Source organism: Micromonospora okii (genome assembly GCF_020884795.1).
GTDB classification, from domain to species: domain Bacteria; phylum Actinomycetota; class Actinomycetes; order Mycobacteriales; family Micromonosporaceae; genus Micromonospora; species Micromonospora okii.
The window spans coordinates 115344-230686 of record NZ_BBZF01000022.1 but is presented as its reverse complement, the minus strand read 5'-3'; the positions used below and the strand labels follow the sequence as shown (position 1 = coordinate 230686).

The 115343-nt window shown below is 75.1% G+C and carries 81 protein-coding genes and 1 pseudogene (1 of these 82 only partly in view); 30 read left to right on the top strand and 52 right to left on the bottom strand.

What is annotated here, in order from left to right; translation table 11 throughout:
* The 5 genes from LPU43_RS21840 to LPU43_RS21820 form a co-directional block, all read right to left on the bottom strand.
* Positions 1–509: the beginning of an MDR family MFS transporter gene (locus LPU43_RS21840; protein WP_229402365.1), read on the bottom strand. It extends 1081 nt beyond the left edge of the window; the window shows 509 of its 1590 coding nt (coding positions 1–509); its start codon is at positions 507–509; its stop codon lies off the left edge, out of view.
* A 51-nt stretch (positions 510–560) separates the two neighbouring features.
* On the bottom strand, positions 561–1175 hold the full coding sequence (locus tag LPU43_RS21835) for a TetR/AcrR family transcriptional regulator (RefSeq protein WP_229402364.1): 615 nt from the start codon (positions 1173–1175) through the stop codon (positions 561–563).
* A gap of 194 nt (positions 1176–1369) precedes the next feature.
* Positions 1370–3808: a M14 family metallopeptidase gene (locus LPU43_RS21830; RefSeq protein WP_229402363.1), complete on the bottom strand. Its 2439-nt coding sequence runs from the start codon at positions 3806–3808 to the stop codon at positions 1370–1372.
* A 151-nt stretch (positions 3809–3959) separates the two neighbouring features.
* A complete protein-coding gene (locus LPU43_RS21825; RefSeq protein WP_229402399.1) occupies positions 3960–6572 on the bottom strand; it encodes a DUF6493 family protein in 2613 nt (870 codons plus the stop codon).
* A 5-nt stretch (positions 6573–6577) separates the two neighbouring features.
* Positions 6578–7912 carry an SWIM zinc finger family protein gene (locus LPU43_RS21820; RefSeq protein ID WP_229402362.1) on the bottom strand — a complete coding sequence of 445 codons (1335 nt, stop codon included), beginning with the start codon at positions 7910–7912 and terminating at the stop codon, positions 6578–6580.
* A 231-nt stretch (positions 7913–8143) separates the two neighbouring features.
* Between LPU43_RS21820 and LPU43_RS21815 the strand changes: the two genes are divergently transcribed.
* Entirely contained in the window at positions 8144–9361 is a 1218-nt protein-coding gene (locus LPU43_RS21815; RefSeq protein ID WP_255686471.1) for an MFS transporter, read from the top strand.
* A 252-nt stretch (positions 9362–9613) separates the two neighbouring features.
* Here the strand turns inward: LPU43_RS21815 and LPU43_RS21810 are convergent, their stop codons facing one another.
* From LPU43_RS21810 to LPU43_RS21800, 3 genes are read right to left on the bottom strand one after another with little or no spacing between them, the layout of a single operon-like run.
* A complete protein-coding gene (locus LPU43_RS21810; protein ID WP_229402360.1) occupies positions 9614–11227 on the bottom strand; it encodes a CATRA conflict system CASPASE/TPR repeat-associated protein in 1614 nt (537 codons plus the stop codon).
* Positions 11208–16172 (bottom strand): CHAT domain-containing protein, encoded by a 4965-nt coding sequence (locus LPU43_RS21805; protein WP_229402359.1) that lies wholly within the window; start codon positions 16170–16172, stop codon positions 11208–11210. Before LPU43_RS21805 ends, LPU43_RS21810 begins: the two co-directional genes overlap by 20 nt.
* Positions 16173–16640, bottom strand: coding sequence for a COG1470 family protein (locus LPU43_RS21800; protein WP_229402358.1), 468 nt, complete (start codon positions 16638–16640; stop codon positions 16173–16175).
* A gap of 267 nt (positions 16641–16907) precedes the next feature.
* Between LPU43_RS21800 and LPU43_RS21795 the strand changes: the two genes are divergently transcribed.
* On the top strand, positions 16908–17885 hold the full coding sequence (locus tag LPU43_RS21795; RefSeq protein WP_229402357.1) for a DMT family transporter: 978 nt from the start codon (positions 16908–16910) through the stop codon (positions 17883–17885).
* Positions 17886–18023: 138 nt separating this feature from the next.
* A complete protein-coding gene (locus LPU43_RS21790; RefSeq protein WP_229402356.1) occupies positions 18024–18767 on the top strand; it encodes a YqjF family protein in 744 nt (247 codons plus the stop codon).
* A gap of 51 nt (positions 18768–18818) precedes the next feature.
* Here LPU43_RS21790 and LPU43_RS21785 read toward each other — a convergent pair whose 3' ends face one another.
* Positions 18819–19817 (bottom strand): aldo/keto reductase, encoded by a 999-nt coding sequence (locus LPU43_RS21785; protein ID WP_229402355.1) that lies wholly within the window; start codon positions 19815–19817, stop codon positions 18819–18821.
* A 49-nt stretch (positions 19818–19866) separates the two neighbouring features.
* Complete coding sequence (locus tag LPU43_RS21780; RefSeq protein WP_229402354.1) at positions 19867–21003, bottom strand: NHL repeat-containing protein; 1137 nt, start codon at positions 21001–21003, stop codon at positions 19867–19869.
* Positions 21004–21170: 167 nt separating this feature from the next.
* Between LPU43_RS21780 and LPU43_RS21775 the strand changes: the two genes are divergently transcribed.
* The 3 genes from LPU43_RS21775 to LPU43_RS21765 all read left to right on the top strand — a co-directional run bounded on the left by LPU43_RS21775 (position 21171) and on the right by LPU43_RS21765 (position 23353).
* Entirely contained in the window at positions 21171–21449 is a 279-nt protein-coding gene (locus LPU43_RS21775; RefSeq protein ID WP_229402353.1) for an FmdB family zinc ribbon protein, read from the top strand.
* Positions 21450–21497: 48 nt separating this feature from the next.
* The gene (gene fmdA, locus LPU43_RS21770) at positions 21498–22751 is read left to right on the top strand and encodes a formamidase (RefSeq protein ID WP_229402352.1); all 1254 of its coding nucleotides are present in this window, start codon (positions 21498–21500) and stop codon (positions 22749–22751) included.
* A gap of 131 nt (positions 22752–22882) precedes the next feature.
* Positions 22883–23353, top strand: coding sequence for a winged helix-turn-helix domain-containing protein (locus LPU43_RS21765; protein ID WP_229402351.1), 471 nt, complete (start codon positions 22883–22885; stop codon positions 23351–23353).
* 123 nt (positions 23354–23476) lie between these two features.
* Here the strand turns inward: LPU43_RS21765 and LPU43_RS21760 are convergent, their stop codons facing one another.
* Positions 23477–27868, bottom strand: coding sequence for a S8 family serine peptidase (locus tag LPU43_RS21760; RefSeq protein ID WP_229402350.1), 4392 nt, complete (start codon positions 27866–27868; stop codon positions 23477–23479).
* A 288-nt stretch (positions 27869–28156) separates the two neighbouring features.
* On the opposite strand from LPU43_RS21760, the gene LPU43_RS21755 reads away from it, so the two are divergent.
* The gene (locus LPU43_RS21755; RefSeq protein ID WP_229402349.1) at positions 28157–28687 is read left to right on the top strand and encodes a winged helix-turn-helix domain-containing protein; all 531 of its coding nucleotides are present in this window, start codon (positions 28157–28159) and stop codon (positions 28685–28687) included.
* 33 nt (positions 28688–28720) lie between these two features.
* On the opposite strand, the gene LPU43_RS21750 is transcribed toward LPU43_RS21755, so the two are convergent.
* The 5 genes from LPU43_RS21750 to LPU43_RS21730 all read right to left on the bottom strand — a co-directional run bounded on the left by LPU43_RS21750 (position 28721) and on the right by LPU43_RS21730 (position 33710).
* A complete protein-coding gene (locus tag LPU43_RS21750; RefSeq protein WP_229402348.1) occupies positions 28721–29368 on the bottom strand; it encodes a M23 family metallopeptidase in 648 nt (215 codons plus the stop codon).
* 87 nt (positions 29369–29455) lie between these two features.
* On the bottom strand, positions 29456–30493 hold the full coding sequence (locus LPU43_RS21745) for a LacI family DNA-binding transcriptional regulator (RefSeq protein WP_229402347.1): 1038 nt from the start codon (positions 30491–30493) through the stop codon (positions 29456–29458).
* Positions 30494–30533: 40 nt separating this feature from the next.
* A complete protein-coding gene (locus LPU43_RS21740; protein WP_229402346.1) occupies positions 30534–31370 on the bottom strand; it encodes a carbohydrate ABC transporter permease in 837 nt (278 codons plus the stop codon).
* Complete coding sequence (locus LPU43_RS21735; RefSeq protein ID WP_229402345.1) at positions 31367–32362, bottom strand: carbohydrate ABC transporter permease; 996 nt, start codon at positions 32360–32362, stop codon at positions 31367–31369. Before LPU43_RS21735 ends, LPU43_RS21740 begins: the two co-directional genes overlap by 4 nt.
* Before the next feature lie 55 nt (positions 32363–32417).
* Entirely contained in the window at positions 32418–33710 is a 1293-nt protein-coding gene (locus LPU43_RS21730; RefSeq protein ID WP_229402344.1) for an extracellular solute-binding protein, read from the bottom strand.
* 251 nt (positions 33711–33961) lie between these two features.
* Between LPU43_RS21730 and LPU43_RS21725 the strand changes: the two genes are divergently transcribed.
* The 3 genes from LPU43_RS21725 to LPU43_RS21715 are packed head-to-tail and all read left to right on the top strand — an operon-like array spanning position 33962 to position 37327.
* Complete coding sequence (locus LPU43_RS21725; protein WP_229402343.1) at positions 33962–35611, top strand: glycoside hydrolase family 43 protein; 1650 nt, start codon at positions 33962–33964, stop codon at positions 35609–35611.
* Complete coding sequence (locus LPU43_RS21720; RefSeq protein WP_229402342.1) at positions 35608–36801, top strand: endo-1,4-beta-xylanase; 1194 nt, start codon at positions 35608–35610, stop codon at positions 36799–36801. Before LPU43_RS21725 ends, LPU43_RS21720 begins: the two co-directional genes overlap by 4 nt.
* Positions 36752–37327: a polysaccharide deacetylase family protein gene (locus LPU43_RS21715; RefSeq protein ID WP_255686481.1), complete on the top strand. Its 576-nt coding sequence runs from the start codon at positions 36752–36754 to the stop codon at positions 37325–37327. Before LPU43_RS21720 ends, LPU43_RS21715 begins: the two co-directional genes overlap by 50 nt.
* On the opposite strand, the gene tnpB is transcribed toward LPU43_RS21715, so the two are convergent.
* The 6 genes and pseudogenes from tnpB to LPU43_RS21685 all read right to left on the bottom strand — a co-directional run bounded on the left by tnpB (position 37251) and on the right by LPU43_RS21685 (position 48268).
* The gene (gene tnpB / locus LPU43_RS21710; protein ID WP_229402340.1) at positions 37251–38633 is read right to left on the bottom strand and encodes an IS607 family element RNA-guided endonuclease TnpB; all 1383 of its coding nucleotides are present in this window, start codon (positions 38631–38633) and stop codon (positions 37251–37253) included. The genes LPU43_RS21715 and tnpB overlap by 77 nt on opposite strands.
* Positions 38630–39212, bottom strand: a pseudogene (locus LPU43_RS21705) (IS607 family transposase). The gene tnpB and the pseudogene LPU43_RS21705 overlap by 4 nt, the downstream one beginning before the upstream one ends.
* A 195-nt stretch (positions 39213–39407) precedes the next feature.
* Complete coding sequence (locus tag LPU43_RS21700) at positions 39408–41669, bottom strand: catalase (protein ID WP_229402339.1); 2262 nt, start codon at positions 41667–41669, stop codon at positions 39408–39410.
* A 182-nt stretch (positions 41670–41851) separates the two neighbouring features.
* Positions 41852–45265 carry a CHAT domain-containing protein gene (locus LPU43_RS21695; RefSeq protein ID WP_229402338.1) on the bottom strand — a complete coding sequence of 1138 codons (3414 nt, stop codon included), beginning with the start codon at positions 45263–45265 and terminating at the stop codon, positions 41852–41854.
* Between the two features lie 26 nt (positions 45266–45291).
* The gene (locus LPU43_RS21690; protein WP_229402337.1) at positions 45292–47130 is read right to left on the bottom strand and encodes a WD40 repeat domain-containing protein; all 1839 of its coding nucleotides are present in this window, start codon (positions 47128–47130) and stop codon (positions 45292–45294) included.
* A gap of 145 nt (positions 47131–47275) precedes the next feature.
* Entirely contained in the window at positions 47276–48268 is a 993-nt protein-coding gene (locus LPU43_RS21685) for an alpha/beta hydrolase (RefSeq protein ID WP_229402336.1), read from the bottom strand.
* Between the two features lie 244 nt (positions 48269–48512).
* Between LPU43_RS21685 and LPU43_RS21680 the strand changes: the two genes are divergently transcribed.
* The 4 genes from LPU43_RS21680 to LPU43_RS21665 all read left to right on the top strand — a co-directional run bounded on the left by LPU43_RS21680 (position 48513) and on the right by LPU43_RS21665 (position 52481).
* Positions 48513–50033: a VCBS repeat domain-containing M23 family metallopeptidase gene (locus LPU43_RS21680; RefSeq protein ID WP_229402335.1), complete on the top strand. Its 1521-nt coding sequence runs from the start codon at positions 48513–48515 to the stop codon at positions 50031–50033.
* Between the two features lie 57 nt (positions 50034–50090).
* Positions 50091–51218: a glycoside hydrolase family 183 protein gene (locus LPU43_RS21675; protein ID WP_229402334.1), complete on the top strand. Its 1128-nt coding sequence runs from the start codon at positions 50091–50093 to the stop codon at positions 51216–51218.
* Between the two features lie 148 nt (positions 51219–51366).
* Positions 51367–51963 (top strand): hypothetical protein, encoded by a 597-nt coding sequence (locus LPU43_RS21670; RefSeq protein ID WP_229402333.1) that lies wholly within the window; start codon positions 51367–51369, stop codon positions 51961–51963.
* A 134-nt stretch (positions 51964–52097) separates the two neighbouring features.
* Positions 52098–52481 carry a hypothetical protein gene (locus LPU43_RS21665; protein WP_229402332.1) on the top strand — a complete coding sequence of 128 codons (384 nt, stop codon included), beginning with the start codon at positions 52098–52100 and terminating at the stop codon, positions 52479–52481.
* Here LPU43_RS21665 and LPU43_RS21660 read toward each other — a convergent pair.
* The 4 genes from LPU43_RS21660 to LPU43_RS21645 all read right to left on the bottom strand — a co-directional run bounded on the left by LPU43_RS21660 (position 52432) and on the right by LPU43_RS21645 (position 55741).
* Positions 52432–53313 (bottom strand): sulfite exporter TauE/SafE family protein, encoded by an 882-nt coding sequence (locus LPU43_RS21660; protein WP_229402331.1) that lies wholly within the window; start codon positions 53311–53313, stop codon positions 52432–52434. The two genes, LPU43_RS21665 and LPU43_RS21660, sit on opposite strands and share 50 nt — an antisense overlap.
* Positions 53310–53894 (bottom strand): rhodanese-like domain-containing protein, encoded by a 585-nt coding sequence (locus LPU43_RS21655; protein ID WP_229402330.1) that lies wholly within the window; start codon positions 53892–53894, stop codon positions 53310–53312. The genes LPU43_RS21660 and LPU43_RS21655 overlap by 4 nt, the downstream gene beginning before the upstream one ends.
* 45 nt (positions 53895–53939) lie before the next feature.
* Positions 53940–55340, bottom strand: coding sequence for an MBL fold metallo-hydrolase (locus LPU43_RS21650; RefSeq protein WP_229402329.1), 1401 nt, complete (start codon positions 55338–55340; stop codon positions 53940–53942).
* Positions 55341–55471: 131 nt separating this feature from the next.
* The gene (locus LPU43_RS21645; RefSeq protein WP_229402328.1) at positions 55472–55741 is read right to left on the bottom strand and encodes a metal-sensitive transcriptional regulator; all 270 of its coding nucleotides are present in this window, start codon (positions 55739–55741) and stop codon (positions 55472–55474) included.
* A 122-nt stretch (positions 55742–55863) separates the two neighbouring features.
* On the opposite strand from LPU43_RS21645, the gene LPU43_RS21640 reads away from it, so the two are divergent.
* Together LPU43_RS21640 and LPU43_RS21635 are read left to right on the top strand one after the other, a co-directional pair.
* Positions 55864–57042 (top strand): AI-2E family transporter, encoded by a 1179-nt coding sequence (locus LPU43_RS21640; protein ID WP_229402327.1) that lies wholly within the window; start codon positions 55864–55866, stop codon positions 57040–57042.
* 80 nt (positions 57043–57122) lie between these two features.
* Positions 57123–58289 carry a lysylphosphatidylglycerol synthase transmembrane domain-containing protein gene (locus tag LPU43_RS21635; protein ID WP_229402326.1) on the top strand — a complete coding sequence of 389 codons (1167 nt, stop codon included), beginning with the start codon at positions 57123–57125 and terminating at the stop codon, positions 58287–58289.
* A gap of 128 nt (positions 58290–58417) precedes the next feature.
* Here the strand turns inward: LPU43_RS21635 and LPU43_RS21630 are convergent, their stop codons facing one another.
* From LPU43_RS21630 to LPU43_RS21610, 5 genes are read right to left on the bottom strand one after another with little or no spacing between them, the layout of a single operon-like run.
* A complete protein-coding gene (locus tag LPU43_RS21630) occupies positions 58418–59089 on the bottom strand; it encodes an ABC transporter ATP-binding protein (protein WP_229402325.1) in 672 nt (223 codons plus the stop codon).
* Complete coding sequence (locus LPU43_RS21625; RefSeq protein ID WP_229402324.1) at positions 59086–60096, bottom strand: ABC transporter ATP-binding protein; 1011 nt, start codon at positions 60094–60096, stop codon at positions 59086–59088. The genes LPU43_RS21630 and LPU43_RS21625 overlap by 4 nt, the downstream gene beginning before the upstream one ends.
* Entirely contained in the window at positions 60093–60971 is an 879-nt protein-coding gene (locus LPU43_RS21620) for an ABC transporter permease (protein WP_229402323.1), read from the bottom strand. The genes LPU43_RS21625 and LPU43_RS21620 overlap by 4 nt, the downstream gene beginning before the upstream one ends.
* Positions 60964–62028 carry an ABC transporter permease gene (locus LPU43_RS21615; protein ID WP_229402322.1) on the bottom strand — a complete coding sequence of 355 codons (1065 nt, stop codon included), beginning with the start codon at positions 62026–62028 and terminating at the stop codon, positions 60964–60966. The genes LPU43_RS21620 and LPU43_RS21615 overlap by 8 nt, the downstream gene beginning before the upstream one ends.
* Positions 62025–63620: an ABC transporter substrate-binding protein gene (locus LPU43_RS21610; protein WP_229402321.1), complete on the bottom strand. Its 1596-nt coding sequence runs from the start codon at positions 63618–63620 to the stop codon at positions 62025–62027. The genes LPU43_RS21615 and LPU43_RS21610 overlap by 4 nt, the downstream gene beginning before the upstream one ends.
* A gap of 233 nt (positions 63621–63853) precedes the next feature.
* On the opposite strand from LPU43_RS21610, the gene LPU43_RS21605 reads away from it, so the two are divergent.
* Positions 63854–64327, top strand: a complete 474-nt coding sequence (locus tag LPU43_RS21605) for a response regulator (protein ID WP_229402320.1) — start codon at positions 63854–63856, stop codon at positions 64325–64327.
* A gap of 99 nt (positions 64328–64426) precedes the next feature.
* On the opposite strand, the gene LPU43_RS21600 is transcribed toward LPU43_RS21605, so the two are convergent.
* The 14 genes from LPU43_RS21600 to LPU43_RS21535 all read right to left on the bottom strand — a co-directional run bounded on the left by LPU43_RS21600 (position 64427) and on the right by LPU43_RS21535 (position 79622).
* Positions 64427–65191 carry a Bax inhibitor-1/YccA family protein gene (locus LPU43_RS21600; RefSeq protein ID WP_229402319.1) on the bottom strand — a complete coding sequence of 255 codons (765 nt, stop codon included), beginning with the start codon at positions 65189–65191 and terminating at the stop codon, positions 64427–64429.
* 31 nt (positions 65192–65222) lie between these two features.
* Positions 65223–66587, bottom strand: coding sequence for a serine/threonine-protein kinase (locus LPU43_RS21595; protein ID WP_229402318.1), 1365 nt, complete (start codon positions 66585–66587; stop codon positions 65223–65225).
* The gene (locus LPU43_RS21590; protein ID WP_229402317.1) at positions 66587–69115 is read right to left on the bottom strand and encodes a hypothetical protein; all 2529 of its coding nucleotides are present in this window, start codon (positions 69113–69115) and stop codon (positions 66587–66589) included. The genes LPU43_RS21595 and LPU43_RS21590 overlap by 1 nt, the downstream gene beginning before the upstream one ends.
* Positions 69116–69130: 15 nt before the next feature.
* Positions 69131–70591, bottom strand: coding sequence for an SUMF1/EgtB/PvdO family nonheme iron enzyme (locus LPU43_RS21585; protein WP_229402316.1), 1461 nt, complete (start codon positions 70589–70591; stop codon positions 69131–69133).
* Complete coding sequence (locus LPU43_RS21580; RefSeq protein WP_229402315.1) at positions 70581–71099, bottom strand: hypothetical protein; 519 nt, start codon at positions 71097–71099, stop codon at positions 70581–70583. Before LPU43_RS21580 ends, LPU43_RS21585 begins: the two co-directional genes overlap by 11 nt.
* 308 nt (positions 71100–71407) lie before the next feature.
* Positions 71408–73069 carry an ammonium transporter gene (locus LPU43_RS21575; protein ID WP_229402314.1) on the bottom strand — a complete coding sequence of 554 codons (1662 nt, stop codon included), beginning with the start codon at positions 73067–73069 and terminating at the stop codon, positions 71408–71410.
* A gap of 27 nt (positions 73070–73096) precedes the next feature.
* The gene (gene yut, locus LPU43_RS21570) at positions 73097–74122 is read right to left on the bottom strand and encodes an urea transporter (protein ID WP_229402313.1); all 1026 of its coding nucleotides are present in this window, start codon (positions 74120–74122) and stop codon (positions 73097–73099) included.
* An 18-nt stretch (positions 74123–74140) separates the two neighbouring features.
* Positions 74141–75061 carry an urease accessory protein UreD gene (locus tag LPU43_RS21565; RefSeq protein ID WP_229402312.1) on the bottom strand — a complete coding sequence of 307 codons (921 nt, stop codon included), beginning with the start codon at positions 75059–75061 and terminating at the stop codon, positions 74141–74143.
* Entirely contained in the window at positions 75058–75687 is a 630-nt protein-coding gene (gene ureG, locus LPU43_RS21560; protein ID WP_229402311.1) for an urease accessory protein UreG, read from the bottom strand. Before ureG ends, LPU43_RS21565 begins: the two co-directional genes overlap by 4 nt.
* Before the next feature lie 41 nt (positions 75688–75728).
* On the bottom strand, positions 75729–76406 hold the full coding sequence (locus tag LPU43_RS21555; protein ID WP_229402398.1) for an urease accessory protein UreF: 678 nt from the start codon (positions 76404–76406) through the stop codon (positions 75729–75731).
* Positions 76407–76427: 21 nt separating this feature from the next.
* Positions 76428–76991 carry an urease accessory protein UreE gene (locus tag LPU43_RS21550; protein WP_229402310.1) on the bottom strand — a complete coding sequence of 188 codons (564 nt, stop codon included), beginning with the start codon at positions 76989–76991 and terminating at the stop codon, positions 76428–76430.
* 56 nt (positions 76992–77047) lie between these two features.
* Positions 77048–78766, bottom strand: a complete 1719-nt coding sequence (locus tag LPU43_RS21545; RefSeq protein WP_229402309.1) for an urease subunit alpha — start codon at positions 78764–78766, stop codon at positions 77048–77050.
* Positions 78767–78814: 48 nt separating this feature from the next.
* A complete protein-coding gene (locus LPU43_RS21540; RefSeq protein WP_229402308.1) occupies positions 78815–79276 on the bottom strand; it encodes an urease subunit beta in 462 nt (153 codons plus the stop codon).
* 43 nt (positions 79277–79319) lie between these two features.
* The gene (locus tag LPU43_RS21535) at positions 79320–79622 is read right to left on the bottom strand and encodes an urease subunit gamma (protein WP_229402307.1); all 303 of its coding nucleotides are present in this window, start codon (positions 79620–79622) and stop codon (positions 79320–79322) included.
* A gap of 481 nt (positions 79623–80103) precedes the next feature.
* On the opposite strand from LPU43_RS21535, the gene LPU43_RS21530 reads away from it, so the two are divergent.
* Together LPU43_RS21530 and LPU43_RS21525 are read left to right on the top strand one after the other, a co-directional pair.
* Complete coding sequence (locus tag LPU43_RS21530) at positions 80104–80781, top strand: DUF1275 family protein (RefSeq protein WP_229402306.1); 678 nt, start codon at positions 80104–80106, stop codon at positions 80779–80781.
* A gap of 67 nt (positions 80782–80848) precedes the next feature.
* The gene (locus LPU43_RS21525) at positions 80849–81862 is read left to right on the top strand and encodes a LacI family DNA-binding transcriptional regulator (RefSeq protein ID WP_229402305.1); all 1014 of its coding nucleotides are present in this window, start codon (positions 80849–80851) and stop codon (positions 81860–81862) included.
* Between the two features lie 69 nt (positions 81863–81931).
* Here the strand turns inward: LPU43_RS21525 and nhaA are convergent, their stop codons facing one another.
* Positions 81932–83248, bottom strand: coding sequence for a Na+/H+ antiporter NhaA (gene nhaA, locus LPU43_RS21520; protein ID WP_229402304.1), 1317 nt, complete (start codon positions 83246–83248; stop codon positions 81932–81934).
* 241 nt (positions 83249–83489) lie between these two features.
* Here nhaA and LPU43_RS21515 point away from each other — a divergent pair, with 241 nt between their 5' ends.
* From LPU43_RS21515 to LPU43_RS21480, 8 genes are all read left to right on the top strand, one after another.
* Entirely contained in the window at positions 83490–84815 is a 1326-nt protein-coding gene (locus LPU43_RS21515) for an extracellular catalytic domain type 1 short-chain-length polyhydroxyalkanoate depolymerase (RefSeq protein ID WP_229402303.1), read from the top strand.
* 570 nt (positions 84816–85385) lie between these two features.
* The gene (locus LPU43_RS21510) at positions 85386–85994 is read left to right on the top strand and encodes a peptidoglycan-binding domain-containing protein (RefSeq protein ID WP_229402302.1); all 609 of its coding nucleotides are present in this window, start codon (positions 85386–85388) and stop codon (positions 85992–85994) included.
* A gap of 68 nt (positions 85995–86062) precedes the next feature.
* A complete protein-coding gene (locus LPU43_RS21505; RefSeq protein WP_229402301.1) occupies positions 86063–88213 on the top strand; it encodes a hypothetical protein in 2151 nt (716 codons plus the stop codon).
* A complete protein-coding gene (locus LPU43_RS21500; protein ID WP_229402300.1) occupies positions 88210–97713 on the top strand; it encodes a DUF6603 domain-containing protein in 9504 nt (3167 codons plus the stop codon). Before LPU43_RS21505 ends, LPU43_RS21500 begins: the two co-directional genes overlap by 4 nt.
* Position 97714: 1 nt before the next feature.
* Positions 97715–99034: a hypothetical protein gene (locus tag LPU43_RS21495; protein ID WP_229402299.1), complete on the top strand. Its 1320-nt coding sequence runs from the start codon at positions 97715–97717 to the stop codon at positions 99032–99034.
* Positions 99031–100209: a hypothetical protein gene (locus LPU43_RS21490; RefSeq protein WP_229402298.1), complete on the top strand. Its 1179-nt coding sequence runs from the start codon at positions 99031–99033 to the stop codon at positions 100207–100209. Before LPU43_RS21495 ends, LPU43_RS21490 begins: the two co-directional genes overlap by 4 nt.
* A 121-nt stretch (positions 100210–100330) precedes the next feature.
* Positions 100331–103726, top strand: coding sequence for a DUF3892 domain-containing protein (locus LPU43_RS21485; RefSeq protein WP_229402297.1), 3396 nt, complete (start codon positions 100331–100333; stop codon positions 103724–103726).
* 74 nt (positions 103727–103800) lie between these two features.
* On the top strand, positions 103801–104403 hold the full coding sequence (locus tag LPU43_RS21480) for a hypothetical protein (RefSeq protein WP_229402296.1): 603 nt from the start codon (positions 103801–103803) through the stop codon (positions 104401–104403).
* 156 nt (positions 104404–104559) lie between these two features.
* On the opposite strand, the gene LPU43_RS21475 is transcribed toward LPU43_RS21480, so the two are convergent.
* Positions 104560–105450, bottom strand: coding sequence for a pirin family protein (locus LPU43_RS21475; protein WP_229402295.1), 891 nt, complete (start codon positions 105448–105450; stop codon positions 104560–104562).
* A gap of 118 nt (positions 105451–105568) precedes the next feature.
* On the opposite strand from LPU43_RS21475, the gene LPU43_RS21470 reads away from it, so the two are divergent.
* On the top strand, positions 105569–106033 hold the full coding sequence (locus LPU43_RS21470; protein ID WP_229402294.1) for a MarR family winged helix-turn-helix transcriptional regulator: 465 nt from the start codon (positions 105569–105571) through the stop codon (positions 106031–106033).
* A 19-nt stretch (positions 106034–106052) separates the two neighbouring features.
* On the opposite strand, the gene LPU43_RS28795 is transcribed toward LPU43_RS21470, so the two are convergent.
* From LPU43_RS28795 to LPU43_RS21445, 5 genes are all read right to left on the bottom strand, one after another.
* Positions 106053–107102 (bottom strand): T3SS (YopN, CesT) and YbjN peptide-binding chaperone 1, encoded by a 1050-nt coding sequence (locus LPU43_RS28795; RefSeq protein ID WP_306416161.1) that lies wholly within the window; start codon positions 107100–107102, stop codon positions 106053–106055.
* On the bottom strand, positions 107089–107448 hold the full coding sequence (locus tag LPU43_RS21460) for a hypothetical protein (RefSeq protein ID WP_229402293.1): 360 nt from the start codon (positions 107446–107448) through the stop codon (positions 107089–107091). Before LPU43_RS21460 ends, LPU43_RS28795 begins: the two co-directional genes overlap by 14 nt.
* Positions 107449–107658: 210 nt before the next feature.
* On the bottom strand, positions 107659–109083 hold the full coding sequence (locus LPU43_RS21455) for a TolB family protein (RefSeq protein ID WP_229402292.1): 1425 nt from the start codon (positions 109081–109083) through the stop codon (positions 107659–107661).
* A gap of 10 nt (positions 109084–109093) precedes the next feature.
* Complete coding sequence (locus LPU43_RS21450) at positions 109094–109861, bottom strand: hypothetical protein (protein WP_229402291.1); 768 nt, start codon at positions 109859–109861, stop codon at positions 109094–109096.
* Between the two features lie 302 nt (positions 109862–110163).
* Positions 110164–111273: an NYN domain-containing protein gene (locus LPU43_RS21445; protein ID WP_229402290.1), complete on the bottom strand. Its 1110-nt coding sequence runs from the start codon at positions 111271–111273 to the stop codon at positions 110164–110166.
* 59 nt (positions 111274–111332) lie between these two features.
* On the opposite strand from LPU43_RS21445, the gene LPU43_RS21440 reads away from it, so the two are divergent.
* Positions 111333–112772 carry a SagB/ThcOx family dehydrogenase gene (locus LPU43_RS21440; protein ID WP_229402289.1) on the top strand — a complete coding sequence of 480 codons (1440 nt, stop codon included), beginning with the start codon at positions 111333–111335 and terminating at the stop codon, positions 112770–112772.
* Positions 112773–113029: 257 nt separating this feature from the next.
* The gene (locus LPU43_RS21435; RefSeq protein ID WP_229402397.1) at positions 113030–115123 is read left to right on the top strand and encodes a cellulose binding domain-containing protein; all 2094 of its coding nucleotides are present in this window, start codon (positions 113030–113032) and stop codon (positions 115121–115123) included.
* The last annotated feature ends 220 nt before the right edge of the window (positions 115124–115343 follow it).

Genomic DNA, 115343 nt, shown 5'->3' with positions numbered 1-115343 from the left:
CCGCCGATGAGCGGGCCGGCGATGGTGGCGACGCCGAACACCGCGCCGAAGATGCCGGCGTAGCGGCCCAGCTCGCGGGGCGGGATCATCGCCGCCATGACGATCGTGGCCAGGGCGGTCATGCCGCCGGCGCCGACGCCCTGCACGACCCTGCTGACCACGAGCACCTCGACGTTCGGGGAGAAGCCGGCGATCAGCGAGCCGGCCACGAACAGCCCGAGGGAGAGCTGGATGAGCAGCTTCTTGCTGTAGAGGTCGGCCATCTTGCCCCACAGCGGCACGGTCGCCGTCATGGCCAGCAGCTCGGCGGTGACGATCCAGGTGTAGACGGTCTGGGTGCCGTTCAGGTCGGCGACGATGCGCGGCAACGCGTTCGCCACGACCGTCGAGGCGACGACCGCGACGAACATGCCGACCATCAGGCCGGAGAGGGCCTGGAGCACCTCGCGGCGGGACATGCGCCCGGTGCCGACTCCGGGGGTCTTGACGGGCAGGGCGGTAGAGGCCATCGGCGATTCCTCACGTAGCTGACAGTGATCGGGACTGGCGGTGGGCCGGGTTCAGCGGGGCGCCGGCAGGCCGGCGGCCAGCGCGGCGAATGCCTCGTCAACGAGGTCGGCCAGGTTTCGGTTATCGCCGGCCGTCGCCCAGCGGGTCGTCGCGGCGCGCAGGGCCGCCCCGGTCACCGCCGCGACGAGGGCGGGATAGGGGTGGTCGGGGGCGACGCCGACGCGGGCGGCGATGACCCCGGCGACGGCGTTCTCGACCTCGACGTTGCCGGCGACCAGGCGCGGCAGCAGCGCGGGGTTGCGCGTCACCACGTCCATCCGCAGGCACCACAGCTCGCGTTCGGCCTGCACCTCCTCGATCACCTCGGCGACGGCGGCGCGCAGCGCGGCCAGCACGGGGACCTCCGGCGGCACGGCGGTCAGCCGCGCCAGGATCCGGTCGGCGTCGGCGTCGTGGTCGCCGACGAGGGCGTCGTCCTTGCAGGCGAAGTAGTTGAAGAAGGTGCGTGCGGAGACGTCCGCCGCCGCGCTGATCTCCTCCACCGTCACGTGGTCCAGCCCGCGCTCGGCGACGAGGCGCAGCGCCGCTTCGACCAGCGCGGCGCGGGTCTGCCGCTTCTTGCGGTCACGCCGACCGGGGGCGGAGGCGGGCGGGGACGGCGTCACGCGGCGAAGCGTACAAGAATTTTTGCAGGCTCTGCAAGCTTGCAGACTGTGAAGCGAACCGCACCCCGGGGCGCCGGGCGCTCACCGGCCGCCCCCGCACCGACGTCGGCCGCAGCGGTCCGCGGCCGACCGGGTCGCCGCGTCGTCGACGGGAGGCCCGGCCCGGGGAGCACGCCCCGGGCCGGGCCGGCCGGTCAGCGGGCGGGCAGCACCGCCCGGCCCTTGTTGAAGTTCTTGCCGTGGCCGTCCGGGCGGTAGTTCTTCTCGACGTTGCCGGCCGCGTCCACCGAGAACCAGTGGATCGTGGTGCCGGCCGGGACGGTGAGCGTCTCCCCGCCCTCCCGGATGCCGGCGGAGCCGTACAGGGTGGAGGCGTAGGTCGGCCGGCCGCCGTCGAGGGTGTAGAACACCGCCGCCGGCTCGCTGACCTCGAAGCGCACGTCCACCGTGCCCGGGGTCGCGCCGGGGGCGAGGGAGAGCCGGCTGTCCGGGCGCCGCCGGTCGCGGTCGAAGTCCCGCGCCACCCGCATCAGCTCGACCAGGCCGTTGGCGAACTCCTGGCTCTGCTGGTGCGCCTCGTCCCACGCCGGCTGGAAGGTGTTGCCGACCTCGAAGTTCCAGGCGTAGATGCCGTACCGGTACCAGAGCATGTCACCGGAGTTTCCCGCCGCCGAGTAGAGCACGTCGGAGATGGGGCCGGTCCGGGCCGGGGTGACGGCCATGTTGCGGTGCCGCTTGATCGCGGTCAGGATCCGCGAGGACGCGCCCCAGAAGAACGACTCCTCGGCCAGCGTCGGGCGCGGGGCCGAGATCCGGCCCGGCAACGAGTACGCGCCCGGGGACCACATGAAGTAGTTGCCCGAGGAGTGCAGGTTCATCGAGAACTTGACGTTCGGCCGTCGCGCCAGCCAGTCGAGGTTCCTGTTCTCCGGCTCGGTCAGCTCGCCCGGCCCGGCGTACGTGTCGCTCGTGCAGCTCGCCGACGCGCCCGAGTACCCGTCGAAGAGGCTGTACTCGCTGTAGTTGCGGTTGTTGTCCACGCCCCACGAGTTGCGGGCGAGGGCGTCGGTCGCGCCGCCGGCCGGGCAGTGGTTGGTCATGTTGCGCCGCTGCGAGGCGAAGTCGTAGAACGAGTAGTGCCCGCCGTCGGGGTTGATCGAGGGGGCGATCCAGATGTCCAGGTCGTCGAGCAGTTGCCGGGTCCGGCTGTCGTGGGCGTAGTTGCGCAGCAGCCGCTCGGCGGTCTCGATCGTCACCAACGGCGGGACCCACTCGCGCGCGTGTTCCTGCGCGTAGGCGAGCACTCCCGTGCGGGAGCCGTCCCGGTGCTTGCCGATGCGGATGGCGTACACCGGGTGGGGGTCGCGGGACACGCCGGCCGGCGCCTTCAGGTTGTCCGACAGCGGGGTCGCGGCGACCGGCGAGACCTTGCCGTCGCCGGCGCTGCCCCGGTACGGGTACGCCCGCACCAGCGTGCCCGCCCGCGCGTTGAGGGCCGCGACGACCTGGGCGGCGGTGCTGGTGACCGCGCCGGCGGCGTCGGTGGCCAGGCTGACCCGGATCGCCCTGCCGGTCACGGCGACCTCCAGCGCCCGGTCGGCCGCCCCCGGGTCGGCCAGCTCGACGGAGATCTCGTTGCCGCCCTCGTGCCCCCAGGCCAACGAGTCGACCGCGACCCGGTCGGCGGCCGTGGCGCCGAGCACCACCTGCGCCTTGCGGCGGTACCCGTTGGTGCGGTACGGCAGCTCGACGACCTCGGCCAGCCGGGGGAAGTCCGCGGCGAGCTGGCGGACGCGCGCGTACAGCTCGGTCGGGGTGAGGTAGCTGGTGACGAAGTCCTTCTGGTAGCCGGGGCCCTCCGGGTCGTCGTCGGGGATCGGCAGCCACTCCTTCACCTCGGCCACCGCGACGTCGCCGGTCGGGCTGGTCACCTCGATGCGATGCGGCCGGGCGGTGACCGTGGCGGCCCCCCGGTGGTAGAGGTAGACCCCGGCGTCGACGAACCGGGAGATGGTCTGGGTGCCACCGGAGCCCGGCTGCGTGCCGGGGCCGCTGTCGCGGGACACCGTCAGGGTGCTCGTCGAGGTCTGACCCTCGGCCCACTTCGCCTCGACCGACAGCACCTGGCTGCTGCCGGAGGTGTAGTAGTCGGCCCGGATGATCCGCACGCCGGAGGCGGCGGCCGTGGCGCGCAGGCTCGCGGAGTACGCGCGGTTCTCCGCCCGGTGCGCGCCGATGGTCGCCTCGCGTTCGGCGACCCTCGCGGCGGAGTCGGCCGAGGTGTGCAGGACGGCGCCGAGCCGGTAGCCCATCCGCCGCAGCGCCGCGGCCTCGGTGGGGGTGACCACGGCGTGCGCCACGACGCCCTGGTCGGTGCGGGTGACGTGGTGGTCGAGGTCGACCCCGGTGGCGACCAGCTCGTCGAGCCGGGCGGTGTCGGCGACGGTCACCTCCACCACGTCGGCCGCCTCGTCGGCGAAGCGTTCGAGGACGGCGGGCGCGTTCCCGGGGGCGTCGGCCGGCGCGGCGGGGCCGGCGGTGGCCGGGCCGGCCAGCAGGAGCAGGGCCGCGCCCGCGGCGGTCGCGGCGGGCAGCCGCCGTCGCCAGCGGCGGGGAGGAACGGAGCGGGGCATCGGGCCACCTTTCGAAAGGCGCGCGGACCGACGGCCGGCGCGGCGGGTCGGAGGTCCTCGGCGACGGGTGGGCCCATCCTGATCGCACGCACTTCCATATGTCAATGCGCCGGCCCGGCCCCCCGGCGGCGGGGGCCGGGCGGCGGGCGGATCAGCCGTCGGCCAGCGCCCGGTGCAGGCGGCGCGCCTCGGTCACCAGCCGGGTGGACCCGCCCCGGGCGGCAACCTCGGCCAGCCCCGGCACCCCGAGCCGCACGCCGGTGGCCGTGGCCGTCTCCGTGGCCAGGGTGAGCAGGTCGGGCAGGCCGCGCGGCGGGGCCCCGGCGGCGAGCAGCGGCGGCAGCGCGGCGGCCAGCAGCCGCCACACGGTCAGCGGGGCGCCCACCGTGGCGGCGTCACGCAGCGGCTCGACCGCCCGGGTCAGCTTCACGGCCTGCCCGGCGACCAGCTCGCCGAGCCGCCCGCCCACCCCGGCGGCGTCGAGGCGGCCCGCCCCGGCCAGGGCGAGCAGGGCGTCCAGCGCCGCGACCCGGTCGGCGCCGTGGCGGGCGCCGAGGCCGTAGGCCAGCGCGAGGTCGACGGCCGCCCCGCCCGCGCCGCCGCAGTCGGCGAGCAGCGGCAGCACGGGGGCGCCGTCGCGCTGGTCCATGTCCGCGGCGGCGGCCACCTCCGGCAGCACGTACGCGGCGACGACGCCCCGGTGGTGGGGCAGCAGCGACGGCCAGAGCCGCGCCCAGGTGCGGGGCTCGGTGTGCAGCGGCGGCGGGTCGGCGGTCAGCAGGCCGTACCGGTCGTCGTAGCCGGCGGGCGGGCGCAGCTCCACCGCGACGCGGCGGGCGGGGAGCTGGTCGTGCTCCCAGTCGTAGCCCTTCCTGCGGGCGCGCGGGGCGAGCGTGACGACGCGCTGCACCGGGTCCGGCAGGCCGCCGGCGCGCAGCCAGGCGGCGAGCCGGTCCCCGCCCGCGGTGCCCAGCGCCTCGGCCTTGCCGGCCAGCGCGTCGTCGACGCCGGGCGGCAGGCGCAGCAGCGCCTGGGTGAGGTCCCAGTGCCAGGGCTCACGCCCGCCGAGCTCGGTGAGGCGCTCCAGCAGCGCCAGTGGGTCCAGCGCGCCGTCGGTCGAGGTGGGGGCGGCGAGCAGGCCGGGGTGGCCCGGCTCCCCGAGATGGTGGCCGATCTCGACGATGCGGGCCCGGAGCAGGGCGTGCGGCGCGTTGAGCCGGGGGTCGGTCGTGACGAGTTCCGGTTGGGCCGCCGACCGGTCGGGGCGTCGGAGGGCGGCCAGCAGCGCGGCCCACCGGCCCGGCTGCGGGGCCGCCGGGCGGGGCTCGCCGGCGGCCTCCAGCACCTCGCCGACGAGGCCGGAGAGGCTGCACGGGTCCCAGTGGGGGTCGGTGGCCCAGGACCAGTGGCGGCGGGCGAGGACCGGGGCGAGCGCGGCGCGCAGCCGGGGGCCGTCGGTCGCCGCGAGGCGCACCACGCCGTCGAGGATCCGGTCGAGGGGCTCGCCGCCTCGCTCGGTGCCGAGCAGCGCGGCGACCTCCTCGGCCAGCTCGTCGACGTCGGTGATCGCCGCCGGGGCGGGAGCCGCCGGGCCGGGGTGCGGCAGGTCGTCGCCGCGCGGGGCGGTGCGGGCGGGGCCGCCGGCGACCGGTGCGAGGCCGTGCCGGGCGGCCAGCGCGGTCGCCCGGTCGCGCAGGTCGACGGCGGGGTGGTCGACCGCGACGGCGATCACCTCGGCGATCTCCGCCGCCCGGTCCCGGTGCCGCCGGGCGAGCCGGTCGAGCCAGGCGAGCTGCCCGCGCACCAGCGTCTTGTCGGGCCGGAGGAGCACCTCCCGGGAGGTGTCGAGGAGCGCCTCCAGTTCCAGGTCGGGCAGCTCGCGCAGCGCCTTCTGCGCGACGGTCGCCACGGGGGCGGGCGCGTCGGCGAGCAGGCGCAGGTAGTCGGTGGCGCGGGCGGCGACCTCGTCGGTGGTGGGCTGGAGCTGGTCGAGCAGGGTGGTGAAGGCGCGCAGGGCGACCGGACGGTCGCCGCGCAGCAGCCGGCCGACCGCGCCGTCGAGCAGGGCGGTGCGCGCCACCACGCCCTCGGCGGCGAGCTGCGCGAGCGCGGCCGACAGCACGACGGGCCGGCGGTCCTGCCGGTTGGAGACGATCTCGTCGAACGTCATCGACGCGCCGAGGCCGTCGATCTCGAACAGCCGGGGCAGCAGCGCGGGCAGGAGCGGGTCGGCGCGGAGCCGGTCGGGCAGCGGCACCGGCGCGCCACGGTGCCGCTCGGGCCACGCCAGGGACCGCACCCACAGCTCGACGAAGCGGTCCCCGGGCGGCTCGGCGTCGGCGGGCAGCAGCGCGGCGACGAACCGCCAGTGCTCGACCCAGGTGTCGCGGGCCAGCTTGCCGGCCAACCGCCGGGCGAGGTCGGGCAGCCAGGCGACGCCGCGATCGGCGGCGGTCGCGCGGACGAGCCGCGCCGCCCGTTCCCCGTCGATGGTGACGCCGCGCCGGGCGAGGAGCGCGGCGGCCTGGGCGGCGGTGGGCAGGCAGCCGACCGCGGCGACGGCCAGGGCGGTGCCCCGGCCCGGGCCCCAGAGGACGGGACGCCGCGTCCTGACCCAGTCGGTCAGCTCGACGCCGAGGGCGCGGCGCCGCTGTTCGGCCAGCCCGGCCAGGGCGTCGGCGACCCGGCCGGCCGAACCGGCCTCGATCAGGTCGAACAGGTCGCTGGGGCCGCCGGCCGCCAGCTCCACCCGGCGCCGGATCATGCTCTTCACACCGCCTCCCGCACGCCGGCGGCGGCCATCCGGGTGGCGAGCGCGTGCTTGCACGGCCCGCGCCGGCCGCGGTGCTTGGCCCACCAGGGGCAGGTGCAGGTGTACCGGTCGTCGGGGAGCCGGCGCACGCGGTAGACCTCGTCGCCGCTGCGCACGGTGGCGCCGGCGGCGTCGGTGTCGACGGCCCCGGCCTCCAGCAGCGCCCGCGCGCCGACCAGCCGGGGGTTGTCCCGCTCGGCCCGGCCGGCGTCGTACGGCATGACGCGGTGGAAGTAGGCCGCCTCGGAGACGTCGTAGCCGACCCGCCCGGCGGTGCCGAGCTGGGCGAGGGCGCCCCGGACCCGGGCGGCGTCGAGGCCGGCGGCGGTGGCCAGCGCGTCCACGTCGACGGTCGGGTCCCAGGCGAGCAGGGCGGAGATCAGGTCGGCGTCGTCGGCCACGTCGTCGCCGGCCAGCGCGGTCAGGGCGGCGCCCTCGCCGGAGAAGCCGCGGTAGGGCTCGGGCGAGAGGGTGAGCGAGAGCCGCAGCGCCCCGGTGTCCAGCTCCCAGGTGCTCGGCGTCGGCGCCGAGCCGGCCCCGACGGTGGGCCCGTAGACCCGTAGGCTCCGGGCGAAGCGCAGCATCGGGCGCAGGGCCGTGAGCCGGGCGGGACCGGTCAGGCACACGGCGCCGGGGACGGGTCGGGAGGTCAGCCGCAGCGTTCGGCCGGCCGGGACCGCCCAGAGCACCGAGCGGTCGCCGGTGGTCGGCAGCCGGCGCAGGAACGCCGCCGCCTCGGCGGCCGGGAGCTCCGCCCGCGGCTCGAACGCGGCGGCGAGGACCTGCACCTCGGCGAAGCCGCGCAGCCAGCGCGACGGCAGCGGCACCTTCTTCTCCACGACCGCGCCGTCCATCGTCTCCACGGTGAGGTCGTCGGGGCCGACGCAGAGGCGCAGCGGGTCGAGGCCGCCGACGCGGGCGAGCGCCTGACGCAGCGGGTTGTTGACGTCCACGTTGGTGGTGCCGTGCTCCAGGACGTCGCCGTCGAGCCCCTCGGGCAGGGCGTCGAGGCGGGCGTAGACGCCGCAGCAGCCGGAGAACGACTCGAACCGCAGCCGGTCCCGGCTGCCGGTGACGACCGGGTCGAGGCTGGCCGGGCTGACCGGCCGGAAGTAGCGGGTGCGGGCGACCTCGGCCACGGCGAGGAGCCCGACGGCGGCCGGCTGCGGCGTGGTGAGGAAGCCGGCGAAGAACCGGGGGTTCGGGGCGGGCCCGCCGCTGGTGGACAGGGCGAGGCCGTCGGCACGCAGGGCGGAGGAGCCGAGGTAGCGGTACGTCTGTTGGGCGCTCACGGGCCCGGACGCTACAAGGCCCCTGCGACACACCGTGCCCGGCCACGGCTCGACGCCTCGACGGCCGGCTCGCGGGCGTCGGGGTGGACACCCGGCGGGCGAAGGCGACGGCGTCCTCACCGGACAAAGACGCCCCTCAACCTGCCCGACCGCCCCGACAGCGGCGTTCGAGAATCTTCCTCGCGGCAGTTCCGGGTGGCAGGACAATAACGATTATGATTCGCTGGCCCGGTGCTGTGGACTAAGAACTTTTCCTATTTCTTCCTAGCCCGCACGGTATCCGCCTTCGGCGATGCCATGTTGACGGTGGCCTCAGCGCTGGCGATCGGGGCGATCTACGGCACGACCGGCGTCGGACTGGGGCTCGCCGCCTGGATGATTCCCTTTCTCGGCTGCATCCTGTTCAGCGGGGTGCTCGCCGACCGGCTCAGCGCCCGCCCGTTGATGATCGCCGCGGACGTGGCGCGGGTCGTCGCGCAGGGGATCATCGCGATCGCGTTCTTCGTCGGCACGCCGCCGTTGGCGCTCCTGCTGGTGTGCTCGGCCGTGAGCGGGGCCGCCGCGGCGATGTTCCAGCCGGGCGTCAACAGCATGGTGCCGCTGGTGAGCGACGATCTGCACCGGGCCAACGCCGCCATCAAGGTCGCGAGTTCCTTCGCCCACCTGCTCGGGCCCGCGGCGGCCGGCGTGCTGTACGCGTTCCTGGGCGCCGCGCCGGTGTACCTGATCGACGCCGCCACCTTCGCGCTCAGCGGGGTGTGCCTGGTCGCCCTCCGGCTCACCGTCTCGCCGGCGACCGGGACCGAGACGTCGATGCTGCGCGACCTGGCCGAGGGCTGGCGGGAGTTCCGGTCGCGCACGTGGATGTGGAGCGTGATCCTGGTCTGGACGGTGTACGGGATCGTCCTGATCGGGCCCCTGGTCCCGGTCGGCTCGGTGCTGATCAGCGGGCGTCTGGGCGCCCAGGCGTACGGCTGGGTGCAGTCCGCCATCGCCGTCGGCACGATCCTCGGCGGGCTGGCGGCGTTGCGGATCAGGCCCACCCGGCCACTGGCCGCCGGCGCGGTCGCCATGTTCGGCTACGGCCTGCTGCCCCTGGCCATCGCCCTGCACGCGTCGCTGCCGATGCTGCTCGCGGCGGCGACGTTCAACGGCCTGGCCTGGGCGTTCTGGTCGGTGATGTGGCAGACGAGCGTGCAGACCCAGGTGCCGCTGGAGATGCTGAACCGCATCACGGCGTACGAGGTGTTCGGCTCCAACGGCAGCCTGCCGATCGGTCAGGCGCTCGCCGGCCCGGTCTCCGGCGCCATCGGCGGGGAGCGGCTGCTGGGGGCCGCGACCGCGGTGAGCGCCCTGGGCTGCGTGACCCTGTTGCTCGTACCGGCGGTGCGCAACCTGCACCGGAGCCCCGAGCGGAAACCGGCGGCCGAACCGCTTCCCACCGCCTGAGCGGGTCGGCGCGGCACCGCATTCGGGTGGCTGATTTCCGTGACATCGCGATTGGAACGCGCGGCGATACAGTAGTGCCCGGCTATCCCACAGCTCGCTCGGCAATCCGCCGTCAGCGTCGGCAGAAACAATGCGCAGCGCCACGAATCGAGTTCCTCCCGCTGCCACTCGAATACGCCGAAGAACTGCCCGACGCGCGGGGCCGCCGCATCCACTGACAGCACGCGGGAGCCGACTCGGCCGCCCCGACGGCTACGCCGGGTCGCGCCGCCGCGCGGCCCGCCCGCGCCAAGCGCGCCACGCGGCCCACGCGAGGGCCAGCAGCGCGCCGGCCAGGGCCGCCCGGATCGTCACCGTCGGCGGGGCGACCTGCGCGGACGCGACCCGTACGGTCCAGGTCGCGCCGAGCCAGCCGAGCGCCGCGCCGAACACGGCGGTCGACAGGTACTCCAGCGCCGGCGTGCGGGCCGGGCGGTCGCCGTGGCCGGAGCGGGCGAGCCGGACGGCCCGGGCCGACAGGTGGAACGTCAGCGCGCCGAGCGCGGCGACGAAGGCCGGCTTCACCGACGCGGCGAGCGGGAGCTTGTACTCCAGGGACTGGATCGCGGTCAGGCACATGACCGCCGCGCCGACGACGGCGGCCTGGAGCAGCCCGAAGGTCTCCTGCCGGCGGCGGGCGGCCTGGGCGGCGGCGTCGCCGCGCCGCCGCAGTTCCCGGTCGGCCGCCGCGCCGAGCTGCTGGGCGCGGTCCCGGGCGGCGTCCAGGTAGGTCAGGTCGTCGTCGAGCTGCTGGTCGAACCAGGACGCGGCGGCCTGGTCGGCGGCGAACGGGTGCTGCGGGGCGGTGCGCTGCGGCTCGCCGGCCAGGCCGGCGGCGTGGGCGGCGAGGTTGCCGGCCGCGATCTGCGCGGTGCGACGCATGATCCTGGTCAGCGCGGCGGTGTCGATGAGGCCCCGCTCGTCGGCCTGGAGGGCGGCGAGCTGCTGTTCGGCGTGGTCGGTGTCGCGGTCGTCGGCCCCGCCGGGCGCGCCGAGGAGAAGGCGGCTGAGCTGCCCGATGGCGGTCTCGGCGTGGTCGAGCAGGGCGCGGGTACGCGGCTGCTCGGCGCGCCACACCCTGATCTGGTACCGCAGCTTGACCGAGTGCAGCAGGTACCGGGTCAGCGGGGCGAGGCTGGGCGACCCGTCGGTGTAGACGAGCCGGCCCAGTTCGGCGTCGCGTCGCGGGGCGGCGAGCAGCACCAGCCGGCGGGCCGGCGCGTCGCCGCCGGGCAGGGTGGTCTGCCACAGGGTGACCCCGTCGCGCAGGGCGGCCCCACGCCCGGCCCAGGCGGCGACGGCGTCCTGCGGCCCGCCGTCGGGGACCGGGTCGGGCAGCAGCGCCGCCACCGCGCGACCGAGACGCCCGCGCGCGGTGGCGGTGTCGGCCGGGGCCGCCGACAGGCCGGTGAACTCCTCGACCGTGCCGAGCGTCCGCTCCGGCGACAGGCCGGCGACGGCGTCGCTCCACCGCGCGTGCAGCTCCCGCCAGTCGGCGGCCGGCGACCCGGTGGCGCCGAGGGCGACCGACACGACGCTCACGTCGTGGTCGTCGATCCACACCGCCTGCCAGAGCCGGTACGTCCGATGGCGCCGGGCGGCCACCGCCCCCTCGGCCGTCGCGCCGGCCGGTTCGGCCGGGGGCGGTTCGGCCGGGGGCGGTTCGACGGGTAGGCCGGTGCCCGAGATCGACTCGGTCATCCCCAGGGCGGTGCCGCAGGCCGCCCAGAGCCGAAGCAGCTCGTCCCGCGCCGCCGCGCGGTCCGGGCCGGTCCGGGGCGCGAACAGGTGCAGCACGAGGGACTGGTCAGCGGGCGGGTCGGTCATGTCCCCGTCCGGCGTCCCCGCCCGTCTCCCCCGCCGCCGCGCCCCCGGCCGCGTCTCCCGCCGCCACCGTACGCAGGCGGTGGACGAGGATGTTGAGCCGCTCCGCCGGCAGGTCGGCGGCCGGCTGGGGGCTGCCTCCGTCCCCCACGCCGCCGAACCGGGTGGAGGCGAGGATCGTCAGGTCGCCCTTGACCCTCCGCAGCAGCGCCGCGTCCCGGGAGTCCAGGGCGCGCTCGGTGGCGGCGAGGATGTTGTCGAGCCGGGGCAGCGTCGACTCCCCCACCCCGGCCGTGCCCAGCCGGGCCAGCCGGTCGGCGACCTTGGTCGCCTCGGCCCGGTACGCGCTGTCGTCGGTGTCGGTGGTCATCAGGTGCGACTCCTCGGTGGTCAGGAACTCGCCGCGCGGTCCGTGGTGGACGTGCGCGGCCCACAGGCAGGGATGCTCCGGGTACTCGTCGCGGATGGCGCGGGCCGCCTCGTGGACCGCCTGGGCCGGCGCGGCGCCGGAGTCCAGGCTGCGGTAGACCGTGCGGGAGAACTCGGGGGCCACCAGGTCGGAGATCGGCCAGAGGGTGCCGACGACGTGGGTGACCCCGGCGAGTTGGAGGGCCGAGGCGACGTGGATCGACTCGTCGGCCATCCGGGTGCCGCCGTAGGCGGTGGTGCACGCCGACAGGTACGCCAGGTGCGTGCCGCCGAGTTCCATCCGGGCCAGCTCCCGTACGGTCAGCGCGCCGTCGGCGAGGAGCAGGTGGCTGTCGTCCGGGTCGACGGCGGTCACCCCGTGGCAGGCGAAGTGCGCCCACGCCGCCGAGGGCAGCAGGGCGCGCACCTCGTCCCGGCCGGCCTGCTCGTCGAGCAGGGGCTCGCCCGTGCCGCCGAGGATCCGGTGCACCCAGCGGGCCTCGTCCGCCGCGTACGCCAGGGGCCGGGCCCGCCCGCCGGTGTCGTTGATCCCGATCACCAGGGGGGTCCCGCCGCCCGGTCGCGGCCGGGTCCGCGCGTGGCGCAGGACCCCGACGGTGGGGGTGTAGGAGGAGACCACCCGGTCGAGCACGGTCCTCCTCCCCGGGCCGGGCGGGTCGTCGAGGTGCCCGGCGGCGTGGATCGGCAGCACCGACAGCGGCCCGGTCGGCACCCACCAGACGTGCGGCCACCGCTCGGTCGGCGCCTCGGGGGTGGCGGCGCAGCCGAGGTGCCGCAGGACCGGCTCGGCGACGGCGTCCCAGAGCCACCGGAGCACGGCGGCGAGCGCCTCGTTGTCGGCGGTCCCGCCGTCGGCCGGGTGCGCGGCGGCGAGGAAGTCGTTGGCCCGCGCGGTCGCCTCGTCGGCGGTGAGCCCGGGCAGCGGCACGTGGTCCGCTCCCCGCCCGGTGAGGATCAGCGCGTCGCAGCGCTCCCGGTCGACGTTGACCGCGACGACGGTCCCGTCGGCCGTGGCCTCGCGCAGCTCGTCGAGCGTCGGCGGCAGGCCGAAGCGGGCGAACCCCGGCTCGGCGCGGACGCGGTCCAGCAGCCGCTCCAACCGGGCGCCGGCCGCCGCCCGGCCCGGCTGGGGGCCGGTGGCGTCCGCCGGGGCCCCGACCGGGGTGGGGTCGTCCAGGGCGAGCCGCACCGCCTCCAGCTCCTCGGCGAGCGCCGGGTGGGCGGCGCGCAGCCGGTCGCTCTCGCCCCGGGTGCGCAGCGCCTGCCCGAGCAGCACGCCCCGCCCCTGCTCCAGGGCCGACCACGCCTCCTCCGGTCGGCCGCACGTCAGCGCGGCGGCGGCGGCGAGCTGACCGAGGCCGTAGAACTGGTCGAGCTGGTGCTGCCGGTCCGGGCGCGGCAGCCCCGGGTCGACCAGCGCCGGCACCAGAGCCAGGACCTCGGTCAGCGTCTCGTGGCTCCGCTCCGGGTCGCCCGCGTCGCCCACCAGCTCGGCCAGCCAGCGGCCGGCGGCCATCCGCTGCGCCGGGGGCCCGGCCGGGGCGCGCAGCGCGGCGCGGAAGGCGTCGACGGCGGCCGTCCGGGCCCGCTCGTCCGCCCGCTCCCGAAACCGGACCCAGCGGGCGACTCCCAGGTTGAAGCTGTAGCGGGCGTACTCCGGGTGGTCGGGGCCGACCGAGTCGACGGCCCGTTCGGCCAGCGCGATTCCGGTGTCCAGCTCGTCGGGGTCGCGCCGCGCGGCGTACCGGGACAACACGGCCATCGCCAGGTTGATGCGGTACATGCCGAGGCGGGCGTCGGCCGGGTCGGCGGCCGCCGCCGCGGCGGTGAACGCGGTGACCGCCGCGTCGAGGTCCGCCGGGTCGTCGACCGCCCGGTAGCGGGTCAGCGACGTGATGCCGAGGCTGTTGAGCAGGTCGGCGCGGCGCGGGCCGGAGACGTCGGCCTCGGCGGCCGTGCGGGCGGCCAGCACCGCACGGTCCAGGTCGCCGGCGTCGCCGGTGCGCTCGTACCGCCGGGTGAGCACGGAGGCGAGGGCGGCCCGGGTCTCGGCCCCGGCGACCGGGGTGGCCGCCTCGACCGCCTCGGCGCCCGCCGCGACGGCGGCGTCGAGGTCGGCGAGGGCACCGTAGCGCTCGTAGCGGCGCAGCAGCGCGGACATCAGGTTGCCCAGGGCGACGGGCCGGTACGGGTGGCCGGGCGGCAGCGCCCGGACCGACTCGCCGCCGACGGCGACCGCCCGGTCCGCGTCCGCGACCCGGCCGCACAGCTCGAAGTGGCCGGTCAGCAGGGAGCAGAGGTTGGCCAGGTGCCGGGGGCGGTCGGGATGGTTGGCCGGGGTGGCCGCGACCACCGCCTCGGCGAGGTCGACCGCGCGCCGGCTCTCCTGCGGGTCGCCGGCGAGCCTCGCCCGGTCGGCCAGCGAGACGCCGAGGTTGACCGCCCGGGCCAGCCACTCGGGGCCGCCCGCGACCGCGCCGTCCAGCAGCTCGGTCTCGATCGTGATCGCCCGGTCGAGGTCGTCGCGGTCGCCGTGCCGGCGAGCCCGCTCGCTCAGCGCGCCGGCCAGCGCCGCCAGCACCAGCGGCCGGTCGGGGTGACCGGCGGGGGCCAGCCCGAGTGCCCGCTCGCCGGCGAGCACGGCGTCGTCCAGGCTGCCCCGGTCGCCGGTCGCGTCACCCCGCCGACGCAACACCGCGCCGAGGTTGACCAGCCGGCCGGGCAGCTCCGGATCGTCGGGGGCGGTGAGTCCCACCGCCTCCTCGGCGAGCGCGACGGCCCGGTGTAGGTCGTCGGCGACGCCCGCGCCGTCGAACCGGCGGAGCAGGGCGGCGCGCAGCGCGGCGAGCGCCCGCGGCCGGTCGGGGTGGCCGGACGCCGCCAGCCGCAGGGACTCCTCCGCCGCCGACGCGGCCCGGTGCAGGTCCGCCGGGTCGGCGTGCCGCTCGTAGCGGGTGAGCAGGCGCTGGGCGAGCTGCGCCAGGTGCCCCGGGTGGTTGCCACGGCCCGCCGACTCCTCGGCGGCGAGGACGGCCAGCCGCACCGCCCGGTCCAGGTCGTCCTCCCGGCCGAGCAGCTCGTAGCGGGCGTGGTGGGCGTTGCCGAGGTTGCCGGCGACGCCCGCCCGCTCCGGGTGCCCGGCGGGGAGCGCGGCCAGCGCCTCCGTGCCCGTCTCCACCGCCCGGTCGAGGTCGTCGCGCCGGCCGGTGACCGCGAAGCCGGCGGTGAGGTGCGAGGTGAGGTTGAGCAGCACGGTCGTGCGCTCCGGGTCGTCCGGGGCGGCCTCCCGGGCGGCCTCACCGGCGAGGCGGATTGCCTCGGCGATGTCCTCCGGCGCGGCGAACCGGTCGAAGCGGGCACGGTGGGCCAGGGCGGCGCTGTGCAGGCCCAGCAGCCGGTCCGGGTGCCCGGGCGGCGCGGCGGCCACGGCGGCCCGCCCGTAGGCGACGGCGCGGTCCAGGGTTGCCCGGTCGTCGCCGCCGGACCGGCCGCGCCAGAGCCCGGCGAGGAGCCCGAACAGGACGGCCCGGCGGGGATGCGTCGCCGGTAACAGCCGTTCGGCCTGCTCGGCCAGGGCCAGCGCCTCGGCGGGCGCGGGGCCGCCGGCGTGGTCGTGGTCGTGGCGCTGGCTGAGCAGGCCGGCCAGGTCGGCGAGGACCTCGCCACGGTCGACGTCCTCCGTGGCCAGGGCGACCTCCTCCCGGGCGAGCGCGATGGCGGCGTCCAGGTCGGCCGGGTCGCCGGTGCCGCCGTACCGCAGTCGCAGCGCGCCCCGGACCACCGGCAGGTACGCGGCGCGCTGCTGCGGGTCGACCCCGGCCAGCCCGGACAGGCCGAGCGCGACGGCCCGGTCGAGGTCGGCGGGGTCGGCCCGGTCGAGCTCGTAGAGCTGCCGGTGGGTGAGCGCCGCCCAGAGCCGCGCGACGGGCAGCTCCGGCTCGTCGCCCCGGGCGGCGGCGAGGGCGTCGGTGAGGGCGTCGGCGGAGCGGCGCACGTCGGCCGGGTCGCCGCCATGGGCGTACCGCACGCGCAGCGCGGAGCCGAGGTTGGCGCCGTACTCCAGGCGTCGCCCCCGGCCCGCGCCGGCCACGGCGCGACGCAGCAGTCGGATGCCGAGATCCAGGGCCGCCGGGTCGGCGGCGACCGGGTCGGCCAGAAGCGCGTCGGCCTCGGCCGCGCAGAGGTCCGCGTCGTCGACGGTGACCTCCGCCGCGGCGACGGCGTCGCGGACCTCGACCGGCACCAGGTCCGGCGAGACCCGGTGCAGCCAGGCGCACCAGAGGAACCAGGCGTACTCCTCCTCGTCGCTGGCCTCGTCGGCCAGCAGCGCGGCCCTGACCAGGTGCAGCGCGCCGACCGCCAGCGCGGCCTCGACGTCGTCCGGCGCGCGGTGCAGGGTCAGCCGGGCGGCCTCGACCAGGGCTACGCCGTCGGTGGCCTCGGTCGGATCCTGCTCCATCCGCGTCAGCCGCGCCCGGAGCAGGTGCAGCGCGCGGTCCCGGTCGGTGGCCCCGGCCACTCAGACCCGCTCGTCGTCGCGGCGGGTCGGTCGCAGCGATTCGGCGGGCGGCCCGGGCGGGCCGCCACGGCCGGCGAGCCAGCCGACGATCCGCCCGACTGTGACGATCCCGCCCAGCCCGACGTGGGCGAGGAGGTCTGCCGGCGAGCGCTGGGGCCGGACCACGGTGAGGGTGAACGGCACGCTGCGCGAGTCGAGCCCGGCCGTCGCGCGCAGAAGCACCTGGTACGCCCCGGGGCGGGTGCGCGGCGACGTCGTGAGGTGGACGGTGGTGCCGCCACCGCCGGCGATCCGCTGTGGACGCCAGGTGTCGGAGGTGTGCGGGGGCAGCCCGGTGGCGTCGAACGTGACCGGGCCGCTGTCCCGCCCCGGACCGCCGACCGCGACCCGGACCGTCGCGGTGCCGCCGGCCTTCACGGTGGCCGACCCGGACGAGGCCGACATCGAGAAGCCTTCAGGTCGGGACATGGCGCAAGGGTATGCGCCGCGTTCACGTTTTCCCCGGCCGACGGATGTCGTGATCCGGACATCGGCGCGGGGGTCCCGACCCGTCGGACGCGCCACGACGATACGATCCGCCCGTGCTCCTTCTCCTCGTCTCGCCGCCACCGCCGCTGCGGTAACGACCGCTTTCCCCGGCCCGACTCTTACCTGTTCGAGGCCCGGGTGTGTGTTCGTGCTGCCCGGGCGGCGATGACAACGGAGAATCGTGTGAATTCGAGTGTGCCCCCGTCCGTGGGACGGGGAGTCTTCTACGTCTGTGTGGCGGCTGTCGCCTGGGGGACCGGCGGCGCCGCGGCGGCCGTCCTCTACGACACCAGCGGACTGGGACCGGTCGCGGTCTCCTTCTGGCGTTTCGCGGGCGGCGTCGTGCTGCTCGGCGCCGGCCACCTGCTGTTCCGGCGGGGCACGGGACGCTCCACCGGGGACGCCACCGGGCGGACCCGGTGGCGGCGGGTGGTGACGACCGGCGTGGGGTTGGCCGTCTACCAGACGGCGTACTTCGCCGCCGTGGGATACGCGGGGCTGGCCGTCGCGACGGTGGTGACCCTGGGCTCGGGGCCGGTCCTCATCGCCCTCGGGTCCCGCGTCACGACGGGCGAACGGCTCGGCCGGGCCGGCGCGGTGACGGTCGCGACGGCGCTGGCCGGCCTGGTCCTGCTGGTCGGCGGCGGGAGCCCGGCCGCCGCGCCGCAGCCGGCGCTGGGGCTGGCCTGCGCGCTGCTGTCCGCCGGCGGGTACGCGGGCGTCACCCTGCTCAACCGGAGGACGAGTCGGGCTGGCGACGGCGGCGGTCCCCGGGCGACGGCGCTGGGCGGGTTCGCCGTCGGGATGCTCTGCCTGCTCCCGCCGGCCCTGCTCGAAGGGCTCCTGCCCACCTCCGGTGACGCCGGCCAGGTTCTGGGCCTGCTCGCGTACCTCGGGATGGTCCCCACCGCGGTGGCCTACAGCCTGTTCTTCGCGGGGCTGGCCACGGTCCGCGCGACGACCGCGTCGGTGGTCGCGCTGATCGAGCCGGTCACCGCAGCCGTCGTCGCGGTGCTGCTGCTCGGCGAGCGACTCACGGTGCCGGCCGTCGCCGGCTCGGTCGTGCTGCTCGGCGCGGTGGTGGCCCTGGCTCTCGGCGAACGGCGGGAGGCGCGCGGGACCACCGGGGCGGGGCGTGGGCGCCGTCCCGCGCCGACGCACTCGGGCGGCGCGGGGAGGAGCTGACCGGCCCGCCGGTCGGGGGCGGCGGACCGGCCGCCGGTCGGGCCGCGTCGGGTCACGTCAGGCAGCGTCGGGCCGTTCGGGGCGGCCCGATGCCCTCCCGCCCCGGGGCGTGCTCCCCCCACGGGGGACAATCGGCGCGTGGGCATCGAGGCGATCGACCCCGCGCCGGGCGCGACGTTCCGTCGGGCGGTGCTGCGGCAGCGCTGGGAGGATCTCACCTTCCTGCACTGGGCGGTCGCGCCCGAGCTGGTCGCGCCGCTGCTGCCCGCCGGCACCCGCCCGGACACCCTCGACGGGGTCGCCCACGTCGGCCTGATCGGCTTCCGGATGGTCGGGCTGGGCCTCGGGCGCGGCCCCGGGGTGCCGTACTTCGGCAGCTTCTGGGAGACCAACGTCCGGCTCTACTCGGTCGACGGGGCCGGCCGGCGCGCCGTGGTGTTCCGCTCGCTCGACGCGTCCCGGCTGGTGCCGGTGCTGGTGGCCCGGGCGGCGCTGCGGCTGCCGTACATGTGGTCGTCCATGCGGCTGGACCGCGACGGCGACCGTCGCGTCTACCGGTGCCGGCGGCGGTGGCCCGGCCCCGCCGGCGCGACCAGCCGGATGGAGGTGCGCGTCGGCGACCCGGTCGGCGAGCCGACCCCACTGGAGCACTTCGTCACCGCCCGCTGGGGGCTGCACACCCGGGCGTACGGGCGCACGCTGCACCTGCCCAACTGGCACCCCCGCTGGCCGCTGCACCGGGCGGAGCTGCTGCACCTGGACGACGAGCTGGTCACCGCCGCCGGGCTGCCGGCGCCGGCCGGGCCGCCGGTGAGCGTGCTCCACTCCCCCGGCGTCCCGGTGGCGTTCGGCCCCCCGGTCGCCCTACGCCGGCCCGGCTGAACGGCGTCGCCCGCAGGCGTGTCCGGGGCGACCGGGTACGCGGCCGGGCGGTCAGGCCTCGGCGTCGGCGAGCGCGGCCAGCGTGGCGGCGTCGAGGCGCAGGTCGAGCGCGGGGAGCGCGGCCTCGTACTGCTCGCGCGTGCGCGGGCCGATCAGCGTCACGAACTCGGGCGAGTCCTGCTGCAACAGCCAGGCCAGCACCACCTGGTTGCCGGTGACCCCCAGCTCGGCGGCGACCTTGGCCACGGCGGCGAGCCGGGCCTGGGTGTCCGCGCCCTCGTACGGCGGCATGACGTGGTGGGTGCGCCGCTTGGCCTCGTCGTCGTAGATGCCCTTGAGGATGGGCGAGTACGCCACCAGCGTCAGGTCGTCGTGCGCCCCCAGGTAGCGCAGCTGCTCGTCGTCCACGATGGATACGTTGTCGCGGCCCGGGTGCCGACGCAGGTACGAGTGCTGCTGCTGCACCGCCACCGGGGCGGGCCAGCCGTGCCGCTCGCAGAGCTGCCGGATGCGTTCGAGCCGCCAGGTGCGGACGTTGGACCAGCCGAGGTGGCGGGTCTTGCCGGCCGCGACGAGCCCGGCGAGGGCCTCCAGCGTCTCCTCCAGGGGCGTGCCGAGGTCGTCGACGTGCACGTAGTACAGATCGACGTGGTCGACGCCGAGCCGGCGGAGGCTGGCGTCCAGCGCGTGCCGCAGCGTGTCGCCGCCCGCGCCCGCGTAGCGCTGCGACGCCTCCGCCCGGCCGGCGCGCACCGCCTCCGGGTCGTCGACCCAGGCGCTGCCCTTGGTGGCCAGGAAGACCTCGTCGCGCCGGCCGGACCGGGCGAACCACCGGCCGAGCAGCTCCTCGCTCTCCCCGCCCACCCGGCCCGGGCCGTCCCACCAGGCGTAGCAGTCGGCGGTGTCGAGGAACGACCCGCCGGCGTCGAGGTAGTGGTCGAGGATGCCGAAGGACGTGGGCTCGTCGGTCGACGTGCCCATCAACATGCACCCGAGTGCGAGCTGGCTGACCTGCTCGCCGGTGCGGCCGAGGGGGACCGTACGTATCATCGTGCTCCTTTTCGGTCGGGACCCGGCGCCGGGGGGCGCGGGTCGCGGGTCAGCGCCCGCCGCGCCGCGCGTTCCTCGCGGTGACCAGCGCCAGGGCGAGCAGGCCCAGCGCCAGGGCGGCGGCGCCGACGGCCAGGGTGGCGGCGCGGCCCGGCTCGGCGGCGGGGACGCGGGCGGCCTGGTCGGCCCCGTCGTCGGCGGCCCGGCGGGCGGCGGGCGGCGTCGGGCCGGCGGACGACGGGTCGGCCCGGCGGGTGGCGGGCGGCGGGTCTGCCGGGCGGGCGGTGGTGGCCGGTGACGGGGGCAGGGCGTAGCGCAGGATCCGGGGTCGCGTCCCCGGCTCCTCGCGCGCGGTCTCGGAGACCGTGAGCAGGGACGCGCCGTCGCGGCTGTAGGTGATCGCCTCGCCCTGCGGCTCGTCGGGCAGCGGCACGCCCCGGGGCGTGCCGGCGGTCAGCGCCGCGACCACGTCGCCGCCGGTCACGTCGAACTCGAACGCGTCGGCGTAGGTGCGCAGCACCACCCGCCGGCCGTCCGGCGAGGTGGCCGCGCCGGTCACCAGCCCCCGGCCGAGGAACGAGAACGGGTTGGGGGTCGTGGTGACGGGCAGCCGCACCTGCCCCACCCGCGTAAGCGGCACGGTGACCCCCGCCCGGGGCGGCCCGGCCGGGCGGTAGAGGCCGGCGGCGCCGGCCTGCTTCGTCACGATCACCGGGCGGCCGTCGCCGTCGACCAGGAGAGCCTCCGCGTTGTGCGGGCCGTCCGGGTACGCCAGGCGGTGCAGCACCGGGCGGGCCGCCCCGGGCGCGAGCCGCCACAGGGCGACCGTCCGCCGGGCCCGGTCGTTGTCGCCGATGTCGGCGACCCAGAGCGTGCCGTCCGCGCCGACGGCGAGGTCCTCGGTGTCGCGGGGGCGCGACGGGTAGCGCACCGTCCGGACCACGGCGCAGTCGGCGTCGAGGAAGAAGATCCGGCGGCGGGCCTCGTCGTCGGCGCCGTCGTTGACGACGACGAACCCGGCGTCGGTGGCGACCATTCCGGAGATCTCGTCGAGCCGGGCGTCGCCGATCCGGCACACCGGCTTGCCCGGCGTCGGGGCGGCGGCCGCCACCGCGTCGCCGGGGGCCACGAGGAGCGCGACGGCGGCCAGGGCGGCTCCCGCCGTCCACCTTCCCCGGGCCGTCACCCCCCGATGATCTCACGTGGACGCCCGACCGGCGTTCCCTCATCCCGGCCCGGATCGCCCCGGGCGTACCCCTTTGGGGTTTTCGCGCCCTTCGCCGCGGGCGATGCCACAGAATCGGCACAGGGCGAGCCGGCGGCGGCCGGCCGCGGGCCGCGAAGGGGGCGGGGATGGCGACGTACGAGTACCGGTGCGAGCGGGACGGCGTCTTCGACGCCAGCCTGCCGATCGGCACCGCCAGCCCCTCGACGCGCTGCCCGCGCTGCGCGGCCCCCGCCGCCCGGGTCTTCTCCGCGCCGCGTCTCGCCCGCACACCGGTGCCGCTGCGCCGGGCCATCGAGCGGGCGGCCCGCAGCGCGGAGACCCCCGAGGTCGTGACCCGTCTCCCCGGCCGGCGGCCGAGCCGCCCGGCACCGAACCCCGTCCACGCCCGCCTGCCCCGCTGGTGACCCAGCGGACCGACCGGGTGCGTCAGCGCGATCGAAAGGCGGTACACCATGCCCGAACTGCTGTTCCCTCTCGACTCCGACAAGAAGTTCACCGACCAGGTCCTGGTCGGCCACAACCGCTGGCACCCCGACATCCCACCCGTGGCCACGGTGCGGCCGGGTCAGACGTTCCGGGTCGACTGTCGCGAGTGGTTCGACGGCGCGATGCGCAACGACGACTCGGCCGACGACGTCCGCGACGCCCCGCTGACCCGGGTGCACGCCCTCAGCGGCCCCTTCGCCGTGCAGGGCGCCGAGCCCGGCGACCTGCTCATGGTCGACATCCTCGACCTCGGCCCCATCCCGCAGGAGACCGGCCCCCTCGCCGGCCAGGGCTGGGGATACACCGGCATCTTCGCCAAGGCCAACGGCGGCTCCTTCCTCACCGAACAGTTCCCCGACGCCTACAAGGCCGTCTGGGACTTCAACGGCCGGCGGGCCACCTCGCGCCACATCCCCGGGGTCGAGTTCACCGGGATCGCCCACCCCGGGCTGATGGGCACGGCGCCGTCCGCGTCACTGCTGGCGAAGTGGAACCAGCGGGAGGGCGCCCTGCACGCCACCGACCCCGACCGCGTCCCGCCGCTGGCCCTGCTGCCCGAGCCCCGGGACGCGATCCTCGGCTCGCTCACCGGCGCGGACTTCGACCGGGTCGCCGCGGAGGCCGCGCGCACCGCCCCGCCCCGGGAGAACGGTGGCAACCAGGACATCAAGAACCTCACCGTGGGCAGCCGGATCTTCTACCCGGTCAACGTGCCCGGCGCCAACCTCTCCCTCGGTGACCTGCACTTCTCCCAGGGCGACGGGGAGATCACCTTCTGCGGCGGCATCGAGATGGGCGGCTTCATCGACCTGCACGTCGACCTGATCAAGAACGGGATGCAGACGTACGGCGTCGCCGAGAACGCGATTTTCCTGCCCGGGGACACCCCGCCGCAGTACAGCCGGTGGCTGGCCTTCTCGGGAATCTCCGTCACCCTCGACGGCGAGCAGCGCTACCTGGACTCGCAACTGGCCTACCAGCGTGCCTGCCTGCACGCCATCGACTACCTCACCCGCTTCGGGTACCAGCCGGAGCAGGCATACCTGCTGCTCGGCGCGGCGCCGATCGAGGGCCGGCTCTCCGGCGTGGTGGACATCCCCAACTCCTGCGCGACCGTCTACCTGCCCACCGAGATCTTCGACTTCGACGTACGCCCCAGCTCCGCCGGCCCCACCAGGATCGACCCCGGGCAGGGCGCCCCGAGGTCCAGCCTGGGCTGACCCGGCCGCGCCCGTCCCCCGCCGACGGGGCCCGTTGCCCGGCGCATCGACGTGGATTAGTCTACGAGCGTTCGGGGGCCGTCCGGCGTTCCCGGTCGCACCGGCCGTCGGCGTTGGGCGAAAGGCGGAGGATGAGCGCCTCCCTGGTCGTCGCCATCGCCTCCGCGCCGGCGCACCGCCGGCAGCTCGCCCAGCTCTTCGGCGCGGCCGAGGCGTTCCTGATCGTCTCGAACGTCGAGCAGGCGCGGCGCTTCCTCATGGTGGCGGACGACCCCGGGGCCGAGGCGGCCGAGGCCCCGGACGCGGTCCCGCCCGCCTGCGGGCTGAGCGTCGACTCCGACCGGCAGGTGTTGCGCTGGCGCGACGACGAGGTCGGCCTGACCCCCCTGGAGCACGCCCTCCTGCGCTGCCTGGCCGGCACGCCCGGGCAGATCTGGACCTACCAGCGGCTGCACCGCGAGGTCTGGGGCACCGAGCACCTGGGCCGCGGCTCCGACCTGCACTCGCTGGTCCGCCGGGCGCGGCGCAAGCTGGCCCGGCTCGGCGCGGCGGCGACGATCCACGCGGTACGCGGCGTGGGCTTCCGCCTCGCCGTCTCCTGACCCGCTCCCCGATCCCCGACGTCGCGCACCCGGTGGCCGGGTTCCCGGGCACCGGAACGGGTCCGGCCCGCCCGGTCGTGGGACCGGGCGGGCCGGATCGTGTCGTCCGTCAGGCGACGGCGGTCAGCAGCGGATCGGCGACAGGGCGAAGTCCTCCACGGTGGGCGTGGTGGGGTTGACCCTCACCTGCCGGGTCTGCGGCTTCCAGTCGTCCTTGGCGACGATCATGGTGAGCGGGTTGTTCCGCCGGTCCAGCCAGTAGGCGTACCGGCCCTGGGCGTCCGTGGCGAAGGTCCACGAGTTCGCCCACGAGTCCACCTGGACCACCGCGCCGGCGAGCGGCGCGCTGACCCCCTGGCAGCTCTTCCCGGTGACCGTGCCCGTCAGCTTGCCCCAGGTGGTCGGCGGCTGCGCGACCATCTTCACCGGCACCGGCGGCACCGCGTACGGGGTGTCCTCCTTGATCACGATCGCCGCCGAGTAGGTGCCCGGCTGGTCGACGGTGGCCGAGACGCCGACGTTGACCGTGACCTTCTGGCCCGGGGCCAGCGTGACCGCCGTCTTGTCGAGCGTCAGCCAGCTCACGTCGGCGGCGGCCTCGGAACAGCCCTCGAACCCGGGCAGCGCCTCGCTGTCGGCGGTGGCGTTGAAGCCACCGGACGAGCCGCCGACCTTGTAGAAGCCGCACGCCGCGCCGCCACGGTAGCGGGCCGCGTTGGCGTTCGGCAGGGGCGACCACGAGTTGTCGGACGGGTCGTAGGCGAAGCCGGCGTTGGTGACGGCGCCGCCCTGCGAGCCGCCGACGACCAGGAGCTTGCCGTTGGCGACGGCGAACGAGCCGGCCCAGTGGTCGGACGGCGCGTCGGCGATGGCCCGCCAGGCGTTGGTGGCCGGGTCGAAGGCGTAGCCGGCCTTCTGCGACACCGTGCCGTCGTTGCCGCCCGTGCAGTAGACGACGCCGTTGATCCCGCCGCAGGACAGGAAGGCCACCGACTTCGGGTAGTCGGGCAGGGTCTCCCAGGTGTCGCTGCCCGGGTCGTACCGGACGACGTCGTTCGACATCGGGGTGCAGCTCGCCGTGGTGCAACCGGCGACGGCGTACAGCTTGCCGCCGGCGACCGCCTGCCCGGCCGCCGAGCGCGGCGCGGGGTTGTTCGCCTTCTTCGTCCACGTGTTGGCCGCCGGGTCGTACGACCAGGTGGCGGCGTCGGGGCCGGAGGCTCCCCAGCCGCCGGTCACGATGATCTTCCCGTCCACGACGCCCGTCGTCACGGCGTTGCGGGCGCCGGGCAGGTCGGCGATCGACGTCCAGGTCTGGGCGACGGGGTCGTAGACGTAGTTCTTCGCTGTCGACGCCGAGCCGTTGCCGCCCGCGATCGTGTAGACCTTCCCGTCGAGGTTCACCACCCGGTTGTCCATCACGACGCTCGGGTGGTCGGCCACGTCGGTCCAGGGCTCGGCCTGGGGACCGACCGCCGTGGGAGCGCCGGTGGCCGCCATGCCGGAGGCCCGCGCCGCGAACGACGTGGCGACGGTGAGCCGCTGCTCCGGCGCGCCGCCGGAGCCCAGGACCTCCTGGTCGCTCAGCCGCGAGCCGTCGGCCCGCAGCAGCTCGAAGCCCTCGTCCCGCTCGCTGAACCGCACGTCGACGGGGGCGCCGCCGGTGTTGGTCACCGTGACGGCCCTGGTGGCCTTTCCGGAGGGCATCCGGACCGTGGCGCTGACCCCACCCGCCGGCTGCACCGACAGCCGGCCGGCCGCGAGCTGGAAGTTCACGGCGGTGGCCCAGTCGGTCTGGACGGTGACCTGCTTGCTCTGGCTGACGTAGCCGCCGGCCTTCGCGGTGAACGGGTGCCCGCCGGTGAGCGACGAGAAGAGCCAGAAGAAGCCGTCCGGCAGCTCCGTGTCGTCGGGCGTGGCCACGGTGGTGGTCGTCTCCGCCGGCCGGTCGTCGCTGGTGACGGTGGCCCCGTTGACGTACCCGTTGTCGTTGCGGTCGCGGACGTGGCCGACCACCAGGCCGCCGTTGGTCGGCTTGCAGAACACCTCGCTGCCGATCAGCACGTTGTCGACCTGCCACCACCACTCGTAGGATGCCTCGTAGTAGTGGAAGCGGACCCGGACCTGCGACTTGCCGGCGGCCTGCGGGATCGGGACCTCGGTCACCTTCGGCCCGCGCACGTCGGCGGCCTGCCGCAGCACGTTGGCCCAGGTCGCACCGCCGTCGAGGCTGAGGTCGACGTCGGCGCGGTCGGAGTTCAGCCAGTTGTAGTCCTGGTTGAACCGGATCACCGGCGTCGCGACGTCGGTGAGGTCGACCACCGGGCTGACCAGCGAGGTGTCCTGCTTGCCGCCGCTGCCGTACTCGTCGCTGTCGATGACGGCGAAGCCGCCCTCGCCGCCGGTCAGGTTGCCCCGCCCGCCGGCGTCGGTGAACTGCCAGACCTGGCCGCTGCCGGCGTTGTCGACGACCGTCCAGCCCTGCGGGACGCGGTCGCCGTCGAAGGTCTCGTACACCCCGTCGGAGCCGACCGTGTAGCCGGGCGCGACGGCGCAGGCGGTGGAGGCCACCGGCACCGCGACGTTGTGGGTGGAGTTGCCCGACCCGACCGTGATCTCCTTCGTCACGGTCTGGTAGCCCTGGTACCGCGGCTCGACCCGCAGCCGGTACGTGGCCCCGGCCGGGAGCTGGAGGCTGTAGCGGCCGTTGGCGGGCGTGGTGTAGTCGGACACGGGGACGCCCTCGACGCTCACCTTCGCGTAGAGCGGCCAGCCGTGCCCGGAGCCGTCGGTGACGGAACCGCTGACGGTCACCGACGCCGCCGGGGTGAGGGCCACGTCGACCTTCGTGGTGGCGTTCGGGGCGACCGTCGCCGCCACCGTCCTGCTCCCGTAGCCGAACTTGGCCACGGTGACCTGGTAGTCGCCGGCCGGCAGCAGGGTCGAGTACGCGCCGTCGGGCCCGGTGGTCAGCTCGCGGGCCGCCGGCCCGGTCAGGGTCACCGTGGCGCCGGGGAGCTTCGCGCCGGTCGCGGCGTCGGTGACCGTGCCGGCGAGGGTGCCGGTCTCGCCGACCGGGGCGGCGGCGAGCAGCGCGAGCGCGTCCAGCCGGCCCTCGCCGTAGACGTTGTTGTCGTCGGCGGTGCCGCCGCACTGGGCGTCGGCCTTGTCGATCGCCGTGTCGTCGAGCAGGGCGCGCGTCGCGGGGATGTCACCGACGAGCGCGGGCGCGGCCGACCACAGCAACGCGATCGCGCCCGCGAGGTGCGGCGCGGCCATCGAGGTGCCGCTGTAGCTGGCGTAGCTGTTGCCCGGGACGCTGGACCGGACGTTGACCCCGGGCGCCGAGATGTTGGGCTTGATCTCGCCGTCCTGCCCGGTGCCGCGCGAGGAGAAGCTGGCGATCGTGTTGTTGACGTCGTACGCGCCGGTGGAGTAGTTGCTCGTCCGGCTGCCCGGTGAGCCGCTGGTCCGGCAGGCGGGGCCGTTGTTGCCGTTGGACCAGACGCCGAAGATGCCCGAGGCGGCCCAGGCCAGCGTCACGTCCTCCATGAACGGGCTGTTGGAGGGCGAGGTGGTGCCCCACGAGTTGTTGATGATGTGCGGGCGCTTGCTGGCGTCCGGGTTCTGGCCGGCGAGGTCGGTGGGCTCCAGCATCCACTGGCCGGAGGTGACCAGCGCCGCGTCGTTGGGGCAGCAGCCGTTCGCCGCGATCCAGCGGACCCCGGGCGCGACACCGATCTGGTTGGCCCCGGCGGAGCCGGCCATCGTGCCCATCGTGTGGGTGCCGTGGCCGTCGCTGTCGCAGGGCGAGGTGGCGCACTCTTCGGCGGCGTCGAACCAGTTGTAGTCGTGGTCGAACGTGCCGTCGCCGTTGTTGCCGCGGTAGGAGTTCACCAGCGCCGGGTGGTCGAACTGCACCCCCGAGTCGATGCTCGCCACCGTGATGCCGTCGCCGGTGCCGTACTGGGACCAGACGTCGTCGGCGTTGATGTTCGCGATGCCCCACTCCAGGGCGTTCGCCGCCTTGTCGGCGGCGTCCTTGCTGACCTCCGGCAGCTCGTAGGCCGTCGGGGCGTAGATGCCCTCGACCTCGGCGCGCGCCGCGAAGCTCTGCGCCATCGACAGCGAGCCGCTGTCGACCTTGATGGCGTTGGTCGCCCAGAACGACTGGTACTTGGTGCCCGCGCCGTCGAGCTCGGCGCGGACCTCGGCCTGGCTCTCGGCGGCGGTGGCGCGCAGCGCCTCCGCCACGGCGGCGCCCCGCTGCGTCCAGTCCTTGACCGCGCTGGCCCTGCTCAGGTCGGCCCGGTCGGTGAACCGCACCCAGAAGTCGCTCTCGCTCTTCTCCCGAAGCTGGCTCATCAGGTCGGGCCGGATCTTGTCCGCCGCCGCGGTGGGCGCGGCCTGGACGGTGGAGCCGGTGGTCGCCAGGCCGGCCGCGGCGAGGGCGATCGCCGCACCGGCGCTCGCCAGGCGCCTGACCAGGCGCCTCCCATGTGGACGTCTCAGCACTTCTCTCCTTCGGTACGACCCGCGGTTGTTCGAGCCATGGCGAAGGGTGCAGAAGACCGTCTCCCATCCGTGACGCACCGATCAGAACGAAGCCCCATTGCCCCAGGCGCCGTGCGGGTCAAGCCGGCCGCCTGTGTGGACAATATGATCGACAAATATGACTGATCAAGCACGGGACGTGAGCAAAATGTCACCAACAGTGGTTCGTCTGACAACATATTTGACAGTCACTGTCACGGCCGCGACGACGTCGGGCAGGAGCACCCCCCACCGTGGCGGGTGGACCGGATGACCGGGGGCACGGCGCCGGGCGGGCACCCGCCGACCGAGGTCCCGTTCCCGCTGGTGATAGCGGTGACCCCGTCGCCGCAGGAGCGGGTCCGGCTCGCCGAGCGCCTCGACGGCGTCGCGCCGCTGCTGCTGGTGGCCGACCTCGACGAGCTGCGGGGGCTGCTCTCCGCCCCGTCGCCGGGCCCCGGGGCGTCACCGGCGGCCACCGCCCCGCCGGACGACACCCTGCGGATCGACCGGACCCGGTTCGTCGCCCGCTGCCGGGACCGCGAGGTCGCCCTCACCCGCCTCGAACACGGCCTGCTGACCTGCCTGACCAGCGAGCCGGCGCGGGTGTGGAGCTACGCCGAGCTGCACCGGTCGGTCTGGGGCGACGCGGGGCGGCGACGCACGGCGGACGTGCAGTCCCTGGTCAAGCGGCTGCGGCGCAAGCTGGACCAGCTCGGCACCGGCGTCACCGTCGTGGCGGTCCGGGGCGTCGGGTTCCGGCTGACCGACCACCGGCGACCGAGGATCGGCGAGGCGTGAGGCGTTCGCCCCGGGCGCCGGCCCGCGCCCGGGTCACCCCGCGACGCAGTTGTTGCTCGTCCGCTTGACGGTGTACTCCCGGTCGTCGTGGGTGATGCCCGAGGCCGCGCCGTCGAAGTGGGTCTCGACCTTCTCCCAGCCGCGGCGCTGCTCGTAGTGCAGGTGCGGCGCGCCGGAGTTGCCGGTGCTGCCCACCCGACCGATCCGTTCGCCCTGGGCGACCCGCTGCCCGACCCGCACCGGCGGCGGTTCGAGCAGGTGGAGGTACTGCGTCTCCCACCGCCCACCGTGGTCGATCTTCACCCAGTAACCCCCGCCGCGACCGCGCGGCCCCTGCGGGTTCTCCCTGGTACGACCGCCGACCGCACCGTTGATCCCCGCCTCGGTGACCGTGCCGGCGTACGACGCCAGCACCGGCCGCCCCCACGCCTCGCCCTCGGTGGGGAACATGTCCACGTCGTAGTCGTCGTGGCCCGGATACGTGCCGAGCTGCCACGTCTCGCCGCAGGCGACGGGAAGCTGGAACGGCGGGCGCGGGCCGGGCGGAAGCAGCAGCGGCACGACGACCACGGCGACGGCGACGAGGGCCGCTACGGCGGCGAGGGCGGCGAGGACGATGGCGACCCGGGCGGCGCGGCTGCGGCGGGTGCGGGAGCGGGGACGGGGCTGGCCGGGCGTCACCGTCCCGAGGATGGCAGACGCCGGCAAGACGCCGGCCGCCGGGCACCGCCCCGACCGGGTACGGCGGGCGTCAGCCGGACGACGGCGTCAGCGCGGCGGCGCGGTGCTGTCGCGGACGACCAGCTCGGTGGCGAGCTCGAAGCGCGGGCTCTCGATCCTCTCGCCGTTGGCCAGGCGCAGCACGGTGCGCGCGGCGAGCATGCCCATCTCGGCCAGGGGCTGCCGGACCGTGGTCAGCGGCGGGGAGCACCAGCGCACCTCGGGCAGGTCGTCGAAGCCGACCACGCTGACGTCGTCGGGCACCCGCAGGCCCCGCTTGCGGACCGCCTCGTAGACGCCGAGCGCCATCTGGTCGCTGGAGGCGAAGATGGCGGTGGGCGCGTCGGGCAGGGCGAGCAGGTCCGTTCCGGCGGCGTAGCCGGACTCGTGGTAGAAGTTGCCGGGGCGGATCAGGGCGTCGTCGATCGCGACGCCGGCCGCGTCGAGGGCGGCCCGGTAGCCGTCGAGCCGCGCCCGGCTGCACATGAGCTGCGGCGGGCCGGCGATGAAGCCGATGCGGCGGTGGCCGAGGCCGAGCAGGTACTGGTTGGCGCCGAGGCTGCCCGCCCAGTTGGTCGCGCCGATCGTGGGGGCCTCCTGCGGGGCCACCCCGGCCGGGTCCACGATGACGACCGGCACGCCCCGCCGCCGCAGCTCGGCCTGCAACGGCGGCGCCACCATGGACGTCACGAAGATGACCCCCTCGGTGGAGCGGCCGCGCATGTTGTCGAGCCACTGTTTCGCCGAGGAGGTGCGCTGGTGGATGGCCGAGACGACGGTGCCGGCGCCGCTGGCGTGCGCCACGTCCTCCACCCCCCGGATGATCTCCACGGCCCAGGGGCTGTCCAGGTCGTTGAAGACCAAATCGACCAGGGCGGAGCCGGGCCGCCGGCCCGCCGGGGAACGGCGGCGGTAGCCGTGCTGGGTGAGCAGGCCCTCGACGCGTTCCCGGGTCTGCGGGGAGACGTCGGAGCGGCCGTTGATGACGCGGGAGACCGTGGGCACGGAGACGCCGGCCAGACGCGCGATCATCGCGATGGTGACGTTTCGGCTGCTGTCGGAGCCCACGGTACGCCCTTTCGTCATCGAGCCTACGGTCGCAGAAGGCTACCCCAGCGGGTGCTCCTCACCCCTTGACGCTGCCCGCCAGGCCGCCGACGAGCTGCCGTTCCGCCACGGCGTAGAACCCCAGGGCGGGCACCATGGACAGCACCACGTAGGCGAGCACCCGGGCGGTGTCGTCGGCGTACTGGCCCTGGAACGCCTGGACGCCGACGGGCAGGGTCCACCAGCTCTGGTCGGTGAACACGACCAGCGGCAGCATGAAGTTGTTCCAGCTCGTCACGATGGCCAGGACGGAGACGGTGGCCAGGGCGGGCCGGGCCATCGGCAGCAGGACCCGCCAGAAGAACCCGAAGGGGCCGCACCCGTCGAGGATCGCGGCCTCCTCGACCTCGCCGGGGATCGTGCGGAAGAACTGGCGCAGGATGATGACGGTGACCGGCAGCCCGAAGGCGGCCTGGGGCAGGATCACCCCGAGCGGGTTGTCCAGCAGCCCCATCCCGCGCAGCAGGACGAACAGCGGCAGGATCGCCACCGCGAACGGGAACATCAGCCCGACCGCGAACAGGGTGGCCAGCAGCTCCCGACCCCGGAACGCGAAGCGGGCGAAGACGTACGCGGCCATCGCCGCCGCGCCCACGACCACGAACGTGCTGGTGACGGCGATGAGGACGCTGTTGCCGAGCTGCCGCCAGAACACCCGTGAGCCGAGGATGCCCGTGTAGTTGTCGGTGATCCAGGGGTCGGGCCAACCGAGCGGGTTGGTGGAGAGCTGGCCGTTGTCCTTGAACCCGCCGAGCACCCCGAACCAGACCGGTACGACGATGAGCGCGCCGACGGCGACGCAGACGAGGTGCAGCACGAGGCGGCGGGCCCGCGGGGCGTTCGTCGGGCTGGTCATCGCTGGGCTCCCTGGGTGGTGAGCGCGCCCTCGGTGTCGCGGCGCAGGACGACGCGCTGGTAGGTGAGGGCGAAGACGAGGCTCAGGAGGAACATGACGATGCTGATGGCGCTGGCGTAGCCGACCTCGAAGCGGCGGAAGCCGTACTGGTACATCGTCACGGCCATGGTCTCCGAGGCGTGGATCGGGCCGCCGCCGGTGAGCACCCAGACCATGTCGAAGAGCTGGATGGTGCCGATGACCGACAGGAACACGCTGATGCGGATGGTCGGCCCGAGCAGCGGCAGGGTGACGTGCCGGAACGCCTGCCAGGCGGTCGCGCCGTCGGTGGCGGCGGCCTCGGACAGCTCCTTCGGGATGCCCTGGCGGGCGGCCAGGAACAGCATCATGTAGAGGCCGAAGTACTTCCAGGACACGACCAGGAAGACGGCGAACAGCACGGTGTCCGGGTCGGCGAAGACGGCCCCCGCGTCCGCGCCGAGCCACCGCGAGATCGCCCCGCCCAGCCCCCGGTTCGGGGAGAGGACCAGGGTGAACAGGACGGCGGTGGTGACCTCGGAGAGCACGTACGGGGCGAAGAAGACCAGCCGGTAGACGCCGCGGCCCCGCAGGGGCTGGTTGAGCAGCATCGCCAGGCCCAGCGCGGCGGGGAGCTGGACCGTCAGGGAGAGCACGATCAGCACGAACCCCCGCCACAGGTCGCCCCGGAAGGTCGGGTCGGCCAGTGCGCGGGTGTAGTTGTCCAGCCCGACGAAGTTCTCCGGCAGGCCGAAGCCGTTCCACTTGTACAGGCTGGCGTAGCCGGCCACCGCGATGGGGGCGATCACCAGCGACAGGAACAGCAGCAGGGCGGGGGTCAGGAAGACGGCGAGGGCGCCACGGCGGCCCGGCCGGGGCGGGCCGCCCCGCCGCGCGGCGCCCCGACCCGCCGCCGATCGGTGGGTCGCCGGGGCGGCGCGGGAGGCGTCCGCCACGGCCGATGGCCTGGTCATGCCTGCTCCACTCGGTTCTCGCAGCCGGCTACGCGGCCGGTGGGGGTGGCCACGACTACTGGCTCTTCGCCACCGTGGTGATGTCCTTGACGATCTGCGCGGGCGTCTTGTTGCCGGCGAACAGCTCGGCGACGCTGTCGTTGACCTGCTGGCCCACGGCCGGCGGGTACGCCTGGTCGAGGTAGAGCTGGAAGCCGGTGGCGCCGGCCAGGGTCTGCGCGACGATCTTGTTGTTGGGGTCGGCGATCCCGTCGACGGCCTCCCGGACCGTCGGCAGCACCAACCCGGTCTTCGCGGCCCGGCGCTGGTTGTCGACGCTGAGCAGGCTCCTGAGGAAGTCGACCGTCGCAGCCGGGGCGTCCTTGCCGACGGCGAAGCCGTTGCCGCCGCCGAACGCGTCCGAGGCGGAGCCCTTGCCGCCGTCGACGGCGGGGAAGACGAAGAAGCCGAGCTTGTCGCCGAGGCCCTTCTTGCCCGTCGAGGACGACGCCTGCACCGAGGGGGCCCACTGGCCCATCAGCTCCATGGCCGCGCCGCCGTTGCCCATGGTGGCGGCCTGCCCGTCCGGGGAGCTGTAGTCCGCGCCGAGGAAGCCCTTCTGGAAGGGCTGGAGGTCGATCAGCTCCCTGAGCCGCTCGCCGGCGGCGACGAAGTCGGGGGTGTCGAAGTTGCCGTCCTTGGCGGCCTGCTGCAGGGCGCCGAGCCCGCCGACGCGCATCGCCAGGTAGGCCCAGTAGTAGTGGCCGGGCCACTTCTCCTTGCCGGCCAGCGCGATCGGGACGGTGCCGGCCGCCCTGAGCCTGCGGACCGCGTCGAGCAGGCCGGCCCAGGTGGTGGGCGGCGCGGTGACGCCGGCGGCGTCGAAGAGGGCCTTGTTGTACCAGAAGCCGACCATGCCGACGTCGAACGGGACGCCGTAGACCTTGCCGTCGATGGTGAACGGCTGCACGGCGGCGGGCAGCAGGCTGCCGATCCAGGGCTTCACGTCGTCGGTGAGGTCCTTGACCAGGCCCGCGTCGACCTGCTGCTTGAGCGTGCCCCCGCCCCACGACTGGAACAGGTCGGGTGGCGAGCCCGCCTGGGTGGCGGTGGTGAGCTTGGCCTTGAACGCCTCGTTCTCCAGCGGCTGGATCTCGACGGTGACGCCCGAGTGGGCGCCCTGGTACTCCTGGGCCATCGCCGCCCAGACCGGCAGCATCGGCTCCGTGTTCTGGATGTGCCACCAGTTGATGGCCTGCGGGCCGTCCGGGTCGCCGGAGCCCCCGTCGCCGCAGCCGCTGAGCAGGTGGGCGCCGGCACCGGCGCCGAGGAGGCCGAGCAGCGTTCGGCGGGAGAGGTGCGCGTTCATGGTCCATCCCTTCGGGGACTCGCGAGGGGCTCGGGTGCCGACCAGGCCGGCGGGAATCGGAAGCGCGATTTCCGGAAGTTTCGGTGGTGCGTTCGGTGGCATCGATCGATGGCCGGGACGCTACGACGTTGTTACACCCCGGGTCAAGGGGTCTGTCCTATCGCGACGCTAGCGGCTACCGTGGTCGGCACCTCGCAAACTTTCGGTCGGGCAACCGGAAGTTTGCCGAAAGCCGTACCAGAGGAGCCGACGTGTCGACCGAGACCGCCGACGTGGCGACCGCCGCCCGGTCCATCCACAACCCCGTCCTCGCCGGGTTCCACCCGGACCCGTCGATCCTGCGGGTCGACGACGACTACTACCTGGCCACGTCGACCTTCGAGTGGTACCCGGGGGTCCGCGTGCACCACTCCCGCGACCTCGTGCACTGGCGACCGCTGGGCGGGATCATCACCGAGCGCCGCCTGCTCGACCTGCGCGGCTGCGGCGACTCCAACGGGGTGTGGGCACCCGACCTGAGCTGGCACGACGGCGAGTTCCACCTCGTCTACAGCGACGTGGCCAGCTTCGCCAGCGGCTACTGGGACCCGCAGAACTACCTGGTCACCGCCCGCGACGTCGCCGGGCCGTGGTCCGACCCGGTGCGGCTGCACGGGCGCGGCTTCGACGCCTCGCTCTTCCACGACGACGACGGCACGAGTTGGCTGCTGAGCATGAGGGCGGACTGGCGGCCCGGCCGCGACCGCTTCGCCGGCATCGAGATCCAGCGCTACGACCGGGCCGCCCGCCGCCTCGTCGGCCGCCCGCGCCTGCTCTTCACCGGCACCGCCGTCGGGCTCACCGAGGCCCCCCACCTGTACCACCACGACGGGTGGTACTGGCTGGTGACCGCCGAGGGGGGCACGAGCTGGGAGCACCAGGTCACCGTGGCGCGCTCGCGCGAGCTGTTCGGGCCGTACGAGGTGGACCCGGCCGGGCCGCTGCTGACCTCCGTGGGCCGGCCCGAGCTGCGGCTGCAGAAGGCCGGCCACGGCAGCCTGGTGCGCACCCCGCGCGGCGACTGGTACCTGGCCCACCTGGTCGGCCGCCCCTACGCCCCGCTGGGCGACTGCGTGCTGGGGCGGGAGACCGCGATCCAGCGGGTCGAGTGGCCGTCGGGCGGCTGGCCCCGGATCCCCGGGGGCGTGCCCGCCGACGAGGTCGCCGCGCCCGGCCTGCCCGCCCACCCGTGGCCGGCCGAGCCCGCCACCGACCACTTCGACGCCGAGCGGCTGGCCCCGTGCTGGTCCACGCTGCGGCGGCCCGCCGCCGCCGACTGGGTCGACCTGTGCGCCCGCCCGTCGCACCTGCGCATCCACGGCGGGCAGTCGCCGGTGGGCCGGCAGGCCCCCAGCCTGGTCGCGCGGCGCGTCGGCGCGACGCACTGCTCGCTGGAGACGGTGGTCGAGTTCGACCCGCTCGACCACCTCCAGCTCGCCGGGATCACCGCCTACTACAACACCCTCAACTGGCACCACCTCTACCTGACCCGCGCCGACGACGGCCGGCGGGTGCTGGAGCTGCTCAGCTCCGACAACGGGCGGCGCACCGCGTACCCGGAGCTGACCGTCGACGCCCCCGGCACCGGCCGGGTCGGCCTGCGGGCGGTGTTCGACGGGCCCGTCGTGCGCTTCGCCCACGACCTCGGCGACGGCTGGCAGGAGCTCCCCGTGGCCCTGGACGCGACCATCCTCTCCGACGAGCACGCCGCGCTGATCATCGACGGCGAGCCGGCGGCGTGGGGGTTCACCGGGGCGTTCCTCGGCCTGTGGGTGCAGGACCTCGGCGGCGAGCGCTGCCACGCGGACTTCGACCTCGCCACCTACCGGGAACACCGACCGCACAGAGAGGACCGCCCATGATGCTCAGACGATGGATGGCCGCCGGCCTGGTCGCCGTCGCGACCGCCGGCGCGCTGGGCGCCGTGCCGGCCACGGCGAACCGTCCGCACGACCCGACCGACCGCAGCCTGCGCGCCCTCGCCCTGCGCCACAAGCTGCACATCGGCACCGCGGTCGACATGGCCGCCCTCACCGACCCCGCCGACCCCCGGTACCGGGAACTCGTGCGCGAGGAGTTCTCCTCGGTCACCGCCGAGAACGAGATGAAGTGGGAGTCGCTGGAGCCCACCCGGGGCAACTACGACTGGGGCCCGGCCGACGCGTTCGTCGCCGCCGCCCGCCGCAACGACCAGCGGGTACGCGGACACGTGCTGGTCTGGCAGAACCAGGTGCCGAAGTGGCTGACCGACGGCGTCGCCGACGGCTCCATCGGCACCGCCGAGCTGCGCGAGATCCTGCGCCACCACATCACGACCGTGGTCAGCCGCTACCGGGGCCGGATCTGGCAGTGGGACGTGGTCAACGAGGCCGTCAGCGACCCCTGGGACACCCCGTCGACCCTGCACTACAAGGGGTTCTGGGCCGAGCACCTCGGCCCGGGCTACATCGCCGACGCGTTCCGCTGGGCGCGGGCCGCCGACCCCGGGGCCCTGCTGTTCTACAACGACTACAACATCGAGGCGTTCGGCTCGGGGAACCCGGCCGACGACAAGACGCAGTTCGTCCACGACATGGCCCGCGACCTGCTGGCCCAGGGGGTGCCGATCGACGGCGTCGGCAGCCAGGGCCACCTGGGCACCCAGTACGGCAACTACGACCCGATCCAGGTCGCCGACGCGCTGCACCGGTTCGCCCGGCTGGGCCTGGCCACCGCCTTCACCGAGGTCGACGTGCGCAGCCGGCTGACCGACGGGGTGCAGGCCGGCGACCCCGAGGAGATCAACCCACGGCTCCAGGCGTCGGCGGCGAACTTCCACGCGCTGCTCCAGGGCTGCCTGGCCGAGCCGCGCTGCCTGTCGTTCACGGTCTGGGGCTTCACCGACCGGCACTCCTGGGTGCCCGGCTGGTTCGACGACCCCCCGGAGGGGCTGGCCACCATCTACGATGAGGACTACCGGCCCAAGCGCGCGTACCACCTGATCAAGGCCGACCTCGTCTACGCTGGCCCCCCGTACGTGCTGCCCCGGGTCGCGCCGAAGCCCCGCCGGTAGCGGCGCACGCCCGCCCCGCGCGGACCGCGCACCCCGGGGTGTGCGCCGGATCGTGGCCGACGGTCACACCCTGTGCAACCACGGGATGCGGCACGAGGACATGAGCGCCTGGCCGCCCGAGCGGATCGCGGCGGACCTGCGGGAGGCCGGCGACGCCATCCGGGCCGCCGCGCCGTACGCCCGGATCCGGTACTTCCGCGCCCCCTATGGCGCGTGGGGGCAGACCCCCGCCGTGGCCGCCTCCCTCGGCATGCAGCCGCTCGGGTGGCGGCTGGCGGTCGCCGACTGGGAGACGCCGGGCACCGACGAACTCGTCCGCCGCCTGCTCGACGGCATCACCCCGGGCGCGGTGGTGCTGCTGCACGACGGCGGCCGCGACCGCAGTCAGACCGTCGACGCGGTCGACCGGGTGGTGCCGGCGCTGCGGGCCCAACGCTGGCGCTTCACCGTTACCTATCAGTGGGCTCTAGCGACTGATCGGTATGTCCCGCCTTGCGGTGGGACGGTCCCGGTCTTATCCGCCTGAGCGGGCCGGGTTGACGCTTCGCGGCCACCGGCCCGCCGGGGCGGGTCTTACGGTCGGCTCCGCGTCCTGCCACCGGGCCACTCCCGGCGGTGGTGACCTCACGCGCGAGCGCGGCGAGGTTACGCGCGGCGTTCAGGTCCCGATCGAGGGCCAAGCCGCAAGGGTCGCAGATGTAGGTTCGGACACGCAGCGGCAGCTTGGCTTTCACCGCGCCACAGTCCGAACAGGTTTTGCTGGAGGGATACCAGCGGTCGGCCACGATCCGCCGGCCGCCGTTCCATTCAGCTTTGTACGTCACCTGTCGGCGGATCTCACCGAAGCCGGCGTCCGCGATCTGCCGGGCTAGCCGCCGGTTGCGCAGCATGCCGGCCACGTTGAGGTCTTCGACCACGATCGTGCCGTACGTGCGGGCCAGCCGGGTGGTGAGCTTGTGCAGGCCGTCACGGCGCAGGTTCGCCACCCGCGCATGCGCTCGAGCGACCCGCTGGCGGGCGCGTTCCCACCGATTCGAGGGCCGCTGACCGGTGCGCCGGTCCGGCCCGACGCGCCGGGACATCTGTCGGGACAGACGCCGCATCCGCTGGGCCGCCTCGTGCAGGTGCCGGGGGTTGGGCACCATCTCGCCGGTGGACAGCACCGCTAGGTGGGTGATCCCCACATCGACGCCGACCACCGCCTGCGGGCGCGTCGGGGTGTGTTCGGCCCGCTCGACCTCGACGCAGAACGCGACATGCCATCGCCCGCCGTCACGGCGCACGGTCGCGGACAGGATCCGGGCCGTGCCCGCCTCGATGCGGCGGGCGAGCTTGCGGGTCGACTCGTGGGTCTTCAGCCGGCCCAGCCGGGGCAGCACCACGTGCTTGCGGTCCGGCTCCACCCGGATCGCGCCGGTGGTGAACCGGACGCTGGGGGTGGCGCGACGGCGGGACTTGAACCGCGGAAATCCCACGCGTCGACCGGCGCGCTTGCCTGCGCGGGAGTCGGACCAGTTCTTCAAGGCGCGCGCCAGGTTGTCCAGGCCGGTGTTGTACGCCTCCTTGGAGCACTCAGCCCACCACGGCGCCACCTCCGACTTGGCCGCGTTCCACGCCTTGCGCAACGCGGCGAGATCCCATCCGACGGCCGGGGTCAGCAGTTCCTCGGGCGTGCCGTAAGAGCGCTCGGCGGCGCGCTGGTCCATGACCGCCTTCACCCTGGCGAGGCCCCAGTTGTACGCCACCCTGGCCGCGCCCGCATGCGCCAACACCACCCGCTGCTGAAACGGCCTCAGGTCCAGAGCGAACCGATAGGCCTGTATCACCTTCATGACGGCGAGTCCCGCGTGGTGGCGGCCTCGACCGCCCGGCGCGCACGATTCGCAGCAGCCCGACGACCGTAGAGACGCGCGCACAACAAGGTCAAGATCTCCGTGACGTCCCGGACCAGGTCGTCGTCGACCTCCGCCGGGTCGACCACCAACAGCTTGCGGCCCTGCGCGGTCAGCGCCGCCTCGACGTACTCGGCACCGAAGCGAGCAAACCTGTCGCGGTGTTCCACCACGATGGTCGTGACCGTCGGGTCACGCAGTAGGGCGAGGGAACTTCTTGCGGTGCCCGTTCAGCGCGGACCCGACCTCGGTCACCACCTGCGACACCGGCAGGTTCCGCCCGGTCACCCACGTGACGACCCGAGCGACCTGCCGGTCAAGGTCGGCGCACTGGTCGGCGGACGAGACCCCGGCGTACACCACCACCCGCTCGACGCCAGCCGAGGCAGCAGGTAGCGGCTCGCCCACCATGATGAGCCGACCCAGCCGGTAAGTAGGAACAGGCAACGCACCAGCCGCGTACTGCCGCCGCGCGGTGACGTACGCGATGCCCTGAGCCGCCCACTCCTTCAAATTCACCCAATCACCATAGCGTCCACAAGAACGCCAGAGAACACTCAAATCCCGAGCAGTCGTTACCCTCCCTCACCGCCGCCCCCGCTCCCCCGCCCCGCCTTCGCGGCCGGCAACCACACGGATGAGTGGCTATCTCCCGCGCGGATAGCCACTCATCCGTGAAGTGCGCGCCGCACCAGGGCGGGGCGGGCCGGTGGGTCAGGCGACGGAGGCGGGGAAGCGGTCCCACACGCGGTGCGCGGCCATGAGCTGACTCGCGGCGGTCAGGGTCTCCGTGCCGGAGGCGCCCGTGACGACGCCGGGGGTGTCGGCCACCCCCGCCTGCCGCAGCACGGCGACGCCGTCGCCCCACGCGCCGATGACCTTGGCGTGCCGCCAGGCCTCGTCGACCAGGAGCAGCACGCGCGGATCCACGGTGGCCGGGCCCGGCGCGCCGGCCTTGGCGTCGCGGGCGGGAAGCGCGTCCGGGGCCGGGACGGGGGCCGCGGCCAGCAGGAGCGCGTCGAACTCGACGGACCGGGCGGTGGCGAAGGTCCGCTGCACGGGCTCGCCGCCCACCGTGCCGCCGTGCGGGGCGATCAGCAGCGGCACCATGCCGGCGGCGAAGATCTCCCGGCGCACCTGCCCGATGCCGTCGAGATCGACCCCGTCGTCAACGACGATGCCGACCGTGCGGCCGTCGGCCGGCCACTGCTTGCCGACCTGCGACAGCGCAGGGCTGGGCGCGACGTCGGCGAGGGGCACGGTCGGCTCCGGCGCGGGAAGCCCCAGGCCGGTGGCGACCTGCGCGCACAGCACCGGGTCGATGTTGGCCAGGCTCTGGAGCTGCCGCTCCTTGATCGCCTGGTGGTAGCACTTGCCCAGCTCGAAGGTGTACGCCCGGATGATGTGCTCCTTCTCGACCGGCGACATGCTCAGCCAGAACAGGCGGGCCTGGCTGAAGTGGTCGTCGAACGAGACCGGGTTGGCGCGCACCTTGGGCGCCTCGGCGACGGTCACCGGCACGTCGACGAACGCGTCGTCGGCGTCACCGGCGGGGAACGGGTTGCCGCCGTCGAGGGAGTTCGGCCGGTACGGGGCGACCCCGGCGTGGACGGCGTGCTGGTGGAAGCCGTCGCGGAGCATGTCGTTGACCGGGGCGTGCGGGCGGTTGATCGGGATCTGCGAGAAGTTCGGCCCGCCGAGCCGGGTGAGCTGCGTGTCGACGTACGAGAACAACCGGCCCTGCAGCAGCGGGTCGTTGGTGACGTCGATCCCCGGCGGCAGGTGGCCGACGTGGAAGGCGACCTGCTCGGTCTCGGCGAAGAAGTTCGTCGGCGTCCGGTCGAGCACCAGCCGCCCGATCGCCTGCACCGGGGCGAGTTCCTCCGGCACGATCTTCGTCGGGTCGAGCAGGTCGATCCCGGCGAACGTCTCCTCCGGCGTGTCCGGGAAGACCTGGACGCCCAGCTCCCACTCGGGGAACGCGCCGGCCTCGATCGCGTCGTACAGGTCCCGGCGGTGGAAGTCCGGGTCGACGCCGCCCAGCAGTTGCGCCTCCTCCCAGGTCAGGGAGTGCACGCCCAGCTTGGGCTTCCAGTGGAACTTGACCAGCGCGGTCTCCCCGGCGGCGTTGACCAGCCGGAAGGTGTGCACGCCGAAGCCCTCCATCGTCCGGTACGAGCGCGGGATGCCCCGGTCGGACATGTTCCACATGGTGTGGTGCTGCGCCTCGGTGTGCAGGGAGACGAAGTCCCAGAAGGTGTCGTGGGCGCTCTGCGCCTGCGGGATCTCCCGGTCCGGGTGCGGCTTGCCGGCGTGGATGATGTCGGGGAACTTGATGGCGTCCTGGATGAAGAACACCGGCATGTTGTTGGCGACCAGGTCGAAGGTGCCCTCGTCGGTGTAGAACTTGGTCGCGAAGCCCCGGGTGTCGCGGACCGTGTCGGCCGATCCGCGCGAACCGAGGACGGTGGAGAACCGGACGAAGACGTTGGTCCGCCGCCCCTTCTTCAGGAAGCCCGCCTTCGTGATCGCCTCGGCGGCGCCGTACGCCTCGAACACGCCGTGGGCGCCGGCCCCGCGCGCGTGCACGACCCGCTCGGGGATGCGTTCGTGGTCGAAGTGGGTGATCTTCTCGCGGAAGTGGTGGTCCTGGAGCAGGACCGGCCCGCGCGGCCCGGCCTTGAGCGAGTGGTCGGTGTCACGCAGCCGCGCCCCCTGGGAGGTGGTGAGGAAGGCGCCCTGCTGGCCCTTCGCGGTCGTCGGCGCGCCGGTCACCGCCCCGGTCGGCGTCCGGGTCTCCGGTGCGCCCTGCTCCTTCTTCGGCGGCAACGGGTCGTGCGGCGTCGTCGGCTCGTCGACGCTCGGCGGGGCGCTGCCCGGCGCGCCGGGCACGTCCCGGGTGAGCGCGTCGGCCACCTTCCCCGCGGCGGCTTCCACCACGTCCTTGACCACCTTGGCCGGCTTACGGGAATCCATCTGAACGGGTACCTCCGTGGAGCGGGGACGATCTGCTGCCCTGGCCGTACCCGGTGACCAGGTGAGCAAAACGGACCAACCGCTTTTCCCGGTCTGCCGGGGTGCGGTCAGCGTCGCGGCAGCGCCGCCGACCGGGCCGACGGGAGACCGGCGACGGCGCGGGGTCGGAGCGCGGGCCCCGCCTAGGGACCGCTGTGCACCAGCAGGGCCCACAGCTCGGGGAAGTCGGGATACTCGTCGCGCAGTTCCAGCGTCACCCGACGCAGCGCGTGCGCCGCGGCGTCCGCGCCCGGGGTGTCGGGCAACCCCCGGTAGAAGGAGCGCGCGGCCTCCACGGCCACCTGGTCGACGAGCGGCCACAGGCTGGCCACCACGTGCCGGAAGCCGGCGAGGTGGAACGCGGAGGCGAGGTGCAGCACCTCGTCGGCGTACCGGCTGCCGTGGTTCGCGGTGGAGCAGGCCGACAGGTAGGCCAGCTCCGCCTCGGGCAACCGCAGCCCGCCGATGTCGGGAAGCCGGAGCGTCGCGTCGTGCAGCAGCAGCCCGCTGTCGGCCTGGGACGACGTGTCGACGACGGCGTGGCAGGCGAAGTGCGCCCAGGTGGCGTCGGCCATCCCGGCGAGGACGCGGCCGGCGGTGGCGTCGTCGTTGACCAGCCTCGGGCCCTCCAGGACCGCCGCCTCGGCCAGGGCGCCGGGCAGCTCGGCCTGCCCGGGGGTCCGCTGCATCACGACGGTGAGGCGACGGCGGCTCGCCGGCGGCGGACGGTCGCGGGCCTCGCGCAGGGTCCGCAGCGACGGCACGTACGACGACACCAGGGCGTCGAGGGCGCCCGGCCCTCCGAGGTGCCCGGCGGCGTGCAGGGGCAGCAGCCCCAGCAGGCCGGTCGGCAGCCACCACACCCGGTGCGCGCCGGCCGACCGGTGCGGCAGGGCGTCCACCACGCGGGCGACGGCGACGTCCCACAGCCAGCCCAGCGTGTCGCTGACGACCTGACGCCTGCGCAGCGGGTCGACCCGACCCGGCCCGGCGTTGACGACCGCCAGCAACGTGTCGACCCGGGCCGCCACGTCGACCATCCGCAGCTCGGGCAGTTCCACCAGGATCGGGGCGGCGTCCGCCGACACGATGACGGCGTCGCCGCGGTGCCGGCTCGCGTTGACCAGTACGCCGTACCCGCCCGCCACGGCGGGTCGCAGGTCGGCCAGGCTCGGCGCGGCCAGGAAGCCGTCCAGCCCGGGCAGCGCGCCGATCTCGGCCAGCAGCTCGTCGTAGTCCGACCACCACCGCTGTCGTTCGGCCGAGGGGAAGCCCGGCGTGTTGAGCCGCTCGCACACCCAGTGGAACCGGGCGGCGAGCCGTGGCTCCGCCCGGTGCAGCCTGTCGAGGCCGACGCGGGTGCTCGCCTGGCTGGCCAGCAGCACGCCCCGGCCCCGTTCGGCGAACTCCACCGCCCCGGCGGGGTCGCCGATCAGGCAGTGCGCCGCCACCCCCGCGCCGACCAGCCCGACATGCTCGCCGAGCCGATGCTGCTGGTCCGCCCACCCGGCCTCGCGGGGCGCGACGGACGGCAGGAGCGCAGCCGCCGCGTCCAGCATCCGCACGGCGAGCCGCGCCTCGCCGAGCCGCTGGGCGAGGACGCCGACCGCGTGGTGGGCCGCGACCCGGTCGACGGGCGCGGGCGCCGTCGAGTCACGTACCTCCCCCGCCAGTTCCCGCAACCTCGCCACGTCCAGACCGTGGCCCCCGCCGCCGGCGCGCTCCTCGGCGGCGGCGCAGAGCAGGGCCACCAGCCGGGACCGGCCCGGATGGCCGCTCGGTGCGGCCTCCAGCGCCCGCTCGGCGAGCGCGACGGACGCCTCGGCGTCCGCCGGTGACCGGGCGAACCGGTAGCGGGCCAGCCGGGCCTCGGCGAGGTTCGACAGCCGATCCGGCAGGTCGAGATGGTCGTCCGGGGTCCGCGCCACCGCCCGGCTCCCGAGGTCGATCGCCCGGTCCAGGTCCTTCCTGCTCGGGCGCTGGCCGTGCCGGCGCAGGTAGGCGGCGGCGGTGCGGGCCTGCCGGGCGGCGAGGGAGAAGTCGTCGTCGCCGGTGCCGACCAGCGACCGCTCGCCGAGGTCGATCGCGCGGTCCAGGTCGGCCGGCTCGTTGCTGACGCGGTGACGCTGCTGGTACGCCTGCCCCAGCACGGACGCCCAGTCCGGCCGGCAGGCCGGCGCGCCGGCGGTCACCCGCTCCGCGAGGTCGATCGCCTCGATCAACTCCGCGAGCACCCCCGTGTGCAGGTGCCGGGTCAGCCGCACGGCCACGAGATCCATCGAGATCGACGCCCGGTCGGGATGGTCGGCCGGGAGCGCGGCGAGGGCCCACCGCAGGAGGGTCAGGGCGCGGTTCAGGTCACCGTCCGCGCCGAGACGGTGGTGGCGCTGGTGCAGGGCCGCGGCAAGGCGGCGGAGCATCTCGGGGCGGCGGGGATGCTCGTCCTCCAGCAGCGCCAACGCCTCCTCGTTGAGTTCCACGGCCCGGCGCAGGTCGCGCAGCTCCTGACTGCGTTCGTGCCGGCGCAGCAGGATCGCGGCGGCCGTCGCCAGTCGCAGGGGGCGCTGCGGATCGTCGTCCGGGGTCTCGCTCACCACCTGCTCGGCCAGGTCGGCCGCCCGCCGCAGGTCCGACCGGTTCCCAAACCGCTCGTAGCGGCACAGCAGCGCGTCGCCGAGGTCGACCAGGACCGCCGTGCCCGCCGGCCCGCCCGGCAGGGCCGCGGCCCGCTCCGCCAGGGCCACCGCCCGGTCGACGTCCGCCGGGTCGTGGTCCTGCTCGTAGCGTTGCCGGTGGGCCGTGCTCAGCTCCGTCAACAGCGCCGCGTCGTACCGCCCCTCCCGGTCGGTCGCCCGCGTCAGCAGCTCGATGGCCCGGCCGAGGTCGGCGGGCTCGCCCCGCAGGCGGTGGCGGCACCGGTAGGCCCGGGCCAGGTCGGCCTCCCACCCGGTGGGCGGGCCGCCGTCGACGCACGCCGCCGTCGCCGCCTCTTCGCCCCAGGCGACGGCCCGTTCGAGGTCGTCGGTGGAGCCGTCGCGCTCGTGGCGGCGGCGCAGCGCCAGGCAGAGCCGGGGCAGCAGGCCCGCGCGGCGCGGGTCCCGCCCCGGCAGCCGCGGGGCCGCGCCCTCCATCAGGAGGACGGCCGCGTCGAGCAGCGCCGGCTCGGCATCGGCGGCGGAGGCGTCCAGCAGCGTCACCGCCATGTCCGCCTGCTCGGCGGGGTCGGTGAACCGGCCGACCAGCGGTCGCAGCCGCATCGGAACGGCGCGGACGTCGTCGGCGACCTCCTCGACGCAGAGCAGGGCCCGCGCCAGGTCGACGGCGTGGCTCCGCTGGCACCAGCGGTGGAAGTGGAACCAGCCCAGGTTGAGGTACGCCGGGGCGACCCGCGCCTGCGCGGCCTCGGAGGCGGTCTCCGGGTCGAACGTCCGCAGCAGCCGCCACAGGTTCGTCGCGTGCCGCTGCGCCGCCGGGGAGAACACCGCCTCCGGACCTCCGGCGTACCCGTACCCGGTGACCAGGTCCCCCACCCGCCAGGTGAGTTCGTCGAGGAGCATGCCGCCGCCCTACGCCGCGCCCGCCGTCACCAGCGCACGTCCAGTTGGACGAGGCGGGGCGGAACCGACGCGCCCCCGGCCGCCAGCAGCAGGCCGTCGTCCGGCAGGACGGCGAGGTCGACGACCGGAGTGGGGCTCGTGTCGGCGTGGTCCAGTTCGGCGAGCAGAACACCCGACTCGACCTCCCAGACCCGCGTGTGCCGGCCGATCGTGGCGGCGACGACCGTCCGCAGGTCGGGCAGCGCCGCGAGGGCGACGTCACCAGCGCCGGGCTGCGGCATGGCCAGCGTCCGGATCACCCGACCGGTGTGCCCGTCCCAGACCCGCACCTCGTCGCCGGCGGTGGCCGCCACCCGGTACGACCGGTCGGCGAGCGTCGCCACCGCGACCGCCGGACGCTCCCATCGCCAGTCGCCGGGGCCCATCGTCAACTCGTGCAGCCGGCACCCGTTGGTGGCGTCCCAGACCTGGACCGGTGCCACGCCTTCGGGCACCACCCCCGCCACCACGCACAGGCGCCCGTCGGCGAGCACCGCGCTGGCCGTGGACCACACCAGTTGCAGGCCCGGAGTCCCCATCGTCAGCTTCCTGATGATGGCCCTGTTCTCGGCGTCCCAGACCACGACCGTGGCGTCGTCGCTCCCGGTGACCAGCATCGGCACCCGCCCCGGCAGGAGGGCCCAGGACAGCGCGTTGACGGGCCACTCGTGCGCCGGGATCTCCACCAGGGGGTCGCCGTCCCGGACGGACCAGGCCCGCGCCTGGCCGTCCTTGCCCCCGGTCGCCAGCACCGGGGCGCCGTCGGAGAGCACGGCGACGCGGACCGACAGGATCCACTCGGTGTGGCCGGAGACGTCGCGGACGCGCGCGCCGGTGCGGACGTTCCACACCGTCGCGATGTCGTCGTGGCCGGTGGCGAGCAACTGCCGGCCGTCGGGGAGCACGGCCAGGGCCAGGGCGTTGACGCGGGGCATCGCCCCCTCGTCCCGCATGGACGCGGGCGTGACGTCCCGGACGTCGGTGGCGGACGGCCCCCAGTCCCGGGGCTCGGCGCTCATCGGGCCGACCGCGCCGGGCGGCACCGGCGACTCGTCGGCGTTGAGCGGCCACCGGTTCCGGTACGGCAGGTGGTACATGTCGTTGTACGTGTCGAGGTCGTCCTCGGCGACGATCACACCCGAGTCCAGGATGCGGAGCCCCGCCGGGGAACTGGACCTGCGCCGGACCGACGCGTCGGGAACGTCGCTGGAGCGGTACGGCAACTCGTCGTCGGCGTTGCTGCGGACCGACTCCTCGTACTCGTCGTCGGCAGCCGCCAGCCCCGCGTGGTCGACCACCCGCCAGTCCACGCCCGTTTCGCGGGCTGTCGACACGGCGTAGCGCTCCGTCCCGTCGTACGGATCCTCGTACCTCACCAGCTCGATCTGGCCGTCGAGGAACGCGTGCGTCTCGGTGCAACGCAGGACGGCGCCCCCGTTGATCGCGTCGAGGTAGCTGGCCCAGATCTGCTCCTGGCGGCGGCCCCAGTACGAGTGGAGGCACTCGTCGTCGTGCGTGTCGTAGAGCACCCGGGACCCGTCGGGCCCGCACACCGTCGCGAAGGGCGCGGCGTCGACGTCGACCTGCTCCCACCGCCCGTCGTGGTAGGTCATCAGCCCCCGGACGGCACGCCACGCCGCGTGCCGGTCGGCGTACTCGCGCAGACCGAAGCCCCTGTGGCGGACGTACCATCCGCCGCCCGCGACGGTCCCGACCTGGATGTGCACGCTGCGAGCCGCCGCACCGGGAAGACGGGCCGCCCACTGCATGACGGCGACCCGGCGCACGTCGTCCACGGGGAATGCCGCGATGGGATCGTCGTCCACCGGAGGATGTTAGCCGCACCGTGACGGCGCCGGTTCCGACCGCCAGCGGCCCCGAACGGGTGCGGGCGTCGGGCGGCGACGGACCGCCCCGATGCCCGGTCGCCGCCGCACGGGGCGACCGGGCCCGGAGGCTGGACCGGGGCCGTCAGCCGGCGCGGCGCAGGCGGGCGAGCATTCCGTCGAGGTCGCGGACGAACATGTCGTGCCGGAATTTGTGCCCGCCGGGGGCCTCGTGCCACTCGTGGGGGATGCCGGCCTGCCCGAGGGCCGCCCGGAACTCGCGCTGCCCGTGCAGCACCTCCGTCTCGTTGACGGTGTCGAACCAGTCGATCGGGTCGGGCGAGGTGCCGGCGACGAGGAAGACGCGCTTGTTGCGGTAGCTGGGAATGCGCTGGAACGGGTTGTCGGCGGTGACCCTGGCCTCGTCCCACAGCGGCGCGCCGTAGACCGTGCCGCCGCCGAGCTCCACGGCGGCGGAGCTGGCGTTGGCCCAGTGCACGACGAGGCCGAAGTTCCGGCGCAGGCTGGCGGGCCCGGAGTGGGAGCTGACCGAGCAGAAGTGGCCGTAGTACTTCGCGGCGTACTTCAGGGCGCCGAAGCCGCCCATCGAGAAGCCGGCCACGGCGCGGCCGTCGTACTCGGCGAAGGTGCGGAAGTTCGCGTCGATCCACGGCAGGAGCTGGGCGATGTGGAAGGTCTCCCAGTTGCGCGGGCCGACGTTGCTGCTCACCGGGTTGGAGTACCAGCCCGTCGCGGCGTCCGGCATGACGACGATGATCTCCCGGCCGGCGGTGAGGCCGACGATGTTCTCGTGCATGTGGAAGGCCCGGAAGTCGGAGTTGCCGCCGTGCAGCAGGTACAGCACCGGGTAGCGCTTGCCGCTGGTGTGGTAGCCGTCCGGCAGCAGCACGTTGACGCCCGGGTCCCACCCGATCGCGGCGGTGTCGAACCGGTAGTACTGCAACCGGCCGCCGTTCTCGTTGCGGTCGACGATGCGCAGGCCGTACCCGTCGACGGCCGCGCTCGCGGCCGACGGCGCGGCGAGCGCCCCGGCGAACGTCCCGGCTGCGGCGACGGCCGCGGTGCCGGTGAGCAGCCGTCGGCGGCTGATGGACGACGGATGGGAAGTGCGGTGCACAGGCTCCTCCTCGTTCAGAGAGTGGTTTCGCGCGGTAGGCCGGGCAGCCCACGGGCCAGGCGACACATGTCAATGCATAGCGCAAATTTCCTTCACCATGGAAGTCCCCTATGGAAGGCGTTGACATCGATCGTCATCGTAGGTTAACTCGCCAACGACCGGTTCGCAGGCGCATCGGCGCCAGCGGCGAAGGGGGGAACCCGTGAGGCTTCGACCCCCGCCCCGCCCCCACGAAGGAGCCGCGATGATCCGCCTCCCCGCCACCGGCCTCCGCCGCTGGCTCGTCGCCCTGCTCGCCCTCGCGGTCGTCGTCGGCGTCGGTGTGTCGGTGCGCCCGCCCGCCGCGCTGGCCGCGCCGAACTTCAAGGCCCCGTTCCCGTGCGGTCAGCGGTGGACCTACGGCCACCACAGCGCCGAGGTGCGGCAGGCGCTCGACTTCGTCCGCGCCGACGGCGGCGTCACCGGCGGCACGCCGCAGCTCGCCTCCGCCGACGGCGTGGCGCGCCGGTACGCGCAGCCGAGCGGCGCCGGCAACTACGTCGTCGTCGACCACGGCGGCGGGTGGAGCACCTACTACTTCCACCTGAGCGCCTACTCGGTGCCCGACGGGGCGTACGTGCGGCAGGGGCAGCAGATCGGCGTCACCGGCAGCACCGGCAACTCCTCCGGGGCGCACGTCCACTACGAGCAGCTCTACAACGGGGTGGGCCAGCCCATCGTCATCAACGGGATGTCCCTCGCTCCGTACCCCGGGCAGTACCAGCAGAGGTACCTGGTCAGCGACAACTGCGGCGCCGGCCCGGTGGGTGGTCGCTACCTCGCCGGGTCACCCACCGACTTCACCGGCGACGGCTACGACGACGTCGTCACCTTCACCCACGGCACCCTCAACGACGTCTACGTCGCCACCTCCACCGGCACCGGATTCACCGGCACCAGCATCAAATGGAACGACTACTTCGCCCTCGACGGAGAAACCCCCCTCACCGGCGACTTCACCGGCGACGGCAAAGACGACATCGTCACCTTCACCCACGGCACCCTCGCCGACGTCTACGTCGCACCCTCCACCGGCACCACCTTCGCCCCCGCCACCAAATGGCACGACTGGTTCGCCCCCGGCACCGAAACCCCCGCCACCGGCGACGTCAACGGCGACGGCAAAGACGACATCATCACCTTCACCCACGACACCTCCGCCGACGTCTACGTCGCCCTCTCCACCGGCACCACCTTCACCGGCACCGCCCAGAAATGGCACGACAACTTCGCCCCCGCCGGCCACCACCCCGCCATCGGCGACGCCAACGGCGACGGCAAGGACGACCTCATCAGCTTTACCCAGGGCCCCACCACCCAAGCCGACGTCCACGTCGCCCTCTCCACCGGCACCGGATTCGGCCCCACCCAGAAATGGCACGACCTGTTCTCCCTCACCGGCGAACAACCCCGCATCGGCGACATCAACGGCGACGGCAAGGACGACATCGTCACCCTCACCTGCGACACCTTCGCCGACGTCTACGCCGCCACCTCCACCGGCACCGGATTCACCGGCACCACCATCAAGTGGCACGACAACCTCTGCCAACCCGGCGAATTCCCCTACCTCGGCGACTACAACCGAGACGGCAAGGACGACCTCATCGTCTTCACCAAGAACACCACCAACGACATCCACGTAGCCCTCTCCACCGGCACCGGATTCGGACCCGCCCAAAAATGGCACGACTACTTCGGCCTACCACACGAAACCACTCTCTGAACCGACCACAGCGATCAGTTGACACCGCCGTCGAGGCGGCGGCGTGAAAGGGGAACCATGGGCATCCGTCGTCGTACCCTGATCGGGCGGGTCGCCGCGATCGGCGCGGCCGGCGCCGTCGGGGCCGGTGGATCGGCGCTGACGCCGCCGGGCGCCGCCCAGGCCGCCGGGTGGAGGAAGCGGCTCACCGGCGCGGACCTCGACACCTTCAGCCGGTGGCGGGTGGCCGGCACCGACCTGGGCATCCCCTACGTGCTGGAGAACGGCTCCATCGGCTACCTCTTCGGCGACACCTTCGACACCCCCTGGCCGGAGGGCCCACCGCTGCCGAACGACTGGCGCTCACCGGTCATGCTGCGCTCCAACGTCCACCCGGGTGCGCCGGGCGGGGTGGTCTTCGACAGCGCCGCCCGGGTCGCCGGCAACGGGCGCGCCCCGGAGTTGATGCACAACGGCCACCACGGCGTCGGCCTCGACGGGCTGCCGGAGGTGACCGTGATCCCCAACGACGGCATCAGCTTCCCCGAGACGGGCCGCCAGCTCATCTCGTACATGAGCATCGAGAACTGGCACTCCGCCGGCCCGGCGGGGCCGCACTGGAAGTCCCGGTACGCGGGGTTGGCCTTCTCCGACAACGGCAACGACTTCGTCCGTACGCCGTTGAAGTGGTGGAACAGCGCCGACAACACGGACCCGTTCCAGATGTGGACCATGCAGCGGGCCGGGGAGTACGTCTACGTCTTCTCGGTGCGGGCGGGGCGGCAGGAGGGCCCGATGATGCTGCGCCGCGTCCGGTGGGACCGGCTGTTCTTCCCGGAGTCCTACGAGGGGTGGGGCTGGAACGGCGCGAACTGGGGTTGGGGGCGGCCGTGCACGCCGATCCTCACCGGCCGCTTCGGCGAGCCGTCGGTGCGCCGGCTGTCCGACGGGACCTGGGTCATGTCGTACCTGAACTGCCGCACCGGCTGCATCGTCACCCGCACCGCCGCCGGGCCCGACCAGGTGTGGACCGCGGAGAAGGTCCAGGTCACGAGCATTCAGGAACCCGGCCTGTACGGCGGTTTCGTGCACCCCTGGTCCAGCGGCGGCAGCGGCGGCCTGCACCTGATGGTCTCGAAGTGGACCCGCACGCCCGACGGGCGCAGCACCGCCTACCACGTCAGCCAGTTCGCCGGTTCGGTGTGACCGGGCGGCCCGCGCCCGCCCGGGGCGGGGGTCACGGGAAGGTCGGGACCTTGGTCCCGGGCCACTGGGGAGTTCCGGCCCGCGCGCCGACCGTCGGCGCGCGGGAGGCTGTGGTTGTCGAGAAGAGACTCCAGCACCGGAGGCAACGATGACCACCACCGCCAAGACCCGCGTCACGGTCCCGGCCCACGCTCTCGAGCACGCCGAAGCCCCCGGGCACATGCTGACCACCACCGCCGCCCGCGCCCTGGCCGTCCTGCGGATCGCCACCGGCTTCGTGTTCCTGTGGGCGTTCGCCGACAAGCTCTTCGGGCTGGGCTGGTCCACCCCCGCCGCCCGCGCCTGGATCAACGGCGGATCGCCGACCAAGGGCTTCCTGTCCCACGTGGCGGTCGGCCCGTTCCAGTCGACGTTCCAGTCGATCGCCGGCGCCTGGTGGGCGGACCTGCTCTTCATGGGCGGCCTGGCCGCCGTCGGGGTCGCCCTCCTCGCGGGCATCGGGCTGCGGGTGGCAGCCGGCGCCGGCGCCCTGATGATGATGCTCATGTGGCTGGCCGAGTTCCCCCTCGACCGCTTCACCGCCGCCGGCGAGCCGTCCGGGTCGAGCAACCCGCTCGTCGACTACCACCTCGTCTACGCCGTCGTCCTGGTCGTGCTCGCCCTGACCTACGCCGGCCACACCTGGGGCCTCGGCCGGAGCTGGGCCCGCCTGCCCTTCGTGCAGCGCAACCGGTGGATGATCTGAACCACCGCCGGCCCGTGAGGTGCCGGACCGCCACGGCGGTCCGGCACCTACGCCGTTTCCATGCAAGAGTGTCGATGGATTGCTAGACTGCGGCCAGTTGCCGAAGCGTCCACCCCTCGACGAGGAGCGACCACATGACGGCCAAGCTGGTTCGGGGTGCCCTGGTTCTCGTCGCGTCGATCGCGGCCTGCCTGTTCGTCGCGACCCCGGCGCGGGCCGCCCAGGCGGACATCCTCGTTCTCTCCGCCTACCTCAGCACCTCCGACCACCTCTACGTCTTCGGCACGGTGACCTGCACGCAACCGACCGGGGCCGCCCACGTCAACGTCATGGCGTCGCAGGTCATGCCCTTCACCTTCGGCTCGGCCAGCGTCGACGTGCCCTGCGCCGCCGGGCAGGTCGGCTGGGAGGCCTGGGTCTACAGCAGCTCCGGCTGGAATTCGTGGAACACGGTCTCGGTGAACGCGTTCATGACCGACGACCACGGGGGCTCGGACGTCTCCACCGGGACCTGGTAGGCCCGACGCCCGCCGCCACCACGATCGCGGCGGCGGCCACCGCGAGGGCCGCCCACAGCAGCGGCGCGGAGCGCCACCCGGCCGGCACCTGCTGGGCGAGCACGACGAAGCCCAGCACGAGGACGAACCAGCCGAACGCCGCGCGGAGCAGGTCGGCCGGGACCCGACCGGCGAGCCGGCCGCCCAGCAGGCTGCCGACGACCGCCGACACGGTGACCGCCACGGCCAGTCCCCAGTCGACGGACACCCCGGACAGGTAGCCGGCCAGGCCGGCGAAGGACTTCATCGCGATGACCACCAGCGAGGTGCCGACGGCGACCGGCATCGGCAGGCCCCCGAGCAGGGCCAGGGCGGGCACCACGAGGAAACCCCCGCCCGCGCCGACCAGGCCGGTGACCAGGCCCACCGCGACCCCGTCGAGGAGCACCCGCGCCAGGGGCAGCTCGCGCGGCGCGGGCCGCCCCTCGGCGGACCGCCGGCCGCGGATCATCGCGGTGGCGGTGGCGAGCATCATCACCGCGAACCCGGTGAGCAGCAGCGCCGGCGGGACGAACGCGGCCAGCCGGCCGCCGACGTACGCGCCGGCCATGCCGGCGAGACCGAAGGTCAGCCCGGTGCGCCAGCGCACCCGGTGGGCGCGGGCGTGCGGCAGGACGGCGACGGCGCTCGTGACCCCGACGACGAGCAGCGACGTGGCGATCGCCTCCCTCGTCGGCAGCCCGGCCACGTAGGCCAGGAGCGGCACGGCGAGGATGGAGCCGCCACCGCCGAGCAGGCCGAGGCTGACGCCGATGAGCACCGCGCCGACGAGGGTCGGCGCGAGGCCGGTCACGGCCGTGTCCCGGCCTCGTCGCGCAGCCGGCCGACGACGGTGTCCAGGTCACAGCTCGCACCCCGGTTGTACGGCAGCTTGCTGAGCAGCATGCCCATGGCGCACGTGTCGGTCAGCGCGGCGACGGTGAGCCCCCCGCCGACGGCCCCGGCGACCCACTTCAGGCCCGGCACGAACACCGAGCCCACGACGCCGGCCAGGACGATGGAGCCGGCGACGAGGCGGACCTGTCGCTCCAGGTCCCAGCGCGGCCGGCCCCGGTCGACGGAGGCGCCGGTCGCCTGCCAGGCGAGCATCCCGCCGTCGAGGACCCGGGGGTGGGGCAGGCCGGCGGCGGCGAGGGCCTGCGCGGCCTGGGTGGCGCGGGCGCCGGAGCGGCACACGAACACGGCCTCGTCGCCGAGGTGCTCGCGCAGTCGGCCGGCGTTCTCCCGGAGCTGGTCCAGGGGGACGTTGTAGGCGCCGGGGATGTGCACGGCCTCGAACTCGCCCGGGGTCCGCACGTCGAGCAGCCGGGGCGCCCGACCCGCGGCGATCAGTTCGCGCAGGGTGGCGGCGTCGAGGGTGGTGGGCGTGGTCATGGGTTTCTCCTTCTCGGGTTCGGGTGAGGTGGTGGTCGAGGGTGGTCAGGCGGTCGGGGCCATGCGCACGCCGGCCGCTTCGGCCCGGCCGAACACGTCGTCGATCAGGACGACGTCGCGGCCGGCGTTGGCCAGCAGCGAGGTGGCCGCCGCGGCGCGGTAGCCGGAGCCGCAGTGCACCCAGACGGTCCCGGCCGGGATCTCGGCCAGCCGCGCGGGCAGGTCGGGCAGCGGGACGTGCACCGCCCCGTCGACGTGGCCGGCGCGCCACTCGCTGGTCAGCCGCACGTCGAGGACGACCTGCGGCGCGGGCAGCCCGGCCGGGGCGTGCCCGGCCTGCGCCGCCGCCAGGGCGGGGAAGTCGGCGACGGGCAGCTCGCGCAGCGCGGCGGGGTCGGTGACCCACCGCTCGGGCTCCCCGGTGGCCTGCGCGGCGGGGCGGTCGATGCCGATGCGGGCCAGCTCGCGCTGGGCGTCGGCGACCTGCTCCGGCGTCTCCGCCAGGAGGGTGACCGGGGTGCCCCAGTCGATCAGCCAGCCCAGCCAGGTGGACATCGGCCCGTCGAGGCCGAGGCTGACGGTGCCGGCCAGGTGCGAACCGGCGTACGCCCGGCGGTGGCGCAGGTCCACCACCCACTCCCCGGCGGCGATCCGGGCCCGCAGGTCGTCGGCGTCGGCCCGGGCGGCCGGGGTGAGGTCCACCGGCCCGGGGCCCGCCGCGTTGGCCACGCCCATGTGCGCGTAGTACGCCGGGTAGGCGTCGAGGCCGGCGAGGACCTCGGTGGCGAACTGCTCGGCGGCCAGCCGGAAGACCGGGTTGGCCTGCTTCTCGCGGCCGATGGTCGACTCCGGCGCGTCCGCCTGCGTCGCCGAGCAGAAGCTGCCGAACCCGTGCGTGGGCCACACCTGGGCGCCGTCGGGCAGCAGGTCGGCCAGCCGCCGCGCGGAGGCGTGCTGGTGCCGGGCCAGCTCGTCGGCGTGCTGCTGGCCGAGCAGGTCGGTGCGCCCGGTCGTGCCGAACAGCAGCGACCCGCCGGTGAACACCCCGGTCGGCGACCAGCCTCCGTCGGCGGTCGTCTCGAGCACGTACGACAGGTGGTGGAAGGTGTGCCCCGGCGTGGCCACCACCCGCAGCCGGAGCCCGTCGGAGACGTCGACCACGTCGCCGTCGGCGACCGGCACCCGGTCGAAGCCGACCTCGTCGGCGGCGGCGACCAGGTACCGCGCGCCGGTGGTCCGGGCCAGGTCCAGGCCGCCGGAGACGTAGTCGTTGTGGACGTGCGTCTCCACCACGTGGGTGATCCGCACCCCCTGCTCGCCGGCGAGGTACATGATCCGGTCGATGTCCCGTTGCGGGTCCACCACCACCGCCACGGCGCCGTCCGTGGCCAGGTAGCTGCGGTCTCCCAGGGACGAGGTCGCGATGACCGACACGCGCACCGTCATCTTCCACTCCTTCCGTAGCGCATACCCCGGGGGGTATGCAGGGATCAGTCGTGTGCCCCGGTCGGGCCACACGCATTCCCCGCCCGGCCCTGAACACACACCGGGCGGGGCGAGGCGTCAGCCCCGGCGGGTCACGCCAGGGCCAGGAACAGCTTCTCGAGCTCCTCTTCCGTCATCTCCGGCTGCTCGCCGCCGTCCCGCGCGGTCGAGCAGTGCCGCATCCCGGAGGCAATGATCTTGAAGCCGGCCCGGTCGATCGCCTTGGACACGGCGGCGAGCTGGGTCAGCGCCTCCCGGCAGTCCTCGCCGCCCTCGATCATCTCGATCACGGCGTTGAGCTGCCCGCGCGCCCGCTTGAGCCGGGTCAGCGCGTCGCCCGTCATCTCCGGTCGCAGCTTCATGTCCTCCACCCTCCTGGTCACCGACACCCGTTCCAACATACCCCCTGGGGTATGCATTCCCGCGGCTGGCACCCACTACTGGGCCGCCGCCGGGCATCGGACTGGTACTAGGGTGATCTCCGATGTCTGCCACGCCGAACCCCACGAAGACCAGGGCCGCGCTGCGTACGTCCGCGCGCGTCTCCCTGGATGTGCTGCTGGTCCTGCTGACGACCGCCGTCGCCCTGTGGGCCCTGGGGCGGATGTGGTCGGTCGTCTGGCCGCTCGTGATCGCCCTGCTCCTGACCACGCTGACCTGGCCGCCGGTCCGGTTCCTGCGCCGGCACGGGTGGCCGCCCGCGCTGGCCGCGTCGGTCGTCACCGTCCTGTTCCTCCTGCTCGCCGCCGGGACCGTGGTGCTGATCGCGATGCCGGTGGCGTCGCAGTCCGGCGACCTGGCCACCGGCGTGATCAACGGCATCCAGCAGGTTCGCGAGTGGGCCTCCGGGCCACCGCTGAACATCGGCGACGACGAGGTCAGCAAGGCGCTCGACACGGCGATCGGCCGGGCGCAGGACAGCGCCGGCAGCATCGTCACCGTCACGCTCAGCGGGGTGGGCACCGTGGTCAACGGCGTGGTCACCACGGTCCTCGCGCTCTTCCTCATGTTCTTCTTCCTCAAGGACGGCCCACGGTTCCTGCCCTGGCTGACCCGCCAGCTTCCCGGCCGGCTCCGCGTGGACGTGCCGGTCGTGGCCGAGCGGAGCTGGGAGACCCTCGGCGCGTTCGTGCGGTCCCAGGCGTTCGTCGGCCTGCTCGACGCCGTCTTCATCGGCCTCGGCCTGTGGATCGTGGGCGTGCCGCTGGTGCTCCCCCTGGCCGTGCTGACCTTCGTGTCGGCGTTCGCGCCCATCGTGGGCGCCCTGTTCGCCGGCTTCGTCGCGGTCCTCATCGCCCTGGTGTCCAACGGCCCGACGGACGCGTTGATCGTGCTCGCCATCATCGTCGCGGTGCAGCAGCTCGAGGGGAACGTGTTCCAGCCCATGGTGCAGAGCCGCGGCCTCGGCCTGCACGCGGCGGTGGTCCTCCTCGCCGTGACGCTGGGCGGCAGCCTGGCGGGCATCGTGGGCAGCCTGCTCGCCGTGCCGGCCGCAGCCCTGATCTCCGTCGTCTGGAACTACCTGCGCGAACAGCTCAGCGACCCGCCCGAGCAGGAATCCGACGCCGAGGGCCCGGGTGAGGTGGACGACGACGCCGGGGCGGGCGCCGACGCCGGCCGCCCGACAGCCGGCACGGCCCTCCCCGCCGACGGCAGCGCCTGAGCACCACCCGTCCCACCCCCTCGCGGCCCTGCCCCGGGCAGGGGGACCACGAGCGTGCGGGCGTTTGCGAGGATCAGGCGATGCGCCGCTCCCCGCCCCCGTCCGCGCCGAGGCCGCCGGCGGGCTCCCCGCCGACGCACGAGCCGGGCGTCGCCGTCGCGGTGGCGGCGTCCGACCCGCCCGGGGCGCTCCCCGGTCCGAGCGGGGAGACCGCGCGGTCGGGGTCCTGGCGCACCCGTCGACTGCGCCTGCTCGCCGTCGCCGCCTCGGTGGTCGCCCTCGCCGCGATCGGGCTACGCGGTCGCCTGCCCGACCCGGGCGAGTTCGCCACCGCCCTCGCCGACGCCCGGTACGGCTGGGTCGCCCTCGCCGCGCTGTTGCAGACCGCCTCGATCGCCGCCTTCGCCGCGCAGCAGCAGCATCTCGTCGCCGCCTTCGGCGTGCGCGTCCGCCGACGCCGCCTCATGGCGATCACCCTCGCCCGTACGGCCATCTCGATCTCGGTGCCGGCCGGCGCGGCGGTCTCCACCGGCTACGCGATCCGCGAGTACGAGCGGGCCGGGGCCCCGCGCGAGATCGGCGCGGTCTGCGCGATCGTCTCCGGCCTCGCCTCCATCGGCGGCCTGGCCCTCATGTACGTCGGCGGCGGGGCCGTCCTGCTCACGTACAGCTCCACGGTGTCGCTGACCTGGCGTCCGCTGGTCGTCGTCGCGGCCCTCGTCGCGCTGACCGGCGCCGCCGTGGCCCTCGGCCGCCGCCTCACCGACGAGCCGACCGAGGCCGCGCCCGCCACCCACCGGGGCCCCCTGGCCCGCTGGCTGCGCGGCCTGCTCGCCTCTGCCCGCGACGCCTGGCGCGCCGGCGCGAGCCTGCGCGCCCGCGACTGGTGGGTGGTCGTCGGCTACGCCACGGCGAACTGGCTGACCGACCTGTTCTGCCTGGCCGCCTGTGCCCGCGCCCTGGGCCTGCCCGTCGACCTGTTCACCCTGGCCGGCATCTACCTCGGCGTGCAGATCGTCCGCCAGGTCCCGCTGACCCCCGGTGGCATCGGCGTCATCGAGACCGCCCTGGTCGCGGGCCTCACCGCCTGGGGCGCGACCGCGATCAGCGCCACGGCGGCCGTGCTGGTCTACCGGCTGCTCTCCTGCTGGCTGCTCATCCCGGCGGGCGGCGTCGCCGCTCTCGTCCTGCGCCGGCCCGGCTCCGCCCGGACGATCCCCCGGCCCGCGCCCGCCGCGCGGCACTGACGGCGGCGGGGCCGGCGGGTAACGACAGCGGCGAGACCGGCAGGCGCTGACGGCGGCGGCAACGGCCCCGGAGGCGCCGCCGGCGGGCAGCCAGGTCGGTCGCGCGGGCGTGGCCGGTCCGGTCGCGTTCAGGGGCGCGGCGGGACCGGGAGGTCGACGACGCGGGTGGCCCAGCGGGACATCAGCGCCGGGTCGTGGGTGATGAGCAGGACCCCGGCGTCGTGCCGCCGCTGGTAGTCGGTGACGACGGCGGCGAGGTGGGCCTGGGTGGAGGCGTCGAGCATCGCGGTGGCCTCGTCGCAGAGCAGGAAGGCGGGCTGGTGGACGAGGGCACGCGCGAGGCAGGCGCGTTGCAGTTGCCCGTCGCTGACCGCGTGCGGCCGGCGGGCGAGCAGGTCCGGGGTGAGACCGGCCAGGTCGGCCAGCTCCGCCGCCCGGGCCCGCGCCTGCTCCACCGGGGTTCCGGTGGCCCGCAGCGGCTCGGCGATGATGTCCGCGAGGCTGAGCCGGGGGTCGGTCGCGGCGCGGGGGCTCTGGAAGAGGACCGCGACGCGGGTGCGCAGGGCGGCCGGCAGCCGGTGCCGCGCCCCCGCGACCCGCTGGCCGTCGAGGGTGACGTGCCCGGCGTCGGGGGCGTGCAGCAGCGCGAGGACCCGGGCGAGCGTGGACTTGCCGCTGCCCGACGGCCCCCGCAGCCCGACCGTCTCGCCGCCGCTGACGCGCAGGTCGACGCGGTCGAGGACACGCCGGTGGCCGTAGGAGACGCTGACCCCGTGGGCGGCGAGCGCGGTGGCGGTCATGCGGGTGCTCCCGGGAGCAGCGGGTGGTGGCAGGCGACCCGGCCCGGCCCGCGCGGCTCGGGGGCGGGCGGGGTGCGGCAGACGTCGGTGGCGCGGTCGCAGCGCGGGGCGAAGGCGCAGCCGTCGGGCAGGGCGGTGAGCATCGGCGGGTGCCCGGGGACGGGCCGGAAGGCCCGCTCGGGCAGCGCGTCGAGCAGCCCGGCGGTGTAGGGGTGGGCCGGGGCGGCGTACAGCGCGTCGGCGGGCCGGCGCTCCACGACGCGGCTGGCGTACATGACGGCGACGGTGTCGGCCACCCGCTGCGCGGCGGCCAGGTCGTGGGTGATGAGCAGGACCGCGCCGCCGGCGTCGCAGCGGCGGCGCAGCAGGTCGAGGGTGTGGTCGACCAGGGGGCGGTCGAGGCCGGTGGTGGGCTCGTCGGCGACCAGCAGCGGCGGGTCGGGGGCGAGGGCGAGGGCGGTCACCAGGCGCTGGGCCATGCCGCCGGAGAGCTCGTGGGGGTAGTGGTCGAGGTCGGCGGGGTCGAGGCCGACCTCGGCGGCGAGCCGATCGGCCAGCACGGGGGCGTCGCGGCGGGGGTGGCCGTGCGCCCGCAGGGTCTCCTCCACCTGGCGGCGGCCGGTGCGCACCGGGGTCAGCGCGGTGGCGGGGCTCTGCGGCACCAGCCCGACGAGTCGACCGCGCACCTCGCGGGCGAGGCGTCGCTCGCCGCAGTCGAGCAGGTCGAGCGGTGCCGCGCCCGGGGGGCGCAGGTGGGCGCGACCGGTCACGGTGGCGTTGCCGGGCAGCAGGCCGAGCAGGGCGTGGGCGAGCACCGACTTGCCGCACCCGGACTCCCCCACCACGGCGAGGAGCTCACCCGGGCGGACGAGCAGGCTCAGGTCGGTGACGGCGTGCACCACGGCGTCGCGCAGGTGGAAGCGGACGGTCAGCCCGTCGACCTCCAGCAGGGCGGGCCGGTGCGTCGAGTCGGTGGTGGGCGCGGTGCTGGGCGCGGCGGTGGTCACAGGTGCAGCTCCGCTCGGACGCGGGGGTCGAGGCGCTCGCGCCACCGGCCGGTGAGGGTGGCCAGGGCGAGGGTGACGGCGACGAGGAGCAGGCCGGGGACGATGCTGGCCCACCAGGCGCCGGTGAGCAGCGAGCGCTGACCGTCGCTGATCATGTTGCCGATGGACGCCAGGTGCGGGGGCAGGCCGAGACCGAGGAAGGACAGGGCGGTCTCGTGCCACACGGCGTGCGGGACCATCAGCGTGGTCGCCAGGGCAAGCCGGGGCAGGACGTGCGGGAGCAGGTGGCGGGTGAGCACGCGGGCGCGGCTCGCGCCGCCGGAGATCGCCGCGTCGACGAACGGCCGGGTGCGCAGGCTGAGCAGCTCGGAGCGGACGATGCGGGCGGTCGACAGCCAGTGGGTGAGCCCGACGGAGAGGATCACGGCGCCGATGCCGGGGCGCAGCATCGCCACGACGAAGATGCCCAGCAGCAGGTGGGGCAGCGCCGCGACGGTGTCGACCACGCGCATCAGCGCCCGGTCGACCCACCCGCCGAGGGTGCCGGCGACCGCGCCGACGAGGCCGCCGATGACGGCGGCGACCAGCGCGGCGACCGCGCCGACGAGCAGGGAGACGCGCAGGCCGTAGAGGCTGCGCAGGGCGACGTCGCGGCCCAGGTCGTCGGTGCCGGCCGGGTGCGCGGGCGACGGGGCGAGCCGGGTGCTGCCCAGGTCGACGGCGCTCTGGTCGAGGGGCCAGAGGACGGGGGCGAGCAGGCAGGCGGCGACCGCCGCGCCGAGCACCGTCGCGGCGACGAGGGACCCGAGGCGGCCCGGGCGTCGCCTCGACCGACGGGGCCTGCGGGTGGTGGTGGGCAGGGCGAGGTCAGTCATCGAGGCGTACCCGGGGATCGGCGGCGGCGTAGGCGAGGTCGGTGGCGAGGTTCGCGGCCAGCACCACGACGGTGGTGACGAGGGTCGTCGCGGCCAGCAGCGGGAAGTCGGCGCCCAGCGCCGCCTGGACGGTGACCGCGCCCAGGCCCGGCAGGGAGAAGACGGTCTCCACCAGCAGCGCGCCGCCGACCAGCTCGGGCAGGTGGGTGCCGACGAGGGTGAGGAAGGGCAGCAGGGCGGTGCGCAGCGCGTGGCCGAACAGCACGGTGCGGCCGGGCAAACCGCGGGCCCGGGCGGCCAGGACGTGGTCGTCGCGCAGGCTGTCGGCGACCGCGTCGCGGATGAACAGCACGAACCACGGGGCCTGGGACACGGCCAGCACGCCGACGGGCAGGATCAGGTGCCGGGCCACGTCGACCGGGTCGGTGCCGGTGGCGGTGACGTCGGTGAGCCCGCCGGCGGGCAGCCAGCCGAGGGTGAGGGCGAACAGGGCGATCGCGGCCAGGCCGAGCCAGAACACGGGCATCGACTGCACGGCGTACGCGCCGGCCCGCAGGGCCCGGTCGAACCAGCCGCCCCGCCGGTACGCCGCGAGGGTGCCCAGCAGCAGGCTCGCCAGCAGGACGAGGGCGAGGGCCGCGCCGACGAGCAGCAGGGTCCAGCCGGCGCGGGCGGCCAGCACGGAGGTGACCGGCTCGTGGCGGCTGGTCGACCAGCCCAGGTCGCCCCGGAGGAGGTTGCCGACCCAGCGGGCGTACTGCACGGGCAGGGGGTCGTCGACGCCCCAGTTGGCGCGGATCTGCGCCAGGTTCTCCTCGCTGGTGGTGAACGCCGCCGCGCCCGCGTACTGCTGGGCGGGGTCGATCGGCGAGGCCGCGCCGAGGGCGAACATCCCGAGGCTGGTGGCGGCGAGGACCGGGACGGCGACCAGCAGCCGGCGGCGGACGACGGCGCCCGCGCCGGCCAGCCGACGGGAGCGGCGCCGCGCGCGCGGCGGGGACGCCGGTGCGTCGGGCGTGGCCGGTCGGGCGTCGCCGTCCGGCGTGGTCGCGGTCACGACTTGCGCGTCCAGGTGTGGATGTTCCACCACAGGCTGTTGGCCACGTCGTGCTCGTGGGGCTCGACGCGGGGGGTGACCCCGGTGACGGTGTCGCGGACGACGTAGGTGTGCCGCAGGTAGGTGAGGAAGATCCACGGCACGTCGGCGGCGATCTGCTTCTGGAAGGTGGCGTAGGCGGCGGTGCGGGTGGCCGGGTCGGCGTTGTCGCGCCCGTCGTTCAGCGCCTTGTCCGCCACGGCCGAGCGGTAGGAGCCGGGGTTGAAGAAGCCCTGGGCGGCGAAGGCGGAGTTGAACAGCTTGTAGGTGATGAAGTCCGGGTCGTACGGGGTGCCGTAGCCCATCGCCAGCGCGTCCCGGCCCATCCGGGGGGTGATGGCGTCCCAGGTGAGCCCCTCCGGGGTGATCCTGATGCCGACCTTCTTCGCGTCGGCGGTCACGGCGAGGGCGAGTTCCTTGCGCAGGCTGTCGCCGGCCGGGTACATCAGCGCGAACGCCGCCTGCCGCCCGTTCTTGGCCCGGATGCCGTCGGGGCCGGGCCGCCAGCCGGCCGCGTCGAGGAGCCCGGCGGCGGCGGCCACGTCGGCTCCGGCCTTGCCGACGATCGACGGCTCGGCGAACGCCGACGACGGCGGGACCGGCCCGAAGGCGGGCTCCCCCGCCCCGCCGAGCACGCCGGCCACCATCGCCGCGCGGTCCACCGCCACGTTCAGCGCCCGCCGCACCGCCGGGTCGCCGGTGACCGGGTTCCCCATCGGCAGCATCACGCCCCGGTAGTCGGCGGTCGACACCTGGTGCACCCGGTAGCCGGCCAGGCCGTCGAACCCGGCGGCCAGCTTCGGGGCCAGCTCGGCCGCGTCGAACTCCCCCGCCCGGGCGCGCTGCGCGCGGACGTTGTCGTCGGCGACGAACGCCACGACGACGCCCGCGTTGGCGGGCTTGCCGCCCCAGTACGTCTCGTTGGCGGCGAGCACGAGCCGGTCGCCGGGGGTCCACGACGTCACCCGGTACGGGCCGCTGCCCACCGGCCTGCGGTTGAACTCGGCCTTGTTGATGTCCTGACCGGCCAGCGCCTTGGCCGGCACGATGCCCAGCGCCAGCCGTTGCAGGAACGGCGCGTAGGCGTACTTGAGGGTGAACACGACGGTCGTGGCGTCGGGGGCGTCGACCGAGGCGAGCATGTCCAGGTCGGAGCGGAGCGTCGAGTCGATCTTCGGGTCGAGCACCGCCCGGTAGGTGAAGACCACGTCCTGCGCGGTGACCGGGCTGCCGTCGTGGAACAGCGCCCCGTCGCGCAGCCGGGCGGTGACCTTCTTGCCGTCCGCCGACACCGTCGGCACCTCGCGGGCCAGCGCGGGCACCAGCTCGTTGCGGGCGTCTCGGGAGACCAGCCCGTCGAAAATCAGCGAGGCGCCGTCGACGCCGTAGTTGAGGATCGGGTTCAGCGTGTCCGGCTCGACCGCCGTCGCCACGACGAGGGTGCCGGCCCGGCCGCCGCCGCCCTGCGGGGTCGCGGAGGACGAACAGCCCGCCAGGGCCAGGACGCCGGCGACGGCCGCCGCCGTCACGCGAATGGAGACGGGCCTGCCCATGACATGCTCCCCGGTGGTGCCTGCTGCGGTACGACGACCGGCGTCGCCGGTCGAAGGTGCCGGACCCGGCCCCGCCGCGAGCGGCCCCGCGCCCCGGGCGAGAATACGGATCACCGGGACGCCGCCACTAACGCCAGTCTTCCGTAATTGCCCATCATTTGCAACAAGCGGTATCTGAGCGTGCCGGGCGTCACGGGGCGGGCCGGCGGAGCCACGGGCCGTACTATTCGCCCGTGACCACTACCGGAGAGGCCCCCCGAGCCCGCCCCGCCGCGCTACGGGTGCTCCTGGTGGAGGACGACCCCGCCGACGTGGCGCTCGTCCGGGCCGCCCTCGACGCCCACCACCTCGACGTCGAGCTGGAGCACGCCCCCGACGGGGTCGAGGCGATGGCGTTCCTGCGCCGCGAGGGCCCGCACGCCGAGGCGGCCCGCCCCGACCTGATCCTGCTCGACCTGAACATGCCGCGCATGAACGGCCGGGCGGTCCTCGCCGCCGTCAAGGCCGACGCGCAGCTCAAGGCGATCCCGGTGGTGATGCTGACCACCTCCGCCATGGACACGGACGTGCTGACCAGCTACAGCACGCACGCCAACGCCTACGTCACCAAGCCCCTCGCCCTCGACGACTACGAGCGGGTGATCGCCGAGATCCTCCAGTTCTACGGCCGGGTGGCCGAACTCCCGCCGCCGCCGGCGGCCCCGTGACCGCCGGGCCGCCCGTGGCCCACGGGCGGCCCGGCCACCACCCGGCGGCGGCCGAGCGGCCCAGCCACCCGGTGGTGGCCGAGCGGCCCGCCGGTCGCCTCAGCGGAAGGCCGAGAGCAGCCAGACGATCTCCAAATACAGCCACACCAGGGTCATCACGAGCCCGAACGCCAGGTACCAGGCCCAGTCGGCGGAGACTCCGTGGCGGATCATGCGGTCGGCCGCGTCGAAGCTGAGCAGCAGGCTGAACGCGGCCAGGCAGATGCACACCAGGCTCACCACGACGGTGGCGACCCCGTCGCCGCCGCGCAGCCCGACGTCGACGCCGAAGACGGCGACGGCCAGGGCGTTGACCAGCGTCAGGGCGAGGACGCCGATGCTGACGACCACGAACCACTTCACCCGCCTGGTGGTCAGCCGCAGCAGCCGCACCCGGTAGACCACCAGCATCGCGACGAAGACGGCGGCGGTGCCGGTCACCGCCTGCGTGGCGACGCCGGGGAACGCCCCGTCGAGCAGCTTCGTCGTCGCGCCGATCACCACGCCCTGGGTCACGGCGTAGAGGAGGGTGAGCGCGATGCTTGCACGGGGCCGGAACGTCAGGTAGAGGCCGAGGCCGAGGGCCAGCAGCGCGGCGGGCAGCACGATCTCCCCCCGGCCCAGGTACCCCGTGGCGAGCGCGCTCGCCACGGTCGCGGCGAGGGTGGCCGAGGTCCGGGTCACCACGTCGTCGACCGTCAGCGGGCGTCCGGTGCCGCCGCCACGGTAGGCCGGGTGCGCGCGCTGCGGCGTCGCCCGCTTGGCCGGCGCGGTTCCCGTGGAGGTCAGCAGGCTCCGGATCGCCGGGTTGGTGGTGGTACGCATGGGCAGTTCCCCCAGTCGTGCCGGGTCCGCGTCAGCGGACCTCCTCGATGCGGCGGTGGCCGGCGCCGGCGCGCAGGGCCCGGTTGACCTCGTCGAGCCCGGCGAACCGGGTGTCCGCGTCGGGCGGCTCCGCGTACGGCAGGGTCGTCGCCAGGTACTCGTGCCACGGTGACGGGACGACGATCGGCCGGCGCACCCCGGCCAGCAGGACGCACTGGACGGCCTGCGGCCCGTGCTGGCGCAGCACGTACCGCAGCCGGCCGCGCAGCCCGTGGTGCTGCGCCACCTGCGTGTTGAGCAGGCGCTCCCCCACCGACGTGCCGATCTCGGCGAGGTCGGCGGGGCCCAGGGAGAGGATCTTCTCCCGCACCGGCCCGTACTGGGCCTTCGGCAGGCCCCGGCAGCGGAGCACGACCTGCGGTTCGCTCTGGCCCGCCAGCACGCAGGTGACGTCGAACGCGATCCGCTTGCGGAACGTGCCGAACGCCAGCTCGTTGGTGATGCCCAGCCCCTCGTCCGGCGCGGGGTCGCCCGTCACCGGGGGCGGTTCGGCGTAGTTGCCCTGCAACAGCTCCGCCAGCGACGTCGACCCGGTGAACAGCCGGTGCAGGCCCACCGCCACGGCACCGCGCTCGTAGAGCTGGAGCCAGGCGGGCAGCCGGGCCACGCTGGTGAGGTCGGGGGCCAGGAGCGCGGCCTCCTCGGCGTGCGTCGAGGCGTCCTCGCGCAACTGCTCGGCCAGCAGGCCGATGCGGCGGCGCAGCTCGATCAGGGCCAGCGTGTCGAACCGGGGCGACGACTCCGCCCGGTCGCGCCCCGCGCCAGTCTGCTCGAGGATGCCGGCCAGCACCCGGCTCGGGCGGGCGTCGGCGGGCCAGGACCGGGCCGCCGCCTCCGCGCCGAGCCGCCGCACCGCCAGCGGGGTGAGCCAGCCCCGCCGCTCCACGAACGGGCCCCAGTCCCCGGCGTCGAGGGCGTGGGCCGCGGCCAGCCGGGGCAGCCGCGGCAGGAGGCTGAGCAGCAGCAACTCGGAGTCGGCTATCCCGGCGCGGGCGTCACCGGCGTCGCGCAGCGCCCGGGCGAGCTGGTGGGCGTCCAGCAGCGTCGCGTGCACGTCCGCCACGGGGCAGCGCAGCACCCCGGCCAGCACCGGCAGGCTGGCCGGGGCCACCAGCATCCGCAGGTGCACTTCGGTCAGGGCGGCGGGCAGCCGCGCCGGGGTGAACTCGGCCCGCACCCGGGCCGCCAGCTCGGCCAGTTCCTCCGCGGTCTGCCCGGGCCGGCCGACGCGGCGCAGCAGGTCGGCCCGCGCGAAGTCGCCCAGCACCTGGCCGATCGCGGCCCGCGCCCGCTCGGAGGAGCGGACCAGGGCCACGACGTACAGTTCGTTCTCCATCAGGCTCCCGTCACGCCGCCGTAGCGGGGCGGCTCCTCGCCGGTCAGCAGTTCGAGCAGTTGCTCGGCCTCGTTGCGGGCCCCGCCGACGAACGCGCCGACGAGGACGTCCTCCAGCGCCCGACCCAGGACGACCAGGGCCGCGTCGATCGCCTCGTGCTCCTCGGCCAGCTCCTCGCCGGCCTGTTCGAGCTGCCGGGCCAGCCGGGCGGACTCGACCGCCGTGCGGAACAGCCAGGCCGCGCGTTCCCGTTCGGAGGTGGCCGCACGGATGCGCGGGATGCCGTGGAACAGCCGCCGGATGGCGCGGCCCAGGTCGACCTCCGGCAGGGCGGCGAGCCAGCTCGCGGTGTAGCCCGGGTCGAGGCCGACCGCCTCGTCCAGCGCGCGCAGCGCCGCCGGCGGCAGGCCCGCCATCCCGCTGCCGAGCAGGCCGGGAACCTCCCGGCCCGGCAGGTCGGCCGCCACGCACTCCACGATCGCGCGCAGCAGCCAGGCCCGCGCCTCCCAGTGCGGCTCGGCGCGGACGTTGTCCAGGCTCTGCCGGGCGGTCAGGAACGCCGACATCCGCATCGCCGTGCGGGCGCGGTCCATCCCCTCGCTCAGCGACATCGCGCGCTCCGCCCGGCGCATCTCCTCCGCCAGGGCCTCCGCCTCGGCGGCGCCCGGCTCCGGCGGCTGGAGCGTGTCGACCATCCGCCGGGCCGTGTGCCGGGGGTGGGCGCGCATGGTGCTCAGGAAGGCGGCCGTGAACGCCTCCTCGTCGGCGCCCGGGTCCTCCGCGAGCCGGGCCAGCGCGTCCCACGCGGCGTCGGCGGCGGCGACCGCCTCGGGGGCGTCGGCGGTCCCGGCGGCCTCCGGCTCGGCGTGGTCGGTGGCGTCGCGCACCACCAGCACCCCGCGCGCGGCGTCGGCCAGCACCGCCGAGCGCCGCTCGTCGACGATCGAGTACGCGCCGACGAAGAGCGCCGCGTCGTCGCCGCCGATCGGGGGCAGGTAGCGGGTGAGGAAGGCGGTGTGCCGGGTGAACACGTCCTCCGGGGCGATGCGCTGCCGGCGCAGCTCGTGACGCCACTCGTAGCGCAGCATCGGCGCGACCCCCTCGGCCCAGCGGCGGAACGCCAGCTCGGTGGCCGGGCTCTCGTCGGGCGTGACGTCGCGCAGGACCGCGTCGAGGAACCGGCCCGCCGCGAGCTGCCGGGCCGGGGCGTGCGGCTGCCCGGCCGCCGACCGGAGGTTGACCACCAGCTCGTTGAGCCGGTCGGCCCACCGCTGACGTACGGTGATCAACTGCGGGACGTGCGTCAACATGTACGTGTCGGTGTTCATCTCCTCCGGTTCGGCCAGCTTGATCTTCGTGCCGGTGCGCTCGTCGAACCTCTCGACCAGCAGCACGACCGACTCCCAGTTGGCCCGGCGTTCCTCCGGGGTCGCGGCCGCGTAGTCGTCGTGCTCGGAGCGCAACCACCTGATGTCGGCCTCGATCTGGTCGCGGCGCAGCTCGGCGTCCAGGATCAGCCGCCGGGTCAGCACCCGCTGGTGGGCCTCCTCCAGCCGGCCGTACGCCTCGGTCGCCAGCAGGTCCGGGTGCAGCGCCAGGCCCACGGCGGCCCCCGCCCCCTCGTCGGCGTGGGCCGTGCGCAGGCAGGGCAGCAGCGCGACCAGGCCGCCCTCGCCGGCCTCGGTGGACGCCGGGCGCAGCAGCGCGTGGTAGGGCTCGTCGGCGGCCCGGTCGGCCATCGCCCGGACGGTGTCGGCGAAGCCGGCGAGGTCGGCGTACCGGACCTCGGCCACCTCGACCAGGTTGGTCTCGCGCTCCAGCGCCCGCAGGCCGTTGACGAGGTCGCGCAGCGCGCCGCGCGCCGTCGACGCCGCGCCCTCGGCGACGGTCACGCGCCGGGCGTCGAAGACCGACGGCAGCTCGATCGCGGAGCCCCTGCCGGCCAGCCCGGCGGAGACGCGGGCGACGCCGACCCCCACGACGTCGCCGATCATCTCACCGGCGCCGGTGTCGACCAGGCCGTTGATCCGCAGGGAGGTCATCAGCGCGGCCTGCACGACGTCCTGCCGGATCTCCGGCAGGCCCGCGCCGACCACCAGCACCTCGATCGGCCCCTGCTCGTCGGCCACCACCCACGCCCGGACCAGGGTGCTCGGCAGCGCCGCCCGCACCTGGGTGGCGAGCGCGGCCCGGGGCCCCCACGTCAGCGGCGGCGGCGTCAGCGGCGCGCAGTCGGCCGACTCCCGCGCCCGGGCCAGCAGCGCGGCGAGCGGATCGGTGGCGTCGGGAACGCCGATGTCCAGGCCGAACGCCTGGGCGTGCAGCAGCAGCGCGAGGTCCTGGTCCGGGTCGGCGAAGAGCGGTCGCTCCGGCTGGCGCTGCCGCCAGTACTGCCACAGACCCCGCACCACGTGCCGGGGCACGGCGGGACGCCGGTGGCGGAACTCCTGCTTGGCCCGCTCGGCCTCGTCCGGTTCCCAGGCGTGCGGGACCTTGAGGAAGAGCTCGTCGAACACGTTGTCGGCCATCGCGGCCCCTCCTCGTCAGCAGGCGCACCGGAACCCGGCGTCGGAACGGCACTCGGTGCGCGACGCCAGGGGCCGCTCCTCCAGCAGCCGGCCGGCCGGGGTGTCGAAGGCCCCGCCGCGCAGCACCGGCAGGCCCGCCGCGTCGAGGCAGATCTCCCACGCGTTGCCCAGCAGGTCGGCCAGCCCGTCCGGGCCGGCCTCGAACTCGCCGACCTCGGAGGGCTCGGCCAGGGTGTGCCGGAAGTTCACCCGGCCGGCGGCGATGTCCTCGGCCACCCAGTCCCCGCACCGCCCGGCCGCGGCGGCGCGTTCCCACTCGTCGGCGCGCGGCAGCCGCAGCGGGCGGCCGAGCCGCTGCCCCGCCCACGTCGCGTAGGCGGCGGCGGCCGACGCGCTGACCCCGACCACCGGGCGGTGCTCCCACCCCGGCGGGTACGTCAGCCCGTCCCAGTGCCGCAGGTAGTCGGGGTCGGCGAGGCGGCGTTGCCGGCGCGCGGCCCGGGGCCGCCACGCGGCGTTGGCCGGATCCAGCAGGAAGTGGCGGAACTGCGCGTGGGTCACCAGGTGGCGGCTCAGGTGGAACGCGGGCGGCCCGTCCGCCGGGACCGGCAGCAGCTCCGGCCACGGCCCCGGGCGCACCGCGACGGGGAAGGTCGCGCCGGGCAGCTCGACGGCCGGCGGGGACGCCGGTCGGCGGGGAGCCACCGGCGCGGGTCGCGCCGGCCGGGTCCCGTCCGGCCGCCGGGCCCGGGCGAGGGGGACGATGCCGGTGCCCAGCCAGCGGTCCAGCGCGAAGGGCGCGGCCGGCGACGACCGGGCGCGTGCGGTGATGTACGCGGAGACGTCCGCCGCGGTGACGTACCCGTCGTCGTCGGCGTCCAGGTCGTCGCGGCGCAGCGCCTCGACGAACGCCTCCGTGAAGGGGCTGAGGCCGTCGGGCGTCGCTGCGTCCGGCACCAGCGGGTCGCCGGGCCCCCGCGTCGCGGCCAGCACGAAGCTCCCCTCCCCCCGGAAGTACCCCGGCGGCCACACGCCGCCCTTGAAGTGGGTGGCGTAGCAGCAGTCGAGGATGACGACCTTCAGCAGCGCCGGGGAGTGGTGCACCAGCGCCCGCAGGTCGGCGCCCGTCACCCGAGGGGTGGTCAGGGAGGCGGTGTCGGTGTCGCCGGCGCACAGGTAGAAGTTGCCGCCGACGTCGGTGCGGCCGTGGCCGCTGTAGTAGAAGAGCAGGCAGTCGTCGCGGTCCGCCGCCGTGAAGAACTCCTCGATCGTGTCCAGCATGGCGCGGGCGGTGGCGTCCTTCAGCGGTGGCTGGCAGCGGAAGAGCCCGGTCTCGGCGTCCGACAGCGCCGCGCAGACCGCGTCCACGTCGTTGAGCGGGCCGTTCAGCGTGGTCAGCCGGTGGGGGTCCGCCGGGAAGTGCGCGTTGCCGACCGCCAGCGCCTTGAAGGCGGTCGAGCCGGGCTCACCGGTCATCCGCCGGCTCGACATCCGCCGGCTCCCGCTGCGGCGGCGCGGCGATCGAGGGGACGGCGGCGGCCGGCGGGTCGGCGACGATCGACGGGACGGCGACCGGCGGGTCGGCTGCCAAATGGGCCCGCAGGGCATCCCGGACGGCCTCGATCCCCGGGCCGCCGCGCCCCTTGAGGACGGTCGTGCCGTCCTCCCGCTCCAGCTCCACGCTGAACTCCCGGGTCGCGTCCAGCTTGGCCCACTCCCGGATGATCAACGCGGCGGCGTGAACCATCTGCGCCGAGGCCAGCACCACCGCGCCGACCTCCACCAGGCCCTTGGTCGGGCCGTCGACCGGTGCCGGCGAGCCGACCCGCACGCGCAGCGGAACCCCGTCGGCCGGGGCGCCCGGGGCGGGGCGCAACTCCCGCAGGTCGCGGCCCAGCAGCGCCACCTGATCGTGCCAGGCCGGATGGTGCGCCGCGTACCGGCGGCTCGTCACCCGCAGGACCAGGGCCTCCGACGTCGTCACCCGGTCCTCCGTCACCCGATCCCCCGTCCGCCGTACGGTGAAATGCGATTCCCATTGCAGCATAGCTATCTATGGAGATCACGGATCAGCGGCGAGCGGTCGGCTTTTGGACAATGACGGCGCGCTTGCGGAGACCGGGGCGCGCGGGCGGGTTCAGCCCGCCGACGCCGCCCGCCTCCGCGCCCCGCGACGAAATGGCGGAACGCAGTTGTCGACTTCACCGATCGGCGGGGCCTTCCTGGTATTCAGGAGGTCGGTGCGTCAATTCCGCGTGGCCACCTCGGCGAAATCGTTTCCCTCCATCCCGGTCACGCGCCGGTTCCCCGGATCTGCTCCGCGTCCTGCACGAAGGCCTCCGCGCGCCGGGCCCCGAACCGGTCGAGCACGTCCATGACGCCGTCGACCCCGTCGCCGGGCACCAGCACGGTCACCCGCAGCCGCTCCACGAGGGGCTGCTCCTGCCAGTAGCCGCGCGGGAGCACCTGGCGCACCGCCTCGTCGGTGGCGGTCGAGGCGTCGGAGAGCGCGATCGCCAGCGCGCCGGCGGCGAGCAGCTCCCCGCGCAGCTCCGCGCTGTTCGTCACCGCCGACGGCGCCAGCAGGGCGCTGACCAGCCGCACCCGGTGGCCCGCGACCGCCGGGTGCGGCGGGTTCGACCCGGCGGTCGCGGGCCGCCGGCGGGGCGCGCCGGGCGCGGCCACGCCCGCCACGCTGCCCAGGTGGTACGCGTCGGCGCCCTGCTGCGCCTGGTCGAGGCGTTCCTGGTCCTCGGCGGGGGCGCGCAGCCCGACGGCCGCCTGCACCCCGGCGGCGATCAACCAGGTCAGCACGAACGAGAACACCACGACGGCGACCACCCCGACGAGCTGACGCCACAGCAGGCCGCCCCCGCCGCCGAGGAACAGACCGTCCGCGCCGAGCGGGTTGACGCCGCTGTCGCCGAACAGGCCGAGCAGCAGGGTGCCGAGCATGCCGCCGACGAAGTGCACGGCCAGGACGTCCAGCGCGTCGTCGAGCCGCAGGAGGTACTTCAGCCGGAGCGCGAAGTGGCAGACCAGGCCGGCCGTCGCCCCGATCGCGACGGCGGAGAGCGCGTTGACGTACCCGGCGGTGGGGGTGACCGTCGCGAGGCCCGCGACGGCGCCCGAGACCCCGCCGACGACGGTGCCGTGCCCGTCGGTGAGCCGTTCGACCGCGAGCCAGACGAGCATCCCGGCGGCGGCGGCGAGGTGGGTGTTGAGCACCGCCTGGGCGGCCACCCCGTTGGCCTGGAGCCCGTCGCCGCCGTTGAAGCCGAACCAGCCGAACCACAGGATGCCCGCGCCGAGGATGGTCAGCGGGATGGAGTTGGGCGGTGCCGCCGCGTGCGGCCAGCCCCGGCGGCGGCGCACGACGAGCAGCAGCGCGAGCACCGCCGCCCCGGCGCTCGCGTGGACGACGAGGCCGCCGGCCCAGTCCTGGGTGCCGAACTTCGCCAGCCAGCCCCCGGGGTGCCACAGCCAGTGCGCGACCGGCGCGTAGACCACGATGGACCAGATCGCCAGGAACAGCACCCAGCCGCCGAACCTCAGCCGGCCCGCCGTGGCGCCCGTGGCGAGCGCGGGCGTGATCACCGCGAACATCATCTGGAACGCCACGAACGCCAGCGTCGGGATCGTGACCCTTCCCTCGACGACGTGGAGGTTGGGGGCGGGCGGCGCCTTCAGGTCGGTCAGCCCGAGCAGCTCCAGGTTGCCGAAGAGCCCGCTGCCGGCGTCGTCGCCGAACGCGATGGTGTACCCGACCAGCACCCAGGTCAGGCTCACCACCCCCAGCGCGACCATGTTCTGTTGCAGCATGGCCAGGACGTTGCGGGTGCGGACCATGCCGCCGTAGAAGGCGGCGAGGCCGGGGGTCATGAACAGCACCAACCCCGCGCAGACCAGCACCCAGGCGGTGTCACCCGAATCGACGGCTTCCTGAGCGGACACGAGCTGCCCCTTTCTTGTCGGACCGGGTCACACGGAGCGCCGGACGGCGGAGGCGACGCCGTCCTCGACCCGTTCGTGGTGGGGTACGGGGGCGAAGTGCCGGTCGGGCAGCAGCAACAGCCAGGTGGCGACGTTGAACGGGCCGGTCAGCACCGGGATGCCCAGCGGGGTGAGCAGCGTCGTCATCGCCATCTGCACGACGAGCGTCAGGGCGATCCCGAACAGGGTGTAGGCGGTCACCAGCACGCCCGGGCGGTGCAGCACCGCCCCCACCGCGATCGCGGTCAGCACCGCGTTGAAGCCGAACAGGCCCTTCTCCAGGGACGTGGCGTCGGCGCCGAACCACAGCGCCAGCAGGATCGCGCCGACGCTGCCGACGACGGCGAAGAGCGCCGACCACCGGGAGTTGATCAGCAGGGCGACGAGGATGAGCAGGCCGCTGACCCAACTGTCGATCAGGAAGACCTGGGAGACCCCGCGCAGGAAGGACGGCAGCAGCCCCCAGTCGAAGGAGCCGCGCGTGATGTCGCCCCCGCCGGGGAACTTCGGCGTCAGCTTCGTCAGGACGCTGAACCGGTCGAACTGGTAGGCGGCCATCAGCAGGAACCAGGTGGTGAGCACGAACGGGAACGTGAACGCCGTCAGGCCCCACCGCTTGAACACGTTGTTCAGGGCGAGCGTGAGCACGGTGGTCGCCGCCGCGCCGAGCACCAGGTAGAGCCACATCAGCGGCCGGTGGTCCAGGAACGTCGGCACGGCGATCCCGGTCAGCACCGGGTTGAAGCCGAACAGCCCCTTGCGCCAGGATGCCCGGTCGACCCGCAGCAGCAGCGCGGTCACCGTGCCCACGAGCAGCCCGACCACCGCGCCGCCGAAGACCCGGGGCTGCCCGTTCTCGAACGCCCCCCAGGCGACGGCGGCGAGGATGAGCAGGCCGCTGAGCGGGTTGTTCTGGAAGACGACCTGCGCCGGCCCGCGCAGGCACACGTCGACGAACTGGACCAGGGGGTTGCGGTCGCTCAGCCCGTTCCAGCTCCGTGCGATGGCGGTCACCGGCGGTCTCCTGTCAGCTCAGCGCCAGCTGAAGGCCGGCGGGAAGGTGCACCCGGTCGCTTCCTCGCGGGCGACCACGCAGAAGGCGCGCACCGCCGCCCGCACGGGCTCCGTCTCCCGCCCGAGGACCTTGAAGATGAGGCCGGCGTCGTTGGGCAGGCGGCTGACGGCCGTGGCCAGCGGCGTCTCCTCGTCCCAGACGGGGTCGGCGGCGGTCCGCTCGTGGACGCGGGCGGCCCGCTCGGGGTCGGTCAGCAGCACGACGTTGCCGAAGACGTGGAACCGCTCCATCACCCCGAGCCGCGCGACCGGGAACCGGCCGGGCGTCACCACGAACTTCTCGACGAACAGCCCCCGCCCGTCGGGCCGCTCCGCGCGCAGTTCGGAGGAGAAGAGGTCGTAGGCGAAGATCTCCCCGTCGCCGTAGTACTTGCGGCCCGGCTGGAGCACCTCGGCGTAGAGCATGGTGGCGCTGCGCGGCAGCCGCACCCGGGTGTGGGAGACGAACCGGCTGCGCCGGAACGGGATCACCGGCTCCGGGAGGAACTCCACGTAGGCGTCGTCGGCGAGGGTGAAGCTCTGGATCTGGGTGCCGTAGTTGGCGTCCATCTCCTGGATCTTGGTGGCGGACTGGGTGACCACGTGCGCCCGCGCGCCCGGGCCCACGTCGACGTCCATGCGCAGCCGGTCGCCCTGGAGCACCCCGCCGGAGGTCGTCAGGACCATGACGCACGGCAGGTCGGGCATCTCCTCGTCCCAGTACAGCGCCCGCTGCACCAGCAGCGGCGACTGCCGGTAGAGGTCGGCGAGGATCGTGCGGTCGCCGCGCCGGGCGAAGCCGAGGCGCAGCACGCCGACCTTGCCGTTCGCCCCGGCGGGCAACTGGGCCGGTTGGTCCTGGTAGGGCGCCAGCTCGCGGACGGAGTCCAGCGAGATCACGCGGGCACCGCGGCGTCGAAGAGCGCGTTGCTGCGGACGAGGGCGACCAGGTCGTCGACGCCCTCGCCGGTCTTGCAGTTGGTGAAGACGAACGGCTTGCCGCCCCGCATCGCCTCCGCGTCGCGGGCCATCACGTCGAGGTCGGCGTCGACGTACGGCGCCAGGTCCGTCTTGTTGATCACGAGGATGTCGGACTTGGAGATGCCCGGCCCGTTCTTGCGCGGGATCTTGTCGCCGGCCGCCACGTCGATGACGTAGATGAAGTAGTCGACCAGGGCGGGGCTGAAGGTCAGCGTGAGGTTGTCGCCGCCGCTCTCGATGAGCACGACGTCGCTGTCCGGGAAGCGGGCCTCCATGTCCTCGACCGCCGCGAGGTTCATGCTCGGGTCCTCCCGGACGGCGGTGTGCGGGCAGGCGCCGGTCTCGACGCCGACGATGCGCTCCTCGACCAGGACGCCGGTCAACGCGCGCCGGACGTGCTTGGCGTCCTCGGTGGTGACCACGTCGTTGGTGATGACGAGCACGCGGAGCCCCTGCTCCACGAGGCGGGGCACGACGGTCTCGATGATGGCGGTCTTGCCGCTGCCCACCGGGCCGCCCACGCCGATACGACTTGCTGACTTCATGGTGATCAATCCTTGGTCTGCTGGGGAGCCTTCGTCGCGGCTCAGCTCATGAACATGCGGACGTGTGCGTGCTGGTGCGCGCCGGCCAGGACGTCGAGGTGGGGGGCGAAGCCCTGCATGTCGTCGAGGGTGGCCGTCCGCGCGTCCTGGTAGTCGTCGGCGACGTGCTCGTTGACCGCGAAGAGGATCGACTGCGCGTCGAGGTGGTCGACCCGCATCAGCCGGATCGCCGCGCCCAGCACCATCGACGCCGCGCCGTACTGGTGGGCGGCGAAGGCCTGCTCCTCGCCGACGCCGAGCTCGGCGAAGAGCACCCCCAGCGCCACGGGGTAGGTCACGGGGACGCCGGCGCCGGTGTCGCCGACGCGCTTGCGCAGCAGCGACTCGCCGACGATGCGGGTGGCGGCCTCGGCGAGCTTGCGCCCCATCCGGACCGACATGGTGCGCATCTCTTCGTTGATCTTGCGTAGGTGGACGGCCTCGTCGGCCCGCCGGACCCGGTCGAGGTCCCCGGCCGCGGCGGCGCGGTGCCCGGCGAGCAGCGCGACGCCGTCGCCGGTGGCGGCGAGCCGGGTCACCGTCCGGACGTACTCCTGCAGGGTGGCCCGGTCGTGGACGGACCCGTGCTGGACGGCCATCTCCAGGCCGTTGGAGAACGAGAAGGCGCCGACCGGGAAGACCGAGTCGCCGAACTGGAGCAGCCTCAGCGCCTCGTCCATCGTGGGCACGGCCGTGCTCCTTCAGTTGAGGTCGGCGGGCAGGTGGGAGTGCGGGGTGGAGTCCGCCCCGCCGAAGAGCCGCCGCGACTCGTGGGGGGCGAGGTAGGCGATGATCTCGGTGCCGGGGATGAACTCGTGGGTGATGCCGGTGAAGGCGTGCGTCCGCATCACCGAGTCCATGACCCTGCGGTCCACGGTGAGGGGGACGTACATCGTCGTGCCCTTGACGACCGCGGGCCAGTGCTGGTTGCCGATCGCGTGGCCCAGCTCGACCGCTGAGCGGATCACCAGCTCCGGCGACTCGCCGCGCAGCCCGTCCAGGTGTACGACCATCACCTCGCCGAGCGCGACCCGGGCCACCACGGCGGTGGCGGTGAGGTCGTCCCAGGCGAGGACGTCGCCGTCGCGCAGCCGTACGCCGCGCGCCAGCGACAACGCCAGCTCGGTGCCGAGGCTGGTCGTCCTGCGCAGTCGGCTCTTCTGGGCGTCCCACTGGTCGAGGACCAGTTCGTCGACCTTGGCCTCCCTGAGCCGTTCGGCCCAGCCCGGCTCACCGACGTTGCCGAGCACCGTCTCGACGAGCATGTTGGTTCCTTTCGCGCGATGTCCGCCGTGGCCCGCCGGGGGCGGGCCCGGCGCGGTCAGCTGAAGAAGTAGAGCTGGCTCATGGGGAGGTCGCGGGCCGGCGGCACGGTGGCGTGGACGCCGTCCATCTTCACGGCGAAGGTCTCGGGGTCGACCTCGAGCTTGGGCGTGCGGTCGTTGCGGACCATGTCGCGCTTCGTGAGGTTGCGGCACCGGTAGACCGGCATGACCTGGCGTTGCAGGCCCAGTTTCTCGGCGATTCCGCCCTCGTGGGCGGCCTTGGACACGAACGTCACGCAGTTCTTGGCGACCTGTGAGCCGGTCGCACCGAACATCGGCCGGTAGTAGACCGGCTGCGGCGTGGGCAGGGAGGCGTTCGGGTCGCCCATGATGGACCAGGTGATCATCCCACCCTTGAGCACCATCTTCGGCTTCACGCCGAAGAAGGCGGGCTCCCAGAGCACGAGGTCGGCGAGCTTGCCCGGGGCGATGGAGCCGATGACGTGCGAGACGCCCTGGGTGATCGCCGGGTTGATGGTCATCTTCGCGACATAGCGCAGCACCCGGAAGTTGTCGTTGGCGTCGGAGTCCTCGGCGAGCTTGCCCCGCACGTTCTTCATCTGGCCGGCAAGCTGGATCGCGCGCAGCCAGGTCTCCCCGACCCGGCCCATGGCCTGCGAGTCGCTCTGGATCATCGAGATCACGCCCTCGTCCAGCAGCACGTCCTCGGCGGCGATGGTCTCGGTGCGGATGCGGCTCTCCACGAAGGCGACGTCGGAGGGGACCTTGGGATTGAAGTTGTGACAAACCATGATCATGTCGTACAGCTCGGACTGGCTGTTGATGCCGTACGGCACGGTGGGCGTGGTCGAGCCGGGCAGCACGTTCATCTGGCCGGCGACCTTGATGATGTCCGGCGCGTGCCCGCCGCCGGCGCCCTCGGTGTGGAAGGTGTGGATGGTCCGGCCCTCGAACGCGGCGATCGTGTCCTCGATGTAGCCACTCTCGTTGAGGGTGTCGGTGTGGATGCTGATCTGCACGTCGAACTCGTCGGCGACGCTCAGGCAGGTCCGGAGCACCGCCGGCGGCGCGCCCCAGTCCTCGTGGATCTTGAAGCTCGGCACGCCGGCCAGGATCTGTTCAACCAGCGGGGCCCGCCCGCTGCTGTTGCCCTTGCCCATCAGCCCGATGTTGATCGGCAGGTTCTCGACGGCGCGCATCATGGCGTGGATGTTCCAGGGCCCCGGGGTGATGGTGACGCCGTTAGTGCTGTCGCTGGGGCCGGTGCCGCCGCCCCACAGCGTGGTGACGCCGTTGCTGAGCGCGGCGTACACCTGCTGCGGGGTGACGAGGTGGACGTGGGCGTCGATGCCCCCGGCGGTCAGGATCAGGTGCTCGCCGGAGATGGCGTCGGTGCCCGGTCCGGTCACCAGGGTCGGAGTGACCCCGTCCATGATGTTCGGGTTGCCGGCCTTCCCGATGCCGGCGATCCTGCCGTCCTTGACGCCCACGTCGGCCTTGACGACGCCGAGCAGCGCGTCGACCACGGTCACGTTGGTGATCACCAGGTCGACGACGCCCTCCGCGCTGGTGGCCTGGCTGCTGCTGCCCATGCCGTCGCGCAGCGTCTTGCCGCCGCCGTACATGACCTCGTCGCCGAGGACGCGCAGGTCCTTCTCGATCTCGATGTAGAGATCGGTGTCGGCCAGCCGGATCTGGTCGCCCGTCGTCGGGCCGAACATGCCCGCGTACTCTTGCCGAGAAATCTGACTCATCGCTCTTTCCCGCTCCAGGTCCGGCGCGCGCGCCTCGGAATGGCTTGCCTACTGCTTCTTCTTGTCCGCGCCCTGGTCCGGCTGCCCGCTGGACTTGAAGCCGCGTGTCTCTGCGTTGTGGATCGCCTCGGCCTTGTCGGGCCGGTAGGCCGGAATGGGGCCGTCCCCGGTCCAGCCCTGGACCAGACCGTTGAAGCCGTACACCCGCTGGAGGCCGCCGAACGGAATCAACTGCACCGTCTTGCGGTCGCCCGGTTCGAAGCGGATGGACGTCGTGGCGGGAATGTTCAGCCGCTTGCCGAAGGCGGCCGGCCGGTCGAACTCCAGGAACCGGTTGGCCTCGAAGAAGTGGAAGTGCGATCCGACCTGGATGGGCCGGTCGCCGGTGTTGTGCACGACCACCTCGGTCACCGGGCGGCCCTCGTTGAGCTCCAGCGGCTGGTCGCTGAGCTTGTAGCCGCCGATGGGCCGCAGGTGCTTGGAATTGGGGCCGGGATGCTGCTTCGCCATGTCTCCCCCGCTCTCCTCGGAGACCTCCGTCTCCGTTCGCTGACTACTGAATGGGCGAGTGGACGGTCACCAACCGGGATCCGTCGGTGAACACCGCCTCAACCTGGACCATCGGGATCATGTGCCCCACGCCGGGCATCACGTCGTCCGCCTTGAGCACGGTGCGGGAAAGGTCCATGACCTCCTCGACGGTCTTTCCCTCGCGGGCCCCCTCCAGGGCGGCGGCGCAGATGACCGCGACGGCCTCCGGGTGGTTGAGCTTCAGCCCTTTCGCCCGGCGGGCATTGGCCACCACCGCCATCGTGAGGATGGTCAGCTTGTCGAATTCCTTCGGTGTGAGATGCACTGTTCTGATCCTTCGCGGAGCTGTCGCGGAATCGCCTCGCCGGTCGGCGGGGCGGGTCCGCCGTGCGTACGGGAGCGGTCAGCGGACGGGGTCTCGCACCTCGCCGACTTCCCAGGTGCACCACCGACTCTAGGGAGGATTCATGGGGTTGGTAGCCGAATGACGGAATAGTCACGTTCGCGCGCTATTGGGCGATTCTCTGGATGCTCGTCGTCCGCGCCGGCACCGGGGGCGCGGCCCACCCGACCGGTTTCCGGCGGGGCCGGGCGGGTATCCGGCGGCGCGCACCGTGGGCGGGAGGGGACATGGCACACCGGATACGGGCCGGGCAGCCGCGCGTCGGCCCCGCCCGCGCGCACCGTCCGGGCCCGCGGGCAGCGTCAACCCCGTCCCGCAGGCGGCCGGTCTGCTGAGCGGGCGGCCGACCGGCGACGGCGGGGGCGACACGGCGGAGTCGTGCCGGGAGTTCCGGCACCCGCTCGTGGCCCTGGCGTTGACCACCGGCGTCGCGGGCGGCCTGGACGCCTTCGCCTTCCTGCACTACGGCGCCTTCGTCGCCAACCAGTCCGGCAACGCCGTGTTCCTCGGCATGGGACCGGCCGGCGCGCACCCGGCGTGGCCGGCGTCGGCGGCCTCGCTGATCGCGTTCGCCGCCGGGACGGGGACCGTCACCTGGCTGCGGGGCGCGGCGCGCCGCCGGACGCCCGCCGTGGTGAAGCTCGCCGCCGCCGAGGTCGCGCTGGCGCTCTGGGCGGTGCTCAACGTGCTGCTGGCGTACGGGCGGCACGACCCGGCCTCCCGCGCCGCGCTCGCCGCCGCCGGCGCCCTCGCCATGGGGGCCCTGACGACGCTGATCACGCACACGGCCGGGATCGCCACCAACATCGCCTACCAGTCGGGCACGGTGGCCAAGACCGGCGAGCACGCCGCCGGCTGGCTGACCGGGAGGGACGCGGGCCGCGCCCGGCTCGGCACGCTGCTGGGGCTGCTCACCCTCGCGAGCTACGCCCTCGGGGGCGCGGTCGGCACCCTGGCGCGGCACCAGCCCCGCTGGGTCCCGGTGGTCGGCGCGCTGGCCCTGGCCGCCGTGTTCCCGCTGGTCCGCCATGGCGGGGCGGGCGGGCCCGCCGCGCGGGGCCGCGACCTCCCCCGCCGGTAGGAGGCGGCGACGGATCCCGAAAGTTTCGGGATATGCTCCGGGCGGGCTGGCGGGCGAGGGAGAAGTCATGGAGCAGCAGCGGGCGACGCTGGCGGAGATCGCGCGGGCCGCCGGGGTGTCGATCCCCACCGTCTCGAAGGTGCTCAACGGCCGGCCCGACGTCGCGGCCGGCACGCGGCAGCGGGTGCAGCTCATGCTCGACGAGCGGGGATACACCGCCCGGGGCACCGCCCGCCAGGCGAGCCGGGCCGGCCTGATCGACCTGGTGCTGCGCGACCTCGGCAGCCCGTGGGCCATGCAGATCATCGACGGGGTGGAGGAGCTGGCCTACCAGGCCGGCTTCGGCGTGGTCGTCTCCGCCGTGCACGGCCGGCACCGCAGCCGCCCCGACCGCCGCTGGACCGAGCAGCTCGCCGCCCGGCGCTGCGACGGGGTGCTCCTCGTCCTCTCCGACATCTCGACCGACCAGCGGGGCCAGCTCGACGAGCTGGGCATCCCGGTGGTCATCATCGACCCCGCCGGGCAGCCGCCCGCGGACATCCCCTCCGTGGGCGCGACCAACTGGGCCGGCGGCGTCGCCGCCAGCGAGCACCTGCTCGGCCTCGGGCACCGCCGGATCGCCGTGATCGGGGGGCCGCCCGCCGTGCCGTGCAGCCGCGCCCGGGTCGACGGCTACCGGGCCGCCCTGGACGCCGCCGGGCAGCGGGTCGCCGCCGGGTACGTGCGCACCGGCGACTTCACCGCCCCGTCGGGCTACCGGGAGACGCACGCCCTGCTCGACCTGACCCGGCCGCCCACCGCGGTCTTCGCGTGCTCCGACGAGATGGCCCTGGGCGCGTACGAGGCCCTCTACGAGCGGGGGCTGCGGGTGCCGGACGACATGAGCGTCGTCGGCTTCGACGACCTCGACGCCGCCCGGTGGGCCGTGCCGCCGCTGACCACCGTCCGCCAGCCGCTGACCGAGATGGCCGCGATGGCCACCCGGATGCTGCTCAGCCTGGTCGGCGGCGAGGAGCTGGGCAGCCACCGCATCGAGCTGGCCACCCCGCTGGTCGTGCGGCACAGCACCCGGGCGCTCTAGCCGGGTCCCTTCGCGGGTGGCGGCCACTCGCCGCCGCCGGCCTGGCCCGCCGGGTGGCGGCGGGCGGGGTCAGGCCGGACGGCCGGGCTCCGGCTGCTGGTAGACGTCGGGCACGCCGTCGCGGTCGAGGTCGGCGGTCTCGGCCTCGTGCACCCGCCGGTACGCCCGGACCCGGACGCGCAGCACGACGGTGGCCAGGACGGCGGCGACCAGCGACCCGGTGAGCACGGCGACCTTGACGTGGCCGTCGCGTTCGCTGCCGAGCCCGAAGGCCAGCTCCCCGATCAGCAGGGAGACGGTGAAGCCGATGCCGCCCAGCAGCCCGAGGCCGAGCATGTCGAGCCAGTTGAGCCCCTCGTCGGGGTCGGCGCGGGTGATGCGGGACGCCAGCCAGGTCGCGGCCATGATGCCGACGGGCTTGCCGAGCACCAGGCCGACGACGATGCCGAGGGCGACCCGGTCGGTCAGGGCGGTGGTCAGCCCGGCGAGGCCGCCCACGGTGACGCCGGCGGAGAGGAATGCGAAGATCGGCACCGCGACGCCGGCGGAGATCGGCCGGAACCGCTGCTCGAAGTGCTCGGCCAGCCCCGGGCCGGCCTCGGGGCCGCCGGCGGCCCGGCTGCGGACCACCGGGACGGTGAAGGCCAGCAGCACGCCCGCCACGGTGGCGTGCACGCCGGATTCGTGGACCAGCACCCAGGTCACCGCGGCCAGGGGCAGCAGCAGCCACCAGGACCGGACCCGGCGCTGCGCCAGCAGGCCGAAGACCGCCAGCGGGACCAGCGCGCCCAGCAGCGGCCCGACCGACAGGTCCGTGGTGTAGAAGACGGCGATAATCACGATGGCCAGCAGGTCGTCGACGACGGCCAGGGTGAGCAGGAAGGTGCGCAGCGCCGAGGGCAGGTAGCGGCCGACCACCGCGAGCACGGCGAGGGCGAAGGCGATGTCGGTCGCGGTCGGGATCGCCCAGCCCCGACGCCCGTCGGCGTCGGCGATCAGGTAGCAGAGCACGGCGGGCACGAGCACTCCGCCCACCGCGGCGGCCACCGGCACCGCCGCCCGGCGCGGGTCGCGCAGGTCCCCGGCGACGAACTCGCGCTTGAGTTCCAGCCCGGCCACGAAGAAGAAGATCGCCAGCAGGCCGTCGGCGGCCCAGGTGGCGAGGGTGAGGTCCAGGTGCAGCGCGGCCGGGCCGACGCGCAGCTCACGCAGCGTGTCGTACCCGCCGGACCAGGGCGAGTTCGACCAGATCAGGGCCAGCAGCGCGCCGACGAGCAGGAGCGCCCCACCCACGGTCTCCTTGCGCAGGATCGCGGCGATGCGGCTGGTCTCGCCCCACGAGCCTCGGGCGAACAGGTTGGTGCGGCGCCGGGGGGCGTCGGTCACGGGAAACTCCTCGTCGGCAGGGGTCGCGTCATCCATCGCCGACCAGACTTCCCGGCACACCAGAAACCCAACGTTATCCGCCCGGCCCGCGCCGACGGCGCACGGGGGGCGGACGCGCGGTTGCCAGAGCGATACCGGCTATCCATACTTACTGATGTTCCTGAGCCGGACATGATCGGTCGCCGGGCAGCCCCGATCGGAACCTCCGCACCATCGGCACCTGCACGGAGGAACCTGTCCCATGAAAAAGAAGATCAGACTGTGGGGCGCCGCCCTGCTGGCCGCCGCGGTGACCGCGCTCGCGGCCGTGACGGTCCCGGCCCCGGCGTCGGCGGCGGCGCTGACCGAGGTCACCAGCTTCGGCGCCAACCCGAGCAACCTGCGCATGTACCTGTACGTGCCGGACAGCGTGGCGCCCCGCCCGGGCCTGCTGGTCGCCGTCCACTACTGCACCGGCAGCGGCCCGGCCATGTACTCCGGCACCCAGTTCGCCGCCCTGGCCGACCGGTACGGCTACATCGTGATCTACCCGTCGGTGACCCGCAGCAGCAAGTGCTTCGACGTCTCCTCGCCCCAGGCGCTGCGCCGCGACGGCGGCAGCGACCCGGTGGGCATCAAGTCGATGATCGACCACGTCCGGGCGCGCTACCCCGTCGACGCCGACCGCATCTTCGCCACCGGCATCTCCTCCGGGGCGATGATGACCAACGTCCTGCTCGGCCTCTACCCCGACGTGTTCGCCGCCGGCGCGGCCTTCGCCGGCGTGCCGTTCGCGTGCTTCGCCACCACGAACGGCTCGGAGTGGAACAGCGAGTGCGCAAACGGGCAGCTCGTCCGGACCCCGCAGCAGTGGGGCGACCTGGTCCGCAACGCCCACCCCGGGTACGCGGGCAAGCGGCCCCGGATGCAGACCTGGCACGGCACGAACGACGAGACCCTGCGCTACCCGAACTTCGGGGAGCAGATCAAGCAGTGGACGAACGTGCACGGGCTGAGCCAGACCCCGACGTACACCGACACCCCGCAGGCGGGCTACACCCGCACCCGGTACGGCGGCAGCGGCCCCACCGCCCCGGTCGAGGCGATCAGCATGAGCGGCGTCTCGCACAGCCTGCCCGTCGACGCCGCCCAGGCCCTGCGCTTCTTCGGCCTCGACGGCACCCCCACGCCGACCACGCCCCCGCCCACCACTCCTCCCCCCACCACGCCGCCGACCACCACGCCGCCGCCGACCACGCCGCCGCCCGGCGGGGCCTGCCGGGTCACCAGCACGGTCAACGCCTGGAACAACGGCCTCACCACCGAGATCACCGTCACCAACACCGGCGGCACGACCGTCAGCGGCTGGGCCCTGGGGTTCACCCTGCCCGGCGGGCAGAGCATCACCAGCGGCTGGAACGCCTCCTACTCTCCCGCCAGCGGGGCGGTCACCGCCCGCAACGTCTCCTACAACGGCACCATCGCGCCGAACGCCTCGGTCGGCATCGGCTTCCAGGCCACCCACACCGGCAACACCGGTAGGCCCACCTCGTTCACCCTCAACGGGGCGCCCTGCTCCGTCGCCTGACGCGCCTGCCCGGGACGGCCGTCCCGGGTTGGTCACCCGGTGCGGCTCCCGCCCGGGCGGCCGTCCCGGGCACCGGGGACAACCGTCCCGGGCACCGGACGAGCCCCGGCCACCGCAGCGGCGGGCCCGGCCCGCACCGACGGATGTCGCTTTCTGCCGCCTCGTTCGGCAACCATCGGCCGGCCCCACCCCGGGGCCGGCCGATCGGCGTTCCCGGCTGCCTGCTGCGGCAGCATTCCCGCCGGGAGCACGACTCCCCCTTCCGCTCCTCCCCTTCCGCCGCCAAGGTGTGTCCAGCGACGGGGCACGGGCCGCGCGGGACGTCCACAGGGGATGTCCCGGCCCACCCGTCCCGGGACCCCACGGCCCCGGCCCCGTCGCGATCCCTGTCGCACGAGGTCCGGGACTCCGCCTGCCCAGGCGGGGGCCCCGGCTGGAGAGGAACGCCCATGGACAGCGCCGACGGCAGCGTCGAGTACGCCATCGCCACCGCCGACGAGGACGACGACCCGGAGAGCCTGATCGGCGAGGCGGTCGAGGACGACCTGCGCGCACACGGGGAGCGGTGACGTGGCCGCCCGACTCGCCCCCGCCCTGCGCGTGCTCCGCGACGAGATCGACGCCCGCTGGCCGGAGCGGGACCGCCGCTCCGACGGCTGGATCGGCGACGCCGCCCACCAGGGCCGCAAGTCCGACCACAACCCCGACGCGGACGGCACGGTCAACGCCGCCGACTTCGACCGGGACGGCATCGACCCGCTGCTGGTGGTCCGGCGCTGCATCAGCCACCCGGCCACCACGTACGTGATCTTCGACCGCACCATCTGGAGCCGGACCCGCGGCTTCCGGGCCGCCCGGTACACCGGGTCGAACCCGCACGACAAGCACATCCACGTCAGCGTCGGCCACGACCGCTCGCTGGAGAACAGCACCCTGGCCTGGGGCATCGCCACCGCCGACGGGCTCGGCAGCCGCAGCCTGCGCAGCGGCGACCGGGGCGACGACGTGCGGGCCCTGCAACGCCTGGCCAACGCCGTCGGGGCGAAGCTCGCCGTCGACGGCGTGTTCGGGCCCCGCACCGACGCCTGGGTGCGGTCGTACCAGAAGGCCGAGCGCCTGACCGTCGACGGGATCGTCGGCCCGAAGACCCTCGCCGCGCTGCGCGCCGACGCCCGCTGACCCCACCGTCCCGCCGTCCGCCCGCGCGCCCCGCGGGCGGACGGCCGCCCTCTCCTGGAGACATCCGCGTGAACACCCTGGCCCAGACGCTCGCCACCGCGACGCTGGCGGCGGCCCAGCCCGGCGCCGTCCCCCCGTCGACCCACAACGTCCTGCTGCGCAACCCGGTGCCCCTGCCGGGCCCGCTGACACCCGGGATCGTCGCGGGCGTGCTGACCAACACCGCCGGCGGCCGGCGCACGGTCGACCAGCGGCCCACCCTGTCGGTCTTCCTCGGCCCGGGGACCACCGCGCACGGGCTGGCCCACTGGGTCACCCGCACGCTGTGGCCGGCGGGCGTCCCCGCCGCCACCGACGAGGAGAAGCTCCAGATCGCCCGGGGGCTGTGGGTCTGGAACCAGGGCTACCTGGCCTGGCACAGCAGCACGCCGTGGCGGGCCGGCCTCTGGTTCCCGCTGCCCGTCGAGGTCGCCGGGGCCGGCGAGTCGTGGGTCACCGACTGGGAGACCGTGCGCGGGTGGGGGGCGACGCACCCGGAGCTGGTCAACACCACGCTGGAGGTCCCCGCCGCGTCGCTCCCCCTGCCCGACCCGCACCTGCTGCGTACGGCCGTGGCGACCGTGCTCACCGGGATGAGCGTGGACGAGGCCGCCACGTACGTCGAGAAGCGGCTCGTGGGCAACCCGTTCGAGGCGGTCTTCCGGATCGTCGAACTCCTGCGCCAGGTCGAGACGGCGGACCCGGCCGACGCCGCCACCCTCGCCGTCACGATCACCAGGCGGCTGGCCCCCTGGGAGCTGGAGCTGCTCGCCGGCGTCACCTCCGGGCACGCCGTGCTGCGCCGGCTGTTCGCCCTCGCCGGCCGGGCCACCGGGGCGGAGGCGACGGCGGCCCGCTCGGCGCTGGGCGTCGCCCTGCGGCTGACCCGCACCGAGGCCGGCGGGTGGCAGCCGCCGGAGCTGGTCGGCCCCGGCGTCGTACCGGTCGACCTGCCCCTGCCGCCCGTCGCGGCCACCACGCCCGTCGTCGCGGCCAACCCCACCGACGCCGCCGCGCAGGAGAAGACCGGCGGGCTGCGCTACCTCATCCACGGCCGCGACCTGCACCTCGGCCAGCAGACCACCGAGAGCACCAAGACCTGGTACGGCCCGGCGTACGGCGGGCGTCAGGAACCCGCCGCCTTCATCGTGGAGAACGAGGCCGCGATCGGGCTGACCAGCGAGGCCGACCGGGCCCGGCTGCGCGTGGTGCGGTTGATCTCGCCCAAGGAGGGGATGCTCGACGCCTCCCGCAGCGCCGACGCCGGGCTGCTCTCCACCGGAATCCAGCAGTGGTCCGCGCACGTCAACGAGGAACTGACCGTGCTGCTGGCCCGGTACCGCAACGCCGCGCCCGACCTCTACGACCTCTACTTCGGGATGTGGGGCCTCCAGGTCGAGCTGTGGTGGAAGGAGGCCGGGGTGGAGGCCGTCGCCGAGACGGCCGACCCGGCACGGGTCCGGGCCGCCAACCCGGAGGCGTTCCACGCCGACGGCACCCCGCGCACGGGCAAGGACTTCGCCCCGCAGTACGCCACGTTCTTCGAGGTGCCCCCGGGCCAGCCGCGCCGACGGCTGCCCGTCCCGACCGGCGCGCCCGGCGTGGTCAAGCCCCGGCAGGCATTCTTCGGGGTGACCAAGGTCGGCAACAAGTACCACATCGCGCCGCACTGGTGCGCCCGCGTGCGGCTGGCCTCCCTCTGCTCCACCGAGTACAAGATCACTCAGATCTGGACCGGCGTCTGGCGGTTCGAGCGGCTGGCCCGGCAGGCGGCCCCCACCGAGATCAGGCTGGAGGTGCGCGGCCGGACGTTCCGCATCCGGGACTTCGTCAGCTCGGAGTTCCTCGCGGCGGTCGCCCTCGACCAGCACATCAACAAGCCGGGCAAGGTCCGCGCCGCGATACACGGGGCCATCGTCCGCACCGAGCGCGCCATCGCCCGGATGCCCGCCGACCGGCAGGACGAGCTGCGGCCGTACGACGCCGTCCCGGCGAACTCCCCGCTGCGCCCGGCCTGGCTGCGCCTGTTCCAACTGCACTACCTCATCGAGCGGGACATCTACGACAAGCAGATCCGCGACCACTACCTGCTGCTGTTGCAGGACCGCTTCAAGACCGACACCGACATGACCGGCCTCGACGGCGAGCCGGGCAGCTTCCACGGATGGGTGGGCGAATGATCACCGTCGACGGACTCGACGCCGACCTCACCGACCTGGGCACCGCCCTCGGCCTGCTGGTCCCCACCACGGGCGGGGGAACCCGGCTCGACGAGACGTTCTTCACCGACCCGTGGGGCCGCGTCGGCAGGCTCGTCAGCGACGCCGACCAGCGGGCCGCGCTGGTGCGGGCCGTCGCCGCGCTGCTGCCGCAGGACGACCCGCGCTTCCCCGCCGTCGCGACGGACCCGCTGGGGGTGCGCACCCGGCACGTGCCGCTGCTCGCCTCGGACGGCAAGGGGCAGCTCTTCCTGCGCGTACGCGAGGAGGGTTCGGGGCGGCTGACCCTCGGCCTGGCGGCCGAGGGCGGGCCGATCGCCGGCGGGCCCGGCGTCACCGCGCAGCTCGACCTGCTCGTCGCCGACGGGGACACCGTCCGGCCCGTCGCCGCCACCCCGGAGCACCCCGTGCGGCTGCGGGTCCGCACCCCACTGGGCGACACCGGCGCCACCGCCGAGGCCGCCGTCCTGCTGGTGGCCCCGCCGCACGAGGCGCGGACCCGGCTGACCGTCACCGTCACCGGGCTGCCGGGCACCTCCGCGCCGCTGGTGCTGGACCCCGGCACGGGCAGCGCGGGCGCCGCCACCCTGGTGACCGCCCTGCTGCGGCTGGTCCTGGCGGAGCTCTCCGGCACGATCCCCGAGCCGGTCCGGTTGGTCGCCGAGCACCTGCCCGGGCTGCTCGGCCTGACGCCCGGGATGCCCCCGCTGCCGATGGACCGCCTCGCCGAGGGGCCGGCGGCCTTCCGCGACTGGCTCGCCGGCCTGGTCACCTCCCGCACCGAGGCGGGCGAGCCCGGCCTGGTCGCCTGGCTCGACTCGCTCGGCCAACTGCTCGGCCGCCCCGCCTCGGGCCGCACCGCGCTGCCCACCGAGGCCGACCCGATGGTGTTCGAGCTGCTCGACACCCCCGCCGTCGCGCTGACCGTCGCCGTGCGCGCCGACCCCGCGACCGGGAGCACGGCGCTGGTGTGGGGCGTCCGGGTCGGCTACGTCGGCACCGGCGTCGACGCCCGCGTGGACGGCGACGCCGTCCTGCTGGTGATGCCGCTCGGCGACGCCACCCCGGTCACCCTCTTCGAACGGCTCGACCTCGTCCTCACCTCCCCCGCCTCCGGCGGGCGGCTGTTCCCGGCCGCCGGGGAGCCGGCCGGCGGGTTCCGGGTCGGCCGGCTGCGCGCCGGCGTGCGGTACACCGCCGCCGACCGGGCCGTCCGGCCGCTGCTGGAGCTGCGTGACGTCCTGATCGACCTCGACGGCACCCCCACCGAGCTGCCGCTGGTGGACCTCACCGACGCCCGCTCGCTGACCGCCGCCGCCCAGTCGCTGCTCACCGAGGCGATCGACGCCGGCCTCGGCCCGGCGGCCGGGCCGGTCGCCGCCCTGCGCCGGCTCGTCGGCCTCGGCACCACCCCGGGCGTCGACCTGGGCCTGCTGACCACCGCGCCGGCCGCCGCCGTCGCCGGGTACTACCGGGCCCTGCGGGCCACCCCGCAGGGCTGGGCGCCCGTGCTGGCCGACCTGGCCCGGCTGGCCGGGGTGTCCGCCCCGGTCGTCACCGGCGCCGGCACCGCCGCCGACCCCTGGCAGGTCGACCTGCCGGCCTTCACCGGGACCGCGCTGGCCACCCGCCTGTCGCTGTGGGACGCCGGCACGCCGGGCGCGCCCGTGCTCGTCCTCGGGCTCGGCCTCGCCGCCGGGGCCGTGCTCGACCCGGCGCGGCCGTGGCGGGCCGACGCGCGGCTGACCCTGCTCACCGTGCCCCTCGCCCCCGACTCGGGCGCCGCCACCTGGCTCGGCTCGGCCACCGTCGCCGCCGAGTTCGCCGCCGCCACGCCGGTCGTGGGCCCCGTGACCGTCCGTACCGAGTCCGTGCGCGTCGAGGCCGGCTGGTCGCTCGGCGCGCCGGTCACCGCCGCCGCGATCGCGCGGGGCCTGACCGTCGTGGTCGACGGCACCCCGTACCCCCTCGGGGACCTGCGGCTGCCCGCCGCCGGCCCGGTCGATCCGACCCGGCCCGACCTGGGGCTCGGCATTCCGGCCGGCACCCTCTGGGCGGCGACGCGGGCGCTGCTGTCCCGCGTCGCGGCCTCCTGGGGCGGCCCGGCCGCCCGCGATCTGCTGGCGCTGGTCGGCCTCGGCGGGCCCGACGCCACCGGCGGGTCGGCGGGCGTGCCGGCCCTGCTCCCGCCCGACCCGGACGACCTGACCAGCCTGCTGGCCGGGCCCGCCGACGCCGTCCGCGCCTGGCTGGCGGCGCTGGCCCGGGACGCGGCCGGCGGCACGGCCCCCGCCGGGCCGCCCCTGCGCCGCCTGCTGGAGCTGGTGCAGGCGCTGCTCACCGACCGGCTGCCGGCGCTGCCCGGCCAGCCGCTGCCCGCGCCGGACCTGCCGGTCGACGGCTCCGGCACGCCGGTCGTGCCCTGGCGGGTGCCCCTGCACCGGGCCGGCGGGGACGGCGTCGAGCTGCTGACCTGGCTGGAGCCCGCCGGACCGCCGGCCGCCTGGGCGCTGGACCCGCTGCTGGAGCGCTACCTCACCGTCCCCGAGACCGAGACCGAGTCCGCCGCCGGGGCGGAGGCCGCCCCCCGCGACCCGCTGACCGGGGCCGACGTGCTGGCCGCCGGTCGGCTGGCCGGCGCGTACCGGCCGGAGCTCGACGCGCTGCTGTCGGCCGTCGACCCCGCCCACGCCGCGCTCGCCGTCGACGCCCTGGCGGAGCTCCTCGCCGAGGGCGACGGGCTGGTGGCCGCCGACGCCTCCGCGGCGGCCGGGCTCCGGGTCGGCGACCTCGTCGACGCCGCCCACCACGACCTGCCGGCCGCCCCGGCGACGGTGGCGCAGGTGCGCGCGTCGATCGCCGAGTACACCGCCGCAGCGGGCGACGGCTGGGCGGTACTGCTGCTGGCGCCGCCGCTGGCCGGGGCCCGGCCCTGGGAGGCGCTGCTGGAGGGCGTCACCGCCGCCGACGTGTGCCGGGTCGACCTGCGGGTGCCCGGGACGTCGCCCGAGCGCGTCGACCTCGGCGCGCTGACCGCCGCCCGCTGGTACGTGGTGGACCTCGGCGACGACGGGACGCTGCCCGCCGCGACGGCCCTGGCCGCGCTGCGCCGGGTCCACGACGCGGTACGGGCCACCCGCCCCGGGGTGCGCACCGTCCTGGTCGGGCACTCCTACCTCGGCCAGGTAGCCCGGCGGCTCGCCGCCACCGTGCCCGGCGAGGTCCTCGGGCTGACCACCGTCGGCACCCCGGCGGACAACGCGGTGCTGCCCGTCGACGCCCCGGTGGTAGCCGACGGGGTGCGCCTCGCCCGGCTGCTCGCCCCCGCCGGCACCCCGGACGGCCCGGCCGTCGACGCCGCGCTGCGGCTGCTCGGCCAGCTCCTCGACGGGTACGCGGCGACACCCCCCGGCCAGGCCCCGGCGGCGCTGCCCCTGCCGGCGGCGGCCTTCGCCCGCTGGGCCCCGCCCACCGCCGCCCCCGCCGTGCCGACGCTGGCCGTCCACGGCCGCCTCCGCGCCGACCTGCGCGAGCTGCTGGCCAACGCGCTGACCTGGCACACCTCCGCCGCCGCGCCCGACCTGCCCACGGCCGCCGCCGGGGCCGTCCGGCTCGGGCTGGACCTGGGGCCGGCGCAGCCCGGCGACCCCGAGGTCACCGCCGACGTGCGGCTCGGCCTCGGCCGGGTGGCGCTGCTGCCCGACGCCGACGCCGACGGCGCAGCTCCCGCGCTGGAGGTGCGGCTGCGGGTGAGCCGGCCGGACGGCTGGCTGCTCGGCGGCCCCGGCGACGGTCGACCCCTCGACGCGCGGGTGCGCGCCTGGACCGTGGAGGCCAGCGTCGCCGCCGGCCGCACCTCGGTCGCCGTGCTGCTGCACGACGTCGCGGTGCGGGGCGAGGCCGCCGCCGTGGTGGACCTCGCCGACCCGCGCACCCCACCGCTGCTCGACGCCCTCGTCCGCGAGCTGGACCGCGCCGCCCGCCCCGGCGGCCGGCTGGCCCGGCTGCTCGACGCGCTGGCCGCCCTCGGCGTCCTGCGGCGGGCCACCGGCGGGCAGCCCGCCGCCGTGCTCGCCGACGCGACGGCCGCGCTGACCGACGACCCGGCCGCCTTCCTCGCCGCCCGGCTCCCCGCGCTCGTCGACCGCGCCGCCGGCCTGCTCGGGCTGGCCCGTGACCCCGGGGCGGCCGACGGCGTCGGGCCGTGGCGGCGGCGGCTGCCGAACCTGCCGGTCGAGCTGCTGCTGGAGCCGGGGCCGTGGCGGCTGACCGCCCGCACCGTCGGCGACGGGCTGCGGCTGGGCCACGGCGCCCGCTTCACCGGCTCGACCACGGTCACGCTCGGCGACGCGCGGCCCACCGCCCGCGCCGCGCTGGGCGTCGGGGCGCTGCGGCTGACCGCCGGCGACGGCCGGCTGACGCTGGACACGTCCTGGCTGGACGGGCCGGTGGAGCTGGCCCCGGCCCCGCCGGACCTGGCGGCACGGCTCGCCCCGCTGCTGCCCCGGCTGCTGGTCGACTCCGCCCTCGGCGTGCTGCTGGAGCAGCTCGCCGGCCCCGGCGTGCAGGTCGGCACCCTGAGCCGGCTGCTGACCCTCCCCGGCGGGTGGCTGGCCGAGACGTTCGCCCCGGAGCCGGGGAGGCCGCCGCTCGCGGGGCCCCTGGCCGACGTGCTGCGGCTGGCCGCCGGGCCGCTCGGCCTGGCCGACGACCCGGCGCACACGCTGACCCTGCCCGGTGGCCTCACCGTCGACCTCGCCGACGTCGGCACCGGCGCGGACCGGCGGCTGCGGCTGACCGTCGGCACCGCCGCCCCCGTCGAGCTGTGGGCCGCCGACGGTCGGCCGGCCACCCTCGGCGTCGGGCTGCGCCTGGACGTCGACGGCGCCCGGCAGGTGCGCCCCGCCGGCGACCTCGCCCTGCGCGTGCCGCTGCCCGGCGACTGGGACGCCGTGGAGCTGCGCCTCGGCGCCGACCCCGCCGGGCTGGCCCTGGCCGTCACCCCGGTCGGGCTGGGCGCCACGCTCACCCTGCTGCCCGCCGTGTCCGGCATGGACGACCTCGTCGACGCCGCCGCCCAGCGCCTCCTGCCGGAGGTGCTCGACCGGTTGGTGGCCGCCGTGGGGGCGCGTACCCCCCGGCCGGCGATCCTCGACGACGCGCTCGCGGCCCTGGAAGCCCTCGGGGTGTACGACCCGGCCGCCGCGCCGCACGGCTTCGCGGCCCGGGCCGGCGCCCTGGCCGACCTGGCCGAGGAGCTGGCCGCCGGCGGCCTCGCCGACCTGGGCAGGCACGCCGGCCCGGCGCTGGCCGCCGTGCTGCGCCGGGTCCTCGGCGCCGACCGGGTGCCCGCGCAGGACCCGGCCCGGCCCGGACTGCTGGTGGTCCGCGCCGACGGGCCGCTGGGCGCGGGCCTGGCGCTGCGGGTCGACCTCGGCGCGGCCCCGCCCACGGTGGAGCTGCGCGCCGCCGGCCTCACCGCCGGGGCGCTGACCGGCGACGTCGTCGTCGGGTACGCCCACCCCGCCGTCACCGCCGCCCTGACCGTCGGCGCGGCCGTCGACACCGGGTTCGGCATCGTGCTGCGCGGGCGGCTCGCCGTCTCCGCCGGCCCCGCCGAGGTCGGCGTGCGGCTCGGGCTGCTCGGCAGCGACGCCGCCGGAACCGGGGAGCTGTCGGTGCGGCTGGCCCCCCAGGTCGTCCTGCCCTCGGAGGCCGAGGTGCGCCGCCTCGTGGAGCAGACGGTGGTGCCGCTGGCCGGCACCCTCGCCCTGCGCGCCGCGCGGCCGTGGCTGGACCGGCCGCTGTGGGCCGGCGGGCGCAGCACCGCGCAGCTCCTCAGCGCCGTCGGGGTGGCGGTGCCGCACCCGGACGGGCTGCGGATGTCCACCAGCCTGCCTGCCCCGCCGGCCCTGCTGAAGGGGCTGCTCGACGCCGTCGCCGGGGTCGACGTCCCGCTGCCGGGCGACCTGGCGCTGCGGGTGGTCGCCGACGGCGCCCGGTACGGGCTCGCGGTGCGCGGGGACCTGCCGGTGGCCGTCGGCGACGTGGCCGTGGTGCTGCGCTTCGCCCTGCCGGCCGGGCTCGATCCCGGCTGGGGGGAGACCGGCCGGGGCACCGGCCTGCTGCTGCTGGACCTCACCGACCCGGCCGCCCCGGTCGTCGCGCCGGTGCTGCGGCTGGGCGGGTTCGGCGTGCGGGTGGCCGCCGCCGCGCCCGGCGCGGCGCTGGTGGACACCGGCGGGTTCCGGCTCGGCGCGGTCGCCGGGCACGTGCGCGCCGACATCCCGCTGACCGGGGCGGGCGCGCTGCGCCGGCCGCCGGTGCTCGACGGCGCGCTGGCGCTGGAAGGGCTGGGCTTCCCGGTGGCCTCCGGCGCGGGCGGCAACCCGGTCGCCGCGTCGCTGTTGCAGAGCGACGGCAGCGGCGACCCGTCCCCGGTCAACCCGCCGCTGGACCTGACGGTGGCCCGCGCCGGCACCCGCTGGCAGGTGCTCTTCGGCGGGCGCACGGAGGCCCGCTTCGACATCCAGCGCGGCTTCGGGCCGCTGCACATCGCCGAGATCGCCCTGCTCTACCAGCAGGCGACCGCCGGGCCGGGCAAGATCGGCATGGCGATCGACGGCGGGGTGGCGATCTCCGGGCTCACCCTGGACGTGGACGACCTGTCGGTGCTGGTGCCCCTGCGCACCCCCACCGACCTGCGGACCTGGCAGCTCGACCTGGCCGGCCTGTCGGTGTCGTTCAGCTCCCCATCGGTGTCGATCGCCGGTGGGCTGCGCAAGGCCGTCGGCGCGGGCGGCGGCGTCCAGTACGACGGGATGCTGTCGGTGGACCTGGCCGGGCGGGGGCTCACCGCGGTCGGCTCGTACGCCCGGCCGAGGGACAGCCTCGGGGAGTACACCTCGCTGTTCGTGTTCCTCTCCGTGGGCACCCCGCTGGGCGGGCCGCCGTACCTGTTCGTGCTCGGCCTCGGCGGCGGGGCCGGCTACAACCGGCGGCTGCTGGTGCCCAGCGACCCGCAGGCGGTACCGGCGTTCCCGCTGGTCAAGGCCATCACCGACGGCGGGTTCGCCGGCGACGGCGGGCCGATGGCGGCGCTGGCCCGGATGTCGGCCGACATCCCGCCGGCCCGGGGCGCGTTCTGGCTCGCCGCCGGGGTTAAGTTCTCCACGTTCGGCCTGCTCAACACGACCGCCGTGGCGTACCTGGCGGTGGACCGCTCCGTCGAGGTGGGGCTGCTGGGCCTGATGCGCCTGGCCCTGCCGTCGGCCGACTCGGCGATCGTGAACGTCGAGCTGGCGCTGGCCGCCCGGTACAGCACCCTCGACCGGGTGCTGTCGGTGCGGGCGGCGCTGACCCGCAACTCGTGGCTGCTCAGCAGGGACTGCCGGCTCACCGGCGGGTTCGCGCTGATGGTGTGGATGGACCGGTCGGACGTGCTGCTCTCCATCGGCGGCTACCACCCGGCCTTCGCCCGACCGGCCCACTACCCCGAGGTGCCCCGGGTCGGGTTCAACTGGGCCGTCGGCAGCGGCGTGGTGGTCAAGGGGCAGTCGTACTTCACCCTCACCCCGTCCACGGTGATGGTGGGCGGCCGACTGGAGGCGTCGTACGACAGATCGCCCGTGCGGGTCTGGTTCACCGCGGCCCTCGACGTCATGGTGAGCTGGGACCCGCTGAAGTACGTCGCCGACGTGTCGGTCTCGGTCGGGGCCCGCTTCACCATCAAGGTCTGCTTCTTCGCCTGCGCCCGGATCAGCGTCAGCGTCTCGCTGGGCGCCCGGGTGCACATCGAGGGGCCGCCGCTGCGCGGGACCGTCACCGTCGACCTGGCCATCGCCTCGGTGACCGTGCGGTTCGGCCGGTCGGTCACCCAGCCGTACCTGACCTGGCCGGAGGTGACGGCGAAGTACCTGGGCAACGGCGACCCCGCCCGGGCGGCCACCGCCACGACGGTGACCGCCGGCACCCTGCCGCCCGCGCCCGGCTCCCGCCCGGACGGGACGCCGCAGCGCCCCTGGTCAACGGCACCGGAGTTCGCGGTCCGCGTCGAGTCGGCCATGCCCCTGTACGGGTGGCGGCTGGCCGGCGCGGGCCGGCCGGACGACACCGCCGGCGGCCGGGAGGTGGACGTGGTGCCGGCCGGGCACGGCGTCGGCCGGGTCCGCGCGGTCCTGGCCGTCGTCGTGGAGCGGAGCACCGCCGCCGGGTGGGCTCCGCTGGCCGCCGCCGAGCTGGCCGGGCTGCGGCCCACCACGGCGGCGACCGGCTTCCCCGCCGCGCTCTGGGACGGCGCCGCCGCCGGCCGGGGCGGCCCGGACCCGGTGGTCCGCGCGCTGTCCGGGGTGACGCTCGCCGCGCCGGTCGCCGTCGCCGGGTCTCCCGGGGCGGTGCGCGACGTGCCGCTGTCGACCCTGATCGAGGAGGAGGACCCGCACCCGCTGCCGCTGCCCGCCGGGGCGTCGGCCCCCGCCCCGACCGGCCTCGCCGCCCGGGTCGCCGCCCGGGTGGCGGCGCTGCGCGGCGCGCCCGAGGACGCCGCCCGCCGTCTCGCGCCGGTCGCGCCCCGGCTGCGCGCCACCGTCTCGCCCGACCAGCGCCGGGGCCGCCGCGCCGCCGGGCCGCACCCGGCCGTGCTGGCCACGGAGCCGCACCTGGCCGCGCTGCCCGCCGGGCACACCCAGCTCTGGGACGTCTCCGACGCCGCCGGGTACCGGCTGCGGCTGGCGGAGTCGGGGGCGGGGGAGGCGCTGCGGCTGGCCACGTTCACCAGCACGGGGGCGCCGATCGGCGACGGCCCGGCGCGGGCCGGCGCGGCGCTGCCCGACGGCGCGGCCACGGCCGTGGTCACCGCGGCCCCGGCCGACGGCGCGGCCGGCTGGGCGGCCGACACCCCGCTGGTGCCGGTGACCGAGGGCGTGCTGGTCGCGGCCGGCGCGACGGTACGGCTGCCGCACCCGTGGCGTCCGCCGGCCCGCTACCGGCGCGCCGGCGAGCACGTTCCGGTGCCCGCCGCGCTGCTGGCCGCCGAGGTCGACGGGCTGGTGACGGACCTGCCCACCGGCGTCCGCCGGATCGTGGTCACGGTCGAGGCGACCGCCCGCGACGCCGACTGCGACGAGGTGCTGGTGGACGTCGACGGGGTCCGGGTCAGCGGCCGGTACCACACCCCCGAGCCGGGGCCCCGGCAGCGGATCGTGCTCGGCGTCGAGGCCGACGAGTCGGCCCGGGCGATCAGCGTCACGGTCCGCACGGGCGACCGTTGGCGGCTCGCGGGCGTGGTCGGCGACAGCGACGACTCGATCGACCCGGACGACGCCGCCGCCCGGGCGAGCCTGGCCGGCGGGGTAGCGCCGGTCGGGGCGGAGCGGCGCGCGGTCGCGGCGTCCGCGCCGACGGCCCTGGTGGGTTTCGAACTCGACCCGGCGCAGGCCGCGCCGGTGACGACGGAAGGTTGAGATGACCGAGACACCTGTGGCGCCCGGCTCCGTGCGCCTGTACGACCGGGTCGAGCCGGCCCTGCGGGCCGGGCTCTACCGGGTCAGCTCCTCCCTCGACGTGCGGCCCGCCGCCGGCGGCGCGGCGCTGGCGGCGCCGCCGACCCACGCCACCCACGTGCAGGTCGACGCGCCCCGGTTCATCCTGGACGCCGGCGAGATCGCCGCGCAGCACCCACCGGCGGACGCGGCCGGCACGTTCGCCGACCGGCTTCCCCACGTGGTGCTCGGCCGCCGCACACTGCCGTGGGAGCGACGGCTGGGCGACGGCACGCCGTGGCTGGCACTGCTGCTGGTCCGCGCCGGCGAGGCGGTCCTCGTCGAGGGTGCGCTGCAACAGGTCGTGGGGAGCACCGCGCTGGCGGCGCTGGGCGCCAACCAGCCGGTCGACCCGAACCGGCCGGTGCGCGGCGTGCGGATGAAGGACCTGGCGACCTTCCGGGCGCTGCTGCCGAGCCGGGCCGAGGTCGGGCTGCTGACCCACGTACGCCGGGTCGACCTCGCCGACACCGCCCTCGCCGGAACGGACGACGACGGCTGGTTCTCGGTGGTGACGGCCAACCGGCTGCCGCTGGCCGGGGACGGGCCGACGAAGTGGACGGCGTGCCTGGTCTCGCTGGAGGCCCGCGACGACGCCTGGACGACCACGACGGGGCCCTCGCCGACGCTGCTGCTGCTCGCGTCGTGGTCGTTCGTCACCAGCTCGGCGGGGGGCACCTTCGAGCGGCTCGCCGCCGACCTCGACGTGGCGGCCTTCGGCGCGCCGGGGCCCGGTGGCGCGCCGCCGCCGCGCCCCGACGGCGGGATCGGGCTGGCCGGGACGGCCCGCGACGGCAGCCCCACCGCCGTCGGGTACCGCTCGCCGCTGCGCGGGGCCGGCGCGGGCCCGGCCGCCCCCGACGACGTCACCGACGCCGCCGCGTACGAGCTGGGTCGGCTGCTCGCCGCCGCCGACGGCCGGTTCATCCGGGAGGTGGTGGGCTGGCACCGCTCGGCCGAGGCCACGGCCCGCTCCGCCGACGCGGCGCGGCGGCGGGCGGCCGTGGTCGGCGACTACCTGGCCGGGGGCGCGCGGGCGCTCGCCGCGACGGCGGCGCGGCCGGCCGGGGACGCCCCGGTCGACCCGCCGGAGCCGGACGGGCGGCGACCGCAGCCGCTGCTGGCCCGGGCGCTGGCCGACCGGCTGGCGGCCCGGACCGACCGGGCGGACCTGTGGCAGGCACCACCGCAGGCGGCGACCGCCGCCCGCGCCATCGGCTCGAACGAGGGGGAAGGGCGATGACCCGGACGATGTCGGCCGGTGGCCGGCTGCTGGCCCAGCGGCTCTCCGCCGTGCTCGGCGACACCGCGCCGCCCGGCGCGACGGGGCCGACGGCCGGCCTGGAAGCGGCCGGCCCCGAGGCGGCCGGCCCCGAGGCGGCGGACCCGACGGTCGGCCTCGGAGCGGCGGCGCGGGCGGACGGGCTCTCGGCGGTCGCGGTGGAGTCGACCGACCCGCCGCTGCCCGACTACGTGGCGCACGTCCTGGCCCGCTGGACCCTGCTGCACGACGTGCCGTTCCGCTACCTCGTGCCGGACGCGCGGCTGCTGCCGCCCGAGTCGATCCGCTTCTTCCGCCTCGACCAGGGATGGCTGGAGCGGCTGCGGGCCGGGGCGCTCGCGGTCGGCGGCGGCGACGGCAGCCGGGAGCGGGCGGTGACGGCGACGCTGCTGCCCCGGGTCGACGGCCCGGTGGCCGAGCATCTGCCGCTGGTGCGCGACGTGCAGCGCAACCGGATCAGCATCCCGGTGGCCGCCGAACTGCTGGCCGAGGAGCGCGCGGAACGCGCCGCCCTCGCGGCCGGTTCCCCCGGCGACGCCGGACCCCCGAACGGTGTCGGCTCTCCCGACGACGCCGGGCCCCACGACGGCACCTTCCCCGGCGACGCCACGGGCGACCGTCGCGCGGCGGCCGACGCGGTGCCCATCACCGGGTTCCTGCTGCGCTCGGCGCTGGTGCCGGGCTGGCCGGCGATGCAGATCCGGGCGTGGGCCAGCGACCTGCCCGCCGACGTGCCCCCGGGGGTGGACCCGGACGTGCTGGCCGCCGCCCGGCCCGACCTGGTGGTGCCGCTGCTGCGGTTGCAGCGGCTCTCCCCCGCCGTGCTGCTGGCGCTGTTCCGGGGCACGCCCCGCCTGGTCTGGTTGCAGGAGCCGCCGCAGAGCGTCCAGTTCGGCCTCGAACCCGACGGCGCGGGCTGGCGGGTGCCGCTGCGCTCGGCCGCCGGCCAGGAGACGGGCAGCGTGGCCGTGCCGATGCGGGCCGGCCCGCTGGCCGGGGTCGTCGACGTCGCCGCCCTCGCCGGGCGGCTCAACACGGCCGCACCGACGTCCGCGCCCCACCGTGGGGCGGGGGTCGCCGTGTCCCTGTTGCAGGCGCCGTCGCGGCAGCGCTTCGCCGCCTCCGCCGCCCGATGACCCCGACCCGACCCGCGCCGGCCGGGCCCGGCCCCGGTGGCCGACCCGCCGCGCCCGGGACCGGCCGCGAGGGCCGACCCGCCGCCGTACCGTCCCGCCGCACCGCTGAGGAGTTCCCCCCGTGACCGCCGTGCTCGTACCCGTGGCCCTCGACGTCCTGGTCGTCCGGGAGCCCACCGCGCCGACCGACTGGGCCCAGACCGCCCTGGGCCGCCCCACCCCGCCGGCGAGCGGTCGGGCGCACGAAGACCTGTTCCCCGAGCCGTTCACCGCCCGGGACCAGCCGCGGCCGGTGGGGGCGCACCTGCACTGGGGGCTGCCCGACGGGCTGACCCGGGGCGTGGCCGACGACAACGGCGTCACCTCCTTCCGGCCGGTGCCGGACCGCTGGCTGGTGGTCCGGCTCTCCGGTTCCGCCGGGGCGCGCCGGTCGGTGCACGCCTGGCTGCTGCCGTACGCGGGCGCGGTCGACCCGATCGTCGTCGACGACGCGCTGTCCGGGCCGACCCTGCCCGCCCCCGGGCCCGCGCCGCGCTCGCCGCTGACCGCCCTCGGCCACGGCGACCTCGGCTGGGCCGGCTACTACGACAACGTCACGCACCGCTTCGCGCTGCACGACGAGCTGACCGGGGTCACCGGCCCGGTGGCCTACCTGGTGCTCGGCTGGTACACCACCGGAGCCCGGGACCCGCTGCGGGTCACCGGCGAGGTGGAGCACGCGCGGCGGATGGAGGAGCTCGGCTGGGAGCTGCACCCGCCGCGCCCGGCCGGGCAGCCCGTACCCGACCGGTCGGTCTACCACGCGGCGGCGCTGGCCTTCGGCTGGCCCGCCCCCGGCTGGCCGGGCGACGGCGGGGTGCTCGGCCGGGAGGTGGACTACCGGCCGGCGGCCGACGGCGTGACGCTGGCCGTCGGGGAGACCCTTGCCGAGTCGCTGGCGGCCGTGGCCGCCGAGCCGGACGACGGGTTCTCCGCCGCCCGGCTGGTGGAGGGGCTGCTGCTCGGCGCGCTCGCCGACGCCGACGGGCCCGACGCCGACGCCCGGCTGGACGCCGACCTGCACCAGGCCCGGTTCGGCTCGGCGCCCGCCACCGCCGGCAACGAGTACATCTGGCAGCCCGCCGCCGGGACCGCCGACGGCGGCTCGTTCGTCCAGGTGGAGCGGACCGCGCCCCGGGTGTGGCACGCGCTGGAGCCGGCGCTGGTCGTCGCCGGCGCGGGGCGCAGCCCGAAGCACGGCGCCGACGGCCGGTACTCCGGCCTCGGGACGCTGCTGTGCCGGCTGGAGGGCCGGGCGCTGCGCGCCTTCGGCGTGGCGGGCGGCAACCCGGGGCGGGGCGCGGACGTGCTGCCCGCCGCGCCCCTGGCCGGCCTGCCCGCCGGCTACGGGGTGCCGGCGGCGGCCACGGAGCTGCTGGTGGAGCTGGCCTGCCTCGACCCCGGGTCGGCGCCGGACCTGGCCGAGGCCACCGCGACCCGGCCGTCGCCGGTGGCCGCGGTCCGCGCGGCGTGGTGGGCCGCGTTCGACCCGGACCACGACGACCCGGGTACGCCCCCGCCGGGCGGCGCGGTCGACGGCGTCCTGCCCAGCCCGGTCGGGGTGACCCCGCCGAGCCGGCCCTGGAACCCGCTGCTGCTGGAGTGGCAGGCCAGCTACCTGCCCTCCCCGAGGGGGGCGCACGACTGGCGGCTGGACGAGACCGACTTCGCGCTGCCGACGACGCTGAGCCGCCCGCCCGAGCAGCGGGCGCGGGTGCTGCGCGGCCGGGTGATGCTCTCGCCGGCCGCCGGGGCCCTGCTCGACGGGGCCGGCGCGGGCGGCGACGAGCGCGACCTGCTCGGCGGCGAACTGGTCGGCATCGCGGCGCAGTTGCGCGGCGACCCCACCGGCGCTGTGGTCGACGCCCCGGACGCGCCGGACTCGGCCGTCCCCGCGCAGACGCCGCGCCCGGCGGACTTCGTCGCGCTGCGCGCCGGGTTCCTGCGGCTGGACCGGGCCCGGCTGGTCGACGGCTTCGGCCGGTACCTGGAGCTGCTCGGCGCGGAGGTGCCCACGCCCGCGCGGGTGCGCACCGGCGCGACCCTGGCCGTGCCCGGCCAGCCCGACCTGGCGGCGCTGCGGCCCCGGTTCACCGCGCCGGCCCGGGTGCTGCTGCGATTCGCCGACGCGACCGGGGCGCTGCGCGACGCGTCCCCCGGGGCCAGCCCGGTCTGCGGCTACCTCGTGCCCTCGCCCACCGACCGCACGCTGGAGTTCTTCGACGCCGCCGGCAGCGGCTACGGGCGGCTGCGCCCCGACCCGGAGCGGGTGACCGCGTGGGAGGAGGACCCGGGCCGCCCGGCCACGCTGGGCGCGGCGCCGAGCCGGTTCCTGCCCAACACGTACCTGGGGCGGTTCGCCGACGGGCTGCTGGCCGCCGACAACGCGCTCGCCGCCGCCCGGCGCGACGGCCGGGCCGTCGGCGGCGGGCAGAGCGCCCTGGAGGCGCTGCTGCGGGCGCTGGACACCACCCGGTGGACGGTGGACCTGACGGGCCGCTCGGGCGACGAGCACCTCGCGCTGCTGCTGGGCCGCCCGGTCGCGGTGGTGCGGGCGTACGTGAAGGTGGAGGTGGAGGACCCCCGGCAGCCCCCGGAGAACGCCACGACCGCCGTGCCGGTGCGGCTGGGCACCCTGGCGCGCAGCCAGGACGGGCTGCTGGCGTACTTCGTGGGCGACGCGATGGACCGCTGCCACCTCGTCGACCCGGCGGTGGCGCTGCTCGCGCCCGGCCTGCCGAACCCCTCGGGCGACGCCGCCGGCCCCGGGGTGGACCCCCTGCGCTCGCCCTACCTGGACACCTCGGGGACGTTCACCGTCACGCCGGGCGTTCCGGTGCCGGTGACGTTGCTGATGGCCCCCGGCTCGGACGTGCACATCACCACCGGGCTGGTGCCGCAGAAGGGCATCGGGCTGCTGCGGGAGTGGACGGGGCCGGCGCTCGCCCGGCTGTCGCCGGCCCGGCGCTACGGGCCGGTGCTGCGGGAGGAGGCCGACACCCGGCTGCCGCTACCGCAGGACGTGCGGGGGGTGTGGACCTGGCACCGCCGCCCCGAGCCGGGGGCCTGGGCCACCGACGAGGTGGTCGCCGCCACCGGGGACGCCCGGCTGCCGGAGACGCCGGCGGTGACCAGTGAGGGCTGGCTCCAGGTCGCCCTCGCGCCGGACACCAGCTACTTCGACAGCGCCATGCCGGTGCGGATCACCTGCATCCGCAGCACCGGCTCGTCGAGCAACCGCACGGTGACCGCGCTGGGCGGCACGAACGCCGACGGCAGCCACTTCCTGATCCCGGTCTCCGAGGCGATCGACTTCATCACGATGGGCCGGTTCGCGTTCTACATCGAGCAGCCGGGCAGTGTCCGCACCGAGATCCGGGTGGTCCGGCCGCGCAACGGCCGGCCGTACCTGCGCACGGTGGCCGACGGCAGCGCGCCCAACAACCTGGACTCGATGCCGGAGTGCGCCCACGCCTAGCGAACGGCGCCCGGGTGGCGGCGCGCCCCGCCGCCACCCGGGCGCGACTTGCCCGCGCCCGTCACCATTCCGTCATGGACTCCTCACCGATGGTCGCGCTCCCCCGCTCGCCGCAGCGGCTCCGGCCCGCCGGGCCGGACCGGGCGCCGGGCCCGGTCGACGTGGCGCTGGCCGAGTTCGCGGCCCTGCGCAACGAGATCGACAACCTGGCCGGCGCCCACCGCACGATGATGAACCTCAACATCACCGTGGTCGCCGCCCTCGTCGGCTTCGTGCTGGCCAACCGGGCCGACCCCCACCTGCTGCTGGCGCTGCCGCCGGCCTCCGGCGCGATCGGGCTGGTCTACCAGTGGTACGTCCTGCACGCCAGGAACATCGGCGACTACATCAACGAGCACCTGCGGCCGCTGCTCGCCGAGTACACCGGGGACGACCGGGTGCTGGGGTGGGAGCACCACCTGCGCACCTCGGTGTACCGCAGGTTCGGCAGCAACCTCTCTGGCCGGCTCTCCTACCTGATCATCTTTCCGGGCGTGCCGGTGGCCGGCCTCGCCGTGACGGCACCGCTCCTGGACTCGCCGTGGTACGTGGCCGCCTGGCTGCTCGGCGTCGCCCTCTCGGCCACCCAGATCACGGTCTGGGTGCGGCAGGCGCGCGACTGGGTCTGCTGGGCCTGACCGGCTCACACTGGCGGGCGGGCACCCGCGAGCGCCGCCGGCCCGGGGCCGTGGCCCCGCCGCCGCGCGGGGCAGCCGAATCACGGAAAGCGTGGCCGTCCGAGGCGGGATGGCCACGCTTTCCGTGAATGCGGGAGGGAGTCAGCGTTCGCGGCCCTACCGGTCGTAGGCGAGGCGGGCCTGGCGGGGGACGTCGCCGAACCTGCCGGCGCGGAAGTCCGCGAACGCCTGGGTGATCTCGCTCCGCCGGTTCATCACGAACGGGCCGCCGAAGACGACGGGCTCGCGCAACGGGGTGCCGCTGTAGACCATGAGCCGGGTCGGCGCGTCGCCGTCCGGGGCGGCCAGCGGCAGCTCGCTGCCGCCGTCCACCCCGGCGACCGGGTCCGACCAGGCGGTCTGCCCGGCGGCGACGCGCCGGCCCGCCACCGTCGCCCGCCCCGCGACGACGTACACGAACGCCCGGTGCCGGGCCGGCAGCGGGTAGCGCAGCGTGACCCCCGGGTCGAGGCGGACCAGCGCGCCCTGCACGTCGACGTGGTTGAGGGCGGGGCCGGTGACCCCGTCGACGGTGCCGGAGACGACGTCGACGACGGCACCGGTGCGCGCGACGCGCGGCCGGTGGGCGGCGAGCAGGTCCTGGTAGCGGGTCTCGGTCAGCTTCCGCGCGGCGGGCAGGTTCAGCCAGAGCTGGAGCGTGTGCGCGTGCTCGTCGCGGTACGCCAGCTCGCGGTGGATGATGCCCCGGCCGGCGGTCATCCACTGCACGTCGCCGGGTTCGAGCGCGCCGGCGTTGCCGAGGCTGTCGCCGTGTTCGAGCACCCCGTCGAGGACGGTGGTGACCGTCTCCACGCCCCGGTGCGGGTGCCACTCGAAGCCGGGCGAGGAGAACCAGTCCTCGGCGAGCAGCAGGAAGGGGTCGGTCAGCGCCGGGTCGTTGGGCGCGAAGACCAGCGCCTTGTCGTCGACCTGCGCGTCCGGGCCGAGCCGGTGGCGGGTCTCGACCCGGGCGACGGTGCGTACCGGGGTGAGCGTGGGGGCGTCCATCGGCGGTTCCTTCCCCGTCGGGCATTTTGTTGACTCGTCAGCAAAACTAGCGCGGGGATGCTGACGCGTCAACGAAATAGTCGCTGACGTGTCAGCAACCGGCGGCTAGGCTGGCGGCGTGGGCGAACCGAGGTGGCTGGACGAGCGGGAGTCGCGCATGTGGCGCGCCTTCTACGAGATGCGTCGTCACCTCGACCGGCTGATCGAACGCCAACTCGCCGAGGCCGGCCTGTCCAGCGCCGACTACGACCTGCTCGTACCGCTGTCGGAGGCGCCCCCCGGCGGGCTGCGGGCGCGCGAACTCGGCAGCCTCGTCGGCTGGGACCGCAGCCGGCTGTCCCACCAGCTCCGCCGGATGGAGGCGCGCGGCCTGCTCACCCGCCGGGAATGCCCCACGGACGCGCGCGGCACCGTCGTGTGTCTGACCCCGACGGGCCGGGCCGCCATCGAGGCCGCCGCCCCCGGCCACGTCGACACCGTCCGGCGGCACTTCGTCGACCTGCTCAGCCCGGGGGAGATCGACACGCTCACCGCGATCGCGACCCGGGTCCGCGACCGGGACGCCCCCGTCGACCGGGTCTGACCCGGCCGGGCCGGGGGCGTCAGCCCTCCGGGGTGCCTCGGGCCGCCCACCGGCGCAGCAGGTCGATGCCCTCGTCGAGGCGGCCGTGCTCGGTGAGCAGCGTGACCAGCAGCGGCAGGGAACGTCGGTTGCCCTGGTCGACGGAGCGGCGGAGCAGGTCGATCGCCTCGTCCGGGCGGCCGTCGGCGGCCAGCAGCCCGGCCAGCTCGTCGTGCGCCCGCGCGTCGCCGTGCTCGGCGGCGACCCGCCAGTACCGTTCGGCCTCGTCGGCCTGCCCCCGCTCGGCGAGCAGGGCGGCCAGCCGGGCCGCCGCGTGCGGGTCGCCGTGGTCGGCGCGCAGCCGCAACTCCTCGGTGTGCCCCCGGTCGGCCAGCAGGTCGACCAGCACGCTGCCCGCGCCCCACGCGCCGGCCGCGTCGGAGTCGGCGAGGTCGCGCAGGTAGCCCGTGGGGTCGGGCACGGGGGTCAGCCCGACGGCCTCCGACCCGAAGAACCGGCTGCCGCCGAACTCGTGGCGCAGCCGGTCGTCCAGGTCGTCGGCCAGCGCGATCATCGCCCGTACGGCCAGCAGCAGGTGGGTGGGGACGAAGTCCTGCCCGAAGACGGGGATCGACGCCCAGACCGTGCCGCCGGTGCAGTAGACCCGGCCGACGACCAGCCCGTTGGTGAGGTCGGAAAGCCGCTGGTAGAGGGTCTCCGTGGGCTCGACGCCGGTGAGCAGCGGCGAGAAGACGTCCACCAGGGGCGGATCGTTCTGGGCGCGTACGAAGATCATCGCGGAGCCGGCGCGGATGCCCACGTCACCGTCGGCGTCGACCCGGAGCTGGTCGGCGGTGACGCCGAGGACGGCGGCCAGGATGCCCTTCACCCGCTCGGTCAGCTTGTCGTCACCGACGGGCGGCGCGGCCGGCGCGGTCGCCGGCGCGCGGCCGGCGGCGGCGAGCGGCCGGGCCGCCAGCGCGGCGGCCAACCGGGTGCGCCGGGGCACCGGGGCGGGGGTGGCGGTGACGGCCGGCCGGGCCGCCAGCGCGGCGACGAGGCGGCCCCACCTGTTGTCACGCGCCGTCATCGTGCTCACCGCCCGGTGCGCCGGCGGGCGGGTCGGCCGGCGGCTCCACCATGCGGATCTGGTCGAACATCTTGGCGATCACCAGCGGCGCGGCGACCCCGAAGGTGAAGCTGGCGAACGCGCTCTCCGCCAGCCCGCCCGCCCCGGCGGCGGCGGCCAGGCCGGTGCCGGCCACCGCCCGCAGCAGGACGGCGAAGATGACGATCGGCCGGTCCCGCTGGTCCCGCCACGGCCACTGCCACCGGCCCTCCGACTCGGTGGTCGGGCGCATCATGCCGTAGAGGTTCAGTGCCTCGGCCACTGCGCTGCCGACCATTCCCCAGACCGCGGCCATCCATAGAGACACGTCCCTACCCTAGCGATCGAGTGATCCACCACCCGCACCGCCCTGGCGCGGGTGCTGACGCCACAGTCGACGGTAACGGGGCGGCACAAGTCTCGGCCGTGAGGACGAAGAGCGCGACGGAGCCGGAATCGCAAGCCGGGTCAGTGTGCGGGGGCTGCCGGCACTGTGCCGCCTCCCTGACGGCGCGGCGGTGGAATCACCTCCGCCTCCTCAGTTCTCGGGTGCCAACGTGGCGAGGAACGTGCCGTCCAGCGGCGGTGATTCGGAACGGAAGCCGAAGAGCAGGAGACGGGCGTCACCGGTGAGCTTGATCGGAAATGCGCTGCGGTCGGTGGGGCCGCCGCCGGGGGCGGCTGAGATGAGTTGGAGGAACCCGGTCTCCATGTCCTTCAGATATATGTTGATGACCTTCCCGACCGGCAGGGAGGTCTTCGGATCGATGGCGTCACTCGGGGGAAGGGTGGCACCAGCAGGCAGGAACTTGGGGTCCTCGGCCTCGAACACGATGAACCTTCCGCTGTCATCGACGATGGCACCGCCCGCGCCATCGTCGCTCTGACCGCCGTCGGCTGCCACCGAAGCACGAGCCAGCGTGTCGGCATCCCGGTCTCTGATGAAGACGTCGATTTCGGTGTTGGTGTCATTCGGCACCAGGTCGCGCGCGTCGGAGGAGAAGACCACGTGGCGACCGGATGCCGTGATCCGCGGCGAGAACGAGGTACTGCCGCGGTGCGGCTTACCTCCCGGCGTCGGAGAAATCAGCTCCGTACGCCCCCGCCTGCGATCCCAGATCACCACGTCCTCGCTCGGAACATCGCCGTCACTCCCCTCCAGAGAGGCGGAGGTGTACGCGACGACCGTGCCGTCATGGTTCAGTGACGGCCAGTCGTTCGCACGGGAACCAGGGATGACCTTTGCGTCCGGCCGGACGAGCGTGAACCGGTTCGTCGCGAGCTCCATGAGGTATATATCGGTCCACGAGTTGGTGTCTCGGGGGGCGAGGCGAAGATCGGTAGCAATGGCGACCCACTTGCCGTCACCGCTCAAAGTGACTTCGCCCCGGGAGCCGCCCTTTCCGCCAGCGAGCAGCCTGTCGGGTGCGAGCTGCCTGACGCGACGAGCGGCGCGGTCGTAGACGAAGGTTCCCAGAATCTTCCCGAATGTGGTCGGATCCGTTCCCACCGGTGCCTTGAACAGCACGACGGCACCATCCGCGCTGATGCCCGCGATCTCGATTTCGGCTCGGGAGCCGCCTTCGAGCGGAGGAAGGGAGACCTGCTCGACGGTGCCGTTCTTTCGGTCCCGGATGAAGAGTCCGTACCTGCTGTCCACGGAAGGCCGACCGTCGACCACCTCTGTCAGAATCTCCACCAGCGCGACGTAGCGACCGTCCCCGCTCACGGAGCCGTGGCTCGTCACCCTCAACGTCTCTGACGGCGCTGTGATCTCCTGCCGCTCCACACCGACGAGCCGCAGGCCACCGCCGCGTCTTGGAGGCGCTGGGTCGTCGACGTCTCGGTCCAGAAAGAACAGAGTGCCGACGACTACGAGTATGGGAGCGCTGAAGATCAGCCAGCGTAGGCGGAACGCCAGCGACCGACGCTCTCGCGCCGCACCCGACATGGAGACCTCCACGCCACCGTCATCATGACCCGCAGTTGCGGGACTGGCTCTGGATCAACTTGCCGCTCTCGTGCCAGATGCACACGGCAGCCTCCCCGCCGGATCCTGTGGTCCGAAAGAGTTCTCCACCGTCGTTCCTGACGACCTGGGTTCCCCGCTGATCTCCCATGGCCCAGTCCACCTCGATCTGCCAGCGCAAATCAAAACGCGTGACCTTGGCCTCGATCAGGAAATCCTCTGCATCGGTGTCGGACACTTCGATGGGGAACTTGACCGGCTTCAGGTTCAGAAGCTCATCCTCCTCGCCGGAGCGCACCACCTTTGACGTCATCTTCGGCGGCTCGACGTCCAGATCAGCTTCAAGAGCACGATAGCTGCCCTGACCACCGCACCCGATCCCCACCACGGTTCCGCCGCTGATCGGAGTCGACCGACTGCCAATCACCACCGCGCGGATCATCTCGACGGAGACCTGGGCCTTCGTCTCGGAGTCGATGTGGAGTGCCACCCGCCGCACACCCGACGCCGTCGCACCCACGCTCTTGGCCCAAGCGCCGAGACCGTCGGGATTGTCACCGGGAGCGGGTATGTTGGAGGGTGGCTGCTCGACGTGCCACCGGTCGGTGCAGCGATCGTCAGAGAGCCGAGAAGTGATGTTGAGCGGGCCTGGCGGGTCGCCAGAAGGCGTGACGGTCGGCGCCACCGGCGACTGCGTCGCCGGCTGCGCAGCCGGATCCGGTTTCGGCGATCCTCTGAGATTCGGGTACAAGGTGGCGAAGGCGGCGATCAACGCTGCGATTACCGTGCCGGCGAAGGCCAGCAGCGCTATGGACAGGGCCTCAGATCGGCGGGCGCTGCTTCCCGCCGCCGCCGACGACCCCGGCTCCGGCTCCGGCTCCGGCTCCGGGGCGGACCTTTTCACCCTTGCCCGTCGCGGCATTCCTGCACCCCCCGGATTTTTTCTAGGGTGTATGGAGCCATAGTCGGTTCGACTTCCCTCAGCGCCAGATTCACGCGCGCCGACGCACACAGGCTATCAGCCTGGGACACCAGTCGATACCTACGAGGCAGTTGCGCGACCAGAGGTTCCGGTCAGGGCGTCGGGGCGGTGAGGAGGTAATCGTCGGCGTCCGGGCTCCACTCCAGACCCACCACGCCGGTGGTCGCCGCCGCCTTGCAGAACTGGAGGAAGCTGCGGTAGCCGAGCTTCTTCTCACTGAAGTCCGGCCGCGCCCGCCGGAGCTGGTTCTTGAGCCCGGACAGGGCGACCGCCCCACCGTCGCCGGCCAACTCCGCGACCACCGAGCCGAGCAGCCCGAAGGCCACCTCCCGGTCGCCGTGCTCCGGCAGGGAGACCTCGGGGTCGCCCTTGGCCGGACCCTCCCCCAGCTCGATCACCGTGCGGCCGGCGAGGTGCCGCAGCAGCTCCCCGAAGGTGCGGAACCCGTAGTCGGACTCGCTGAAGGTCGGGTCCTTGCGCAGCAGCGTGCGCTTGAGCGTCGAGGCGGTCACCTCGCCGCCGGAGCTGCCCTGGAGGCCGGCGACGGTCTGGGCGACGAGGACGCTGAGCGTGTCCACGTCGCGCGCCGCCTCCTCCTCACCCGCCGGCCGCGCCTCCTCCTCCGGCTCGGGCTGCGCCGGCTCCGCCTGCTCCGCGCGCTCCGGCCGCTGCGGCTCGGCACCGGGCCGGGCCGGGCGGCCGCGCCGACGCGCGGTCGGCGGGGCCTCCACCCCCTCCAGCCGGTCGTAGTAGAGGAACTCGTCGCAGGCCGGCGGGAGCAGCGCCGAGGTGGACTTCTCCACGCCCACGCCGATGACCCGCTTGTTCAGCTCCCGCAGCTTGTGCACCAGCGGGGTGAAGTCGCTGTCACCGGTGCAGATCACGAACGTCGAGACGTACGCCCGCTCGAAGGCAAGCTCAACGGCGTCGACGGCCATCTTGATGTCGGCGGCGTTCTTGCGCGACGCGCCCATCCGCTGCGGCATCTCGATCAGCTCCACGTGGGAGCGGGTGAGCATCCGCCGGTCCTCGTCGAAGTACGACCAGTCGGCGTACGCGCGGCGCACCACCACCCGCCCCCGCTCGGCGAGCGCGTCGGCGATGGGGCGCAGGTCGAAGGCCATCCCGCCGAGGTGCTCGCGCGCACCCAGGGCGAGGTTCTCGTAGTCGAGGAACAGGGCGATCCGGTCTTCGTGATCCACGAGGGCCAGCGTACGTGCTCGGGCGTGCCGAGGCCGGTATCGGCTGGCAGGATGGCCCGGTGGACCTCGACTCCGGCGCCGGGCTGCTGCACCGGCTGACGTCGTACACCCCCGACCGCGAGTGGGACACCCCCGCCGACGACCCGCGTGTGCGCCGCGACCTGGTCCCGAACGACCCGGCGACCCTGCCGCCGCCGGTCAAGGGCTACCCGGGCGGGCTGCCGGTCCTGGCGCTGCCGCGCGACCTGCCCGACCCGGGCACGCCCGCGACGGCGGTCCTCGCCGGCGTCCCGGCCCCGGCGCGGCCCCTCGACGCCGCGCAGCTCGGCCGGGTGCTCTTCCTCGGCGCCGGCGTCGTGCGCACCGCCGCGCGCGCCGGCCGCCGCGTCCTGTTCCGCGCCTCCGGCTCGGCGGGGGCACGCTTCCCCCTGGAGGTGTACGCGAGCACGCGCGGCGTCGCCGGGGTGCCGGACGGCGTGCACTGGTACGACGCGGTGGAGCACGCGCTGGTCCAGGTCGCCCCCGCCGCCGCCGGGGCGGCGACGACACTCGTGGTGACGGGCGTGCCGTGGCGCACGGGCTGGCGCTACGCCGAGCGCGGGTGGCGTCACCTGTACTGGGACGCCGGGACGCTGCTGTCGCAGCTCTCGGCGGCGACGGCCGGCGCGGGGCTCGCGCCCCGGCTGCGCTCGCTCTTCCCCGACGCCACGGTGCGCGAGCTGGTCGGCGCGGACGGGGTGCACGAGTATCCGCTGGCCCTGCTCTCGCTCGGCGACGGCGAGCCGGCGATCACCCCCACCGGCGCGGCGACGCCGGGCGAGCTGCCGCCGGTGGAGCTGCCGCTGTGCACCGGGGCGCAGCGCGCGGGCGAGCGCGACGACCTCGGGGCGCCCTGGCCGGAGGGGGCCGCCCTGTCGGACGTGCCGCCGTCGGACCCGCTCGACGAGGTGGTGCGGCGGCGCGGCTCGCAGCGGCGCATGGACCGCTCCCGGACGCTGCCGCGCGCCCTGCTGGAGTGGCCGATGGCCGCGGCGCTGCGCGGGGTGGACGTGCCGCACTGGGTCGCCGTGCACGGGGTCGACGGGGTGCCGCCCGGCCTCTACCGCTGGCCCGAGCTGTCCCGGCCGCTGCGGGCGGGCGACCTGCGCGACGAGCTGCTGCGGGTCTGCCTGGACCAGGCGCTCGCCGCCGACGCCGCGTACGTCGTCGTGGCGGCCACCCCGCGCGCGCCGCTGGACGACCGCGCCTACCGCGACGCCCAGCTCGCCGCCGGGCTCGTGGAGGGCCGGCTGCACCTGGCGGCGTACGCGCTGGGCGCGGGCGCCTCCGGGATGACGTTCCTGGACTCGGAGGTGCCGGGCCTGCTCGGCGAGCCGGACGACACCGTCGGGCTGCTCTTCACCTGCGTGGGCGTCCCGGAGTACGCCTCGCGCGCCGGTGGCCGCCCGGGCGCGCCGGTGGAGGTCCGGCCGGTCACGCCCCGGCTCGGCCGGTCGTGACGACGGGGCGACCCTGACCGGCCGACGGCAGCCGCTGCGGCACCCCGCCGGAAGGGCTTCCCGCTGCGGCCTTGAGCTGGCGGGGACCACCGTGAGATTCTGATGCGTCGATCAGAGGCCGCGCGTGGGGCCGACAGTCGTCCATTGGGCACCCCGGGCCGGCACGGCCTGTGGGACGGACGGCGACAACTGCGATGACCACCGGGCAGTCCGTCTCCGTCTTACCCATGAAGGACTCCACCATGCAGAACCCGACCATGCCCGCGCCCCCGCCGGGCGGCCCGACCCGGCCCGCCCGTCGACGCTGGCCCGCCCTCGCCGCGAGCCTGCTGCTCGTCGCGGCGGCGTCGGCCGCCATCAGCCCGCCGAGCGCCGACGCCGCGACCACCCCGGTCGCCGTCACCGTCAACGCGCGGGCGGGGCTGGCGACCGTGCCGGACACCGCGCTGGGCGTCAACCAGGCCATCTGGGACCAGAACCTGGCCACCGACGAGACGTCCGACCTGCTGCGCGCGGCCGGCGTGCGGATGCTGCGGTACCCGGGCGGCTCCTACGGCGACATCTACCACTGGAAGACCCACACCGCGCCCGGCGGGTACGTCGCCCCGAACACCGACTTCGACACCTTCATGGCCGGGGCCCGCCGGGTCGGCGCGCAGCCAATGATCATCGCGAACTACGGCACCGGCACCCCGGCCGAGGCCGCCGAGTGGGTGCGGTACGCCAACGTGACCAAGGGCTACGGCGCGAAGTACTGGGCGGTCGGCAACGAGAACTACGGCAACGGCCACTACGGGGCGGCCTGGGAGGCCGACGACCACCCCGACAAGAGCGCCAGCCAGTACGCCCGGCTGGTCGTCGACTACGCCGACGCGATGAAGGCGGTCGACCCGACCATCAAGGTGGGCGCGGTGCTGACCATGCCGGGCAACTGGCCGGACGGCATCACCGCCGGCAGCGACCCGGGGCCGTGGAACCAGACCGTCCTCTCGATCGCCGGGCAGAAGATCGACTTCGTCGACGTGCACTGGTACCCGGGCGGCACCGCCGCCGAGTCGCTGGCCCGCACCGCGCACATCGACGACGCGGCCCACCTGTTGCGGCAACAGATCGCCCGGTACGCCGGGGCGGGGGCGGAACGCATCGGCATCAGCTTCACCGAGCTGAACGTCGACGCGGGCCGGACCACCCAGCCGGGGGCGCTCTTCCTCGCCGACGCCTACACCGATTTGCTGGAGAACGGCGTCTTCACGGTGCAGTGGTGGAACGTGCACAACGGCATCGGCACGATCTCCCAGGTCGCGGGGCACACCGACTACGGCGACTTCGGCATCCTCTCCAGCGGAAACTGCACCGCCGACGGGTCGGTCTGCCAGCCGCCGCTGAACACGCCGTTCGCGCCGTACCACGGGCTGTCCATGATGAACCTCTTCGTCCGCCCCGGCGACCAGCTCGTCCGCGCCGGCACCGACGAGCCGCTGGTCACCGCGCACGCCGCGCGCCGGCCCAACGGGGACCTCGCGGTGCTGCTGGTGAACAAGGACCCGGACGACGCGCACCCGGTCGAGATCGACTACGCCGGGTTCACCCCGTCGAGCGCCGCGCCGACGACGCACACCCACACCAACGGCGCCACCGCCATCGCCACCGGCGCCTCGGGCAGCGCGACCAGCCGGGTCCTGCCGCCGTACTCGCTGACCACGCTCGTGCTGCGCCCCGCCGACGCGGTCACCGGGCAGCCCGGCGCGCCGGGCCGGCCCACGGCCGCCGCCGTCACCGACCGGGCCGCGACCATCTCCTGGCCGGCGGCCAGCCCGGGCCGCAGCCCGATCGCCAAGTACGAGGTGTACCGGCAGAACGGGACCGTCAGCGAGCAGCTCGGCGAGACCTCGGGCACCGCGCTGGCGGTCGGCAACCTCGTCCCCGGCACCAGGTACACGGTCAACGTGGTGACCCGGGACACCGCCGGCCGCGTCTCCTGGTCCTCCCCGCCGCTCACCTTCACCACCGACAGCCCCGCCGCCAGCACCTGCGCCGTCCGTTTCGGCAGGACCACGGACTGGGGCAACGGCTACGTCGGGGCCGTCGACATCGTCAACAAGGGTGCCGACCCCATCGACGGCTGGACGCTCACCTGGACCTGGCCGACCGCCTGGCAGCAGGTGAACAGCGGGTGGAGCGCCACCTGGGAGCAGGTCGGCCGGACCGTCCGGGCGACCAGCACCGCCGACAACCGCCGGCTCCCCGGGGGCGGCGGCAGCACGAGCGTCGGCTTCGTCGGCGGGTACGGCGGCCCGAACGTGCCGCCCACCGGGTTCACCCTCAACGGCGTCCCCTGCACCGTCCTGTGACGTCGTCGCCGGCACCCTCGTCCGCTCCCCCGGGCCGGTCAGCCGGGCCGGGTGGTCGGCGAGGGTGCCGGCGCGGCCGGTAGCCCCGGGCGGATCGCTACGGGTCCGCGCTTGATCCACTCCAGGTCGCCGACATCGCGGCCTTCGTCCGCCCCGGACCACCCCATGACGGCGACATACAGCCGGCCAACCGAGCACCGTTGACCGTGGGCGTCTCCGT

Excerpts from the sequence above, each read along its gene's own strand:
- LPU43_RS21830 (WP_229402363.1), bottom strand. The coding sequence starts at position 3,808 with ATGCCCCGCTCCGTTCCTCCCCGCCGCTGGCGACGGCGGCTGCCCGCC.
- LPU43_RS21825 (WP_229402399.1), bottom strand. The coding sequence starts at position 6,572 with ATGATCCGGCGCCGGGTGGAGCTGGCGGCCGGCGGCCCCAGCGACCTG.
- LPU43_RS21810 (WP_229402360.1), bottom strand. The coding sequence starts at position 11,227 with ATGACCGACCCGCCCGCTGACCAGTCCCTCGTGCTGCACCTGTTCGCG.
- LPU43_RS21800 (WP_229402358.1), bottom strand. The coding sequence starts at position 16,640 with ATGTCCCGACCTGAAGGCTTCTCGATGTCGGCCTCGTCCGGGTCGGCC.
- LPU43_RS21785 (WP_229402355.1), bottom strand. The coding sequence starts at position 19,817 with ATGATACGTACGGTCCCCCTCGGCCGCACCGGCGAGCAGGTCAGCCAG.
- LPU43_RS21775 (WP_229402353.1), top strand. The coding sequence starts at position 21,171 with ATGGCGACGTACGAGTACCGGTGCGAGCGGGACGGCGTCTTCGACGCC.
- fmdA (WP_229402352.1), top strand. The coding sequence starts at position 21,498 with ATGCCCGAACTGCTGTTCCCTCTCGACTCCGACAAGAAGTTCACCGAC.
- LPU43_RS21765 (WP_229402351.1), top strand. The coding sequence starts at position 22,883 with ATGAGCGCCTCCCTGGTCGTCGCCATCGCCTCCGCGCCGGCGCACCGC.
- LPU43_RS21755 (WP_229402349.1), top strand. The coding sequence starts at position 28,157 with ATGACCGGGGGCACGGCGCCGGGCGGGCACCCGCCGACCGAGGTCCCG.
- LPU43_RS21745 (WP_229402347.1), bottom strand. The coding sequence starts at position 30,493 with ATGACGAAAGGGCGTACCGTGGGCTCCGACAGCAGCCGAAACGTCACC.
- LPU43_RS21740 (WP_229402346.1), bottom strand. The coding sequence starts at position 31,370 with ATGACCAGCCCGACGAACGCCCCGCGGGCCCGCCGCCTCGTGCTGCAC.
- LPU43_RS21735 (WP_229402345.1), bottom strand. The coding sequence starts at position 32,362 with ATGACCAGGCCATCGGCCGTGGCGGACGCCTCCCGCGCCGCCCCGGCG.
- LPU43_RS21730 (WP_229402344.1), bottom strand. The coding sequence starts at position 33,710 with ATGAACGCGCACCTCTCCCGCCGAACGCTGCTCGGCCTCCTCGGCGCC.
- LPU43_RS21720 (WP_229402342.1), top strand. The coding sequence starts at position 35,608 with ATGATGCTCAGACGATGGATGGCCGCCGGCCTGGTCGCCGTCGCGACC.
- tnpB (WP_229402340.1), bottom strand. The coding sequence starts at position 38,633 with ATGAAGGTGATACAGGCCTATCGGTTCGCTCTGGACCTGAGGCCGTTT.
- LPU43_RS21700 (WP_229402339.1), bottom strand. The coding sequence starts at position 41,669 with ATGGATTCCCGTAAGCCGGCCAAGGTGGTCAAGGACGTGGTGGAAGCC.
- LPU43_RS21695 (WP_229402338.1), bottom strand. The coding sequence starts at position 45,265 with ATGCTCCTCGACGAACTCACCTGGCGGGTGGGGGACCTGGTCACCGGG.
- LPU43_RS21680 (WP_229402335.1), top strand. The coding sequence starts at position 48,513 with ATGATCCGCCTCCCCGCCACCGGCCTCCGCCGCTGGCTCGTCGCCCTG.
- LPU43_RS21675 (WP_229402334.1), top strand. The coding sequence starts at position 50,091 with ATGGGCATCCGTCGTCGTACCCTGATCGGGCGGGTCGCCGCGATCGGC.
- LPU43_RS21670 (WP_229402333.1), top strand. The coding sequence starts at position 51,367 with ATGACCACCACCGCCAAGACCCGCGTCACGGTCCCGGCCCACGCTCTC.
- LPU43_RS21665 (WP_229402332.1), top strand. The coding sequence starts at position 52,098 with ATGACGGCCAAGCTGGTTCGGGGTGCCCTGGTTCTCGTCGCGTCGATC.
- LPU43_RS21655 (WP_229402330.1), bottom strand. The coding sequence starts at position 53,894 with ATGACCACGCCCACCACCCTCGACGCCGCCACCCTGCGCGAACTGATC.
- LPU43_RS21650 (WP_229402329.1), bottom strand. The coding sequence starts at position 55,340 with ATGACGGTGCGCGTGTCGGTCATCGCGACCTCGTCCCTGGGAGACCGC.
- LPU43_RS21645 (WP_229402328.1), bottom strand. The coding sequence starts at position 55,741 with ATGAAGCTGCGACCGGAGATGACGGGCGACGCGCTGACCCGGCTCAAG.
- LPU43_RS21640 (WP_229402327.1), top strand. The coding sequence starts at position 55,864 with ATGTCTGCCACGCCGAACCCCACGAAGACCAGGGCCGCGCTGCGTACG.
- LPU43_RS21635 (WP_229402326.1), top strand. The coding sequence starts at position 57,123 with ATGCGCCGCTCCCCGCCCCCGTCCGCGCCGAGGCCGCCGGCGGGCTCC.
- LPU43_RS21630 (WP_229402325.1), bottom strand. The coding sequence starts at position 59,089 with ATGACCGCCACCGCGCTCGCCGCCCACGGGGTCAGCGTCTCCTACGGC.
- LPU43_RS21620 (WP_229402323.1), bottom strand. The coding sequence starts at position 60,971 with ATGACTGACCTCGCCCTGCCCACCACCACCCGCAGGCCCCGTCGGTCG.
- LPU43_RS21610 (WP_229402321.1), bottom strand. The coding sequence starts at position 63,620 with ATGGGCAGGCCCGTCTCCATTCGCGTGACGGCGGCGGCCGTCGCCGGC.
- LPU43_RS21600 (WP_229402319.1), bottom strand. The coding sequence starts at position 65,191 with ATGCGTACCACCACCAACCCGGCGATCCGGAGCCTGCTGACCTCCACG.
- LPU43_RS21595 (WP_229402318.1), bottom strand. The coding sequence starts at position 66,587 with ATGGAGAACGAACTGTACGTCGTGGCCCTGGTCCGCTCCTCCGAGCGG.
- LPU43_RS21590 (WP_229402317.1), bottom strand. The coding sequence starts at position 69,115 with ATGGCCGACAACGTGTTCGACGAGCTCTTCCTCAAGGTCCCGCACGCC.
- LPU43_RS21585 (WP_229402316.1), bottom strand. The coding sequence starts at position 70,591 with ATGACCGGTGAGCCCGGCTCGACCGCCTTCAAGGCGCTGGCGGTCGGC.
- ureG (WP_229402311.1), bottom strand. The coding sequence starts at position 75,687 with ATGAAGTCAGCAAGTCGTATCGGCGTGGGCGGCCCGGTGGGCAGCGGC.
- LPU43_RS21555 (WP_229402398.1), bottom strand. The coding sequence starts at position 76,406 with ATGGACGAGGCGCTGAGGCTGCTCCAGTTCGGCGACTCGGTCTTCCCG.
- LPU43_RS21550 (WP_229402310.1), bottom strand. The coding sequence starts at position 76,991 with ATGCTCGTCGAGACGGTGCTCGGCAACGTCGGTGAGCCGGGCTGGGCC.
- LPU43_RS21545 (WP_229402309.1), bottom strand. The coding sequence starts at position 78,766 with ATGAGTCAGATTTCTCGGCAAGAGTACGCGGGCATGTTCGGCCCGACG.
- LPU43_RS21540 (WP_229402308.1), bottom strand. The coding sequence starts at position 79,276 with ATGGCGAAGCAGCATCCCGGCCCCAATTCCAAGCACCTGCGGCCCATC.
- LPU43_RS21525 (WP_229402305.1), top strand. The coding sequence starts at position 80,849 with ATGGAGCAGCAGCGGGCGACGCTGGCGGAGATCGCGCGGGCCGCCGGG.
- LPU43_RS21515 (WP_229402303.1), top strand. The coding sequence starts at position 83,490 with ATGAAAAAGAAGATCAGACTGTGGGGCGCCGCCCTGCTGGCCGCCGCG.
- LPU43_RS21500 (WP_229402300.1), top strand. The coding sequence starts at position 88,210 with ATGATCACCGTCGACGGACTCGACGCCGACCTCACCGACCTGGGCACC.
- LPU43_RS21495 (WP_229402299.1), top strand. The coding sequence starts at position 97,715 with ATGACCGAGACACCTGTGGCGCCCGGCTCCGTGCGCCTGTACGACCGG.
- LPU43_RS21490 (WP_229402298.1), top strand. The coding sequence starts at position 99,031 with ATGACCCGGACGATGTCGGCCGGTGGCCGGCTGCTGGCCCAGCGGCTC.
- LPU43_RS21480 (WP_229402296.1), top strand. The coding sequence starts at position 103,801 with ATGGACTCCTCACCGATGGTCGCGCTCCCCCGCTCGCCGCAGCGGCTC.
- LPU43_RS21475 (WP_229402295.1), bottom strand. The coding sequence starts at position 105,450 with ATGGACGCCCCCACGCTCACCCCGGTACGCACCGTCGCCCGGGTCGAG.
- LPU43_RS28795 (WP_306416161.1), bottom strand. The coding sequence starts at position 107,102 with ATGACGGCGCGTGACAACAGGTGGGGCCGCCTCGTCGCCGCGCTGGCG.
- LPU43_RS21435 (WP_229402397.1), top strand. The coding sequence starts at position 113,030 with ATGCCCGCGCCCCCGCCGGGCGGCCCGACCCGGCCCGCCCGTCGACGC.